Genomic DNA, 87,969 nt, shown 5'->3' on the forward strand with positions numbered 1-87,969 from the left:
TTCGAAAACTCCCGCACCAGCACCGCGAACTCGTCGCCGCCAATCCGCGCGACCACGTCGCCTTTGCGCACCGAGACACGAAAGCGCCGCGACACCGCGATCAGGAATTCATCGCCGACGCGATGGCCCAGCGAGTCGTTGATCTGCTTGAAACCGTCGAGGTCGACATACAGCACGGCGATCCTGTAAGGCGGCGTTGCCGCGCCGCCGCCCTTCGCGATCGCATGCCAATTGTCGGCCGCCTCTTCGAGCGTGGCGAACAGCTTGCGGCGATTCGGCAACCCGGTCATCGGATCGTGCAAGGCCGCCTGCTCGAACTCCTGCGATTGCCCCACCAGTTGACGGTTGCGTTTGGCGTACAGACCCAGCGCCGCGAGCAGCAGGCAGAACAGCAACGCGGCCAGCGCGATCAGCAGATTCGCGACATGCGCGATCCGCAGCCGCACGTCCGCGCTGTCCACGTCGTGTTGAGCACGCCAGAAAGCCGATAGCGTGGCAAGCCACGTGTCGACGGCGTCGAGCCGCGCGTCGGGCGCGAGCGTCGCGGGTGGCATGCGCGGCGAGGGAATCGGGCTGGCATTGACGAGCGCCGCGAGCGAATCGAGGCGCTGACCGAGTTCGGCGCGCGCGAGGCGGACGCCTTGCGCCGTACGCCGGCTCTCGCCGGGCGCCTGCTGCCAGACGCCGACGACAGCGCGCGCGCCTTCCGCACGTTGCACCGCGTCGAGCACGAGTCCGGCGTAGTCCTGTTTCAACTGATCGGAAAAGATCGTCCTGATCTGCAGCGCCAGATACAGCAGACCGATCAGCAGGCATATCAGCGAGACGGTGGCCAGCGTGGCCGGCGCCGGTCCGAAGCGGGTCGCGAAAGCGCGTTTCGCGCGACCGCGCCAGCCGCGCTGCCGCTCACGGGTGGGAGTAGATGTCTTGTTGACTTGCGTTGCCATGCTGCCGATAGCTCACACGATGGAAGAACTGCCCCATGCGAGCGAACAGGCTTTTGTGTCGGGTGTTCGCGGCGTGGCGCTCGGAAGGGGAAGCGGCGCGCGCGTCGACGGACCGTGGGTCTTTGGCGGGCCTGGCGGCGACGAGTTGCGGGGTGGGCGAATCGGTTGCGCCGGGTGAGCGGCGGGTCGATGCCAGTGACGATGGCGATGCGGTTGGGGGCGTGTCCGTGGCGTCGGTGCCGCGAGCGAGTTCCGGATCCGGCGCGGAGGGTCGTGCCACCTGACCGGTCCACGATGCAAGGCGGCCGCCCTGCTCGGCCCGCGCGTCGCTGGACGTATCGGCCGCCGTGGGTGCGAGCGTTGTCGGGGTCGGCGCCGCGGGCGTTGTCGGGGCTGCGTTGGCTACGTTTGCTGCGGCTATGTTTGCCGCGGCTGTCTTCGCCGCGGCCGCCGTCGCCGTGACCGTACCCGCCATTCCCGCCGCGCCGCCCACGCCTCCCCCCACCGGCGCGCTAGCCCCCAGCGCCTGCCGCGCGCCTGCCATCGCCTCGGCATAAGCCTGCTGATCGTGATTGAACCAGACGCCGTACGCGACCGTCCCCATCACGCCGAGGGCCAACGCACCGGCGGTGGCAACGCCCATTGCCAGCCGGCCGAAGCGCGGTGGCGCGACGGCCAGCGCCGGGCCGCCGTGCGCTTCGCCAGCGGCCGCGAAGCCGCCTGTGGGAGAAACTGAGGGATTGGGCAAGTCGGTATCGTGGTACATCGCAATACGCTCCGGAATCCTTATGTCTGACGTGTAAACAGACTGGGGTTTCGCGCGACCTTGCCGAGCCGACGCATGGTCGTTCGAAGAATTTACCCCGCTTAACGGATAGCGACAACACGGCAATGCTGCGCTTTAAACGCCATCGTTGCGAGAGCTTTTAGCGTCCGGCATTCAGGTAAAACCTGCCAGGCTACCCGTTGCCGAACGCGCTGCCGGAAAGCTTCCCGGCGCGCTTTCGCCCGCCGGAACAAGGCCCGGCCCGACGAACGGCTCTCGACCGCGTTTGATGGAACTGATAGACGCAACAACCAGGCCCGGACCCGACCCGCACCTCGCCGAACCACGCAGCTTCGCGTGCGCCGCTTCAAACGCCGTGGCGAAAGCCAACTGGCGGAAGACCGCCCGCGCACGCATGTTGACCCCAATCGTTACCGCGGCATTACTCGACGGTAATCGTCTCTTTCATGGTCGGATGAATACCGCAGAAAACCTTGTACACGCCCGGCTTATCGAACTTGAACTGGTACGTTTCGTTCTGATCGAGCGCGGCGGAACGGAACAGACCCGCGTCGTTCACCACGGTATGCGGCTCGCCGTCGAGATTCTTCCATGTCACCGTGGAACCGGCTTTAACGGTCATCGCCATCGGCGTGAACATGAAATTCTTGATGACGACGGCGCCCGGTGTCTGCGCGCACGCAACAGACGAGCCGGCGGCCGCCGCAAACAGTCTCGCGCCCAGAAACAACACGCATGACACGCGACGAAGAGTACGGATTGGCATGATTGATCTCCTGAAAATGAAAAGCGCGCTGGATCAGACCAGCGTCGTATCGTCGAGCGTGGCCTTGAGCGGATGGTGGGCGATCTTGATGCTGGTCACGCCGAGCATTCGCGGCAGTTGATCGCTCGTCACCGTCAATGGGCCGGGACCGGGGCCGTTGCCCGCGGTCGGCTGCGGATAAGCCGTGGAGCGCGCGGTGTGGAACGTGATGTTGCCCTCGACCTTCGAGACGATCTGATGAATGTGCCCGTTGAGCACCGTCACCGAACCGAAGCGCTTCAGATAGCTCATCGCCTGGCCCGCGTCGCCGGTGCCCCAGCCCCACGGTTCGTAAATCGTCCACATCGGCATGTGCGCGAACACGACGATCGGGGTGCTCGACGAACGTCCTTTCAGGTCGTTTTCGAGCCACGCGAGCTGGTCGTCGCCGAGACCGCCCAGGCCGTTCGGCTTGAAATGCATCACGTTGACGAGCGCGACGAAATGCACGCCCTGATGATCGAAGCTGTAATAGCCCTTGTTGTCCGAGGCCTGACCGAAACGGCTGAAGTATTCGGTGCCGGCGCCGTCGGTCACGTCGTGCTCGCCGGGCACCGTGTGCAATTCGGTGATGTTCAGGCCGGACATGAGTTGCGCCGCGAGATCGAATTCCGCGGGCCGCGACAGGTGCGTGATGTCGCCGGTATGGATCGTCAGCGCGGGTTTCACCGGCATCGCGTTGACGAACTCGATGGTCTGCTTCAGCGTGCCCGCCACGTCTGGATTGGCCTCCTTGTTAAAGCCGATGTGCGAGTCGCTGATCTGCAGGAATAGCGGCACGCCGGACGCGGCGGCGGACGTTTTGGCGTCGGCGGCGAGCGCCAGCTCCATGGGCGTGAGAATCCCGCCCGCCAGCACGAACACGGTGCCCACGCTGCCGAATGCCAGGCATTTGAGCGCGTTGCGACGTGACGCGTCGAACGGTTGATGTGACGACATGGTGACCACCTCTGGGTAAAGACTCGCGAACGGACCGCCGGATCATCCGGCGGGTGTCGCGACTCGGTTCGTCACGCATGACTGGCGGGGTGTCGGTTTTATTCCAACTTGTTGCGCGCGCGCCGCCCGAGGCGACGCCGATGCGATGCCCTTTCTTCCTCTTGTCCATGCCTTACAGGCATGCCTACCAGCTTATAAAGTCTTTTTCCTCTGGCTGTAGAACCACTAAATTTCACTCAAGCCAAGGATTTTACGCCTCTCGCAATACATCGAATGCGAAAGCCAACAACCCGGCCCCATACCGCAAACACATACCCAGTCAAGGAGTTGAAGATGAACCAGCCCGTCATTCTGATCACCGGCGCGCTCACCGGCATCGGTCGCGCCACCGCCGTCGCTTTCGCACAAAGCGGCGCCCGCCTCGTCGTCTCCGGTCGCCGTGCGGCCGAAGGCCGGGCACTCGAACAGGAACTGCGCGACCTCGGCGCGGACGTTCACTTCATCCAGGCCGACGTGCGCCGCGACGAAGAAGTGGCGAGCCTCGTCGACCAGACGGTTGCCCGCTTCGGCCGCCTCGACGCCGCCGTGAACAACGCCGGCACCGAAGGTCAACCGGGCGCGATCACGAACCAGACCGCCGAGAGCTACACCGCCACGTTCGACACCAACGTGCTCGGCACGCTGCTCAGCATGAAGCACGAACTGCGCGTCATGTCGGCGCAAAAGAGCGGCAGCGTGGTGAACGTGTCGTCGACTTACGGGCACGAAGGCGCCGCCTTCGCGTCGGTCTACGCAGGTAGCAAGCATGCGGTGGAAGGCATGACCAAATCGGCCGCGCTCGAAGTCGCGTCGCTCGGCGTGCGCGTGAATGCGGTGGCGCCGGGGCCGACCGACACCGGCATGCTCGACCGCTTCACCGGCACGCCGGAAAACAAGGCGGCGCTCACGGCGAAGGTGCCGCTCGGCCGGATCGGCAAGCCCGAAGACGTGGCGCGCGCGATCGTGTTTCTCGCCTCGGAGGCCGCTTCGTTCGTGACGGGGCAGATCGTCAGCGTCGACGGTGGCAAGACCGCCGGTTGATTCCATCCAGAAACGTGGGCTAAAAAAATGAACGCTTCTTCCGAACTGAAATTGCTGTCGCCGGCCAAGGTCGGGCCGATATCGTTGTCCCATCGCGTGGTGCTAGCACCGATGACGCGTCTGCGCGCCGCCGCCGACGACAGCCCCAGCGCGATGATGGTCGAGTACTACCGGCAGCGCGCGTCCGCAGGCGGCTTGATGATTACTGAAAGCGCGCATCCGTCGTACGACAGTCGCGGCTATCTCGGCGCACCGGGCATCTACACGCACGAGCACGTCAAGGCGTGGCGCAAGATCACCGACGCGGTCCATGCACGCGGCGCGCGCATCGTCATGCAGATCGCGCACGACGGCCGGCAGTCGCACGTCGACCTGAGCGGGGGCAATGCGCCGGTGGCGCCTTCGGTCGTGCCTTATGACACGACCGTGTTCACGCAGAACGGCTGGGTGCCGAACTCGCCGCACCGCGCGCTCGAACTCGACGAAATACCCGCGCTGATCCGTTCGTTCCGCGACGCCGCGGCGCGTGCGAAAGACGCCGGTTTCGACGGTGTCGAATTGCACAACGCCAATGGCTACCTCGCCGATACGTTCCTGCAGGACGGTACCAACAAGCGCACCGACGCCTACGGCGGCACGCTCGAAAAGCGCGCACGTTTTTCGCTGGAAGCCGTCGAGGCATTCGCTTCGGTGTGGGGCGCGGACCGCGTCGGCGTACGGGTATCGCCGAGCGGCCAGTGGGGCGCCATTTCGGACAGCGATCCCCAGGCGACCTTCGGCTACTTCGCGCAACGGCTGAACGACTATGGCCTCGCGTATCTGCACGTGATCGAACCGCGTGTGATGGGCACGGAAACCCTGATTGAAGGCCAGACGCCGGTTGCGGCCGCGTTCCTGCGGCAGTTTTTCAGCGGACCGATCATCGCCGCGGGTGGCTTCGATCGCGATGGCGCCGAGCAGATCCTGCAGCGCGGCGATGCCGACCTGGTGGCATTCGGCCGCTGGTTTTCGTCGAACCCGGATTTGCCCGAGCGCTTCCGGCTCGGACAACCGCTGACGCACTACAACCGCGACGCGTTCTGGGGTGGCGACGAACGCGGCTATCTCGACTTTTCCACTTACGCGGAAAGCGTCGCGGCTTAACGCGTGCTTTCGGCCTCTTCAACATCGCTCAAAGGAACCCGATCATGACTACCGAAACATTGACGCTGTACCACGGCGTTTCTTCGCCGAATTCACGCCGCGTCCGCATCTTTCTCGCTGAGAAAGGCCTGACGATCCCGCTGGTCGCCGTCGACCTCGGCAAAGGCGAGCAACACGGCGACGCCTATCGCGCGATCAATCCACGGCGTGTCGTCCCGACGCTGGTGCTCGCGGACGGCACCTCGATCGGCGAGGTGCCGGTGATTCAGCGCTACATCGAGGAAATCCATCCGGACACGCCGCTTTTCGGCACGACCGCGAAAGAGAAGGCGTTGATTGCGATGTGGGATCGTCGCGTGGAACAGGAAGGTTTCGCCTCGGTGATGGAAGCGATCCGCAATCTCGCGGCGGGTTTAAAGGGCCGCGCGATTGCCGGGCCGCACGATTACGCGCAGATTCCCGCGCTGGTGGAACGCAGCCGGCAGCGCACCGTCAATTTTCTGGCGGATCTGGATCAGCGTCTGCAAGAGACGGCGTTCGTCGCGGGCGATCGTTTCTCGGTGGCCGACATAACCGCGCTAGTCACGATCGATTTCGCGGCGAAGGCGATCGATCTGCCGGTGCCGGAAGCATTGCAGTCGGTCAGGCGCTGGTATGACGGCGTGTCGGCGCGAGCGAGTGCCGCAGCGTGACGGATTGCCGCGCGTGAAGCGTCGCCCCCGTTAGAGGCAACGCTAGAAATCAGGCTGGAACAGTGGCCCGCATCGCCGCATCACGGTATTGCGATGCGGGCCGTCCTGCTACTCGCGCCTACCGCTTATTGCCCCTGCTGCGCTTGCGGCTTCAGGCGGAACTTGCCCTGATAGCGGATCGTCGGACGCTCCGGCTGCGTGGTCGGCGCCGTCATCAACATCTGACGCGCGAGCGGTGCGGCCGTCGGACTGAGCGAACCGATGCTCGTGGCCCGCGACGGATCAGCCAGACCGTTCTTCACCAGCAGCTTCGCTTCGAGTTGCAGGCTGGTCAGCAGCACGGGTTCCTTCAACGCATTGCCCTGCGCCAGCAACTGGCTCCACGCGGTGTTGCTGTAGTTGGTCACGTAGTAGTCGAGGCCGCTCGGATCGGCGAGTACCGCGGAACAGCCGTTCAGACGCACCTGGGTTTGCTGGTCCTTCAGCGCGATCGTCTTGCGCGACGTGAGTCCGTCGCCATAAGCGAGCGTCAACGGAATCGTCCACTGCGTGCCCGGATACGCGTTCTGGTTCGGGAACGGCGACTGTTTCAGCGTCACGACTGTCTGGTTGGTGGTCAGATCGCACTGGGTATCCAGCGCGATCAACGGCACGCCCGTTTGCCGCACGAAGCTGTCGCCGATCGCGCCCATCGGCTGGCCGCTCGCCTTGCTCAGTTCGTCCCACAGGCGTTTCGGCGTACCGTTGCCGAGCGAGTAATCGGCCAGATACGACTGCAGGCCTTTACGCAACACGTCTTCGCCGAGATAGTTCTCCAGCATCTTCAGCACGTGGCCGCCCTTGTTGTACGTGAACGCGCTTGCGCTCAGCACGAAGTCGTTCGACGCCCAGCCGTTGAAGTTCGGCTGCACCGGGAACGCGGTCGACTTCAGGTCGGCGTTCATCACCGCATACTTCTCCTTCACGTTGTCGACCCAGTTGAAGCGGTCCGGGAAGAAGCGCACCTTGGTCTTGTTTTCGAAGAACGTCGCGAACGATTCGTTGAGCCACACGTCGTCCCACCAGTCGAGCGTGACGAGATCGCCGAACCATTGGTGCGCCGCTTCGTGCGTGAGCACCGTCACGCCGTAATCGGACATCGGCGTGCCGGGCGGCGGCAGAATGTCGTCGGCGAATTCCAGAATCGCGCCCCAGTTCTCCATGCCGCCGAAGTTCAGGTCCTTCTGGTCCTTGAACGCGTCGTTCGCGGCGATCGTGTCGAACTTGGTGAGCGGCAACGGGATGCCGGTGTAGCGATAGTAGTAATCGAGCGCCTGTTTGGTCTGCTGCATCGCCGGTTTGGCCCAGTCACGCATGCCGGGCGGCGTGAAGATACGCAGATGCAGACCCTTGCCGTCGGGCAGCGGGCTCGTGAAATCGTCTTCGAGAATATCGAACTGACCGCCGCCGAAGAACAGCAGATACGACGGCATGGGCGGCGTCTTCTCGAACGACACCAGCTTGTAGCCGCTATCCACGTTCACCGCCGGCTTCTCGGCCGCGTTCGAGACGACGTTCCAGTTCTGCGGGACTTCGGCGCTCACCTCGTAGGTGGGCCGGAAAGCCGGCTCGTCCCAACCGGGGAACCATTGGCGCGACAGATTCGATTCACCCTGCGTGAGAATCGCGCCGCTGGTGCTGCCGTCGGTCGACTTCAGGTCGACGCGGAACACGCCTTCGGCGGCGGAGCAACCCGGATACGGATCGTTGCCGCAGCTACCGCCGGTCTTCGTGACGGGGTCGTCGTAGGTCTTGAAGTTGATGATGCCGCTCCACTCCATATGCAGCGAGTAGTTGCCGGCGGCAATCTGGCCGCTGACCGGGCGGAGCTGGTAGAAATCGCCGTCGTCCTGCGGCGTGGCGATCAGCGCGATGTTGCCCGGCTGCAGCGTGATCGTGCCGTTGGTGAACTTGATCCGGTGGCCGGCGATGGTGATCGCGTTGACCGCTTTCTGCACCTTGATCTGCACGTCCGCGCGGCCGTCGAACGACGACAGCGCGGGGTTCGGCCGGAACCACAGCTTGTAGTTGATCGGCGTGACGGTATCCGGCAACTCGACCGGGGGCACGCTCTTGTTGACCGATGTATCGGCAACGATCGGTGCGGCCGGCGGCGTCAACGCGGCTTCGGACGCGGCGACGGGGGGCTGGGCGACCTTGCTGCTGCTCAGCGACGACGAGCCGTCGCTACCGCCGCATCCCGCCAGAACCACGATTCCGGCAAGTGCGAGGCACTGTATCTGCAATCGGAAATTTATACGCATTTTTAATCCTCGACTGACAATATCGGCATAAAGAATGTGCGATGAGTGCTTGAGCTGTGTTTCTCTGTTTTTTCAGCAAAAAAGGTCTCCCGCACTAGCACCGAATTGCTAGCGAGAATAGATGGACGAGTTACGCCCTCAGCACTAACGGCTGATTTTAAAGTGACGACTTCAATTCATTACAATGCTTTCAGAATGACGGCTTGAACCGTTTTCATCGGCTTCCACACAATCGTCCACCTGACCGGCACAGCGGCGCCTCACCTGCGTCTCCGGGCAGATGCATCAAAGCGGAATCAGTTTTTGACGACAGTGCGTAGCCTAGTTTGGCAGACGTTCTCATGTCAACTTTCTTTCAAAATATTTCATGCACGGGTGCCGACGTATGCCTATCGAATGGATTAGGTAATCGCGAGAGTTAATCTTCTAAATCGCGACATTCACAGCGGCACTACGGGGAAAATCTATTTCCCATGCAACTGGAATGTGTTAATGGCGGCCGTCTAAAAAAATCGTCTTCAATGCGGCTTTAGTTTGAATAGCTCATTGAGTTCGCCGCAATGCGGCATGGTGATGCAGCTATCGTCGGCATGTTTTGCGCGAACGAGTCGAGATGCCAACGCGCAGGCTGACGATCTCGTTGCGGAAGCTTTCATCGATGAAGGCCGTGCACGCTGCAATCGCACTACACTGTGGGCCGATCTGCAATTATTTTCGACCCGCTGTCACAATCTTGCGCCCGTCCCGACCAAGCACGACACCGACTTTCGTAGAGGGAATCACAGGGTGGACGATATCAACTTTGAATGCACGGCATGCGGTAAGTGCTGCCATGATCTGCGCCTGCCGCTGACGCTCGCCGAGGCCACCGCGTGGCTCGCGCGCGGCGGCCAGATGGAACTGCTGTGCGAGGCCATTCCGTGGCCGGTCGAACCCGAGGCCGACAACGAACAGGCGGCCTACAAGAAGGCGCGTTCGGCGGCAACAATGAGCGGCAGCTTGCCCGTGCGCGTCTCGGTACTGCTGGTCGCCGCGTTTGCCGGCGCCTGCCCGAACCTGGGCAGCGACATGCGCTGCCGCATCTACGAAGAGCGGCCGCTGGTGTGCCGGATCTATCCGGCGGAAATCAATCCGTTCGTGGCGCTCGCACCGGAAAGCAAGGCCTGCCCGCCTGATGCATGGCAGCACACGCCGCTGCAACGGCACGGCGTGCTGGTCGACGAGACCACGCGCGAACTGATCGGCGAATCGCGCCGCACGAGCGAACTCGAGGCCGCCTTGCGCGTGCAGTTGTGTCTGGCGTTGGGGCTGAACGAAGCAGCGCTCGCGAACGAAGGTTTCGTGATCTACGCACCCGATAGCGACGCGCTGCGTGCCGCGCTCCAGCAGGTTCGCGCGACACCCGCCAACGAAACACTCGCGGCGGCAACGCCCTGGACGTTCGTCTCGAACCGCGCCGTGACCGTGGAAACCTTGCTGTCGGTTGGCGCGGCCGGCCGCCTCAACGAACCCACGGCAGACGCGCACTTCCGCTATCACGGTTATTTCCCGGCGGAACCGGCGTGAGGGTGGGGCACGTTCGCGTCGCGTGACGAAGGGTCGGGTGAAGAGTTGGAAGCGCCGCGTGCGTGTCTAACTCTTCACACTCCGCGCCGCGTAGGCGGACCACATGGCAAGTCGTCCGACACTCAGCATCCGGGCAATCCGCTTCACGGCGTGCCGCACGCGGCCACGCAAATGCGCCACGCGCATATGCCGCCAGAAACGGTCCGGTGCGAATTCGCCGAAGCGCGCCTCCTTTTCGAGGAGTGCCTTGCCGCCCGGCAAATGAACGAACGAGCAGCAGCGAAACCACCGCACGTCGCGATAATTGTTGCCGGGCCAGTGGCGGCCCACGGCCTGATAGGCGCCGACCTCGATCAGCACCTGCCCTTCGTCGATCAGCGTATTGAGCGCGGCGGAGATGAACGCTTCGTCGCCGTGGTGCTTGAGGCGCCCGCTCTCGCTGAGATAGCGCGCGTAATAAGCGCGCGCACGTGGCACCAGTCGTCGTAGTGAAGCGGGTGTGGCGAGCAGAAACTCGCCGCCGTACCAGCGCGGATTTTTTAACCGCCGATCCGCGACGATTTCCAGATCCTCGACAACGCTCTCGCTGCCGTACGCCGGAAACACCTGGTCCGAAATATCGAACACACCGAGCCCCGCCTTGGCGCAACGGTCGACCAGACTTCGGTCGAGCGGCAGTAGCGCGACCATGTCGGCGTCGAGCAATAACATCATCGAGTCTTCGGGCAAACTCGCGGCTACCTGGTCCATCAGATCGAGCTTGAAATGCGCGGCGTAAAACGGCGTGTTCTTCGGCAGTTCGATCGTCGCGGCCAGCTTCGTCACCGTCGGCCGATGCTCCACCGGCATGCCGCCGAGCCGCTGCTCGACGAGTGCGGGCGCGTTCGTCATGATGGTCAGCGTCGGCATGCCGACGCGCCGCAAGCTGTTGTTCAGGCAGATCGCCTGACTGACGTACGACAGCGGATCGCGGTTCGTCGAATTCGGACCGGGTTTCGCGTCATCGTCCACATAAACGAGCGTGCAAGGAAAAAGGTTCACGTTGCTCCTCACCATGCGTGAGAGACGGTTCGCTTTTTCCAGCGCTGCCGCAATTGTTCGGAAGTTGAATCGATAGGCTAAGGCGGGAGCGAGTTAAAACCCGCGACAGGTATGCACCGTCGAACCGCGGCGCGTATCTCCATCGCACCGGGTTCGGGCCGCCAGGCTGAGCTGCGGCGATGGAGTCGGACGAACCGGGGCGCAGGCATCAGGTATGCACAATCGTTTCACGTCCTTGCATTACCTTTCCGCCAAAAACCAGCGAGACATAACGCGGCGAGAATCGATCGGCTTTCGGCGCCGCAACCTTGCGCAATAATTGCAGGCTCGTGATCGAGCGCGCGTGAACAACTTACTGATAGGCGACGTGCGAGTGCGATACATCGAATCGTCATGCCGAGGTGAGTCATGGCCGACTCACCCGAAAGAAAACATCAGGCGCGCGCTTCGCTCTCCACGCCTTCGCGCATGCCGTGCGCGGCCAGCAAACGGTACAGCGTGGCGCGAGAAATACTGAGTTCGCGCGCGGCGTCGCCGGGGCGACCACGGTGACGCAATAGCGCGAGCTCGATGGCCTGGCGTTCCGCTGTTTCGCGCGCCTGCGCGAGCGTGACCGGTAGTGTCGTCGCATAGCTCGACAGTTCGAGATCTTCGGCGCTGATCGTGCGCCCTTCGGACATCACGATCGCACGACGCACCCGGTTGATCAGTTCCCGCACGTTGCCGGGCCAGTCGTATTGATGCATGGCCGTGATCGCGTCCGGCGAGAAGCCGTACAAGCGGCGGCTTGCGTCTTTGCGGTAGCGGTCGAGCGTGTACAGCGCGAGCAGTTCGATATCCTTGCCGCGTGCGCGCAACGGCGGCTCGTCGATCCGCAACACGCACAAACGGTGATACAGGTCGGCGCGAAAGCGGCCCGATTCGATCGCGGCTTCCATGTCCACATGCGTCGCGCAGATGATGCGCACGTCGATGTCGATGGAACCCTGCCCGCCCAACCGTTCGATGGTGCTTTCCTGCAGAAAGCGCAGCAAGTTCGCCTGGCTCTCGAACGGCAGATCGCCGATTTCGTCGAGAAACAGCGTGCCGCCGTTCGCCGTTTCGACGCGCCCGACTTTGCGCTGATTCGCCCCCGTGAACGCGCCGCGCTCATAGCCGAACAACTCGGATTGCAGCAGATGCGGCGGAATCGCGCCGCAATTGATCGCGACGAACGGTGCCTTGCGGCGCGGCGAGCGCGCGTGAATCGCGGCGGCGGTCAGTTCCTTGCCGGTGCCGGATTCGCCGGCAATGAACACCGGCGCGTCGGTACTGGCGACCTTGCGGATCGAACGGAACAACGCGAGCATCGCGTCGCACGTGCCGATCATCTCGCCTTCGGCCTCGGCGGTGTCGATGAAGGCCGGCTCGCCGAGCGAGATCATGCCGCAGGCGTGGCCCACGGTGTCGACGATTCGTTCGTTGGCGGCCGGCAGCGTGACGTAGTCGAAGCAGTAGTCCCGCACCAGCCGGCGCGAATTCGCGTCGTCGAGTTGCGTGGCCGCGGCCATCGCCACCCAGCCTATGGTGGGCAAGGCGAGGCATGCCTCGAGCATGGCCACGTCGCGCGGCTCGTACACGCTCGAGAAATCGACCAGGCCACCCGCGAGCGAGCCGTCCTGCACGACCTGCCGCACTTCCTGAACCGAGCCGATGACTTCGACGTTCCAGTCGCGCGCCTGGAAGCTCGCGAGCAGATCCGCCGAGGGTTCCCGGGTGAAATAGATGACGCGCCGCGTAGTGGCCTTCATGGTGTGCATTGTTTTTTGATTGTCCCGCACTGGCTGCGCTGGACTGTATCGAGCCCAGACCCCTCGGCGTTACGCTATTGCCGTTGTGTGCCCCGGATACGGTGAGGACCGTCGATGATACGCGTTACGGCCCCGATTCAGACCGGGCCTGACGAAATTTAATAGTTCGGCGCCGACGCTACGCGACGCCGCAAGGGCCTGAAAAATTTGCGGATTTCGTGGGCAAGTAAAGCGGGCTGTTCCATTGCCGCGAAATGGCCGCCGCCGGGCATCTCGGTCCATTGCGCGACGTTGAAGGTTCGTTCGAGCCAGCTACGCGGCGGATGATTGATCTCCTTCGGAAAACTCGCGAAGCCTACCGGCGGCACGACGCGTTGATCTGCCGCGAAGCGCATGGGTTGCAAACGGTTCTCCCAGTACATCTGCATCGACGAGCCGATGCTTTGCGTGTACCAGTAGAGCGAGATGTCGGTGAGCAGGTCGTCTTTTGAAAACACCCGCTCGATCTCGCCGCCGCAATCGCTCCACGCCCGAAACTTCTCGCCGATCCATGCGGCGAGTCCCATCGGCGAATCGTTCAGCGACGCCGCCAGCGTTAGCGGCTTCGTGCTGTGCATATGAGCGTAGCCGCCTTCCTGCGTGCCCCATTCGGTCTTCGAGCGCAGATAGTGTTCCTCGGCGGGCGTGAGCGGTTGCCGCTCCGCGCCGATCGCGGGTTCATACGAGGACGGCAGAAAGTTGAGGTGAATCCCGTCCACCCGTTGCGGATGCCGCGCGGCCAGCGCGACCGACACGCCCGCCCCGATATCGCCGCCCTGCGCGCCGAAGCGCTCGTAGCCGAGCCCCTGCATCAACGACGCCCACAAGTCGGCCACCTGAAACGCGGCACAGCCCGGCTGAGACGGTGCCGGCGAAAACGCGAAGCCGGGTAGCGAGGGCGCGACGACGTCGAACGCATCGGCGGGGTCGCCGCCGAATGCGGCCGGATTGCACAAGTGGTCGAGCAAGGTATGGAACTCGAAGAACGAACCCGGCCAGCCGTGCGTCACCACCAGCGGATATGGCGCCGGACCTTCGCCGCGCCGGTGCACGCCGTGCACACGCCAGCCGTCGACCTCGGCGAGGAATTGCGGCTGCGCATTCAGCTTGCGTTCCGCCGCGCGCCAGTCGAAAACGTCGACCCAATAGGCGGCCAGTTCGCGCAGCCAGACACTGTCGACGCCTTGCTGCCACACGGACGAGGGCGTGGCCGGCGCCCAGCGTGTCGCGCGAATCCGCCGGCGCAAATCGTCGATGTCGGCGTCGGGAATGGCGATCTGAAACGTGTCTATCCGCATGGCAAACTCATCCGCTGGAAGCTGGGTAATCACGTGCAATGCGCCACGGCCACCCTGCGCACGCTACGAACACGAAGCAGGGGCCATGGTACACAATGGGCGCATTTTCCGTTTCCCCCCGTCCGTTCCGGAGACTCTCATGCTGGGCGCGCTCGCTGCTCTACTCACGTTTCAATGCCTTGGCGAAGGCATTTCGTATCTGTTCCACGTGCCCGTGCCCGGACCCGTGATCGGCATGCTGCTGCTATTCGGCTTCATCATGCTGCGTCCGCAAACCGCCGACGCGATCGAGCCGACCGCGCTCGAATTGCTGCGTCATCTGTCCTTGCTGTTCGTGCCGGCCGGCGTCGGCATCATGGTGTCGGCCGAGCGGATTCGCGGCGACGCGGTCGCGGTGATCGTCTCCATCGCGGTCAGCACGACGCTCGCGATCGCCGTGGCCGCGCTCGTCACGCGGGCGTTGATGCGCCGCCAGCACCGCGATCCGGTCGCGCCGGAGGCCGCCTCGTGACCGCTATCCCGAAGCTCGGCGCGATCTGGGTCTACCTCGCCGCCACCCCGCTGCTCGGACTGACCCTCACATTGATCGCGTATCTGATCGCGCAGTGGCTCTACACCAAAGCGCGCTTTAATCCGCTCGCCAATCCGGTGCTGATCGCCGTGGCGCTGCTGGTCGCGCTGCTCGAAATCACGCACACGCCGTATGCAACTTACTTCGAAGGCGCGCAGTTCGTTCACTTCCTGCTCGGTCCCGCGACCGTGGCGCTCGCGCTGCCGCTCTACCGGCAGTGGCCCAAACTGCGTCGCTCGGCCGTGCCGCTGATCGGCGGACTGGTTGCCGGATCGTTGACGGCGATCGTTTCGGCGGTGGGCGTGGCGGCGCTGTTTGGCGCGTCGCATCAAACGGTCGCGTCGCTCGCGCCCAAGTCGGCCACCACGCCGATTGCCATGGCGGTGGCATCGGAAATCGGCGGCATTCCCGCGTTGACGGCGGTGCTCGTCATCTCGACGGGCGTGTTCGGCGCCGTATTCGCGCGCGCGATTCTCAATGCGCTGCGGATTGTGGAGCCCGAGGTGCGTGGCTTCGCGCTCGGGATCGCGTCGCACGGAATCGGCACGGCGCGGGCGTTTCAGGTCAGCGAGGAAATGGGCGCGTTCGCCGGTCTTGGGATGGGGCTGAACGGCATCTTCACCGCGTTCGTCGTACCGGTGTTGATGCCGCTGGCGGCGCGATGGTTGATGGGTTGATGCGGGCAGAGAGGGTTAATGCGGGCAGAGAGGGTTAATGCGCGCGACGGGTGATGGTCGCGTGCGGCGCGGCGACGGCTTGCCGCCGCCTCCACCGCGTCTGCCCGTAGCGACAGGTGTCCAGCAAGCGCAATCTCAAGGACGCTGCGCGTTGACCAGACTCGGCGCGCCGCCCGGCCCCGCCGGATCTGGATTGCCGAACGCCGGCAAACTGCCGTTGCTTCGCGCCCGAACAATCTCCTCGCGCACTTGCGCGCGCGTCTTCGGCCCATCCGATTTCAACAAGGTGCCGCCCGGCGCGGTGGGTTGCAGCGACGTCGGCTGAGACGGCGCTTGCGCGGTCAGTTCGGTCTGGCGATTCGATGGCGACGCCTGCTCGACGCTCGCGCCGGGCGGCGTCTGCAGAATCAGCGGCGGTACGGCCGGCGCGCTGGACAGCCCCTGTCCCACCCTGATCGTCGGCGGCATGCCACGCGCTCGCGACGTCATCACGGTGGACTCGTCAAGCAGCACGCTGCTACCCGCCATGCGATCGCCCGCAGCGTTGCTTACCTGGGTTTCCACACCACGCCGTCTGCTCGCGTCACCGGACGCACGGCCTGAATAATCGCGAGCCGCATAGTGCCGATCACGCGAACGATGTCCCTTCGCCGGCAAAGACGGCGACGTGCGCGTCGCTTTCGGCGCCTCTTGCGTCTCGACCCGCGCTTGCTGCGACGCTTGTGCGCGCGTCTGCACTTCGCGTTGCAGCGCGGCTAGCTGCCCGTCGTTTTTGTGGGTCGCCGCGACCGCGTCGAGTTGCGCCTGAGCGGCGGCCAGGTCGTTGCGCTGCAAACTGCTGCGCGCGGCTTGCAGCCCGTTGGACAACGCGGTGTCCGAGGCCGCGCGCGCCATCACCGGGCCGGACGTGATCGCCCCGCTCATGATGTCGCCGCGCGCGTGCGGCGCCGACTCATCGGCGCTGCCCACGCCGGGCTCGTCCGCCGACAACCAGTGCCGGCCGGACGGCGAGACGTAGGCCGCAATCGCCAGCGCGCCGACCACCAGACCGCTCAGAACGACTTTCCTGGGTTCGCCATGCATACCTTGTCCCCCTCTGATCGTGGCCGCACGCCGCGCTTGCCGCGGACGTGTCCGAACTCATCAGAAGGTTCGCGGCGATCGGCAGATCGATGCCACCGCAACGACCACGAGTTCGGGGCCGATCCAGTCACGTACGAAAGTGTGATCGAACTGGATGCGAGGAAATCTCGGTTTCCGCGTTTGAAACGCCGAAACGTCGGAATGGGCCTGCCAGTTGTCCGAAAAGGCCTGCGGCAGCGGGGTTTTCCTCCGAACAATGTTGGAACTGCCAGGCAATCCAGCGACTTGAAAACACCGCGCTCGATCCGGCATGCGGGACTACACGAGCGGCCCTTCGGCCTGCTTGCCGCGCATCGCCACCGCGATCGAACTGCCGACGATCAACGCGATGCCGACGAGCGCCATCGCGCCAATCGTCTCGCCCCACACCACGTAGGCGAACAGCGCCGCCCAGACGATGCTGGTGTAGTTGTACGGCGCGAGCGCGCCCGCGTCGGCTTCGCGAAACGCCATCGTCATCAGCAACTGTCCGGCTGTGGCGAACGCGCCGAGCAAGGCCATCGTCGCAAGCGCTTCGAGCGAAGGCGTGCGCCACGCCAGCAGCAGCGAAGCACCGGTGACGAGCGTACCGATGACCGTGAAGTACAGCACCGTGGTGCCCGAATCGTCGGTGGCGCGAATGCGCTTGATCTGAATGATCGACAACGCTCCGAAGAACGCGCTCGACATCAGCAGCACGGGTCCGAGCCAACTCGAATGCGCACCGTCCGGGCGCACCACGAACAGCACGCCGATAAAGCCGACCGCCGCCGCGATCGCATCGCGCGGCTTGAGCTTTTCCTTCAGCAGCAGCGGCGCGAGAACGATGACTAGCAAGGTCTCTGAATAAACGATCGCGACCGCTTCACTGAGCGGCATGTACGGCAAGCCGGCGAAGAACAGACCCGACGCGCCGAGCAATGTCAGCGCGCGCAGCGTCTGACCGCGCACATCCATCTGTCGGAGACGTTCGCCGAGCGGCTTGCCGCGCAGGCATACGGCGACGGCCGGCACAAGGCCGAACAGCATGCGGAAGAACGTCACTTCGTTGGCGGGATAGGCGAGCGCCACGGATTTGGCCAGCGCGTCGACGAGCGCGAAACAGAACATCGAAACGAGGATCAGCGCGATGCTGCGCGGCGGTACGGCGGTCGTCCGGACGACGGCGATGGGCGGCATGAGGGGTCCTGGGAAGCGCGCGTGCCACGGCGGCAGCGGCGGCGTCTGGCTTTCGCGTGACGTTCGGGTGGCGCTCATGGGTCGTGCGCCATTGGAAAACGGATTATGCCCGCTGTCCGGCAGACGGAGCCATCTCCGCCAACGGCTCACCCAATGCGCATCGCATAGCCGCCCTCACCGTCCTAAAACTTTCCACCGACGATTCCGGGTAAGTCCCGATACAGGTAAGCAAAAGTAATAATATTATTCATATCGATTTCCGCATCATCAAGCCATGACTCTCTTTCCATGGCCTTGTGAAGGTTTAATAATAATTATGACCATCTACCAAGCGGGGAAATCAGGAGATAAAGGTGCGCAATTACCTTGTGCTTGCGGCGCTGGCTACGCTTGGCGCTTGCGGTGGCAATGACGGGTCGCCCGGTGCGGCCGCATCGGCGAATAAACAGACGGTCGCGGCCGATCCTTCGGCCTCTTCCGCGGCTGCCGCGGCCTCGGCTGCTTCGGCAGCCGACCTGGCTAGCGTCGACAACGAATTCCGGGCCGCCAAGACAGTCCCGCTCGGCATGAAAACCACGACGCCGCCGCTCGTGATCGCCGATCCAACGCTCAACCTGCCGCCGTACACACCGCCTGCGCCGCCCGCGCCGGTCTCCACCACCACACTCTCGTTCGGCGACTTCACCAGCTACCTCGCGCCCGGCTCGACCCAAGGCTGGCAGGCCGGCGCCAATAGCTCGACGATCGCGATTCCCGCTCCGCCGACCAACGGCACGGGCGCCGGCGACAAGACCGTGGCGCTCGCCAGCACCTACGCCACCGCGTCGTACGAAGCCGACGTGACGGTCAGCGCACCGGTCGGCAACGGTGCCGCCAACGCCGGTTTTCTCGTGCGCACCACCAACCCGACGGCCGGCGGTCCCGACAGCCTGACCGGCTACTACATCGGCCTCGACACCGGCACGCACTCGGTCGTGGTGGGACGCGAGAACAACAACTGGACCAATTTCATCGCGTATCCGGTCAGCTCGGTGGTGGGCGGCAGCACGCATCACCTGAAGGTCACGACGAGCGGTACCGCGATCACCGTCGACCTCGACCAGCAACGCGTCATCAGCGTCAACGACGCCACCAATGCCCTGCCCGCCGTGTTCCAGTCCGGCAGTTTCGGGCTGCGGCGTTTCGGCGTCGGCGCGAGCTTCAGCAACGTCACGATCCGCACGTATCCCACCGTGACTTCGCCGAGCTACGATTTTTCCAAGGTGGTCGGCGCGGTGTACACGCCGTCGAACGCGGTCAATGCGATCGACTTCTGGGAAAACTACGACCCGGACATCGTCAATCGTGAACTGACGTATGCGCAGACCTACGGCATGAACACCATCGCCGTGTATCTGCACTACCTGGTGTGGGCGAACGATCGCGTCGCGTTCCTGAGCAAGTTCGAAAACCTGCTGAAAATCGCCGCGCGTCACGGCATCAAGGTCTCGCCGATTTTCTACGACGACTGCTGGAATCCCACGCCGCAATACGGCCCGCAACCCGCGCCGGTCTGGGGCGTGCATAACAGCCAGTGGGTACAGTCGCCGGGCACGCCCGTCGAACAGGCGTATTTCCAGCCGAGTGCGTCGAACGCCAGCATCACGTACAAGGCGAGTCTCGCGAGCTACATCACCGACTTCGTCGCGCCGCATCGCAACGATCCCCGCATCATCTTCTGGGAAACGATGAACGAGCCCGGTTGCAGCGGTAACGGCGCGCTGCAGGAAACCCGCGCGGTGTTGATGAACGACGCGCGCATCGCGATCCTCAATGCCGGCGCCACGCAGCCGATCAACGCGCCGCAGGTGCAGGAAGACGAAGGCACGTACTTCTCGGACTTCTACGCGTTCCATCCGTACGGCAATCCGTACACGGGTCCGGTGAACGGCAGTTCGGTCAGCGCGCTGAATTCTGAAACGCTGCAACGCGGCTTCCCCGGCACCACGGGGCAGACCATGCCGGGCATCGTCGCGAACTACGGCGGCAGTACGGGCTTTATCGTGTGGGAGCTGATGATTGGGCGCACTAATACGCGCTTCCACTGGGGGCAAGTGCCGGGCGCGCCCGCCACGGTCGAACCGGCCATCCCGTTCCAGGGGACGATCTATCCGGACGGCCACCCGTGGCAGACCTCGGAGACTCAGGCGCTGACCGGTGGCTTCGACGTGAAACTGCCGGTGCTGCAGGTCGGCTATTACAACGATCCGACCTTCAAGAGCGCACCGGTCAAGACGTCGGTGACGCCGTTGATCGACTTCGATCTGAACACCGAGCGCGGCACCGATTCGCCCGACGCGTCCGCCGGTGTCAACGCGACCGGCTATGGTGTGCGCTGGAGCGGTGCGATTCAGGCGGCGCAGGCGGGCCTCTACGCGTTCTCGATCGATAGCGACAACGTCGCGCGACTGTGGATCAACGGCGTGAAGCTCATCGACAAGAAGAGCGCGTCGCCAGGCACGGTGAGCGGCAAGACCTAGCTCGCGGCGAAACAGCGCGCGTCGATCAAGGTCGAGTATGTGCATGGCACGGGGCCGGCCAGCATGCATCTGCTGTGGTCGAGCCCGGCGGCGCGCAATCCGTCGGCGTTGCGGATCGTGCCGTCGGATTCGCTCGTCACGGCGAATTGACGATGTGCCGCCGCGGTCCCGATAGCCCCGCGGGCTGACGGGCGCGATCAGGGCGGTGACGGGCGGCTCAAAATACTGTATAAAAACACAGTATGATGATCTGCCCGGACCGCCCTTCAATTTCGGCGGGGCGCGCCGCCTCCCCCATCGGAACGACGGTGTCCCAGCAAGCCCTCTTCGCCCCCGAACCCGTCGCCCTCGTTCACGACAACGAAGGCGGCATCCGCTATCTGCCCGAGTCGATCCCGGCGGACATTGCGCGGCGCTGGTTCGACGAGGCCCAGCGCAATGTGGGCTGGCTCAGCCAGCAGCGCATGATGTACGAACGCGAGGTCGCCGTGCCGCGCCTGCTCGCCACCTTCGCCCGCGAATCGGCCGATCTCCCCGCGCCGCTCGGCGAAGCGTTCGAAGCGGTGCACGCACTGATCGGCGCGCCGTTCAATCGCGTCGGCCTCAATCTCTATCGCGACGGCAGCGACAGCGTCGCGCCGCACAGCGACAAAACGGACAAACTCATGCACGGCGAGCCGATTGCCATTGTCTCGCTCGGCGTGAGCCGCCGCATGTCGATCCGGCCTAAAACAGGCTCGGGCCGAACCGTTCATGTCGAACTGGAACCCGGAAGTTGCCTCGTGATGAGCTACGCATCGCAATTCACGCACGAGCATGGCATCCCCAAGCTGGCGGAAGTCGCCGGGCCACGCATCAGTCTCGCGTTCCGATGTTTCGCGTCTTAGATCAGCCCGACCTTGCCCGTCGCCAGATCATAAATACCGCCCACAATCTTGACCTTGCCGCGCCGCACGTACTGGCCGATCAGCGGCTTCGACACCATCAGCCGATTGGCGTTCAGCTTCACGTTTTCGATCGTGGCGCGCGCAACCAGATCGTCGTCGTGAGCCGAGCCCGCCATTTGCACCGCCGGCTTGAGCGAGCGCACCAGATCGGGCAAATGGCCGGGCAACCGCGCGCCCTGCTGAATCACCTTGACGGTTGCCGCAATCGCTCCACAGTTCGTGTGTCCGAGCACCACAATGAGCGGCACGCCGAGAAACTCCACGCCATATTCGAGGCTCGCGAGCATATCGTCGTTGACGAAATTGCCGGCCACGCGCACCACGAACAGATCGCCCGGGCCCTGATCGAAAGCAAGCTCCGGCGCCACCCGCGAATCCGCGCAACCCACGATCGCGGCAATCGGATACTGCGCCTCCACGCGCGCCACCCGGCCAACGGAAAAGTCCTTGTTTGAAGGGCTATTCGCCGCGTAGCGTGCATTGCCTTGCATGATCCGGTCGAGCGCTTCCTGCGGTGGAATCGAATTCGGCGCGTTGCCGGCTGGCGGCTCGGCCGCCATGGCGTCGTGCGGCGATAACGCCGCCAGCGTGATCGCCGACGCGCCGGCCAGCAGCCAGTCACGTCGCGTGGCGGAAATCGGATGGTGGTCGCACATGGCAGATCTCCTATGTGCTGGTGCGCTACGGTAGGTTCTTTTACGCCACGCCAAGCTTCGCGAGCAGCGCCTTCGCGGCCGCCTCCGACGAAGCCGGGTTCTGCCCGGTGATCAGATTTCCCGCCACCACCACATGCGACGCCCAGTCCGCCCCTTTCGAATAACTCGCGCCGTTTTTCTTCAACATGTCTTCGACTAAAAACGGCACGACGTCGGTGAGCCCGACAGCGGCCTCTTCGGTATTCGCAAAGCCCGTGACCGGTTTATCGCGCACCAGTGGCGTGCCGTCGGGCGTCTTCGTATGACGAAACACGGCCGGCGCATGACATACCGCGCCGACGGGCTTGCCCGCGGCGTACAGCGCCTCGATGAGCGCGATCGACTGCGGATCTTCCGCCAGATCCCACAGCGGCCCATGACCGCCGGGATAAAACACCGCGTCGTAGTCGGCCGCGGAGACACTGGCGAGTTTGACCGTATTCGCCAGGGCGGCTTGCGCGTCGGCATCCTTGCCGAAGCGACGGGTTGCGTCGGTCTGCGCGTCGGGATCGTCGCTCTTCGGGTCGAGCGGCGGCTGTCCGCCCTTGGGCGACGCCAACGTCATCGACACGCCCGCGTCCTTGAACACGAAATAAGGCGCGGCAAACTCCTCGAGCCAGAAGCCGGTTTTTCGGCCGGTGTTGCCAAGCTGATCGTGGGACGTCAATACCACCAGGATTTCCATATCGACCTCGGAAGGGGTTTCAATGCGCCTGGCTTGCGCGCGCCGGACGGCGCTGGAGCGGCGTGTCCCGCTCCAGGCGCTCTGGCAGTATAGGTGGCGCCGGGTGACGCCGAAGAGGATTTATCGCCCTGCGTGACGGCCGCGCAGGCCGCCCGCTCACATCGAAAAACGCGACGTCAGACCGCGAAAATATTCGGGTTGTCGATCAGCGGCAAAAACTGGCCCGTGCGCCCGTCGAGCGCGAGCATCGTGCCGCTTTCAATGTCGAAGATCCAGCCGTGCAATTGCAGCGTCTTATTCACGAGCCCGACCGCCACCGAAGGATGCGTGCGGATATTCGACAACTGCGCGATCACGTTGTCCTTCACCAGCGCCGACAGACGCTCGGCGTCCGAGTGATACGTGCGTGACGCGTTGATCGCCTTGGCGGCATCGGAGTGACGCAGCCAGCTCGCCACGGCCGGTAGATGATCCAGATTCGTACAGGTCGAGATCGCGGTCATCGCGCCGCAGTTCGAGTGCCCGCAGATCACGATATCGCGCACGCCCAACACCGACACCGCGTATTCGACCGTGGCCGACACGCCGCCCGGCTCCGGACCATAGGAAGGCACGATGTTGCCCGCGTTGCGGATCACGAACAGCGCGCCCGGCTCCGTCTGTGTCAGCAACTCCGGCACGACGCGGCTATCGGAACAGGTCACGAACAGCGTATTCGGGCTTTGCGCAGCCGATAGGCGCTTGAACAATGCGCTTTGCTGCGGAAAGACTTCACGTTGAAAGCGGATGATACCTTCGATGATTTCCTGCACGATGATCTCCAGATAGTCGAAGCTTAGGTCTGCAGCGCCCGCACCGGCCAAGCGGCACGAGTCGGCTGTCTGTTGGCGGGACTATACCGCAGCCGGCGTCTGGCTCGCCGACCGCGCTGGAAGAATCCTGTCCGTCGCGGCTCACCGCTCGAAGCGTTGCGCTAATGCGCGGTTTCAACACCGGGCACGCATAAGCGCAACGCAACCAGGCCGCTCGACACGCACTGCAATCGCATCGCGCTCTGTCGGATAAACGATCGTGTATTAACGGCGATACATCGCATTCCAGTCGGCCTGGGATACCGCCGGGCGACCGCTTTGCGACGTGCCTGCCGGGTTGCCGCCATAGCCGCTGACGTCGCTGTTGCGCGCGGCCACGCGTGCTTCGGCGGCCTGAATCGCGTCGGGATAATGCGCCTGATCGCCGTCGCCGACGTGATAGCCGGCCGCTTCGAGCTGAACCAGTTCGGCGCGCACCTGCTCGCGGGTGATGCGGCTGCCCGACTGGGCAAACACCGTGGCGGAAGCCGCAAGCGAAGCGACGATGACAACGGCCTTGAGCAAAGACTTCATGATGAAAACAACCTCCCGTTATTGATGGTTTGCGGTGCGTCGAGTCGGACTCGTCGTCACCGCAGGACTCAATATAGGCGCCGATTCGCGGGAGAATAACGGGCGCCTGTCGAAGGGATTGTTGTTGAATCTGGAGAAGTCGCGCTCAAGGCTCGCGTTCAGCGACGGTTACCTAATTGAAGTCGCCCGTTTCGAGTTCCACGGACTGTCCGCCGTTTTTTTCGAGGACCCGGCGCGTAGCGTTTTCAATCCTTGCGCGATTTGCCTCGAAGGTATTGACCAGATTGTGGGCCGATGGGCCGTCGTTGCCGAAATGGTTGTTCAGCGCATCCAGCGACACGCTGCACCAGACGTCGGACCCGTCGACATTGGCTTCGAAGGCGACGCGCGCCGCGGCGACCACTTCGCGGCGTCCGGTGAATTCGATCCTCATGGTGACCCTCCATGTTTGAAAGTAGCGTTGAATGCGCAAACGCCGTGCCAAAGCCGGGCCAACCGCTCAGGCTGGCCCGGCACGATGGAAGCGCTGCGCGCTTTCTCCGCAAGGTGCATACTCGACCCTCGGCCGCTATGACGCGGCCGCGCTGATGCGTCGCGGCACAGCCGCAATTCGTGCCGTGCGACGTGCCTGACATCCTAATACTAACGCCCCATGTCCTCCCGCAATCCACAATCGTCGCGTCCTCTCGTCATTGCCGCGGTCATGGCTTCGATGGCGATGGTCGCCATCGAAGCCACCATCGTCTCCACCGCGATGCCGCAAATCGTCGCGCAACTCGGCGACCTGCATCTGTATAGCTGGGTGTTCTCGTCGTTCCTGCTCACGCAAACCGCCATGACGGTGGTGTTCGGCAAACTCGCCGATCTGTATGGGCGCAAACCGATCATGCTGATCGGTATCGCGATCTTCCTGATCGGCTCAGTACTGGCCGGCTTCGCGTGGTCGATGCCCGCCATGATCGTGTTCCGCCTGATTCAAGGCGTCGGCGCAGGCGCGATCCAGCCGGTCACGCTGACTATCGTCGCCGATCTCTATCCGGCTCATGAGCGCGGCAAGGTGCAAGGTTATCTCGCGAGCGTGTGGGCGATTTCGGCGGTGGTCGGGCCGATGGTCGGCGGCTTCATCATCCATAACCTCTCGTGGGCGTGGATCTTCTGGATGAACGTGCCGATCGGCCTCGCGTCCGCGGCCGGCTTCATCGCGTTCCTGCGCGAATCGGAGCGTCACGCCCGGCCGTCGATCGACTTCGCCGGCGCGGCGCTGTTCATGGCGGCGATCGCCGCGTTGATGATGGCGCTAACCTACGCGGGCGACGACGCATTCGCGCGCGCCGTGCTGGCGGGCGGTGCGTTCCTGCTGTGCGTGCTGTTGTTCGTCGCGCAGGAGCGTCGCGCGGCCGAGCCGATGATCTCGTTCGCACTCTGGAGCCGCCGGCCGATCGCCGCCTGCAACGGCGCGACGTTGCTATCCGGCATGATCCTGATGGGCGCCACGACGTTTTTGCCCATGTACGTGCAGGGCGTGCTGCATCGCTCGCCGGTGGTCGCCGGCCTTGCGCTCACCATGATGATGGTCGGCTGGCCGACCGGCGCCACGCTCGCGGCGAAATCGTTTCACCGCCTCGGCTTGCGGCGCATTCTGATCGGCGGCAGTGCGTTCGTGCCGATCGGCGCGGCGCTGCTGCTGTTCCTGTCGCCGGGCGCATCGCCATTGATCGCGGCGTTCGGCTCACTGATCATCGGCTTCGGCATGGGCACCTCTAGCGTCAGCTCGCTGGTGCTGATTCAGGAGATCGTCGGCATGGAGGAACGCGGCAGCGCCACCGCGTCGAACCTGTTCTCGCGCAATCTGGGCAGCACGCTCGGTGCGACGCTATTCGGCGCCGTGCTCAACTTCGGGCTGACGCATTCGAACGGTCTGGTGGCGGTCACGTCGGACCAGTTGAAGGCGCTGCTGCAGAATCAGGCGGCGAGTCTCGGCGGCAGCGACATGATCCGCATGGTGCTGCATCAGTCGCTGCACCTCACGTTCATCTCGCTGTTCGTGATCGCGATTTTCGTGGTCGTGCTGCTGGCGTTCGTGCCGCCGGTCAACATCCGCACTGCGAAGCCGGTGCCCCTCGAAGCGCTATCGCCGCTGGAAGATTGACGGCCGGCTAAGGTTGCCCGGCAGGCAACGTCGCGGCGAAAAAATCAATCGCCTGCGTCGCCGTTTTCGCATGCACCGCGTCACGATCCACGCTGGCATTGTCCCGGCAGATGCGAGCCAGACGCGTGGCCACCGCCGGCAAACAGGTATCGAGAAACGTGTAGTGCCACGCACCGGGCACGAGCGTGACGCTGGCTTTGGGCATCGATGCCGCAATGCGATCGATGTTGGTGCCCACCGGCGCGGTGACGTCGCCCGCACCCGCGACCAGCGAAACAGGAATCGCGATCGCGGCGAGCGATTCGGCGGTCAGCGCCTCGCCGAGCGCGGGCGCGATCGCGAACACCGCCTTGACGCGTGGATCGCGATACGACGCGCCGGACCGCGCGCGCGACGCCTGGGTCTCTGGCGACGCCGCATCGTCCGTTGCCTGATCGCGCAACGGCACCGCCGCGCCGGACGCGTCATGAATTCGCGCCGCTTCCGGCGGATGGCAGATCGCGTCGGCCGCCGGCGACCCGCAGAACCGGTCGAAGCCCGCCAGATCGGTGCGCGCTCCCGCCAGTTCCAGAACCGTATAGCCGCCCAGAGAAAAGCCCACCGCGCCGATCCTGTCGCTGTCGACATGCGCGCCCAGCTTCGGGTCCGCCAGCACGCCGTCGAGCACCTCGCTGGCGTCGGTCGCGCGCTCCCACCACAGCAGGAAACCGTCGCGGGTCAAAGGCTCGAGTTCGTTGTTACCGGGATGGTTGACGCCCGCCACGATATAGCCGTGCGCGGCCAGCGCGGCGCCGAGCCAGTCGAGACTGTCCGCGCTGCCGCCGGTGCCGTGCGACAGCACCAGCAGCGGATACGTGGCGCGCGCGGCCGACAGCGGCGCGCCGTTGGCGGCGACGGGATGCCCCACGAACAACGGATCGCCGGGCACGCCGATGTCGTGCGGCTGCTCCGGCACGGACCGATCGACGGGATACCAGATCCGCGTCACCAGCGCCTCGGTGGCCGCGCCGCGCCAGTGACGCGCGACCGGCGGATGAATGATCCGCACCGTCTCGCCCACATGCCAACCGGCGCCGGCCCCGGCCCCGGCCACCTCTGCCGACACGGCAACGCCCGCCCACGACAAAGCCGCCGCGCACAGGAGCGCGGCACCGCATCTACGAAGCATGGTCAGTCCTTGCGAATAGGGATCATCAGATCCGTGACACAGGCGCGCTGCAAACCGCCGCGCGGTGGGCTGCGGTACAACTCGAGCGCCGCACGGGTATCGAGCGTATAGCCGCTTTGCGGCAGCCAGACGCCATACAGCGCGCGAAAGGTCGGCGCGATCAGCGCATACGGGCCCACCAGACGATGCATCGCGTACAACCCACCGTCCACGCGCAGCGGTTCGACCCGCGCCGGCGGCGTTTCATGCGACGCAACATCGGGCGACGCGACGATGCCCGCCATATAGCGAAAACTGCCCTTCAGCGCCGGATCGTGCACGCAGATGCCGACGCGCTGACCCGTGCGCGGGTCGTCCTCGCAGCGCAGCATGTGGATCAGATCGCGGAACGTCTGGCCGATCGTCGCGACCGGTCCTTCGTGGCGCAGGCAGAGCACGTCGATCGGCGCGATCTCGGCGAGCTCGACCGCGGGCCAGAGCGACATGCGGCTTTCGTCCGGATTCGCCGCGTGGTTCGCACCGGCCTCGGCGGCGTCGGCAAGCCCGTTCGTGGCATCGATCGCGGTGGCTGCCTCGGCGAGGTTGCACGCCGCGCTGGAGCGCCGGCTCGCCGCCGGCGTCGCGAGATGTTTCTGGCGCGCCTTGAATTCGCTCGGCGTGACGCCCGTAAAGCCGCGAAATGCGCGGGCAAAGGCCTGTGGACTGTTGTAACCGGCATCGTGCGCGACGGCGGTCACGCGCGCGGACGCATCGGTGAGACGTTGCGCGGCTTGCGCAAGACGCAGGCGCTGCACGGTCTCGACAACGCTCTCGCCGGCCAGCGCGCGGTAAATGCGATGAAAGTGATACGGCGACAGATGCGCGACGGCCGCCAGCGTGTCGAGCGTATGCGGCGCGCCCGGTTCGAGCAGAATCGCCTCGATCACACGAGCGATCCGCCGACGATAATCGAGTTCAGTGCTGGCTTTCATCATGGCGCTAGGATAGCGGCCTCGTCGCCACAATACGGTGCAGAGCTTGCGAAATTTCATCGCGAGTGTTCGGCGATGCTGCCGCGCGTCATGGCACTATGGCGGGCATTGCTTCGCAAGTCCCGCGCAAGGTGTGGTGCTTTCCCGTCATGGAGCCTCAACCACATGAAGCAACCGCGAGCGAGCGTCACGCGTGCTTCGATCCGCGGCCGGCTGGGCGCTGCGCTGGTGCTCACGTGCGCCCTGTTGCTGGCCGGTTGCGCGCTGCCTTCGCTGGCCGGCCGTACAGAATCGGCGGCGCTCGATCCGGTTCAGGCGCGATCGACCCAACTCGGCATGGCGCTAGCGGAACCGCTTGCGCGGCATCCGGGTTTGACCGGCATCTATCCGCTCAACGACCCGCACGACGCGTTCGCGGCTCGCGTCTTTCTCGCGCACGCGGCGCAACGCACGCTGGACGTTCAATACTATATCTGGCGTGACGACCTGACCGGCACGCTGCTGCTGGAACAACTGGTCGAAGCCGCGCAGCGCGGCGTGCGGGTGCGTCTGCTGCTCGACGACAACGGCATTCCCCCTTCGCTCGACGCCACTCTCGCGGCGCTCGACGCGCATCCGAACATCGAGGTACGCCTGTTCAATCCGTTCGTGGTGCGCAAGCCGAAGTCGATCGGCTTTATCACGGACTTCTCGCGCGCCAACCGGCGTATGCATAACAAATCGTTCACCGCCGACAGCAGCGCGACGATTCTCGGCGGCCGCAATATCGGCGACGAATATTTCGGCGCAACCGACGGCGTGGTGTTCTCCGATCTCGACGTGCTCGCGGTCGGTCCCGCTGCTGGCGATGTCGCGCATGATTTCGACCGTTACTGGTCGAGCGAGTCGTCGTATCCCGTGGACCGGATTCTGCCGCGCGTGAACGCCGACACCTTGCCAGCGCTCGCGGCCAAAGCGAAGGCCGTCGCCAACGATCCGACCGCGCTCGCCTATGCCGACGCGCTGCGCGACTTGCCGATCGTCCAGCAGTTGCCTGCCGGCACGCTGCCGCTCGAATGGGCCGCGACGCGTCTGGTCAGCGACGATCCCGCCAAAGGCCTGAACCGCTCGCCGAGCGACGCGCTGGTGCTGAACCAGATGCGCGAGATACTCGGCGAACCGGCCGAAGAACTCGATCTGGTATCGCCGTATTTCGTGCCGACCGAGGTGGGCGTCCAGTACTTCACACGGCTCGCCGCGCGCGGCGTGACGGTGCGCGTGCTGACCAATGCGCTCGAATCGACCGATGTCGCCGCCGTTCATTCGGGCTATGCGAAGCGCCGCGTCGCATTGCTCAAGGGCGGCGTGGCGCTCTACGAACTGCGTCGCCAGCCGGGTGCGGACGGTAAAGCGGAACCGCGCGCCGGTCCGTTCGGTAGTTCGGGATCGAGCCTGCATGCCAAGACGTTCGCGGTGGACGGTCAGCGTGTCTTCGTGGGCTCGTTCAATTTCGACCCACGGTCGGCGAAACTGAATACCGAACTCGGTCTCGTGATCGACAGCCCGGTGCTCGCGGAGAAAATCCGTTCGGCTTTCCAGACGCAAGTGCCGCAAGTGGCCTACACGCTGAGTCTCGACCATAACGGCAAGCTGGTCTGGCTCGAACACGACGGCGCCAACACGATCCGCTACGACACCGAACCGAACACCAGCTGGATGCGCCGGCTCGGCGTGTGGTTCATGTCGATCCTGCCGATCGAATCGTTTTTATAGGTCGGCGGGCCGGCACAGACCGATCATCCACGCATGCACGGCGTCGACCGCGGCCGAACGCGCGGGTTGCGCCGAGCGCATCAGCCAGAGCGGCGCCAACGCGAAACCCGGCACCTGCGGCAAGACCTCCACGCGTCCGCTCGTCAACGCGTCCCCTGCGGTAAGCCGCGACACCATCGCGATGCCCGCCTCCTGTTCGGCCGCGGCGACGACAAAGCGCGGATCGCTAACCGTCAACGCACGACGCGTGCGCAAGCCGCCGCGCCTGAGTTCCGGCAGCCACGGCGCCCATTCCGGACGCCCTTCGTGAACCAGCAACGGCGCTTGCGTCAGCACCTCGGGAAACGGCGCGTCACGCAGGCGCCGTGCGGTTTCCGGTCCACATATCGCGACAGCCTCTTCGTCGAGCAGCAGCTCGCAGGTGACTTCCGGCGTGCGGATCGGCTTGGCCGACACCACCAGATCGACGTCGACGCGATCGATCTCGTTGACCTCTTCGTCGGTCACGAGCCAGATTTCGAGCGCCGGCAGCGCCTCGGCGAACTGCCGCATGCGCGGCATCAGCCAGCCGGAGGCGAACTGCGGCGCGCAGACGAGAATCACCGAATCCGGATTGCCATACGGCTCGATCCGGTCACGCCCATCGGCGAGCGTGGCGAGCGCGGCGGTGACGGTTTGCGCGTACAGCGTGCCGGCGGCGGTCAACGCGACACCACGGCCGATACGCCGGAATAGCGGCTGCCCGGTCCACTCCTCCAGTTGCTGGATCTGATGGCTAATCGCCGACTGGGTCAGCGCGAGCTCTTGCGCCGCGCGGGTGAAGCTGCCGACGCGCGCCGCGGCGTCGAAGGCGAGCAAGGCTTGCAACGGGGGCAGTCTACGCATGGGCGGTCCTGGCGAGATATTAAAAATATCGATACTTCCAGCAAGATTCTTCGCTTTTCGCGAGAATTTTTCCTCGCAATCATAGCGCCAGTTGCCTTTCGCACGTTTTCACGTTTCAGCAGACATGAGAAATATTTGTGCGAACAGCATCCCGTTCAATCCGACTGGATAAAAAAAGCATGACACTGGAACGCTCTCCCAATCCGCACGCGCCCGGCAACGAGCAACCCGCCGCCCCCACCTACGCCGGCGTGCTGTCGTTCATGCGCCGTCCCTATACGCGCGACCTCACCGGCGTCGACGTCGCCGTCTCGGGCGTGCCGCTGGACCTCGCGACCACCTTCCGCCCCGGCACCCGCTTCGGCCCGGCCGCCATGCGCGCCGCCTCGGTCCAACTGGCCGAACTCGGCGCGTTTCCGTGGGGCGTCGATCCGTTCGATCAGCTGAACGTGGTCGATTACGGCGACTGCTGGTTCGACGCCCACAACCCGCTCGGGATTCGCGACGCGATCGTCGCGCACGCTCGCGGCATTCTCGCGAGCGGCACGCGCATGCTGACGCTCGGCGGCGATCACTTCATCACCTATCCGCTGCTGATCGCGCATGCCGAGAAATACGGCAAGCCGCTGAGCCTCATCCACTTCGACGCGCACTGCGACACCTGGCCCGACGACAACCCGGATTCGCTGAATCACGGCACGATGTTCTACAAGGCGATCCGCGAAGGCCTGATCGATCCCGCGCGCTCGGTGCAGATCGGCATTCGCACGTGGAACGACGACTTCATGGGCGTGCGCATTCTCGACGCGCCGTGGGTTCATCGCAACGGCATTCAGGCCACGATCGACGAAGTGCTGGCTATCGTCGGCGCCGCGCCGACTTACCTGACCTTCGACATCGACTGCCTCGATCCAGCCTTCGCGCCCGGCACCGGCACACCGGTAGCGGGCGGATTGAGCTCGGCGCAGGCGCTGGAGATCGTGCGCTCGCTCGGCGCCGTGGACCTCGTGGGCGCCGATGTGGTGGAAGTGTCGCCGCCCTACGATCACAGCGACGTCACCGCACTCGCCGCCGCGCACCTCGCGTCCGACATGCTGTGCCTGATGCGCAACCAGAAGCTGCAACGCCAGCAGCGCGAGTAGACACGCCCAGTCACCCGCACGCGCTAAAAAACCCCACGAACCTCTAGCGGACGATCCGACGACCATGCCCCACACCGCCACGAAACCGATCCTGACCGCGTTACTGATGTGTGCATTCGGCACTGCGGCACACGCCGACGACAAGCAGCTCAATCTTTACAACTGGGGCGACTACATCGCGAAAGACACCGTGCCGAACTTCCAGAAAGAGTTCGGCATTCAGGTGCGCTACGACGAGTACGACGGCGACGAAACCTTGCAGGCGAAACTGCTGACCGGCTCGACCGGCTACGACGTCGTGGTGCCGACCTCGAACTTTCTCGCCAGGCAAATCGAAGCCGGCATCTATCAGAAGCTCGACAAGTCGAAGCTGCCGAATCTGGCGAACCTCGATCCCGCGCTGATGAAGCTCGTCGCGAACGCGGATCCGGGCAATCAGTACGCGGTGCCGTGGGCGTGGGGCACCACCGGGCTCGGCTACAACGTCACGCGGGTGAAGCAGATTCTCGGCGACAACGTGCCGCTCGATAGCTGGGACGTGTTGTTCAAGCCGGAATATCTGAGCAAGCTGAAGAGCTGCGGCGTGTCCATGCTCGATGCGCCGACCGACGTGTTCGCGGTCACGCTGCACTATCTCGGCCGGGATCCGAATAGCGAAAATCCGGCGGACTATCAGGCCGCGTACGAAGCGTTGAAGAAGATTCGCCCGTATGTCACGCAGTTCAATATGACGAGCTACATCAACGATCTCGCGGGCGACGATATCTGCTTCGCGCTGAGCTGGTCGGGCGATGTGTCGATGGCGAGCCATCGCGCGCGCGAGGCCAACAAGCGCTACCAGATCAAGTACTTCATTCCGCAAGGCGGCGCGCCGGTCTGGTTCGACATGATGGCGATTCCGAAAGACGCGCCGCATCCGCAGGCGGCGCTGGCGTGGATCAACTATATCGAGCGCCCCGAGGTTCACGCAGCGATTACGAATACGGTGTTCTATCCGAATGCGGATGCGGCGGCGCGGAAATTCGTGAACGCGGACATTCTCAACGACCCGACCGTGTATCCGCCCGAGCCGGTGTTGAAGACGCTGTTTCTGTTGAAGCCGTTGCCTGCGCCGATCAAGCGGCTGGAAGGCCGGTTGTGGGCGCAGTTGAAGTCGGGATCGTAGGCGCGGGATAGGCGACGCGCTTTGGGTTCAATCCTTCGCGTACAACGTCGAGTCCGCGAAACCTTCGGCGGCCAGCACCTGGCCCACCAGGATCAACGCGGTCCGCTCGATCGATGTCGACTGCACCTTGCCGACGATATCGTCGAGCGTGCCGGCGATCTTCTCCTCGTCGGGCCAGCTCGCCCGATAGATCACCGCGATCGGACACGCGCCGCCGTAATGCGGCCGCAATTCGTCGACGATCCGCGCGAGATGCCGCACGCCCAGGTGGATCGCCATGGTGGCGCGGTGCCGTGCGAGGTCGGCGAGCTGCTCGCCTTCGGGCATGCGGGTTTTGTTCGCGTAGCGCGTGAGAATCAGCGTCTGCGAAACGTCGGGCAGCGTGAGTTCGCAACCGAGCGTCGCGGCGCAGGCGGCGGTGGCCGTCACACCCGGCACGATTTCGTATGGAATGTTCAGCTCGCGCAAACGACGGATCTGCTCGCCGATCGCGCCGTATAGCGACGGGTCGCCGGAGTGCACGCGCGCGACGTGCTGGCCGTTGTCGTGCGCGGTCTTCAGCAACGCGATGATGTGGTCGAGATCGAGGTCGGCGGTGTTGACGACGAGTTCGGCTATGTGACCTTCCAGCACCGCTTCGGGTACGAGAGAACCGGCGTACAGGATCACTGGGCAACTGCGTACGAGGCGTTGGCCTTTTACCGTGATCAGTTCCGGGTCGCCTGGACCCGCGCCGATGAAAAACACCGTCATTGACTGCTCCGTGATGGGTTGGGATGGCGGAAATTGCGGGCGTGGCGTCCTGCGTGTACGCGGTTCACGCGAGCGCTCGCAGCGCGTCGAGCAGAGCGTCGACGCTGTCGAACTCACGATCCACCGACGGCAAGTCGGGCCGGCGCAACATCACGACCGGCAAACGGCGTTCGCGTGCCACCGCGAGTTTCGCCTCCGTCGCGCCGCCGCCGCTGTTTTTGCTGACCACGACATCGAAGGCTTGCAGCGCGAACAGCGCGCGCTCGCCTTCGAGCGTAAACGGGCCGCGTGTCGCCATGATCCTCGCGCGCGCGGCGTCCTTGTGCGGATCGAGACAACGGACGGTCCAGAACTGATGCGCGGGAATTTCGTCGAGATGCGCGAGCGGTTCGCGGCCGAGCGTGAACAGCGGCTTTCTAAACGGCGCAAGCGCCGCCGTGAGTTCGTTCCAGTCGCCGACCGGCCGCCAGTCGTCGCTGCTTTGCGCTTGCCAGGCCGGACGGCGCAGCGCCCAACACGGCACCCGCGCCGTATGGCTGGCATGCACGGCGTTCGTGCTGATTCGTGCGGCGTACGGATGGGTCGCGTCGATCACGAGACCGATGCGTTCGTCGGCGATGTAACGCGCCATGCCTTCGCTACCGCCGAAACCGCCGACTCGCACCTCACACGTCAGATCATCGGGCACCTTGCCGAGACCGGCGAGACTGTACACGTGCGCGGGACCGAGTTGACGCGCGATTCGCAATGCGTCGCCGGTGCCGCCCAGCAGCAGGATTCGCGTCATTGCGCGGTTCGGCCGGTAGTGACGCTGATCGTGTTGACGGCGGTTGCGCTGCTTGTGGCGCTTGCATCGCTCGCGCCGTTTGCCACCTCGCCCTCACGCCCCCGCTTCACCACCGCCAGCAACGTAATCGGCAGCGCCTGCCGCCACGTATCGAAACCGCCCAGCGGTTGCGCATCCGCCAACGCAATACGCGTCAGCGTGCCGCCAAACCGCTCGCGCCACGCGACCAGCGCTGTCTCGCTCTGCAACGTCACCGCGTTGGCCACAAGCCGTCCGCCATTGCGCAAACTCGCCCAACACGCTTCCAGCACGCCCGGCACCGTCACGCCGCCGCCGATGAACACGGCGTCCGGCGCCGGCAAACCTTGCAGCGCATCCGGCGCGCGGCCGGCCACCAGTTGCAGGCCCGGCACGCCCAACGCTTCGCGATTGTGTTCGATGAAGCGCTGCCGTTCCGCATGGTGTTCAATCGCGATCGCGCGGCAGGCTGGATGCGCGCGCATCCATTCAATGCCGATCGAGCCGCTGCCCGCGCCCACATCCCACAGCAACTCACCGGGCGTCGGCGCAAGACGCGCGAGCGTGATGGCGCGCACGTCGCGCTTGGTCAGCTGGCCGTCGTGGCGAAACGCATCGTCCGGCAGGCCGCAAGTGAGCGGCAGACGCGGCGCGCCTTGGGTCGCGCGGCAGTCGAGCGCGATCAGATTCAACGCGGCCACCTCGCCCGCGGACCACTGATCCGCGCGACCGTCGATTCTGCGTTCCAACTCGCCGCCCAGATGCTCCAGCACGATCATGCGCGTCGCGCCGAAGCCGCGCGCGTTCAGCAAGCCGGCGAGCGCCGCGGGCGTGCGGCCGTCCGCGCTCAGCACGAAGATGCGCGCGCCGTGATGCAGATGCGCGTTCAGCGTCGCCAGCGGGCGGCCCACCAGCGACACCGTCGCGACGTCCTGCAACGGCCAGCCGAGCCGCGCGGCCGCCAGCGACAACGACGAGGGCGCCGGCAGCACCCGCAACTCGTCCGCCGGCAGGTGACGCGCGAGCGTAGCGCCGACGCCGAACAGCATCGGGTCGCCGCTCGCCAGCACGCACACCGCGCCGCCACGCTCGGCGAGCAACGGCGCGAGATCGAACGGGCGCGGCCACGCGGCCCGCCGCGCCGCGATCCGGGCCGGCAGCAACGCCAGATGACGCTCGCCGCCATACACCACCGACGCCTCCAGCAACGCACGTCGCGCGGACCGTCCCAAACCGGCGAAGCCGTCGTCCCCCATGCCTACCACGGTCAGCCATGCCGGCATCCGAACATCCTCGTTCTGTATCTTCAAATAATGCGCTGAGCCACGCCGATCAAGGCGTCCAGCCTCGTTATGCTGTTCGAAAAAAGGCATAATACAGCCGCCGGTGCCCTTCGGGGCCTAAGAGGGAACACAGTGTCACTGTGGCTGCCCCCGCAACTGTATGCAGCGAGTCCGCCCGCGCTGCGCGCCACTGGTTCGACCGGGAAGGCCGCGACGGACTTTGACCTGCCAGCCAGGAGACCTGCCGGCGAGACTGTTCGTGCCAGCCAACATCGGGCGGGGTGTACCGATGCCGCAGCAACGCCCGCTCCCAGGCTTGCTCGGGCCACCGCGCGACGCTACCCGGTGTCCGTTTTGAAGCAAGCTTCGTCCTCCCCTGTTGTGCATCATGCGGCGCTCGCGCTGCGGCCCTCGGCGTGTCCGGGGCTGCTGCGGATCGTCGCCGCGCGCGACGGCGGACTCTGCCGGATCAAGCTGCCCGGCGGTGCGTTGAGCGCGGCCCAGGCGCGCGCGATTGCCGACGCGAGCGTGCAGCATGCCGCCGGCACGATCGAGGTGACCAATCGGGCGAATCTGCAGGTGCGCGGCGTGCGCGGCGGGCACGAGGCGGCGTTGATCGAAGCGTTGATCGAGGCGGAGCTAGGGCCGAGCGGCGCATTGACCTCCGCGCGACCTGGCCCGACGCCGACCATGGCAACTGCCGAAGCAAGTCACGTGGACACAAGCGCCGCTTACGCGTCGACCGCTCTCGCCGCCGACGATGTCCGCAACGTGATGATCAGCCCCGCTGCGGGACGCGATCCCTTTGCGTTGTTCGATACAGCGCCTCTGTGCAACGAATTGCTTGCGCTGCTACAAAGCGAGCCGCGTTTCGCGGCGCTGTCGCCGAAATTCGCGCTGTTGCTGGATGGTGGCGAAAAGCTGGCGCGCGTCGATCATCCCCATGACGTTTGGCTGGCGGCGACGCAAGGCCCGGATGACGTGCGATTTGTCTTCGGCCTGGCGGGTTGCCCGCCTGACGCCGGATCACCACACGCCAACCACGGCGGCGCGCTATCCGCCGTCCTGCCGTCGCAAGTCTGCGCGCTGATCGGCGCGGTGCTGCACACGTTCCTCGACCTCGCCGCAACCGATGCCACGCGTATGCGTCATCTGCTCGCCACGCACGCCGCCGATGCGCTCCTGCACCACGCGCAACGCTACGTCGATTTCCCGCTGTCACGCGATGCGTCGCTAGCCGGCTGGCAACGCGCCACACGCGCCGACGCATCGCTCCGGCTCGGCGCGTCCGATCAACGCCAGCCGGGCACCTGGCACGCAGGCGGCCAGCCGCCGCTCGGACGCCTCGACGCCGCGACCCTGCACGGCCTCGCCACGCTCGCCCACCTTCACGGCGACGGCACGTTGCGGATGACACCGTGGCAAAGCGTCCTGCTGCCCGATATCGCAACGCATGCCGTGGCCGCCGTGATAAACGGCCTGACCGAACTCGGCCTGGCCACCGACCCCGCCCAAGCCATCACGCGCGTGATGGCCTGCGCGGGGTCGACCGGCTGCGCCAGAAGCCTCGCCGACACCAAGGCCGACGCACTGCGACTCGCGCCGCGCCTGCCCGCCGACGTCGACGTGCATCTAAGCGGCTGTCCGCGGTCGTGCGCCGCCGCGCATTGCGTGCCTTTCACGCTGCTGGCCGTCGCACCCGGCACCTACGACCTATATCGACGCAACGGCCAGCCCGGTTTCGGCGCCTGCGTCGCGCACCGACTAACGATCGACGAAGCTTCCGACGCGCTCACGCGTCTGGCCCATATCGACGCCCCTATCGACATTCCTGTGGACACCCACATTCACGACGCCGCTGAGCCACGCCCACGAACAAAACCCATGAGTAACCCCGATGCTTGATTACATCCGCGACGGTCAGGAGATCTATCGCCAGTCTTTCGCGGCGATCCGCGCGGAGGCCGACCTGTCGCGTATCCCCGCCGACCTCGCCAAGCTCGCGGTCCGCGTGATCCACGCGTGCGGCATGGTCGACGTGGTCGACGCGCTGCGCTTTTCCGAAGGTGCCGGCACGGCAGGACGCGCGGCGCTCGCGCAAGGCGCGCCGATTCTGTGCGACGCGGGCATGGTCGCGCAAGGCATCACGCGCGCGCGCTTGCCGGCGAACAACGAAGTGATCTGCACGCTCACGCATCCGGACGTGCCGTCGCTCGCGCGCGAACTCGGCAACACGCGCTCGGCCGCCGCGCTCGAATTGTGGCGCCCGCATCTGGCAGGCAGCGTCGTGGTGATCGGCAACGCGCCGACCGCCCTGTTTTATTTGCTCGACATGCTCGACGACGGCGCGCCCAAGCCCGCGTTGATTCTCGGCTTTCCGGTCGGCTTTGTCGGCGCGGCGGAATCGAAAGCGCTGCTCGCGCAAGACAGCCGCGGCGTGCCTTATGTGGCGATCGAAGGCCGGCGCGGCGGCAGCGCGATGGCCGCCGCCGCCGTCAACGCACTGGCCACGGAGGTCGAATAAATGACCGTGCGAGGACGTCTGGTCGGACTCGGGGTCGGCCCCGGCGACCCGGAACTCATCACGCTGAAAGCGCTGCGTCTGCTGAAGGCGGCGCGGGTGGTCGCGTACTTCGTCGCCAAGGGCAAGAAAGGCAACGCGTTCAGCATTATCGAAGCGCATTTGCACGACACGCAGCAGCATCTGCCGCTGGTCTATCCCGTCACGACCGAAGCGCTCGAACCACCGCTTTCGTACGAAGCCATCATCGCCGAGTTCTACGACGGCGCGGCGGAGATCGTCGCGAGCCATCTGGATGCGGGCCGCGACGTCGCCGTGATCTGCGAGGGCGATCCGTTCTTCTACGGTTCCTACATGTATCTGCACGACCGGCTCGCGGCGCGCTATGAAAGCAAGGTCGTGCCGGGCGTGTGCTCGATGCTCGGTGGCGCGGCCGTGCTCGGCGCGCCGCTGGTGTACCGCAATCAGAGTTTGTCGGTACTGTCAGGTGTGTTGCCCGAAGACGAATTGCGCCGCCGTCTCGCCGATGCCGACGCCGCCGTCGTGATGAAACTCGGCCGCAATTTCGACAAGGTGCGGCGCGTGCTGGGCGAACTCGGTCTCGCGGATCGCGCACTGTATGTGGAACGCGCGACGATGGGCAATCAGCGTATCGTGCCGCTCGCCGACGTCGATCCGATGGCCTCGCCGTATTTTTCGCTGCTGGTCGTGCCGGGGGAAAAATGGCAAGGATGAACGTACCCGCCATCGTGATTCTCGGCCCGGGCGCGTTGGCCACCGCGCGGCGAATTCAGACACTGTATGCGGGTAGCCAGGTCTACGCCTTGCAAGGACGCGTGGCAGCCGACGTGCCGTACGCCGAGCTCGGCGCGCAGTTGCGCGAACTGTATGCGCGCGGTACGCCGATCGTCGCGTTGTGCGCGGCCGGCATCGTGATTCGCTGCGTCGCGCCATTGTTGACGAACAAAGGGGTCGAGCCGCCGGTGCTGGCGGTGGCCGAAGACGGCAGCGCGGTCGTACCGCTGCTCGGCGGTCTGGCCGGCGTCAATGTGATGGCCCGCGAGATCGCCGCCGCGCTGAGTGTGCCGCCCGCGATCACGACGAGCGGCGAACTGCGGTTCGGTACCTGTGTGCTGAATCCGCCGGACGGTTACGCGCTGGCGGATATCGGGCAAGGCAAACGCTTCGTGTCGGATCTGCTGGCGGGGGAAAGCACGCGCGTCGAAGGTGAGGCGCCGTGGCTCGACGACGCGCAATTACCGCGCTCGGCATCGGCGCGCCTCGCGATTCGCGTGACGCCGCGTTCGTGGAATGGCCGTGCGGACGAGTTGGTGATTCATCCGCGCAGCGTGGTGGCGGCGGTGACTGGCGGTGCCGGTGCTGCTGCGGATACCGCTGTGGGTTCCGCGAGTGCTGGTGTGGCTGCTAGTGCCGGGATGGCGAGTGCACGCACAAGCGCCGGGATCGCAGCAAGCGTACGCACCGCATTGAACGAACATGGCCTGGCGACGCTCTCGTTAGCGGCTCTGCTCGCTCCCTCGGATCGAATGGCGGATCCCGCATTGGCCCAAGCCGCCGCGGATCTCGACGTCCCACTGCGCTTCGCCCAAACCCGTCCCGAAGATGGTGACCCGCCCAGCAATCTGCTGCACGCGGCATTGCGCATCCCCTATGAAACCCTGCACGACGACCCCGATGCGGGCGTCGCGCTTGCCCTCACGGCGCTCGCCGTCGACGCCAACACGATCGGCGCGGCACGCGGCCGCCTGACCGTGATTGGCCTGGGTCCAGGCAGCGCCGAGTTAATGGTGCCCGCCGCCCGCCTCGCGCTGGACGATGCCACCGATATCCTCGGCTACGACACCTACGTGAAAATGGCCGGTCCGTTCCGCGCCGATCAGCAGATTCACGGCACGGACAATCGCGAGGAATTACAACGCGCGCGTCATGCGTTCGAGCTGGCGAGCGCGGGACGTTCGGTCGTGATGGTGTCCTCCGGCGACCCGGGCGTATTCGCAATGGCCGCGGCAGTACTCGAAGCGCTCGAGGCCGCCGGGAACGACGCGTGGTCCGCCGTTGAACTCGCCATCGTGCCTGGCGTGTCGGCCGCGCTGGCGACCGCCGCGCAAGCCGGTGCGCCGTTGGGTCACGACTTCTGCATGCTGTCGCTGTCGGACAATCTGAAGCCGTGGCGCATCATCGAAACCCGTCTGCGGCACGCCGCCGAAGCGGATCTCGTGATGGCGTTCTATAACCCGATTTCGCGCGCGCGCCCGTGGCAACTGGATAAGGCGCTGGATATCGTGCGGGCGTATCGCGCGGCGGCGACGCCGGTGGTGTTGGGGCGCGACATCGGCCGGCCCGGCAGCACGCTGCGTACGGTCACGCTGGGCGAACTGCGTTCGTCCGACGTGGATATGCGCACCATGGTGATCGTCGGTTCATCGACGACGCGGCGCTTTACACCCGGCGTTGAAGGCGGCGAATGGGTTTATACGCCGCGATGGTATGAGTGAAACGGGACGCGCCGCCACCGCCGCCACGTTGTCGCAGGCGGCACGTAATGCCGTTCGATCCATGCGACGGTAGAGCCCGGTCATGATGTTCCTGACTGGTTCACGGCCTGACGGCGCTACGGAAAACGCCTACGCCGCCACTTTCAAATCGTCGATAGCCCGTTGCCGCACGCCCAGATCGTCCCACAACTCCGGATGACAGGTGAACACCAGAATCTGATGCCGTGTGGCCGCGTCGAGCAACGCGCGCTTGATCGCATCGCGGCGCGCGGCGTCGGTATGCACGGCGGCGTCGTCGAGCATCAGCAAGGTCGGACGGCCCGACGCCTTCAGCAGGTCCGCATAGGCGAGCCGCGTCAGGATGCCGAGTTGCTCGCGCGTGCCGAAGCTCAGCGCATCGAGCATCTCCGCGCGGCCGTCGCGTGCTAGCGTCGCGGGGCTCAGATCGTCGCCGAGCGCGATCGTCGATTGCGGGAAAATTCGGCGCAGGTAATAGCCGAGCCGCTCGGTCAACGGCGCACGCAATTGCGCGACCGCCGCGTCGCGTTCGTCCACCAGCACTTCGTCGAGCAAGCTCAATGCGCCGGCCCGCAGGCTTAACTCTTCCTTGCGACGCGTGGCCTGTTCGACGCGCGCCGTCACCGCCGCCAAACGTTCACCGAGCCCGGACGCGCCGACCGTTTCCAGTTGGCTGCGCAGCTCCGCGATTTTCACTGCACGGTGATGTTGTTCACTGCGCGCCATTTCCGCCGACGCGCGATAACGCTTCGCCTCCGCCGCCGGATCGTCCAGCCGCGCCGCCTGCCATTCGCGCTCGCGCGCTTCGTGCTGCTTGCGCTGCGCGTCGACCTGGACGCGCTGTTCGACGATTTTCGTCTGCCACTGCGCGCGGTTGCGGCGGAAGCTTTCATCGCTCAACTGCGCTTCCTTGCTCTGCCATTGCGCGGCTAACGATTCCGCGTTGGCGACGCCGGTCGACCTTTTCTCCGCTGCCAGTGCCAACACTTTACGCGCGGCGTCCAACGCCTCGCGCGCGCTCCCGGCGTTGCGGCGCGCTTCGTCGAGCGGCGGCGCGGCGGATACATCGGGCAAGTGCTTCAGCCGGTCGCTCGACGCCTGCCAACGCGCGGTCGCCGAAGCCAACGCCGCGCGCAGCGCGTCGATGCCTTGCGGTGCATGGACCTTGAGAATCCCGGCGTGGCTTTTCTCCTGCGCGACGAGCGTCTTCCATTTTTCGCGCCTGAGTTCCCCTTCGACGAGCGACGTCACGCCTAAAGCCTGCAGCAACTGCGCATGCTGCGCTTCGAGCGACACCAGTTCGGTCAACCGCGCGGACAGATCGGAGACGCCCGGAATCACCCGCAATTCCCCGAGGTCGCCGAGATCGATCAGCTTTTCCTCGTCGACACGCAGCACGCCGTCACCGCTCACCGTTGTCTGGTTGACGGCAATCGCGCCGCTCAGCCTGTATTCGATGCGCGTCATCGCCGCTTCGGTGCGAGCGCGCAACACCGTCAATTCGCCGTCGAGCGTGGCGAGCCGTTTTAGTTTCGTTTCGTCGATTTCGACGGCCGCCGCCGCCCGAGCGGCTTCGAGCACGGCTTCATTCGCCTGGCTGGCCGCCTGGATGGCCACGTCCAGCCGCTGGCTTTCGGTCTCGTACAGGCCGATCTGGTTGCGCAAGTCGGCTGCGGTTACCGCGGCGTTCGCAAGGTCGAGCGCACGGTCGGCCGCCACGGATGCCTGCTCGAATTGCGTGACGCTCACCGCGGCTTGCTCATATTCCGTTTGTATCGTGGCTACGCCGGCTCTTGCCACGTCGAGCTGCCGCCGCTCGCGTGCGACGGTCGCTTCCAGTTCAACCGCGTTCTGCTCCTGTTGCAACGACAGCGCGAGTTCCGCTTCGCCCAGTTTCAACGTGTGCACCAACCCCTCCAGCCCGCGCTCCAGTTCCGCAGCGGCCTCGGCACGCTGTTGCGCCAGCATGGCCTTCTGTTCATGAAGTTCCCACGGACGCTTGCGTTCCGTGTCTTCGAACGTTTCCTGCTGCGTCGCGAGGCGCGCAATGTTCTCTTCGAATTGCAGACGCTGCTGTTCGAGCCCGTCGCGCTCCGCGATCAAACCGGCGAGCGTCTGCTCCACTTCGGCCAGCGGCCCGGTGGCTTTCTGCGTGCGCGCCGTGAGCAATTGCCGGAGTTCGCGTTGCACGGCGACGATCAACGCGTCTTCGCCGGCCGATTCGCTGCTGCCCGATAGTTGCGACAACGCATCGCGCAGGTACTGCGCCGCGTGGCCGGTGGAATCGCGTACCTCCTGCGTGCCGCCTTGTTGCACCCACAACAAACCGGGCACGCCCGCGTTCTCGGCCTTCAAGGGCCCACGCGACGCACGCGAAAAGCCGAGCAACGCGGCGAGTTTGTCTTCGGCTTCGTCTTCACCGAACACGCTCTGGCCGATCGTCAACTCGCAGCGCTGCCGCGTGACGAACTGTTTCGACAAGCGGCACGCGGTGCCGTCCAGATTGAAACTGACTTCAACGGACGGTTGTCCGCTCGCCTTGCTCCACGGCAACAAATCCTTCAGATGCGAAGCCTTGTAGCGCTCCAGAAACACCACGCGGACGGCTTCGGCAATCGTACTTTTACCGGCCTCGTTCGGCCCGACGAACAGGTTGAGTCCCGGTTGCAGATTGTCGATCACAATCCGCCCCGCAAACTGCCTGAATTCCTGAATCGCGATACTTTCCAACTTCATGCGGACCTCGCTTCGCGCGGCAGTTCACGTTGAAAGCGCGCCAGAAGCAATAACGCTTCCGCCGCGCGCTCGATCTGTTGCGGGTCGGACTGCGGGTCTTCCTGCAAGCCGCGCAGACGCGCCACGACTTTCGCGAGATAACCGCTTTGCGCGCCGAGTTCCGCGAGATCGGCGGCGGTGGGCAGCACTTGCAGGCCGCTCAGATCGACGCGCAGCGCGCGCACGCGTGCGCGCGCCTCCTCGACCGCGACATGGATCGCTTCGGCGTCCGCCAGCGCGGTCGTGCCGCTCACCGCCACGCGCAGCACGTCGTGGCTGACGAGCGCTGCCAGCCGGGTTTTGAGCGCGTCCACGTCGGTCGGCACCGCGATCGTTTCGTCCCAGCGATGCCACTGATATTGACCGACCCGCACCGCCTCGACGACCGGCGTGGCGCCCGGCTCGCTCACGGTCACGTCGAGCATGAAGCCCGGATCGTTGGCGCGGAACCGGTCCTGTTCGTGCGTGCCAGCGTACCAGGTGCGCGCGTCGACGCGCAGATGACCGTGCCAGTCGCCCAGGGCGAGATAGTCGAGACGCGCGCTCACGGCGCGCGTCGGCGCGATGGGATTCGACGAGTCGATGCCTTCCTGCAGAATCCCGCTCACGCTGCCGTGCGCGAGGCCGATGCGGTGATAGCCCGGCGGTGTCTCCGTCGTGTCGAAGAAGCCGGTGGTGTCGTCGTACGTAATGCGTTGCGTGAGCGGCGCGCACAGTAGCGCGGCACGGCACTCGTCCAGCAGCAACACGCCGGGCTCGAGCACCACGCGCACGTTCGACGCAATGCAGTTCAGCCGCTGCGCGCGGGTCCACACGCTCTCCACCAGCGCCGCGTCGTGATTGCCCGGCAGCATGATCCACGCGCCGCTGAACGCTTGCAGCGCGCCGAACAAACGGCGGATCACCGTGTCCGACACGGTCTGCAGATCGAATACGTCGCCCGCCACCAGCACCGCGTCGACCTTGCGCGCGGCCGCTTCCGTCGCGATGCGGCGCACGGTTTCGAATCGCGCCTCCGCCAGATGCGCGGCTTCGTCCGGCTCGAACTGGCCGAATTGCGTGCCGATCTGCCAATCCGCGGTGTGCAGAAACCTGATCACTGTGCCTCCATGGCGTTCAATTACACGACCTCGCAGTCTAACCGCGAATGTTACCGCGCCGAGGCGCTAAAGAGAGCCTCACGCCGCGCGGTTGGCGCATTGGCCGACGAGCGGCGCTACACTCGCGTGTCTGGACGTGTACCGACCGTGCCGTCTCATTGCCTCGGACTCGAACCTTGCCTAATCGCCGATGAATAAAGCAATCGAACTGAAACAGGCCAAGCGCACGCCTTTATTGCTGTTGCTCGCCGCGGCCTGCGTTTTCGTAGCGACCGCGTTCATGCCGCGTGGCGTGTGGGTGGACGGCATCAAGGCCGTGGCCGAAGCCGCGATGGTCGGCGCGCTCGCCGACTGGTTCGCGGTGGCCGCGCTGTTTCGCCGTGTGCCGATCCCGATTGTCTCCGCGCACACCGCGATCATTCCGCGCAACAAGCATAAGATCGCCGACAACCTCGCGGTGTTCGTGCAGGACAAATTTCTCGACGTGCCCTCGCTGGTCGGGTTGATCAAACGGCACGATCCGGCGCGGAGCATCACCGGCTGGCTGACCGAGCCGGCCAATACCGCGCGCCTCGGCGACTACGTCGTGAAGCTCACGGGCGGCATTCTGGAATTGACCGACGACGTACGGATTCAAAGCTTCATCAAGGATGCGCTGCGCGACGTGCTCAACAAGGTGGACCTGTCGCAGTCGATGGGCTCCATTCTCGACACGCTCACCAAAGACGGCCGCCACCAGGAGTTGCTCGACGCCGGCATCGAACAGGTCGTGACGCTGCTGCGCGAACCGCAGGCGCGCGAGTTTATCGCCGAGCGGATCGTCGACTGGGTCAAGAGCGAATATCCGAAGATGGAAAAGATTCTGCCGTCCGCATGGCTCGGCGAGAAAGGCGCGGAGGCCATCGCCAATACCGTGGACCGCATGCTGCAGCAGATCAGCGACAACCCCACTCACGAGTTACGCGAGCGTTTCGACGAGGCCGCGCACAAACTGATCGTCAAACTGAAAACCGATCCGGCGTTCCTGCAGAAAGGCGAAGACCTGAAGCGCTATCTGGTAGAAGGCGACGCGCTCGGCACATATGTGAAGGACATGTGGGGCGAATTGCGCGCCTGGCTCAAACGCGATCTGCAGCGCCCTGATTCCGCCTTGCATGCGCGTGTGATGGCAATGGGCCAATGGGTCGGCCGCGAACTGGCGAACGATCCCGCGCTGCGGCAATCGTTGAACGATCATCTGGAAGACGCGGCACGCGCCATGGCGCCGGAGTTCGCGCAGTTCCTCACGCGTCATATCAGCGATACGGTCAAGAACTGGGATTCGCGTGAGATGTCGCGGCAGATCGAGTTGAATATCGGCAAGGACCTGCAGTACATCCGGATCAACGGGACGATCGTCGGCGGCTTTATTGGCTTGTTACTGTATGGGAGTTCGTTGCTGTTTGAGATGCTGCGCGCACACATTCAGTGATTAGCCTGCCGCGCCTACCAGGCAAAAGACGATGCCATGCCTGCGCTTTGCCACCACTCGACCTGTATTCAATCTACTGACCACGAATGACGAGCCCTTACTTGATTCGCCGTGCCCGCGCCACCGATCTACCGACGATCTATCTCGGTGAGCGAGACTACATCCGGCAGATCGAACCGCAGCAGGAAGCACGCTGGACGGATGGCATGCACTTTCATCTGAAACAATGGACGAACGATCTCGATCGCATGTTCATCGCCGAATCGGGTGAATCGGCAGTGGGCTATTTCTTTTGGGAAGTTCACGGCGAGGCGGCGGTTCTCGCATCGATTTATGTCATCCCGGATCGGCGCGGCAATGGGCTCGGTCAGCAACTGCTCGCGCAGTTCATCGCCGATGCCCGTGCGCAAGGTTTTAGCCAACTAACGCTGGGGGTGAAGGCAGACAATCCGGCACGCCGTCTCTATGAAAAAGCGGGCTTTAGCTATACGCACGACGAACATGGCTATCGTCATTACGTCTATCCGACAGCCGGGCGGACAACGAACACGGAAGTCTGAACCGCTCACGTAAATGGTCGAAGCGGGTCTCCCCGTCAAACGACCGCCCTAAACCCGCATCCCGGCGAGGATCTGCTCGGCGAGAAAATCGCAAGGCGACCGGTCCGACCGGGCGCTGCGGGCCAACACCACTTCGAGTTCATCCAGCGGCGGCAGGCCTTCGTTCTGCGACAACTGCGCCAGATGCGCCGGCACGCTGCACCTGGCGAGCGGCGCGACCGCAAGGCCGGCGTCCACCATGCTGATGAGGCCCAGCAGACTCGGGCTTTCGTACGACATGCGGTATTTGATGTTCTCCCGCTGAAGCGCGCGAATCGCATTGGCACGCGCCGTACTCCCCTGCGCGAACACGGCAATCGGCAAGGGGCGTTCCTTCCACACTTTTCTGGTCGACGATCCCACCCACACCATGGGCTCGAACCGGATAAATTCGCTCGCGACGCCCTTCACTCTGGTGATGCAGGCAAGGTCCAGCGTATTGTCTTTCAGCAATGCGACGAGCGCGGTACTGGCGAGACCAATGACCCGAATGTCGACGCGCGGATGGGCCGCCGCGAATTTGCCCAGCACCTGTGGCAGCAGCGACGACGCGTAGTCGTCGGGCACGCCGATCGTAACGCGGCCCTTCATCTCCGGGCGCACGATCGACGCCCACGCCTCCTCCCGCATGGCCAGCATGCGCCGGCCGTAGTCCGCGAGCGTCTTGCCCTCCGCCGTAATCAGGACGTTACGCGTACTGCGCTCGAACAGCGGTTTGCCAAGCGCGTCCTCGAGCGCCTTGATCTGCATGCTGACCGCCGACGGCGACCGGTGCACCGACTCCGCACCGCCAACGAACGATCCCGTCTCGGCAACCGCCACCACCATTTCCAGTACATCGAGATCGAGTTTCTTCATATTCGTCAGAAAATCTGAGCAATGGATTCAGTTTAATGCGTTTTACTTGAAACTGCATCGAACCGATACTGTGAGCGACGATCTCTTGAAGGAGCGGTGAACATGCACGGTACGGCGTCGATTTATGGATTTCTCGCGGTAGGCGGCATGCTGGCCGTGACACCGGGTCCGAATATGGTCTACGTCATGTCGCGTTCGATCGCGCAAGGGCGCACCGCCGGACTGATATCGCTGGCGGGGGTGATGCTGGGATATCTCTTCTATATGTTTTCAGCCGCGTTCGGCATCACGGCACTGTTTTTAAGCGTGCCGTATGCGGGCAGCGTGCTGGGTGCGGTGGGCGCCGCGTACCTGTTTTACCTTGCGTGGCAGGCCGTAAAACCTGGCGGCCGCTCTCCGTTGGAGGTTCGCGATCTCCCCCGCGAACAGCCGCGCCGGCTTCTCGCCATGGGCGCCACGACCAGCCTGTTGAATCCCAAACTCGCGATGATTTTTCTGTCGCTGCTACCGCAATTCATCGACTATCAAGCGGGTGGCGTGTTGAGGCAATCGCTCGTGCTCGGGTCGTCCTTGATCGTTGCGTTCGCCTCGGTCAATGGCTTCGTGGCGATCTGCTCCGGGAGCATGGCGACGTTTCTCGCGAGCCGCCCAAGGCTTCTGCTGGCACAACGCTGGGTCATGGGTTGCGTTCTGCTTGCCCTCGGCGGCCATATGGCGGTCGATGCGGTGAGGCTGGCCGGCGGCCATTGATCCGGCGTCTTGCGACGTGTCAGCTCGGAGCGGTTCAGCCAGCACGTGTCAGCGCGATTCCCCGAAGGATGAGATCGATGCCGGCGACGAAGTCGGCGCGGTCGTCGTGCGTGGGCAACTGGCTCGCTACGCTGCGGGTGAACGGGTATTCATCCGGATCGAGCTCCGACCACGCGGTCGACACCTCACCCAGAAAATTGGAGCGATCGAGTCCTTGCTCCAGGGCGAAATGCCGGTTCGCCGCGTTCTGGCCGCCCACACCGAGGATGTAACTCAGCAGCGCCGACACCGTGGCCCACTCTTCTTCGCGCGGCACACCGAGCGCCCTTAACTGCTGGCCGATGCGTTCGAACACGCGCACCGTCGGCAACTGCCCTGGGGCACGTGTCAATGCCGAACCGACCCACGGGTGTTCGTCGATCGCGTCGAACATGGCCAGCGCCAGCGCGCGAAGGGTTGCTTCCGGCGACGTGCCGTCCACGGGCGCGTTCATCGTTTCAGCGACGATGGCATCGCACGCGGCGCTCAGCAGTTCGCCCTTGCTCGCGATGTGCCAGTAAATCGCACCGGGACCGGTAGCAAGCCGCTCCGACAGCGCGCGGAACGTCAGCCCCTTCTCTCCGCTGCTGTCGAGGACCTCGATCGCGGCTTCAATGATTCGTTCCGGCGAGAGCGAATCCTCCCGACGCTGAACGCTGCGTGCTTTCTTGGTCATACGTCGTCTTGACAGTTATGGAATGTTGTTCCAATATTACCATGGAATGACGTTCCATAGATTGCCCTCGGCAGATTTCGCGGCGATCTCCAACGGCTCAAGGGAATCAGGATGAACACTTCAATTGTCATCATCGGCGCAGGGCTTGGCGGGTTGACGCTTGCGCGGGTGCTTCACGTTCACGGCATCGCAACGACGATCTACGAAGCAGAAGCCTCGGTCGACGCGCGAGCGCAAGGCGGCATGCTGGATATCCACGAACACAACGGGCAACGCGCGCTCAAGGCAGCGGGACTCTTCGATCGATTTGTCGGCATCATCCATGCGGGCGGTCAGGCAACGCGGGTGCTCGACCAGCACGGCCAGGTTCTGTTCGACCATCCCGACGACGGCACGGGCGGCCGCCCTGAGGTGCCCCGAGGAGAACTCCGGCGGATTCTGCTCGACTCGCTTCCGGCCGGCACGGTCCGCTGGGGGCACAAGCTGACTGGCGTGTCCGCGCTGGGAGGTGGACGGCACGTGTTGAGCTTTGCCAACGGCGCAACGGTCACGAGCGATCTACTCGTAGGCGCCGACGGCGCGTGGTCGAAAGTCCGACCGCTCGTTTCGGATGCGAAGCCGGCGTATGTCGGCACGTCGTTCATCGAAACCTACCTGTTCGACAGCGACGCCCGTCACCCGGCAAGCGCGGAAGCGGTGGGGGGTGGCGCGCTGTTCGCGATGGCGCCGGGCAAGGGCATCGCCGCGCACCGTGAGCCCGATGGCGTGCTGCACACATACGTGCAGTTAAACAAGCCGAAGGACTGGATCGACAGCCTCGACTTCGCCGGGCCGGCAACCGCCTTGGCGCGCGTGGCGGAAGAGTTCGATGGATGGGCCCCGGCGTTGAAGGCGTTGATTACCGATGGTGAGACCGACCCAGTGCTTCGCGCCATTCATGCGCTGCCGGTCGAGCACAGATGGTCGCGCGTGCCCGGCGTGACGCTGCTTGGCGATGCGGCGCATCTGATGTCGCCATCCGGCGAGGGAGCGAACCTCGCCATGTTCGACGGCGCTGAACTGGCGAAGGATTTAGTCGCTCATCCGGGGAATGTAGAAGCGGCGCTTGTCGCGTATGAGAATGAGTTGTTTCCGCGCAGCGCGTTCGAAGCCCGAGAGGCGGAAAGCATTCTCGACGTTTGTCTGGGCCGTAACGCGCCACAAAGTCTGGTGGCTATGCTTGCCCACCATTTACCTGTCGATTGAAGCGGCTACCCGCCGGCGCGCTTCGCGCTGTGGCCGTACTTTCTGAGTGCTTCGATAACGCGCTCGCAATGATCGCCCTGCACTTCAATCACGCCGTCCTTGACCGTTCCACCCGAGCCGCAGGCTGTGCGCAACTGCTTGCCGAGCAACGCCAACGCGACAGGATCGAGCGCCAGGCCTTTGACGATTGTTACGCTTTTTCCGCCACGGCCTTTCGTTTCGCGACTCACTCGCACGACACCGTCGCCGGTCGGTAATGTTTTGGCAGCCGTCTTGCAAACGCATTGCGCGAGTACCTGCCGACAGTCGGGACACATCCGCCCGCCTTCGGTCGAATAAACGAGGCCGCCTTTTGAACTGCTCTTCATGTTCGCTTGCTGGATGACTTGATGATCGGAAAACGCGAGGAGTTTAGCAGCTGCGTCCCGGTACTTTGTAATCGCTTCCGGCCAGGATTGGGCTCGGCTCGGGTTGGCGTCCGATGCTTTGACCCGGTTCTTCAACCTACATCGCCGAGCGACGAAAACGGGGCGCCGGTCGCAACGACCTCGGCGCCCCACACGGTTGAAGCGGTTATTCGCGGTTACTTGCTAGCTGTCACTCTTACCTCGATTAAACCATTGCTATTGGCCCGCAGCCGGCGAAACCACGCTCGGGGTTGCCAGCGTGTTGTTGGTCTTGGGCGCGCTGTTGGTCGAGGTGCTGTTCGTGCTGCTCGGCAGGCCCGAATTCGGCGCCCCGGCGATCCTGCCGCTGTCCGAGTTAGGGCTACCCGGCGTGCCGTACCCGCTGTTTGCACCGTTCATGGGGTTCATCTGGTTCGCCGGACTGGCCGTGCTCCCCGATGAACCGCTGCTGTTCGAACCACCGGCCGCCTGGGCATAAGCACCGCCCGACAGCGTAAGTGCGGCGACGGCCGCGATGAGTGCGCTGGTTGCCTTCTTCATGATCCATCCCTCCTCGTTTGAGCTGGAATATCGACGCAGACGAACGTCGCCTGCTTGACCATGAATCGAGCAAGCGGTGTGCCGCGAGTTTGCGGGATGTGTCGAAGGTATTACGAATGGGAATACGCGTTCTGTAAAACGGATGCTTTTACCGCGCGCATTCGCATTGCAAGCTTTACGTCAGGAAAAATGGACCTCCTGATATTATTCACGAAGCACGCGCCACTTATTTCCTGCTGGAAAATACCCTGAAACAGCACTATGCTCCACGAGCGGAGTGGCGCTGAATTTTAAATTTGCGGAGGTTCGTTTGAGAACGGCAACCAGATTTATCTTTTTCCCGGGCAACGATGCGCCAAACCGGGTTCGAGCCGCAGCCGCAGTGTATTGGATTGCGTTTTTAGTAGTTCTGGTTCGTATCGTGATTGGAGTGGGCGTTCCGCCTTTCGGCACGCCCACAGAAATAGAAGGAGCGCTCACGCTGTTTGTGCTGTTCTCTGCATTTTTTATCTTCTATGCCCTCACGATCATGCGGCTCTCGGCCGGAAAGATCTGGGCAAGAAATGTTGCACTTTGTTTGACGGCACTCCTCGTCCTAACAAACCTCTATCAGCTGGTTTCGCGTGGGCTGTCCTCCGAACAAAATAACGTTGTAGGCTTAACGATCATTGCCGCCGAAGCGGTCGCCGGGTTATTTTTGCTGACGTCAGAAAGTAAGACCTGGTTCAGGTCCAAAGCCCACACCTGATCGAAGAAAATGGCCGGCACGGTCGCCGCCTCGCGGTCTCGGCAGAATCAGACCGTGAGTTTCGAATGCTAGCTGCATACTCGCTTTCCTGACCATCCCACGAAAAAATCACTTCACCCGCACCCAGGAGCCCCAATCGCCCCGTAGCTTGACGACATAGGTACAGGCCACCCAAATGAAGAAGACGGCGAGCAGCACGCCACCAGCACGATCGAAAAGCGATGCGTAGTCCGTCGCCAATCCCGACGCAATCCACAGACCACCGAAGCTAAACACAGCGGACCCCGTTAACCCACAAATCGAATGCAGCGTATCTTTTCTCATCGGAATTTAAACCTTTGAATTAAAGCTCGCCCACCGAACCGAGAAATTAATCAACGGTACAGGTGCGTCTCACCGAGTCTATGAGTGAAACCATGCCAGCGACTTATATGCGTTATGAATTCCCGAACAGCTCCGTGAACAGTGTCAAACAAACTGGCCGGAGCGAATTGTCGGCATTTCAGGCCCGTTTGTCGAGTACCTGAAATAGCCGGAGGCGAAAAATCAATAAAACGGCGAGCCCGCGCTGAACACGCCGAAAATTATGTGGATGCGAGCGGCATATGTTCACCAAACTGCAACGCAGCAAGCTGCGCATACAACGGCGAGCCAAGCAGAAGATCAGCGTGCCGACCTTGCGCGACGATACGGCCTTGCTCGAGCACAATAATCCGGTCCGCCTGCTGCACGGTCGCGAGACGGTGCGCGATAACCAGCGTCGTGCGATTTTGCGCGGCGTTATCCAGCGCCGTTTGCACGAGCCTTTCGCTGGCAGCGTCGAGCGCACTGGTCGCTTCATCCAATAGCAGGATCGGCGGGTTCTTCAGAATCGCGCGGGCAATCGCAATGCGTTGACGCTGTCCGCCCGACAAACGCACGCCGCGTTCGCCGAGAAACGTGTCGTAGCCTTGCGGCAACGCTTCAATGAAGCCCGCCGCCGCAGCCATGTCGGCGGCGCGCCGCACTTCCGCCAGCGTGGCGTCGGGCGCCCCGTAGCGGATGTTGTCCAGCACGCTACCCGAAAAGATCACCGACTCCTGCAGCACGACCCCGATAGCCTTGCGCAACTCGACGAGCGGCACCTGTTGCGTCGGAACGCCGTTAATCAGAATACTGCCGGTCTGCGGATCGTAAAAGCGCAGCAGCAGTTGAAACAGCGTGGTTTTGCCGGCGCCGGATGGCCCGACCAATGCCACATGCTCGCCCGCGTGGACATCGAGTGAAAGGCCGGAAAGCGCGGCGATGCCCGGACGCGACGGATACGAAAAACCGATGTTCTCAAACCGGATACCGTCGCCACGCGCCGGCAACGCCACCGTGCTCGGCGCCTCCACCACCGGCGAGCGCGCCGCCAGCAATTGCAGCAGACGTTCGGTCGCGCCCGCCGCCCGCTGCAGATCGCCCCACACTTCGGCAACGGCGCCGACCGCGCCAGCGGTGAACACCGCGTAAAGAATGAACTGGGACAATTGACCCGCCGTCATCCGTCCGGCGAGCACGGCTTGCGCGCCGAGCCACAATACGAACACGATCGCCGAGAACACCAGCACGATCACGACAGCGGTCAACCACGCACGCGCCCGGATCCGCGTCAGCGCTGTTTCGAAAGCCGTCTCCACCGCACCGGCAAAGCGCCGCGCTTCGTACGGGCCTTGCGTGTAGGACTGCACGGTCGGCATCGCATTGAGCACTTCGCCCGCTAGCGCGCTGGCGCTCGCCACCTTGTCCTGGCTGGCACGCGAAAGCCGTCGCACGCGTCGGCCGAAAATAACGATCGGTGCCACCACCACGATCAGCGTCGCGATGATGTAAGCGGACAGCACCGGACTGGTGACAGCCAGCATCGCCACGCCGCCGGTCAGCAGAAAGAAGTTGCGCAAGCCCAGCGACAGGCTGGTGCCCACCACGGTCTGAATCAAGGTCGTGTCGGTGGTGAGCCTCGACAGCACCTCGCCGGTCTGCGTGGTCTCGAAGAATTGCGGGCTCATCTCCAGCACATGATCGTAGACCGCGCGCCGCAAGTCGGCCGTGACCCGCTCGCCCAGCCACGACACGAGGTAAAACCGCAGCGCCGTGGCGCCGGCAAGCACCAGCGAAACGCCGGACAGCGCGAGGAAATAACGATCGATATGCGTGCGATCGCCCGCGGCGAAACCATGGTCGATCAGATATTTGAACGCCACGGGTAACAGCAGGGTCGCGCCCGCCGACGTCACCAGCGCGAGGAACGCCAGCGCCCAACGCCCGGCATAGGGCCGCAGGAAGGGGAACAGCGAGAACAGCGGGCCGATACGGACCGGGCGCGCGACAGCGTCTGACATGAGGGTTCCCAGGCGGAGCAAAGAAGAGATCGTACGATTGTGCCAGCACGGCTACCCCTGTTGCGAAGTCCGCCGACGGAAACGTCGCCCTCGCCGCAGCGATCGGGTTATCACCCGCTAGCAATGCGCCACGTCGAGCTATGCGCCGCACCTAAAAAGCAAAGCATAAGTAATTGTTTGTCGCCGCCCTATCCGCCGGCCTTTAATACCCTACTCGCCTTCGCGAGGCACCGTCTTTTGCGGATCGGTTCGCTATCCGGATCGCTGGGCAACCCATCCGCCCTGAGGTGATTCGACCGGAGCTGCCTCGTTCACGGAGCAGTCTTTTTCCTCGCTAATCTGGAATCGGCATGGCTGACGTCAGTTATTCCCGCAACGGCTATGTTGCTTCGACCCGCTTGTACCTGGGGATTTCAAAAGGCACGCTCTACCGGTGGCTGTCGTGGCTCGTGCCCCTGCTGGTGCTCGTGCTTTGGCAAATCGCCGCACAAGTGGGGCTGCTATCCCCGCAGGTTCTGCCCGCCCCGAGCAGCGTCGCGGCCACCGCGCTGGAGCTGGCGAGAAGCGGTGAGCTGTTCGTTCACCTCGGCGTTTCGTTGCTGCGTGCCGCGGCGGGCTTCGTTATCGGCGCAAGCATCGGACTCGCGCTCGGCGTGCTGGTCGGCTTCTCGCCGCTCGTGCAGGCGCTGCTGGATCGCTCGATCCAGATGGCGCGCGCGGTGCCGTTCCTCGCGATGCTGCCGCTCGTCATCGTCTGGTTCGGCGTGGGCGAGGCGGCAAAAATCTTCCTGGTCGCGCTCGCGGTTCTGTTCCCGATGTATGTCAACACCATGCTCGGGATTCGCCAGATCGATCCGAAGCTGATGGAGCTCGCGAAAGTGATCGGCCTCGATTGGACGGCAGTGGTGCGACGGATCGTCCTGCCCGGTGCGATGCCGTCGATCCTGACGGGCGTGCGGTACGCGCTCGCTCACGCCTGGCTCGCGCTCGTCATCGCCGAAACGCTCGCGACGACGAAAGGCATCGGCTTTCTGGCCATGGATGCCCGTGAATTCCTCCAGACCAACGTCATTCTGCTAACCATCGTCATCTACGCGATCATCGGCGTCGTGGCGGACGCGCTGGTGCGGCTGCTCGAAGCGCATTACCTCTCCTGGCACGCGAATTACGCGAGAGGGGCACGGCAATGACAGCCACGCTCGCCCACCCGCTGGATGCCGCGCTGCCGGTGTTCACCGAACCACCCGTGAGCCGGTCGCCGCTCGCCGTCTCGGTGCGCGGCCTGCAACGCCGTTACGGCGATCGCGTGGTGATCGATGCGCTGGATCTCGACATTCGCGAAGGTGAATTTATCGCGCTACTCGGTGAAAGCGGCTGCGGAAAAACCACGCTACTGCGTGCTTTGGCCGGGCTCGACCGACCCGATGCCGGCCAGATTCACGCGCCCGAACGCTCTTCCGTGGTGTTCCAGGAGCATCGGTTATTGCCGTGGGCGACGCTGTGGGAAAACGTCGCGCTCGGTCATGAAACGACGATCGGCCGCGCCGGCGCGGCGCGCGCATTGGCGGAAGTCGGACTATCCGGCCGCGAAGACGACTGGCCGCGCAACCTGTCCGGCGGTCAGGCGCAACGCGTGGCGCTGGCGCGTGGCCTCGTGCGCGATCCCGCCTTGCTGCTGCTCGACGAACCGTTCGCGGCACTCGACGCCCTCACGCGAATCAAGATGCACGGACTCGTCAAGGAACTCGTCGCGCGTCATCACCCCGGCGTGCTGCTCGTGACGCATGACGTCGACGAAGCGCTCACGCTAGCCGACACGATTCTGGTGATGCGCGCGGGACGCATTGCCGCGTCCTTCCAACCCCACAACACCACGCCGCAGGCACTGCGGCCGATTCTGCTCGAAGCACTCGGCGTTCATTCGCACTGAACGCGTTTCTGCCTGACTCCAAGGACCTGACAAGAATGAACGATTCTCCGCTGAGCCGCCGCCAACTGTTGCGCGCGGCGGGTGGCCTGCTGGTCGGCGCGGCCGCCGGCAGCCTGCTTCCGGCTCGCGCCGCCGAACCGCGCAAGCTCACTCGCAATACCGATACGGTTCGCGTCGGCTGGGGATACGGCAGCTTGCCGGACATCGCCCGGCAACGCGGCGTGTTCGAAAAAACGCTGGCTGGCAAGGACATCAAGGTCGAATGGGTCGGCCCGTTTCCGAACCATGCGCCGTCGATTCAGGCGGTTGTGGGCGGCAGCGCGGATTTCGGTTTCTGGGGCTCGACGACGCCCGCACTCGCCGCGATGCTGTCGGGCTCGCCCCTTGTGTTCAATGCGTTCGATATCTATTCGCCGCGCTCGACCGCCATCATCGTGAAGAAGTCGAGCGGGATCAATTCGGTGGCCGATCTTGCGGGCCGCAAGGTCGCCGTCAACCGCTCGGGGCTCGGTGAATTTTTGCTGATCGCCGCGCTGGAAAAGCATCACGTCGAGCGCGGCAAGGTCGAGTTCGTCTATCTGAATCCGCCCGATGCCGCGCCCGCGTTTGCGCAAGGCGTGGTCGACGCATGGTCGATGTGGTCGCCGGCCGTGGATATCTCACGGTACGCCAACAACGCCAAGGATATTTTCAACGAAGGACGCGACCTCGATTTCCTGATCGACTATAGCTCGCTCGTGTCGCGCCGCAAATTCACCGAAGAGAATGCCGAACTGGTTCGCGCGGTGATCGACGCGTATTACGTCGAAGGCGCCTGGCAGTCGGCGCATCCGGCCGAATCCGAACAACTGGTGCAGCGGCAAGCCAGATATCCGGATCAGGTGCGCGACTACCTGACGAGCCTGAAGCGCGTGAATCAATTCCACGAACCCGACGACGCCGCGTTCATCGCGCAATTCCAACGCGCCGCCGACTGGCTCGCGGAGCGCAAGATCATCAACGGGCGAATCAAGGTTGCCGATTACAGCGTGAAGGTTTGAGGGGGACGTCATGACTATTTCTCTCGTCTCGCCCTTGTCCGCCACACTCGGCTTCGCCGGCACGCTCGCTCATATCGCCGCGAGCGCGGCGGAGCGGGAACGCAATCAGCGTTTGCCGCACGAGGAAATCGCCGAGCTCAAGGCGCTCGGCTTCGGCGCGCTGCGCCTGCCGGTCGACGCGGGCGGGCTCGGCGTGTCGTTGCGCGAGCTGTTCGTCGTGGCACGCGACGTCGCGGCGGCGGATTCGAATATCGCGCACGCGTTTCGCAACCATCTGTGGCAGGTCGAAGCGGCGCTCAGACGACGCGATCATCCGTTCCACGCGCACGTTCTCGATTTGACGGGCCAAAAGAAGACCATCGGCCTCAGTTTCGCCGACACCGACGCCGTGGCGGCCGGCGCGCGGCCGAGCCGGGTGCTGAGCCGGCTCGAATGGGACACGGCGCGGCACACGTATATCGGCTCGGGCGAGAAGGTCTACGCGACCGGCAACCTGTACAACGATGCGTTCGTCGGCCTCGCGGTCGAAAGCCGAGAGAATAGGACGGTGCAATACGTGCTCGAACGCGGCGACGGGGTCGGCAACGAAGACGGCTGGCAAGGTTTCGGTCAACGTCTGACGGGCTCGGGCACCGCGACGTTCCATGCCGTGAGCGTGCCCGAGGCGCATGTCTATCCGCCCGATCCGCCGCGCCCCGACGCGGCCGCGCCGTGGGGCTACACGTTTCACCAGGTCTATCTGACGAACTGCGTCGCGGGTATCGTGCGGCGGGTCGCGCTGGACGCCGTCGAGGTGTTGCACGCGCGTGGACGCAACTTCTATCACGGCGACGCCGCGCATCCCGCCGACGAGCCGGTGCTGCAAGCGCTGCTGGGCCGGATTCGCGCGTATGCCGCCAGCGTCGAGGCCAACGCCGACCGCGCCGTGGCGGCGCTGCAGCATGCGTGGGATCGCTATGGAACCGCCGACGAATACGACGCCACACTCGCCGCCACGCTCGCGGCGGCGGAAGCCAAGGTCGTGGTCGACGATCTCGCGCCGCAGATCGCCAGTTGGCTGATCGATCTTGGGTCGGGCTCGGTGGTGTCGCGCGTGGGCGCATTGGACCGGCATTGGCGCAACATCAAGGTGATTGCCTCGCACAATCCGCGTCTGTACAAGGAGCGGCTACTCGGGCAGAACCTGCTGACCGGGCAGCTTCCGCCGACCGGCGCATTCTTCTAAGCGCGCACGGCTTGCCGGGTTCGCCTCGATGGGGTCCCTATTCGCCTTCCGCCGCTCGCGCAGCGGCTTGTCCAACTCGGCGAGCGCGAACCGATGCATAAGATGAGCCGCCACCTGCTCCCGTATTAAGGCCCGCGGAGCGCCGCGGGCCTTCTCCTACTTCTCCACCACGCCCAGCAACGCCTGCTTTCCGCCGACGTATTTGTACAGCGAAATCACGCCATGCCGCAGATCGCCTTTCGAATCGAACTGCGTTTCGCCCAGCACGCCCCGGTAATCGGTCGCCGGCATCGCGGCGAGAATCTTCGCGGAGTCGGTCGATTGCGCGCGCTTCATCGCCGCGACGATCACGCCTACCGCGTCGTACGCGAACGGCGAATTCAGCACCGGCGCGTAGCCGAAGCGCTTCCTGTAACGTTCGACGAAAGCCGGACCGTCGGCCATTTTCAGCAGTGGTGCGCCGGCGATCGAGCAGATCACGTTGTCGGCGGCGTCGCCCGCAAGTTTGGCAAGATCGTCCGCGCACAGACCATCGCCCGCCAGCACTTTCACCGTTATACCGAGTTGCTTCGCCTGCTTCGCGAACGGACCGCCGGTGCCGTCGAGGCCGCCGTACATGATCGCGTCGGGCTTCTCACCTTTGATCTTCGTGAGAATCGCGCGGAAATCGACGGCCTTGTCGGTGCTCGCGTCGTGCGACAACACGGTGATGCCGTTCGCCTTCGCCTGCTTTTCGAACTCGACCGCCAGCCCCTGGCCGTACGCGGTCGAATCGTCGACGATCGCCACCGTCTTCACCTTCAGCGTTTTGGCCGCGTAGTCGGCGAGCGTCGGGCCCTGCTGCGCGTCGGTGGCGACCACGCGGTAGGCGGTCTTGAATCCCTGCAGCGTGTAGGCCGGATTGGTCGCGGACGGCGACACCTGCACGACCCCGGCGTCGTTGTAGATTTTCGACGCGGGAATAGTCGAGCCCGACTGCATATGTCCGACCACCGCGACCACCTTATCGTCCACCAGTTTCTGCGCGACCTGGGTCGCCTGACGCGGATCGCCCGCATCATCCTGCGCGTCGAACACCAGCGTAACCTTCTTGCCGCCGATCACGAGGCCCGCCTGATTCGCTTCCTCGATCGCCAGACGCGCGCCGTTTTCCGTGTCCTTGCCCAGATACGAGGCCGGTCCGGTGACGGGCGCGGCCTCGCCGATTTTCACCATCTCGTCGGCACGGGCAACGCCCACGGCCGCCGCCGCGAGGCTCCCCAGAATGCCGACGGTCGCCATGCCGCGACCCAAGGCTGTACGTTTGCTCATGCTTCACCCGAATAGTAGTGAGTGGTGGTTGGCCGCGACGAACCGGCAGCGCCGTTCATCGATTGCCGATTGCCGCTTGAATACACAGGCCGCTCGCGGCGCCGCGTCGTTCGTCAGCGGTTCCAAATTTATGTAACCAGAATGCGTGGGCATTGCATCGATCTGCCGAAAAATAGAAGAATTGCGTCAGGTCGGGAATGCGTGAATCCGCGGCACGTCCCCGTATAATCGGCACACACCGTCCTCGAGTTCGCGCATGCCGACTGCCCGCTCCGCTCCCTCTGTTTCCGTGCCCGCCGGGCCGTCGGCGCATGCGCTGATCGAGCAACTGGACACGCTGCCGCGCACCCCGCAGACTCGCCCGAGCCGCTCCGATGCGGAGTTGAGCATCGCCATTCTGTTGTGGCCTCGCTTTCCGATGCTGTCGCTCGCCGGCTTGTGCGACGCGCTGCGTCACGCCGCGGACCGTGGCGACCAGAGCCGCCAGTTGCGCTGCCTCTGGACGATCGTCGGGGTTCAGGCCGAAGCGGTCGAAGCAAGTTGCGGCATCCCCGTGCAAGTGCAATCGGCGTTTCCCGATGTCGCGCAATTCGACTATGTGGTCGTGATCGGCGGGCTGCTGCCGCATCTGGACCAGGTCGACCGGCGCTACTGGGACTATCTGCAACGCGCCGCTCAGGCCGGCATTCCACTGGTCGGCATGTGTACCGGCAGCTTCGTGCTGGCGCGTGCCGGTCTGCTGGAGGATCGCGTCGCCTGCGTGCACAGTTTTCATCTCGACGACTACAAGCGCATGTTCCCGGCGCTGCGCGTCATCACGCACGCCGACTATCTGATCGACGGCGACCGCATCACCTGCGCGGGCGGGATTTCCGTGGTCGAACTGGCCGCGCGCCTGATCAGTCTGCATTGCGGGCCGGACCGCGCGTCGAAGGTCATCCATCAGATGACGGTTAGCCGTCAGGGCGGCTCGTCGTTCGTCGAGCGGCGCGCCGCGCTGGGTTATCTATCGGTCGAAGACGCGACCGTGCGTCACGCGGTGCTGCTCATGGAAGAGAACCTCGAAGCGCCGCTGAATATCGCCGTCATCGCGAAGATGATCGGCATCAGCGTGCGCAATCTCGAACGCGCCTTCATGACCGAGATGGACGCGTCACCCAATGAGTTCTATCGGCGGATGCGGTTGCGCTACGCGCGCTGGATGCTCGTCAACACGGCGCGCAAGATCACCGACATCGCTTACGAATGCGGCTTTGCGGATTCGGCGCATTTCATCCGCGTATTTCGCGAAGCCTATGGCGTGACGCCCGGCAAACTGCGCACCTCGCGCGGCGCCGTCACGGCCTGAGTTTTGCCGGGCCGCGACCCGCGCCTCGCATCGCGCGCGCCGGGTAGCTGCCGCGTTTCTTCTATTTTCCGGCAAATCGATGCAATGCCTCGGCCAGAGACGCGCCGTACATTCAGGCCTCGTACTCCCAACCTGATCGAACCCGCATGACAGCAAAAGCCAATCTCGTGGTGATCGGCACCGGCGGCACCATCGCCGGCCAGGGCAAAGCCAGCGTCAATACGTCCTCGTACCTGTGCTCCGTGCTCGGCATCGACGAGATTCTCGGCGCGATTCCCCACGTGGCCAAGCTGGCGAATCTGCGTGCGGAGCAGTTGCTGCAGACCGGCTCCGAGAATTTCAACAACGCGCATCTGCTGGCGATCGGCCGTCGCGTCGCCGACCTGCTCGCGCGAGATGAGGTCGATGGCGTGGTGGTCACGCATGGGACCGATACGATCGAGGAAACCGCCTACTTCCTGCATCTGACGCTCAAGAGCGCGAAACCCGTGGTGGTGGTCGGCTCGATGCGGCCGCCGTCGGCCATGAGTTCGGACGCGGCGTTGAATTTATACGATGCGCTGGCGGTCGCCGCGCATCCGTCGTCGCGCGGACTCGGTACGCTGGTGGTGGCGAACAACGAGATTCACACGGCGCGCGATGTCGTCAAGAGCAACAGCTTCAAGCTCGACGCGTTCCGCTCGCCGTACGGTGCGCTAGGCGTGGTGATCGAGGGCGTGCCGCGCTATTACCGCCGGCCGGCGCGCGACCATACGCTCGACACGCCGTGGTCGATCGACGCGCTCGACACGTTGCCCAAGGTCGACATTGTCTATGCGTACGGCGCGCTCGACGCCGACACGCTCGACGCGATCGCCGCGAACGCGCGCGGGCTGATCTATGCGGGGACCGGTAACGGCAACGTCGCCGGTCATCTGATCAATCCGTTGCGGGTGGCGGCAAGGCGCGGTGTCCACGTGGTTCGCGCGTCGCGCACGGGCAGCGGCGTCGTCCTGCACAACGGCGCGCAACCCGACGACGAATTCGGCTGGCTCACGGTCGACGACCAGCCACCACAGAAAGCCCGCCTGCTGCTGACGTTGGCCCTGACGCAAACCGGCGACCGGGAAGCATTGCAGGCTGTTTTCGAGCGGTACTGAAACGGGCGAATCCGGCATTGCGCGACTGGCGCGCGCCTCCACGCTCGAGCGCCGGGCCGCGAGGTCATCGGATCCGCCCTGCCGCGAAGGCACACACCCTCCACCGGCCACCGCCCCACCAAAGCGCCTACAATCCGGGCATAAGGTTTGCTCCGCCGTTTTGCCCGTACGACCTCGTTGTGTTCACACGCGGCCACGCATAAAACGACAGCGCTCCTCAACCGGAAAGTGTGCTCATGAAAATATCGTTACCGCCGCCGCAGGGGCGGCCGAACCGCGTTTACCCACCGGGCACGCCCAGTCTGCATGGCCTCGCGTCGGTGATTACGGGCGTGGTGGTGGTGTGCGGGCTTTACTTCGCCCGCGAGGTGCTGATCCCAATCACGCTGTCGGTGCTGCTCAGCTTCCTGCTGGCCCCACTCGTGCAAATGCTGCGGCGGCTGCATATGGGGCATTTGCCGTCGATTTTTATCGCGGTGCTGTTCGCCCTCGCCACGCTGCTCGCGGTCGGCGGGCTGATCACGGCGCAACTGGTGCAACTGGCCGGCGACCTGCCGCAGTACCAGGTGGCGATCGAACAGAAAATCGAAACGGTGCAGGAGAAAACGGTCGGCCGCGCCGATTCGCTGATGAGCCGCGCCGCCGCGACCTTGCAACGGGTCGCGCCGTCCAAGCCGAGCCCGCCGCGTCTCACCGGACGCGCCGCACGCAATGCGCCGCCGGTGCCGACGCCGGTCGAAGTGCACGAGCCCTCGCCCACGCCGATGCAGCTCGCGCAACGCGCGCTGTCGCCGGCTATCGCGCCGATCGAGACCACCTTCATCGTGCTGGTGGTGACGATCTTCATTCTGCTGCAGCGCGAGGATCTGCGCGACCGGCTGATCAGCCTGTTCGGCTCGCGCGATCTGCATCGCACCACCACCGCGATCAACGACGCCGCCGGCCGGTTGAGCCGCTACTTCGTCGCGCAACTGGGCGTGAACCTCAGCGCGGGCGGCACGATCGCGATCGGGCTGGCCATCATCGGCGTGCCGGGCGCGCTGCTGTTCGGCGTGATCGCCGCGCTGCTGCGCTTCGTGCCGTACATCGGCATCTGGATCGCGGCGATCCTCGCGGTGTTTCTCGCCGCCGCGATTCAGCCGCAATGGACCATGGCGGTCTACACGCTGATTCTGTTCATCGTCGTCGATGTGGTGGCCGGGCAAATCGCCGAGCCGCTGCTGTATGGCCACCGCTCGGGACTGTCTCCGCTCGCGGTCGTGGTCGCGGCGATTTTCTGGAGCTGGCTGTGGGGGCCGATCGGCCTCGTGCTGTCCACGCCGCTCACGTTGTGTGTGGTCACGCTCGGGCGTTACGCCGACCGGCTGAACTTCCTCACCGTCCTGCTCGGCGACCAACCCGCGCTCACGCCCGCGCAGAACTTTTATCAGCGGCTGCTCGCAGACGATCCGCATGAGGCGATCGTGCAGGCCGAGCGCCTGTTGCGCGAGATGTCGCTGATCGACTACTACGACAAGGTCGCACTCGAAGGCCTCAAGCTCGCTCGCAACGACGCAATGCGCGGCGTGCTGATGCCGGACCAGTTGCAGCGGATCAACGACGCGCTGGTCGATATCGTCGAAAATCTGGAAATCGCCGACGGCTTGCCGGACCGCATGTCGCGCCCCGACCCGGCGGACGCGGCCGGTGCGTTGCTGGCGTCGGCCTCGGCGGATCTTTCCGAGCGGCACGACAGCCACATTGCGGCGCATCCGCAGTTGAGCATGAACGCGCAGAAGACCTCCGTGCTGTGTGTGCCGGGACGCGGAGCATTCGACGAAGTCACGACCGCGGTCGCCGTGCAACTACTCGGCCGCTACGGCCTCGCACCGATGATGGCCACGCACTCGGGCTACCGCAGCGCGCGCGCCGACGAACCGAGCTTCAAGGACGCGCCCATCATCTGCATCGTCTCGCTCGACGCGCCGGAGTCGCCGCCGTATCTGCGCAATATGCTGCGACGCACGCGCGAATGGCGGCCCCGCGCGACGCTGGTGGTCGGTGTGGGCGGCGCGCCGGAAGGCATGCAGGAGACGGGCGCGACCGGTGCTTCGCATACGGCGCCGACGTTCCGCGCGATGATCGATGAATGCCAGGCGGCGTCGAGCACCCAGCACACGCGGCAGGCATCGCATGTGGGCGGCGCGGATTGAATGGGTTGAATAGGTTGAATGATCAGAAACCGCGAGTCACCTGAGTGGCTCGCGGTTTTTTTGTACCCAAAATGAGGACAGCCCGGCCCACGCCCTCCTTCATACTCGGTTATCGATTCGCACCGCTTCAAACGAAGAGCCCTTTGACTGGCCTCGGCGGGCAATCCTTAGCCTTGAGCACCAGGAGACACGCATGAGCCGCAGCTTCAAACCCTATCCGTTTTCGCCGCGCCACTACGCGGGCCTGCCACCGCCGCTCGTCGGCGGTCGCGACCCGGTGCGGCGCGCCGTGGCGATTGTCGGCGGCGGGCCGGTGGGCCTGACGCTCGCGCTCGCGCTGGCCCGCCAGGGCGTGCGCTCGGTGTTGATCGAAGCAGACGACAGCGTCTGCACAGGCAGCCGTGCGATCTGCATTTCGCGGCGTAGTCTGGAGATATTCAAGCGCCTCGGCGTGCTGCCCGGTTTCCTGCAAAAAGGCCTACCCTGGACCGGCGGCCGCAGCTTCTACCGCGACGCCGAAGTGTTCCGCTTCGCGATGCATCAGGACGACGAGCAATCCTTGCCGCCGATGATCAACATCGCGCAATACCAGATCGAACAATTGCTGCTCGACGAGGTGGAACGGCACGCGGATCTGATCGACATCCGCTGGCAAACCCGCGTAACAGGCATCGAACAACATAAAGGCCACGATGAGGCCGGCGGCGCCACGCTCGATCTGCGCACCGGCGAGACCGCGTGGCAAATGGGTGCCGACTGGGTCGTTGCCTGCGACGGCGGCCGCAGCACGATTCGCGAGGCGCTCGGCCTCAAGCTGACGGGCACCACTTACGAAGGCCGCTATGTGATCGTCGATATCGCACTGAACAGCACGCGCGCCACCGAACGCCTCGCGTATTTCGATCCACCGTCCAATCCGGGTTCGACGGTACTGGTGCACAAGCAGCCGGACAACGTCTGGCGCATCGACTATCAGCTTCGCGACGACGAAGACCCGGACGCCGCCATCCACCCGGACAATGTGATGCCACGCGTACAGAGCGTGCTCGATTCGATGGGCGAAACGGGCGACTGGTCGCCGATCTGGATCACCGTCTACAAGGCCAACGCGTTGACGCTGGAACGCTATCGCCACGGCTGCGTGTTATTCGCGGGCGACGCCGCGCATCTGGTGCCGATCTTCGGCGTGCGCGGCGCCAATTCCGGGATCGACGACGCCGACAATCTCGGCTGGAAACTCGGTTGCGTGATCAACGGTATGGCCGCGCCACGTCTGCTGGACAGCTACAGCGACGAACGCGTGTTCGCGGCACGCGAAAATCTCAGCTATGGCATGAAGAGCACCGAGTTCATGGCGCCGCCTTCGTTCGCGTTCGATCTGATGCGCAACGCGGTGCTCGGACTTGCCGTGCAGCATGCGGCCGTGCGGCCACTGATCAATCCGAGGCAGACGCATGCCATCGCGTATGGACAGTCGCCGCTGAATCAGGCGACGGCGGAGGCGATGAGCGCGTTTCGCCAGGGTCCGACGCCCGGCAGCGTACTGCCCGAATGCCGGCTCAAAAAGCGCAACGGCGGCGGTGTGGAGGTCGACATCCATCTCACGGATTTGCTTGGCCCCTGCTTCACTGCGTTGCGCTTCGGCGCTGAGCCAGACAGCGACTCCGGCGGCGTTTGCGGCGGCACGTGGCAGCAGATGCAAAACACGCTCGCCGCACACGGCATTCCGTTCAACGTAGTCACGCTGCTTACGAACGATGCGGCAAGCACCACGGCGCTGCAAGTCCGCGATCACACCGGCCGCCTGCACGACCTGCTCGATGCCACGCCGGGCACGGTCTACCTGATCCGGCCCGACGGGCATGTGCTGGCCCGTTGGCGCAACGGCAATGCCGCTGAAACGCTGCGCGCGCTGAGCGCCGCGCTGGCCAATTAGAACAGGTAACCCATCATGACCGATAGCGATCTCGACCTCGTCTATACGACGCTCTGCAAAACCCTCACGGCCCAAGGCGAAACGCAGGCGCCACTGTATCTGGCTCGCCTCACGCTGCTATGCATGACCGAACTCGACGACCCGCGGCGAGCGCTGGCGTTAATCGAAGCGGCGCGATTACCCGCCTCGTCCGGGATCACTTCGTGAAAGGCAAAAAGCCGCCGCGCACCTGAGGTGCGCGGCGGCTTTCGTGCGTCTGGCCGTGTTACTGCCGCGGATACAGACCCAATGTGCTCGCATGCAACCGGGCGAGACCGAGCAATGCATCCGTGTATGGCGTCGGCACGTCGGTCAGTTGACCCAGCTCGCGCACCGCTGCCACCAGTGCGTCGAGTTCCACCGCCTTGCCCGCCTGGACGTCCTGCAGCATCGACGTTTTCATCGCGCCAAGTTTCAGCGTGACCTCATGCCGGTCCGCCGGTGCCTGTGCAATCGGAATACCGAAACGCGCGCCGATTTCCTTCGCCTCCAGCATGATGCTCGTGACGAAATTGCGCACCAGTTCGTCGCTGAGAATCCGGTCGGTGGTGGCGCCGGTGAACGCGCTGATCGGGTTCATCGTCATGTTGCCCCACAGCTTGTACCAGACGTCGCGTTGAATCTGCTCCGACGCCGACGCGTTGAAGCCGGCCGCCGCGAGCGTGGCGGTAAGCGCCGCGACGCGCTCGCTCGCGTGACCCGACGCCTCGCCGACAATCAAACCATTGCCCTGGTGATGACGGATCACACCCGGCGAATCGATCAGGCAACTGGCGTGCACCACACAGCCCACCGTTTGCGCGCTCGGAATCGCGGCGGCAATCGTGCCGTCGGGATCGATCGAGTTCAGCCGCTTGCCCGCGAAATCCGCGCCGAGTCCGTCACAGAACCACCAGGGCACGCCGTTCATGGCGGTCAGCACGATGGTTTGCGGGTTCAGCAGCGGCGCGATGCGCGCGGCCACCGACGCCATGGCCGGCCCCTTGACCGCCACCACGACGAGGTCCTGCGCGCCGAGATCGGCCGGTTTATCGCTCGCCGTGACCTTCACGGCGTGGGTTTCGCCGCCTTCGATCAACCGCAGGCCGTGCTGCTGCAAGGCCGCGAGCGTCGCGCCGCGCGCCACCACGCTCACGTCGTGACCGGCCTGCGCCAGCTTCACACCCATCCAGCCGCCGATCGCGCCGGCGCCGTAGATTGCTACTTTCATCGGTTGAATCCCTGTTTGTGCTCGCGTTGATGCGGCGTTATTTCCGCGTTATCCCGCGTTATTCCTTGTAGCTCGCGTCGATGCGGTCGACCTTTCGCACCAGCGCGTCGAACACGTCCTGCCCTGCGCCGTGACGCGGATCGAACTGTAGCGCGTCGCGCGAGCAGCGGATCGCGACCTCTTCCGGCACGGGCCGCGCGCGTCCCATCGAAAACGTCGCCATCTGGATCTCGCAGGCGCGATTGAGCGTCCACAGCATCGCGAAAGTTTGCGGCAGTGTATGCCCCCATGCCAGCAAGCCATGATTGCGCAGAATCACCGCCTGTTTATTGCCGATATGCTCGAGCAGGCGCGGTCCCTCTTCCGCGTGTACCGTGATGCCCTCGAAGTCGTGATACGCGACACGGTCGTGCAATTGCGCGCTATAGAAGTTGGTTTGCTGCAAGCCCTCTTCCAGACACGCCACGGCGACGCCCGCCGTGGTGTGCGTGTGCATCACGCAATGCGCATCGGGCAAGCCCTCGTGAATCGCCGCATGCACGACGAACCCCGCGGGATTCACCGGATACGGCGAATGATCGAGCACGCGTCCGTGCGCGTCGATCTTCACGAGATTGCTCGCCGTCACCTCGCTGTAGTGCAAGCCGAACGGATTGATCAGGAAATGCCGCTCGCCGCCGCTCACGCTCGCCGGAACCCGCAACGTGATGTGGTTGTAAATCATCTCGGTCCAGCCGAGCATGTCGAAGATGCGATAGCACGCCGCCAGCTGCACGCGCGCGTGCCATTCGTCGGGATGCATCGCGGCGCTCTTCGGCACGCTTGCCGGTTCCATTTCGAGGGTGGTCATGAGGATCTCCGGGGTTATCTTTCGGCTTATGGGTTCGGCTCGTGCTTCAGCTTGCGTTGCTGCCGTGGCGCTACGCGATCGTTAAGCGCCCGACACCACGGCCGCGATCGACGACGCCACATACTCCGCGTTGCGTGCATTCAGCCCCGCCACGCACATGCGTCCCGAGCGCAGCACGTACACCGCGTATTCGCTGCGCAGACGTTCGACCTGGCTTTCGCTCAAGCCCGTATAAGTGAACATGCCGCGTTGCGCGACGTAACGCGCGCGCATCACTTCGTCGACACGGCCGGCGAGTCCGCTGTGGATCGTGCCACGCATCGCCAGAATCCGTTCGCGCATGGTGGCGAGTTCGGCTTCCCACGAGGCGCGCAGCGACGCGTCGGCGAGCACGTTGGCGACCAGCCGCGCGCCGTGCGTCGGCGGATTGCTGTAGTTCGCGCGCACCGTGGAGCTCAATTGCCCGAGCACGCGGCCCGCCTCTTCCGCGCTGCGGCACACCACGCTCAACGCGCCGACCCGTTCGCCGTACAGCGAGAAATTCTTCGAGAACGAATTGGCGGCGATCAGCGGTACGTTGGCATCGGCCAGCAGCCGCACGCAGGCGGCGTCTTCCTCTAGACCCGCGCCGAAACCCTGATAGGCCATGTCGACGAAGGCGATCAGCTTGCGACGCAGCAACACCGGCACCAGCTCGGCCCATTGCGCCGCACTCAGATCGACGCCGGTCGGGTTATGGCAGCACGCGTGCAGCAGCACGATGCTGCCTTCCGGCAAACGGCCGATGGTGTCGAGCATGTCGGCGAAACGCAAGCCGCCGGTTTGCTCGTCGTAATACGGATAGGTGTTGACCGTGAGCCCCGCGCCTTCGAACACGACCCGATGGTTTTCCCAGCTCGGATCGCTGATCCAGATCTGCGCCCCCGGAAAATAGCGCTTCAGGAAATCGGCGCCGACCTTGAGGGCGCCCGACCCGCCGATGGTCTGCAGCGTCGCGATCCGGCCCGCCGCGCGCGCCTCGCTGTCGGCACCGAACACCAGCGCCTGCGCGCCGTCGCGATAGAGCGGCAGGCCCGACATCGGCAGATAGGAACGCGGACCGATCGCGTCGAGCAACGCGGTTTCGGCGCGGCGCACCGCGCCTATGACCGGCAGCTTGCCGGCGTCGTCGAAATAAATGCCGATGCTCAGATTGACCTTGTTGGGCCGCGGGTCGAGTTGAAAGTCCTCGTTCAGGCTCAGGATCGGGTCGCCGGGATAGGCGGGAATATGGTCGAACATGGCAATTCCTTGTATGCGGCCTCGATGCGACGTCGTGCGTGGTACGGCGCCGGTGCTTCGATACGGCCTCGATTAGCGGTCGATTCTCGCTACGCCCGGCCGGCGACCGGCGTTCACGTCGAACGGCGCGCGGCGGACCTCGGAGCGAGACGGAAGTCTAAGCGGCTTTGGCGGCTTGCGTCGATCAGGAGAAGTCTCAGCTACCGGCGCGCCGCGCACAATCAATCGATTTTTCACGATTCGTAAGTTTTTCTTTAGAATCGACGAATGCCGCTCACCCGTGCCACCCTCCGCCAGTTCGAAGCGTTTCTCGCCATCGTCGATTTGCACAGCATCGGCGCGGCGGCGGAACGGCTCGGGCTGACCTCGTCGGCGGTCAGCCAGTTGCTGGCCGAACTGGAAACCGAACTCGGCTTTCGCCTGTTCGACCGCACCACGCGGCGCGTCGATCTGTCGAGCGCGGGGCAGGATTTTTTATCGTCAGCGGAATCGGTGTTGCGGCACGTGCGCGCCGCGGCCCAAACCGCCGACGACATCCGCAACCGCGCCGCCGGCATCGTGCGGGTCGGCGCGCCGCTGGTGCTGGCGGCCACCGCGCTGCCCGCCGCCATTGCCGACTACGCGCGCGACAAACCGAAAGTGGTCGTGCGTATTTACGACACCGTGGTCGAGCAACTGGTGGAACGCGTGGAAAGCGGCGACGTGGATCTCGCGATCGGACCCGACCGGCAAAGCGGCACGCGGGTGCGTTGCGATCCGGCGTTCGCCAGCCCATGGGTGATGTGGTGCGCGCCGGCGCATCCGCTGAACGCGCGGCGCCGGGTGCAATGGCAGCATCTGCGCGACGTGCCGATCGTCGCCACCGGCCGCGATCACGAGCGCGCGGTCGGGCAGATGCTCGCCAATCTGCCGCCTGAGGCACGCATCGTTCCGATGGATGTGGTGGATAACGTCACCACGGCGTTCGGGCTGGCGTCGCAAGGGTTGGCGGTCACGCTCGCGCCGGCGTATGTCGCGCCGCTCGCGCGCACGTTCGGGCTGGTGATGAAGCGTATCGTCGATCCGGAAACAATCCGCGAGGTCTGCGTATATCGCGCCACGGAACGCGCGCTGTCGCCACCCGCCGACGGTTTCGCCGATTTCATCGTGCCGTGGCTGAAGCATTGGGACCGAGAGACGCAGGCGGAGGCGCGCGTCAAACGGCGTTGATCAACGACGCTCGGGCAGCAGACACAGCGCGAACAACTGCCGCTGACTCGAAATACCGAGCCGCGCATAAGCGCGCTTCTGATACGTGATGACGCTGGCCGGCTTGATGCCCATTTGCAACGCGATCTCGGCGGCCGTGGCGCCTTCGAGCGTGCCGCGCAACACATCGACTTCGCGCGACGTCAGCGCCGGGCACACGCGCCGCACGCGTGCGAGCATCGCGGCGGCCGCCCCTTGCTGATGCTGCCCGTTCAGCGCGTAATGGCTCTTCGCCGCGTGCGCAAAAAGCGGCGCGACGCGTTCTATCTGCTCCAGTTCGCCCGGCTGAAACACGCCATAGGCGCTGTCGCGATACAGATTGATGGACAGCCACACATGTGCCATCGGTTGCACGAGCAACGACAAGCGATCGGACACGTTCGGCTGCGCGTAGCAAGCGGCCCGATAGGCTTCGTTTTCGATCTCGGCACCGTGCTGCTGATGCAGCACGAGCGCGTCGCGCGAATGTCGCTCCGGCGAGCGTTCGATAATCGTGCGGTTGCCGTCCAGCGCGTAGAAATGCGTGGCGTAGCGATCGGCGACATCGCGCAGAAAGCGCCCTCCGCGATGATCCGCCGCCGACACGGTGCGCGGTCTGGCGTCGAATTCGTAGGCGAAAACCGTGCACTGCGAAACCGGCAGCGTATCGCCGACGATCTTCAGCATGCTGGCCGCGAGCGCATCCGGCTCGGCTTGCGAGATCGCCATGACGAGGTCGGTTGCACGCAAGGTGCTGAGTTGTCCGCTTCCGTGCGGTGTGGCGAGGCGCCAGGAACGCATGATGAGATTCGGCTCGTGCGGCGAAATAGGGATCTGGCAAGCGTAGCACAGCCGCTATCGGCGCAGCCTTTCAACGCGGCGGCAGCGGCAGCAGCAGCCCGGTTCTAAAGCTGCCACAGTTTGACCGCCAGAAAATCCACCAGCAGGCGCGTTCGCTGCGGCAGACGTCGCGTCTTCACCCACATGGCGTGCAGCGGCAACGGCGCAAGCTGGAAATTGGGCAATAGCACTTCCACGCTGCCCGCCTCGACCCACTCCTGAATCTGCCAGTAGGCGGCCACGCCAACGCCCATTCCGCCGAGCACGCCGGCGTTCACCGCGGCGACCTGATTGCTGTCGAAGCGGCCCGACACGGTCACCGCGATCTCGTCGCCGCCGGGCGCGATAAACAGCCAGCGTCCCGGATGCGGGCCGCCGGTTCGCACCACGCATTCATGTTTGAGCAGGTCGCGCGGATGAGCCGGCCGGCCGTGCTCCGCCAGATACGCGGGGGCGGCGAACACCACGCGCCGTAGCGTGCCGATCCGCCGCGCGATCAGGCGCGAATCCGGCGTTTCGCCGATCCGGATCGTCACGTCCGCGCCGGTTTCGGCGGGATCGCGATAGTCGTCGCTCAGATCCAGCGATAACGTCAGTTGCCGATGACGCTGCAAAAACTCCGCCGCGAGCGGTGCGACGAACTTCGGGCCGAATAGCGTGGGCGCGTTGACGTGCAGTCTGCCGCTGAGTTGGTGCGCTTCTTCGGCCAGTTCAGTGCGCGCCAGTTCCAGTTCGCTCAGTGCGCCTTTGACGCGCTCGTAAAAGCGTAGGCCCGCCGCGCTCGGCTGCGAGGTACGCGTGGTGCGGACGATCAGCGTCGAGCCGTGCGCGCGTTCGAGCATTTGCAGCGAGCGGCTCACTGCCTGCAATGAGCGGCCGAGCCGACGTGCGGCGCTCGTCAGACTGCCTTCCTCGACGATCGCCACCAAGGTTTCCAGATCGCGCAACGCGTCCACGGTCGATTCTCCCGAATATCGTGAGGATGTATCCCACTTGCTGCGAATTGTGTTTGCCGGCCGTGAGAGTAGCATCCTCCGCACCTTCCCTTGCTGCGAGACCGACTATGGATTCATCCGCGATCGAATGCCAGCCCGCACGCCCGACCCAAGCCCATGCCGCCGTGCCGCCGGAACAGAGCGTGCCCACCGCCCGCTTCGCCGCGATGGTCGCGGTCGCCGTGTTGCCGCTTTACGCATCGCAAACGCTGATCGGCCCACTGGATGCGTCGTTGCATCTCGGCGCGTGGACCACGCTCGTCACCGCGTTGACGCTGCTCGGCTATGCCGTGGGGCTCGTCGGCCTGGTGCCGTTGATCGACCGGCTGCCCAACCGGCCGTTGATCGCCGCGACCTTGCTCGCGCAGATCGCCTGTCTCGCGCTGGCCGCCCTCGCGCCGTTCGCGCCGGTGTTTCTGGCGGCGTCGTTCGCGGTCGGTGTGACGTCGAGCGTGGTGCAGATGCTGGTGCCCGCGGCCGCTTCGCTGGCGCCTCCGGCGTCGCGCGGCAAGGTGGTCGGCAATGTGATGAGCGGGCTGATGCTCGGCATTCTGTTGTCGCGGCCGCTGGCCAGTCTGATCGGCGGCGTGGCGGGTTGGCGCGCGTTCTTCGCGGCCGATTCGCTCGTGCTCACCGCCGTCGCGCTGGCCGTGGTGCCGCGTCTGCCGGATGTTCGGCCGGCCGGTGCGCCGTCGTATGCGACGCTGTTGGCGTCGATGGGACGATTGATCGCGCAGGAACCGGTGCTGCGCCGGCGTGCGCTGTATCAGGGCCTGCTGATGGCCGGCTTCAACGTATTCTGGAGTAGCGTGGCTATCGTCTTGACGCGTGCGCCGCTCGGACTCGATAGCAACGCCATCGCACTGTTCGCGCTGGCGGGTGGCGGCAGCGTGTTGATCGCGCCGCTGGCGGGCCGCGCCGGCGATCGCGGGTGGTCGAGGCGCGCCACGCTCGTCGCGCATCTGGTTGCGATGACGGCGGCGTTGCTGGCGGCATTCGCGTTGATGCAGGGGGTGTCGCGCGGTGAGTCGATCGCGATGCTGGCTATTGCGGCGTTCTTTATCGATGGCGGCGTGATCGCCGATCAGGCGCTCGGTCGACGCGCGATCAATCTGCTCGCACCGGAGTCACGCGGGCGCGTCAACGGGTTGTTTACCGGGCTATTTTTTATCGGCAGTGCGGTTGGAGCGACGATTGCCGGGCCGGCGCTCGCGCATTGGGGCTGGCCGGGCGTGTGCGTGGTGGCGCTGGGGTTCTTCGGCGCGGCAATGGGTCTACATCTGCGCGATGGTTCGCGGAGGGCGTGATGGGGTTCGCGCTTCTCCCCGGCGCGCCGTTTATCGCTACGAGATCCGGATGGACGCGGCACACCGAATGTCGCTATCTTTTGCCGCCGTCTGGCTTGCTTATCGACAGCGAAGCGCTTCGACAAGCGGGTCAAAAAACTCGCGGGCGCTAGACAAAGCGCCGCCGGATTGCGGCAGCAGGTGAAGCGCGCAACCTAGTCCAATTCCGTGTTGTCGGACTGCTTAACCAGGAAATCGGTGTAGTTTCGATTCCTGATCCAGGACGGCGCGCGTCCACGGCCGCTCCAGGTCGCACCAGTGACAGGGTCCTGATACTTCATCTGAAGCGGCCTGGTCCGGTAGGTGCCGCGCCGGTCCACGCGTAACTGGTTAGGCACCAGGTTGAAGAAGTTCATCACCTGGCGGACATGTTCGATCGCCGCTTTCTGCTCCTGCTGCCACGCGATCAGGATCCGCTCATCGAGTTGCGCGAGTTGCTGCTTCAACGTCTTTACCCTGTTGCTCATACCTTGTTTCCGTAGTACATGACCCGGTCGTTGCATCGCGTTCCCGGTCTTTTCGATTGGCCCCATTCACATATCAAGTGAGATACGAAATGCAATCGTAATACTAGCGAGTTGAATTTTAAATATCAACTGATATCCTTGCGGCCATGAACACGGCGACCAAACCCCAGCGGCTGAGCCGCGAAGAAAGTCGATTGCAGACGCGGGCACATCTGCTCGCCTCGGCGAAGCGGCTGTTTGTCGACCGAGGTTTCGGCGCCACTTCGCTGCGCGATATCGCGGCCGAGGCCGGTTATACGCAGGGCGCGTTCTATTCGAATTTCGCGAGCAAGGAAGAACTGTTTGTCGAGTTGATGCGAGAGCGGTCGAAGGCGCAGGTGACCGACATTGCGCGCACGCTGAGTGATCCTTCCGCGTCTGCGGAGGACATCCTGAACGCGTTGGAGAGTTGGGCGAGGACACTCGATGCCGAGCCCGAGTGGTCCGTGCTGGGCGTTGAATTCAAGCTGATGGGACGCCGCAGTCCCGCTTTTGCAACTGCGGTGCAGGCATTGCTGGACGCCCACCGTGATGGCCTCGCCTATTGCATCGGGCAGATTTTCGCGAGACTGAAAAAGGTGCCGCCGGAATCGCCGATGGTCCTGGCCACGTCCTTCATGGGACTTTCGCAAGGCCTCGCATTGCAACGGTCGATGCTGTCCGAAGTGCCCATCGGCCACATGATTATGGTGTTCCTGCGCAGCCTGTTAGCCGCCGCGCCGCGTGTGCGCTGATCGGTAACGAAGGCCCGGTTGACCATTCATCGCCCATCGACTAACGCGGCGATATCGAAGGAGATCGCCGTGAGGTTGATGGCCGTTGTCGTCACGATCCTTGCTCTATTGGCCGCGCCCGCCCATGCCGCCCATGCCGCCGAGGTCGGCTTCGAGGAGCTCAAGATAGCGAACGGTGCGCAGCCGCCGCTAACGGCCGGAGTCTGGTATCCGAGTGACGCGACAGCGACGCCGCACGCGCTGGGCAACGCGACCCAGACGGTGGCGCCGGATGCGCCGGTCGCCGGCCGGCGCCTGCCGCTCGTGGTGATATCGCACGGCGGCGGCGGATGGTACGGCAGCCACTACGACACGGCGCTAGCCTTGGCTCATGCGGGCTTCGTGGTGGCCGCCGTCAGCCACGTCGGCGACACGTTCGACGATCAGAGCCGGGTTTTGGAACCGTGGCGCCGTCCCGCGCAGCTCCATCGTGTGGTGGACTACATGCTCGCCGACTGGCGTTGGCATGAGCGGCTGGATGCGAGTCGCGTCGGCGCATTCGGTTTTTCCAACGGCGGCTTTACCGTGCTCGTGGCCGCCGGCGGCAACCCGAGACTTTCGGAGATCGCGCCGTATTGCGAGGCGCATCCTGAGCATGACCTGTGCTCGGCCTTGAAACAGGCCGGCGTCGATCTCCATTCGCTCCCCGTGGCTCCCGCCGACGCCTGGGTCCACGATCCGCGCATCAAGGCCATCGTCGTCGCCGCACCTGCGTTCGGCTTCACTTTCGGCCGCGCGGGGCTCAGCAACGTGCGCGTCCCGATCCAGCTCTGGCGCGCCGCCGACGATCGTCATCAGCCAGATCCGTTTTATGAAGAGGCGGTACGCGCCGCTTTGCCTCAGCCCCCCGAATATCATGTGGTCGCTCATGCGGGCCACTACGACTTTCTGCCACCCTGCGATACGCAACTGTCGCGGATGAGGCCGGAAATCTGCACTAGCCTGGCGGGCTTCGACCGCTCCGCATTTCATGAACAATTCAATGCCGACGTCGTGCGGTTCTTTCACGCGACGCTGCAATAGCTTCTGCAGCTTTTGCCGCGATTCGGCCGAGCGAGATCGGCGTCCCGAGCAATTAGCACTTGTTCCAGGTAGCTCGCTGTATTAGTCTTTGCCGTATGAACCCGTCCCACATCAACTCGATTATTACCGCCGCGACAATCTCGGCGGGATAGCTATTGAGTTGACAATATGCAATCACAACCCGCCCAGAAGGCGGGTTTTTGCTTTCTGGGCGCTAATCGGAGCGCCACGACATGACAAGTCAGAACACGTTGGATCCCGCAGTGGGCTGTTGCGATGCGACCGTTCTCCATATGGTCTGCGGCAAGATTGCGTCGGGCAAGTCCACGCTGACGGCTCGCCTCGCGGAGACTCAGCGCACCGTCCTGATCAGCGAAGACGGATGGCTCGCGCATCTTTATCCGGACGAAATTCATACGCTGACCGACTATGTGCGCCGCGCGGCACGCCTGAAGACGGTCCTCTCCGGGCACATTCAGTCGCTTCTTGCGGCGGGAATATCCGTGGTATTGGACTTCCCCTTCAACACGATCGATACGCGTGCATGGGGACATTCGTTAGCACGGTCCGCCGGCTGTGATCATCGGCTTCACTATCTGGATGTGAGCGACGAGATTTGCAAAGCTCGCTTAAGGGCGAGGAACGCGTCAGGCGAGCATCCGTTCGAGACATCCGACGCGCAGTACGAGTTGATCACTCGCCATTTCGTCCCGCCCACACCCGGCGAAGGGTTCGAGCTTGTCGTCTACGATGAGACGGGAGGTGTTCGCGGAAAGAGGGAATCGGACAGTACGACACGCCCTTCAAGCGCAAAATAATCCGCACATTGTTGCCGCGAACTTATCGCAACGATGACCGGATTGCGCGGCGCGGCAACCCAAATGAAAGGCCTCTTTTTGTTCTACGCTATAAGTGCGGATTTTGTACCGATGTTTGCGCCTGTGCCCGATTTCCTGCGCGCGCACCCGCCAATTCGGCTACTTATGGAATGGTTTAGCAGAACCTCGTGGTCAGCGAGACTCAAGCTCGCAGGTGCGGGCGACGGAGCAAAATCGTGTTGATCTTCCGGCAGCTATTCGACCAGCAATCCTCCACCTACACCTACCTGCTTGCCGACGCCGCAACGGGCGACGCCGTGCTGGTCGATCCGGTATTCGAACAGGTGCGGCGAGATATCGCGCTGATCGAAGAACTCGAATTGCGCTTGATTTACACGATCGACACGCACGTTCATGCCGACCATGTGAGCGGCGCGTGGATGCTAAAACGCAGTACAGGTAGCCAGATTGCGATATCGGCGGCAAGCGGCGCCGAAGGCGCAGATCGCTATCTGAGCCATCTCGACCGGTGCGGGTTCGGTACGCGGCACCTCGAAGTGCGGGCGACGCCTGGTCATACCAATGGATGTATCACCCTCGTGCTCGACGACCAGACCATGGCGTTGACTGGCGATTGTCTACTCATTCGGGGCACCGGCCGCACCGATTTCCAGCACGGCGACCCGCGCGCGATGTTCCAGGCCGTGCATCGCCAGATTTTCACGTTGCCCGACACGTGCCTGCTCTACCCGGCCCACGACTATCGCGGTTTGACGGTCACGAGTGTCGGCGAGGAGCGACGCTTCAATCCGCGCCTCGGTGGCGAGTTGTGCGAAGACGATTTCGCCGGATACATGACAAACCTGCGCCTGCCGCATCCGAAGCAGATCGACACAGCGGTGCCGGCAAACCTGAAATGCGGCGCCGCCACAAGCGACCTCACCCAGCTAGCGCGGCCCGATTGGGCACCGCTCACCTATACCTTCGCGGGCATTTGGGAAATCAATCCCCAATGGCTCGAGGAAAATCTCCGTTCGGTTCAGATCGTCGACGTGCGCGAGCCTGACGAATTCGAGGGGCCGCTAGGGCGCATTCCCGAAGCCCGACTGATTTCGCTCGGCGAACTCGCCGGGCGTGCTGGCGAACTCGTCCACGAGCGTCCGATCGTGACGGTCTGCCGTGCGGGCGGACGTTCCGCGCAAGCCACGGTCATCCTGCGGCAGTCAGGATTCGAGGCCGTTGCCAATCTCGCCGGAGGTATGCTCCGCTGGCGTGCGGAAGGCCACTTCGTCGAGAACGGAAGCGTGTAACCCGATGCCGGCAGGACGCAAGTTCCCCTCACCTGTGTGCTTCGACGCGACCATGCTGACACGAGACGACATCCTTGCGCGGGAGACTTCGCTGTTCATGAAGGTGCAGAACGCGCGCTATCACACCGTTAATCAAAGCCCCGCACCTCGCATGACAATTTGATGAAATTTTTCAAATGTGTGGCAGATGCATCGCCTAAGTAACACGACATCTCCGCGCCTTCGTCGTTCTGTATTAGGATTTCGATCCATGAAGTATTTGAGCGGAACACTAGCGCAATGAACGCGCCTCGAAATATCAAGAACAGAAGTGGGAGTTCGGTTTGAAGAAGCGCGCCACCGTGATCTGCCGTCGAGGTAAGCGAATTCTCCTGGTTGCACGGAGTCAGTCCAAATGGGCGTTGCCGGGTGGGATTCTTAAGCACGGTGAACATCTGAGCGATGCCGCACTGCGAGAACTCAAGGAAGAGACACGCCTGTCCGGCAAATCAGCCAGGTATCTCTTCCAGTATCGTGGAACGCAGAAGCACCATCATGTCTTCTTCTGCGATATTTCGAAGGGAGCCAAGGCTCGGGCGAGCAACGAGATAACCCGATGCCGTTGGGTGCATGTCGAAGATATTCCCCGTCTCACGACCAGCGCGCCCACAAAAATCATCGTGAAAGTGCTTGGCGAGAAACGCAACGGCTCGCGGGGTAAGTAAGGCGATTCGCAACGTGACCCCACGTATGCGATAGCTTCGAAATTTGCCAGAACTGTCGCGAGAACCGAAACCCGGCCTGAGTGCCGGGTTTGTCTTTTGCGAGGTCGTCCGATTACGAACCTGCGCGCCGCATCACCGAGTCACGAGCGTGAGTTCGTTGCCCCGACCTGGGTTAATCGGAATGGCTTGCGAGAGATAGCCATTCGCCGGATCGCGGACATACGCCAGGTAGGCGTTGTCCTGCTCAAACGCGTTTTCCGCGAGGATCAGCGCGCCGCCTCTTAAACGTGGTTCGAGCAACTTCAAGATCGGCAGATATAGGCTGAACGCACCGTCGAGTAGGAGCAGATCGATTTCACCTTGCACGTCGGCGAGCGTCTCGCGCGCATCACCTACGCGGATGTCGACCAGATCGGCGAGGCCTGCGGCTTCGAGGTTGGCACGCGCGCGCGCCGCTTTGGCGGGTTCCAGCTCACTGCCGATCACGAGTCCACCGCCCATGTCGCGCAGTGCCGCGGCCAGATAGACAGTGGACACACCCATCGACGTCCCGAACTCGACGATCCGCGTTGCCCTGCTTGCGCGTGCGCATTGGTAGAGGAATTGCCCGTATTCCGGTGTCACGTTCAGGAAGTTGTCGACGTAGCCGTGATAAAAGCCGCGCAGATCCCGGCGCTCTTCGGCCAAATGTTCGGCGATCGCGTCGGCCAGCAGTTGTTCCGGCTCGTCGCTCTCGCCGAACGCTGCCATCAGCGCGCCATCGGCTTGCTCCGCTTGCGCGAACATGTGCTGCAAGGTCTGGGCGACGCGCCCGGTGCTCAATGAATTCATGGTTTCGGATGCTCTGAAGAGGTTCGGAAATACGTCGGTGATGGAGGCTGGGACAGTCCCGTTCGGCCGATCGGTCAGTGACGACCATGGGCATCCTAGACACCCCGGCGCTTGGCAGCATCAGGAAACCTGGCCAAAATATGTGGAATTCTTGCCAATCCACTTACTGGCGCGCAGCGCGCCCATCGGATCCGCGCCATGCCGGTTCTTAGCCAGATGTCCGATCCCGCAGAGTGGCGGGATCCCGATGATGTGCCTCGTGCCGTGGTGACAGTTGGCGCGATCGGCTTCGACATGAAAACGCTCGACCAAAGGGCGGCCGCCTTATATCGGGAGCGCAAGGAAATGGGTGCTCACCATCATCGCAAGGGCGAACTGCTGCTTGCGATGCGCGGGGTGCTCACGTGCGAGGTGGAAGGCGGTTTATGGATCGTTCCGCCACACAGCGCGATCTGGGTACCGGGCGGCATCGTGCATAAGTTCGTCGCCGCCGGCAGGCTCGAATGCTATGTTGCCTTCATCGAGCCGAGCGCCGCGTCAAACTTGCCGTCGACGTGCTGCGCCCTGTCCGCGACGCCGCTGCTGCGCGAACTGCTCATCCGCTCTGCCAGCCTGCCCACCCTGTACGTGGACGGCGGCATTGAAGCGCATCTCGTCACGCTGCTGCTGGATGAAATCGCGGTGGCGCCGATCGGCAATCTTCATTTGCCGATGCCGACGGATACGCGACTGCGCAGAATCGTCGAAATGATCACGGCCAATCCCGCCGACCGCAGCACGATAGAAATATGGGCGCGGCGAGTCGGCATGAGCGAGCGCACGCTGGCACGCGCGCTAACCAGTCAGACCGGCATGAGTTTCGGCCGCTGGCGACAGCAACTTCCTCTCATGCTGGCCGTGCAATGGCTGGGCGCTGGGGCATCGGTGCAGCAGGTCGCCGACGACCTCGGCTACGAGAGTGCAAGCAGCTTTGTGTCGATGTTCCGCAAGAAGCTCGGCTCCCCGCCCGCGCGTTATATGTCGGAGCGGGCTTGATGGAAGGTCGCCTCATGCCTGCCCCGCCGGCGGTTCATCCCGTCAGGAAAAGTTCGACGAAATATTTTCGATGTGGTCGGGCAGATAGCCTGCCGCATGCGCCCCGCGCAGACCGCCGGCGCCGAGCGCGGCCGTGCTTGCCGCCGTATGAGCGGCGCCGTTGCGTGCGAAACCTGCCGCAGCGGCGATTTTATCCGCCGACGTAGCGGCGCCGGGCGCATTGGCGGCCGCATGTTCGAACGCCGAGAGCTTCGTCATGTTCTCAGGCGTGGCCGGCAACTTGCGCAGCGCTTGCCCTTGCTCGCCACCCGACTGATTCACGACCTTCGGCGAAACGCCGGTCGTGAAACTGAAGACTTTTTTGGCCATGTCCTGCACCTGACCGACACTGTGCGGCGGTCGCTGCAAGGCACCCAATTGCGGGTGTGTCGAACCGTCGCTCGACGCGGAACCGACATTGCTTTGCGGCTTGGCGCTGGATTGCTCCGGCGTAGTTGTGTTTTGAACCGGGGTTCTGTTCGAGACTCCGTCCAATGGCATGCTGACCTCCTTGAATCAGTTGACGTAGGTGTGGGAATGATGTTCCCGTAATGCCTGGATGCCCCTGACGCTATCGCTTGCTTGTGGCAAAGCGAAGTCGATCCTACGGGGCGTACGTCGATCTTGAGTGCGGCGACCGATTTCGTCTTTGAGAGGTGCGAAGCTGGCGCTACGGGTGCGAACTGGGACTTCGGAATTTCGGGCGCGGTGATTAAAGCTCGCTGGCGAAAATGATAAAGGCTGAGCCGCGCAAGATGAAATGGTATCTTTTCATCCTGCAATTAGTTTTGTTCATGTCCCCATCCAAAACTAGTCTCGCATCTTCGCTTCCGCCCATTTCCACTCCCGCGCCGCCTTCACAAACGCCGCCAGATAATCGATGTCGTCATCAGTCTTGCGCGTGCCGAGGAAAATCTGCTTCGCAATACCCTGCTTTCCGAGTTGCACGGGCGTGAGCGGCATCCAGCTCGCGTATTCTTCCGCGAGCCAGCGAGGTAATGCCGCCACGCCACGGCCGCTCGCCACCATCTGCAGCATGATGTCGGTCGTCTCGATCACCTTGTGGCGCTTCGGCACCATGTTCGCGGGCGTAAGAAACTGCGTGTAGATATCGAGCCGGTCCGTTTCGACCGGATACGTGATCAGCACCTCATGCGCCAATTGCTCCGGCGTGACATACGGTTCTCCGGCCAGCGCGTGGTCATCGCCAACCACCAGCACCTGCTCGTAATCGAACACCGGCTGAAAATGCAACTCGGGCTTCTTGAGCGGGTCGGGCGTGACAAGCACGTCGATTTCATAGCCGATCAACGCGCCGATGCCGCCGAACTGGAAGCGCTGCTTCACGTCGACATCGACATCCGGCCAGCGCGCAAGATATGGCGACACCACCTTCAGCAGCCATTGATAGCACGGCGCGCATTCCATGCCGATCCGCAACGTGCCGCGCTCGCCCTGCGCGTACTGCTTCATGCGCTCTTCGGCGAGTTCGAATTGCGGCAGCAACCGGTTGGCGAGGCTCAGCAGGTACTGTCCGGCCTGCGTTAGCCGCATGGAACGCCCTTCGCGCGTCCACACCGGCGTACCGAGTTGCTGCTCGAGCTTCTTCACCGCATGGCTTAGCGCCGACTGCGTGAGATTGAGCGTATCGGCCGCGGCCGTGAGCGAACCGCGCCGCTCCACTTCCCGCACGACCATCAGATGACTACGATCCAGCATCGCTCACTCCATGAACAAATTTAATGCCTGCATGAAATAAATCCATTTTTATTCATGAAAGGGAAACTATATCATCGCTGCCAGTCACTTTCTTCTGATTAGCACACGGCACATGGTCACGATGCAGGTCAACGTACGCCGCGTCATGAGCACGACTAATGGCTGCATGAAATCGATTCATGTCCCGCCAGCGGTGGCTCAACGTCAAATTCGTTTTGAATGCTGATGCCGATGAGACTGCTGAGCAAAAAATCACGGAAGAAAAGCGGGAAACTTTGAAGAGCAAACGCAGTTTTCATTTCAGAAATCAGGATGCAAGATCACAATGAGTCAAGAGTTCACATTTGCTATTAACAGCATCCGTTTCGATGAAGACTATCACCCTTCAGAAAATACGCGTACCACGACTAACTTTGCCAACCTGGCCAGAGGAAAGAGCCGCCAGGAAAACTTGCGCAACACCTTCAGCATGATTGACAATCGTTTCAATGCATTGGCGCATTGGGACAACCCTGAAGGCGATCGTTACGCTGTCAAACTTGAAATCATTTCCGTTGCAATGAATATTGACGGTGGAGGCAGTGGCAGCGCACTCCCTTTGATCGAAATATTGAAAACCAATATTATTGATCGAAAAACCAGCGAACGCATTGAAGGCATTGCGGGCAATAATTTTTCGTCTTATGTGCGAGATTATGACTTTAGCGTGGTCTTGCTGGAGCACAACAAGGATCGGCATGGATTCAGCACGCCAGATAATTTTGGAGATCTGCATGGAAAGCTGTTCAAGTGCTTCGTAAAATCCAGCGCTTACAGACATCATTTTGCTAAACCGCCGGTTATATGTCTAAGCGTTTCGAGCAGCAAGACCTATCACCGGACTGTCAATCAGCACCCCGTTTTGGGCGTCGAGTACCAGCAGGACGAATATTCCCTCACTGACGAATATTTCAAAAAAATGGGCTTGAAGGTTCGCTATTTCATGCCTCCGAATAGTGTTGCGCCTCTGGCTTTTTATTTTACCGGCGATTTGCTTGCCGACTACAGCAATATTGAGCTTATCAGCACCATCAGCACGATGGACACCTTCCAGAAGATTTACCGGCCTGAGATTTACAACGCGAATTCTCCAGCAGGGAAATCCTATCAACCCAGCTTGAAGAACCAGGATTTTTCTTTGACTCGAATTGTTTACGATCGGGAAGAACGTAGTCGGCTGGCTATTGAGCAGGGACGGTTTGTCGAGGAGCAATTTATCAAACCATACCAGGCCATTCTTGAGCAGTGGTCTGCTGACTACGCTCTTTAATTAACAAAAACGCAAGGTCGTCTACCGTGAAAAAACTGCTACCCACTTCAACTGCCGGCAGCTTACCTAAACCCTCGTGGCTTGCTGAACCCGAGAAACTCTGGTCACCCTGGAAATTGCAGGATCAGGGGTTGATCGAGGGCAAACAGGATGCTTTGCGCCTGTCGTTGCAGGAACAGCAACACGCGGGCATCGATATCGTCAGTGACGGCGAACAGACGCGCCAGCATTTCGTGACCACGTTTATCGAGCACCTCAGCGGCGTTGATTTCGAGAACCGCAAAACCGTTCGAATTCGCGATCGCTATGATGCCAGCGTGCCGACGGTCGTTGATGCGGTTGCCCGGCAAAAGCCGGTTTTCGTTGAAGACGCCAGGTTTTTGCGCCAGCAAACCACGCAGCCCATAAAATGGGCTTTGCCGGGCCCGATGACCATGATCGATACGCTTTACGACGATCATTACAAGAGTCGCGAAAAACTCGCCTGGGAGTTTGCAAAGATCCTGAACGAGGAAGCCAGGGAACTGGAGGCCGCCGGCGTCGATATCATTCAATTCGACGAGCCCGCATTCAATGTTTTCTTCGACGAGGTGAACGAGTGGGGCGTCGCGACCCTGGAGCGGGCGATTGAAGGTCTCAAGTGCGAAACCGCTGTGCACATCTGCTATGGCTATGGCATCAAGGCCAATACGGATTGGAAGAAAACTCTGGGATCGGAGTGGCGGCAATACGAGGAAGCCTTCCCCAAGTTGCAAAAATCCAGTATCGGCATGGTTTCGCTGGAATGCCACAACTCGCACGTTCCGATGGAACTGATCGAACTCATTCGAGGCAAGAAGGTGATGGTGGGCGCCATCGATGTGGCATCCAATACCATCGAAACGCCCGAGGAAGTCGCCGGCACGTTGCGAAAAGCACTTCAATTCGTGGATGCCGACAAGCTCTATCCTTGCACCAACTGCGGCATGGCTCCCTTGTCGCGTGCAATAGCGAAAGGCAAGCTGGAAGCTTTGAGCGCGGGCGCGGAAATCGTCCGGAAAGAACTCTCGAACTAATTCCGGGCTGAAGCCGGAAGTCGTACTCGGGGAATTGAAGGCTGCGTGGATTTCGGGGAGTGCCTTGAAATGGCTCCCTGAATCGGCCGGAACACGCCACCTCGATATTTCCGAGCCGCATCCAGTCATTGCTATCTACTCATGTCACATTCCAGCACGGCCATCGAGCCTTTGAGCTTTCGCGAATCGCTCGGGCATTACGCATCCGGAATCACGGTGATTGCATCACACGTCGATGGCGAGCCGATCGGCTTCACTTGTCAGTCTTTCTATAGCGTGTCGATGAGCCCGCCGCTGGTGTCATTCAGCGTCATGTCCAGTTCGGTCAGCTATCCAAAAATTCGCCGGGCAGGTCGATTCGTTGTCAATATCCTGTCGGACGAGCAAGTCCGGATTTCCAACCAGTTCGCTCGCCGAGGCACTGACAAGTGGCACGGCGTCGAATGGCAGGAATCACCGCTGGGTAACCCGATCATTGCCGGTAGCCTTCACTGGCTCGATTGCGAAATTTACGCCGAACACGCCGCGGGCGATCACCTGATCGTGATTGGTGAAGTGAAAGCGTTAGACCTGCAACAAGCTGCCGCTACACAGCCACTGCTGTATTTCAGAGGACAATATTGCAATATTGCCGGCGCATAGCGCGGTTTGAGTGCCGACCTCCGCTGGGCGCATGCGTTTCTCAATAGCTGCCCCCCAGCCGTTGATAGCGTATTTCGCACAGGACAGAACCGCCCAGCTCAAACTCCCGGGTTCTATCATCCGCAACAAAACCGACACGCTCGTAGAACGTTCTCGCACGGCAATTTTTGGTCAGCACCCAGAGCAACGCGTGCGTGTAGCCCATTTCATCAAGCGAACGGCACGCGTGCTGCATCAGCAATGCCCCGATACCCTGGCCGTATTGCGACGGATCCAGGTAGATTGCCTCAATCTCTCCCCACGATGCGTCCTTGTCCGTGTCACGGCATTTTCCATATGCGACCCATCCAGCGAGTTGGCCTGCGGTATAGGCAAGCGCAACACTTATCCGCCGGGATTCGAGCGCATCACGCCACGAGCGCGCACGCTTATCTACCGACAGGGCTGCCAGAAACGATGGCGGCATGATCCCGGCATAAGCGGACTGCCACGACGAGACATGAATTTCTGCAATGGCTTGTGCGTCCACAACCATTGCTTCTCGGATATCGACGAGCATTAGCGTTTTACGCCTCCGGTATTTTCATTCGGTGATTGCTGGTTGTCGACGTCGAGTGACCGACTGGCTGAGCCGGAGCAGGCGCCGCCTGACAAAACGTCAACGGCGGCATGCGGCGAAAATCCCCGACTTTCGAATAAGCGCTCTGAAGCAACATTTCCTTTGGTCACCATCGCACAGCATTCCGAATGACCCAGCGCGGTTAATGTCGCCAATGCAGCGTCGAGCAACGTCCCGGCTCTGCCTGACGCCTTGCTTGCGGGTGCGGTGGCTACGACGGCTATGACCGGGCAACCGTAAGGCTTGTAGTCACAAACGAGGCAAGCCGATTGGAGCCCTTCGGACTGTTCGACGGTCCACGATGCCTCGGCGATCCAATCGCCGTAATGTCCGTCGAGGATGGCCCGTGCCTTTGATGTGTATTGAGTTGCCGTCTGCGCTGCATCGTCGATCGTTCCTTGGAACGCAGCGAAGAAAAGCAGCCCGAGCGCCGATATATCTCCCGACCGTACGTTGCGCAGACTGGCGGATAGTGGGATTGAAGGGCGGAGGCTGTCGGACAGCGTGCACCTCCAAAGCTGCGCGTTACGCTCTTGGGTCGAAGCTGGCATCGCGGGGCGCCCTCGCCTGAGAAGTTTGCTGTTTGATGAGCCTGAGATTGTCGACGATATAGACCTTGTCGTCGACTGTCTCTACCTGGCCGGACGTGGTCCGATCGTCGCGGGCAGGAGCCGACCCAGAGTGTGTGGAAACTCGATTTTTGCCGCTAAGCGGGCAATTGACAGTCAGGTCGATCGCGTGTGATACAACGAGTTTGCGCCATCGAAC

General features: G+C 63.6%; 84 protein-coding genes and 1 riboswitch (1 of these 85 cut by a window edge). Of the genes, 42 read left to right on the forward strand and 42 right to left on the reverse strand.

Annotation, left to right across the window (positions count from 1 at the left end; translation table 11 throughout):
- The 4 genes from B0G83_RS20185 to B0G83_RS20200 all read right to left on the reverse strand — a co-directional run.
- Positions 1 to 947: the 5' portion of a GGDEF domain-containing protein gene (locus B0G83_RS20185; protein WP_105509153.1), read on the reverse strand. 220 nt of this gene lie to the left of the window's left edge; only the first 947 of its 1,167 coding nucleotides appear in the window; the start codon lies at positions 945 to 947; the stop codon falls past the left edge of the window.
- Entirely contained in the window at positions 907 to 1,695 is a 789-nt protein-coding gene (locus B0G83_RS20190; protein WP_258168000.1) for a hypothetical protein, read from the reverse strand. The genes B0G83_RS20185 and B0G83_RS20190 overlap by 41 nt, the downstream gene beginning before the upstream one ends.
- Positions 1,696 to 2,155: 460 nt before the next feature.
- Positions 2,156 to 2,500: a cupredoxin domain-containing protein gene (locus B0G83_RS20195; protein ID WP_105509155.1), complete on the reverse strand. Its 345-nt coding sequence runs from the start codon at positions 2,498 to 2,500 to the stop codon at positions 2,156 to 2,158.
- A 33-nt stretch (positions 2,501 to 2,533) separates the two neighbouring features.
- Complete coding sequence (locus B0G83_RS20200) at positions 2,534 to 3,478, reverse strand: metallophosphoesterase (RefSeq protein WP_105509156.1); 945 nt, start codon at positions 3,476 to 3,478, stop codon at positions 2,534 to 2,536.
- A 333-nt stretch (positions 3,479 to 3,811) separates the two neighbouring features.
- Between B0G83_RS20200 and B0G83_RS20205 the strand changes: the two genes are divergently transcribed.
- The 3 genes from B0G83_RS20205 to B0G83_RS20215 are packed head-to-tail and all read left to right on the forward strand — an operon-like array spanning position 3,812 to position 6,393.
- The gene (locus tag B0G83_RS20205; protein ID WP_105509157.1) at positions 3,812 to 4,558 is read left to right on the forward strand and encodes an SDR family NAD(P)-dependent oxidoreductase; all 747 of its coding nucleotides are present in this window, start codon (positions 3,812 to 3,814) and stop codon (positions 4,556 to 4,558) included.
- A 27-nt stretch (positions 4,559 to 4,585) separates the two neighbouring features.
- Positions 4,586 to 5,701: an alkene reductase gene (locus B0G83_RS20210; protein ID WP_105509158.1), complete on the forward strand. Its 1,116-nt coding sequence runs from the start codon at positions 4,586 to 4,588 to the stop codon at positions 5,699 to 5,701.
- A gap of 44 nt (positions 5,702 to 5,745) precedes the next feature.
- Positions 5,746 to 6,393 (forward strand): glutathione S-transferase family protein, encoded by a 648-nt coding sequence (locus tag B0G83_RS20215; protein WP_105509159.1) that lies wholly within the window; start codon positions 5,746 to 5,748, stop codon positions 6,391 to 6,393.
- Between the two features lie 125 nt (positions 6,394 to 6,518).
- Here the strand turns inward: B0G83_RS20215 and B0G83_RS20220 are convergent, their stop codons facing one another.
- Positions 6,519 to 8,696 carry a M1 family metallopeptidase gene (locus tag B0G83_RS20220; protein ID WP_105509160.1) on the reverse strand — a complete coding sequence of 726 codons (2,178 nt, stop codon included), beginning with the start codon at positions 8,694 to 8,696 and terminating at the stop codon, positions 6,519 to 6,521.
- Positions 8,697 to 9,482: 786 nt separating this feature from the next.
- Between B0G83_RS20220 and B0G83_RS20225 the strand changes: the two genes are divergently transcribed.
- Positions 9,483 to 10,262, forward strand: a complete 780-nt coding sequence (locus B0G83_RS20225) for a YkgJ family cysteine cluster protein (protein ID WP_258168001.1) — start codon at positions 9,483 to 9,485, stop codon at positions 10,260 to 10,262.
- A gap of 66 nt (positions 10,263 to 10,328) precedes the next feature.
- Here the strand turns inward: B0G83_RS20225 and B0G83_RS20230 are convergent, their stop codons facing one another.
- From B0G83_RS20230 to B0G83_RS20240, 3 genes are all read right to left on the reverse strand, one after another.
- Positions 10,329 to 11,303, reverse strand: coding sequence for a hypothetical protein (locus tag B0G83_RS20230; RefSeq protein WP_105509262.1), 975 nt, complete (start codon positions 11,301 to 11,303; stop codon positions 10,329 to 10,331).
- 434 nt (positions 11,304 to 11,737) lie between these two features.
- The gene (locus tag B0G83_RS20235) at positions 11,738 to 13,093 is read right to left on the reverse strand and encodes a sigma-54 dependent transcriptional regulator (protein WP_105509161.1); all 1,356 of its coding nucleotides are present in this window, start codon (positions 13,091 to 13,093) and stop codon (positions 11,738 to 11,740) included.
- Positions 13,094 to 13,251: 158 nt separating this feature from the next.
- Positions 13,252 to 14,430: an epoxide hydrolase family protein gene (locus tag B0G83_RS20240; RefSeq protein ID WP_105509162.1), complete on the reverse strand. Its 1,179-nt coding sequence runs from the start codon at positions 14,428 to 14,430 to the stop codon at positions 13,252 to 13,254.
- Positions 14,431 to 14,569: 139 nt separating this feature from the next.
- Here B0G83_RS20240 and B0G83_RS20245 point away from each other — a divergent pair, with 139 nt between their 5' ends.
- Both B0G83_RS20245 and B0G83_RS20250 read left to right on the forward strand, forming a co-directional pair.
- Entirely contained in the window at positions 14,570 to 14,941 is a 372-nt protein-coding gene (locus tag B0G83_RS20245; RefSeq protein ID WP_105509163.1) for a CidA/LrgA family protein, read from the forward strand.
- Positions 14,938 to 15,678, forward strand: a complete 741-nt coding sequence (locus B0G83_RS20250; RefSeq protein WP_105509164.1) for an LrgB family protein — start codon at positions 14,938 to 14,940, stop codon at positions 15,676 to 15,678. Before B0G83_RS20245 ends, B0G83_RS20250 begins: the two co-directional genes overlap by 4 nt.
- 135 nt (positions 15,679 to 15,813) lie before the next feature.
- Here B0G83_RS20250 and B0G83_RS20255 read toward each other — a convergent pair whose 3' ends face one another.
- Positions 15,814 to 16,761 carry a DUF4148 domain-containing protein gene (locus B0G83_RS20255; protein WP_105509165.1) on the reverse strand — a complete coding sequence of 316 codons (948 nt, stop codon included), beginning with the start codon at positions 16,759 to 16,761 and terminating at the stop codon, positions 15,814 to 15,816.
- A 318-nt stretch (positions 16,762 to 17,079) separates the two neighbouring features.
- The gene (locus tag B0G83_RS20260; protein WP_105509166.1) at positions 17,080 to 17,979 is read right to left on the reverse strand and encodes a DMT family transporter; all 900 of its coding nucleotides are present in this window, start codon (positions 17,977 to 17,979) and stop codon (positions 17,080 to 17,082) included.
- Positions 17,980 to 18,332: 353 nt separating this feature from the next.
- On the opposite strand from B0G83_RS20260, the gene B0G83_RS20265 reads away from it, so the two are divergent.
- Both B0G83_RS20265 and B0G83_RS20270 read left to right on the forward strand, forming a co-directional pair.
- Positions 18,333 to 20,498, forward strand: coding sequence for a PA14 domain-containing protein (locus B0G83_RS20265; protein WP_258168003.1), 2,166 nt, complete (start codon positions 18,333 to 18,335; stop codon positions 20,496 to 20,498).
- Positions 20,499 to 20,806: 308 nt separating this feature from the next.
- Positions 20,807 to 21,385 (forward strand): alpha-ketoglutarate-dependent dioxygenase AlkB, encoded by a 579-nt coding sequence (locus B0G83_RS20270; protein ID WP_258168004.1) that lies wholly within the window; start codon positions 20,807 to 20,809, stop codon positions 21,383 to 21,385.
- Here B0G83_RS20270 and B0G83_RS20275 read toward each other — a convergent pair.
- The 5 genes from B0G83_RS20275 to B0G83_RS20295 form a co-directional block, all read right to left on the reverse strand.
- Positions 21,382 to 22,101 carry a carbonic anhydrase gene (locus tag B0G83_RS20275; protein ID WP_105509167.1) on the reverse strand — a complete coding sequence of 240 codons (720 nt, stop codon included), beginning with the start codon at positions 22,099 to 22,101 and terminating at the stop codon, positions 21,382 to 21,384. The two genes, B0G83_RS20270 and B0G83_RS20275, sit on opposite strands and share 4 nt — an antisense overlap.
- Before the next feature lie 40 nt (positions 22,102 to 22,141).
- Positions 22,142 to 22,825 carry a type 1 glutamine amidotransferase domain-containing protein gene (locus B0G83_RS20280; protein ID WP_105509168.1) on the reverse strand — a complete coding sequence of 228 codons (684 nt, stop codon included), beginning with the start codon at positions 22,823 to 22,825 and terminating at the stop codon, positions 22,142 to 22,144.
- Between the two features lie 176 nt (positions 22,826 to 23,001).
- Positions 23,002 to 23,637, reverse strand: a complete 636-nt coding sequence (locus tag B0G83_RS20285) for a carbonic anhydrase (RefSeq protein ID WP_105509264.1) — start codon at positions 23,635 to 23,637, stop codon at positions 23,002 to 23,004.
- Between the two features lie 264 nt (positions 23,638 to 23,901).
- Positions 23,902 to 24,210 (reverse strand): DUF4148 domain-containing protein, encoded by a 309-nt coding sequence (locus tag B0G83_RS20290; protein ID WP_105509169.1) that lies wholly within the window; start codon positions 24,208 to 24,210, stop codon positions 23,902 to 23,904.
- Positions 24,211 to 24,382: 172 nt separating this feature from the next.
- Positions 24,383 to 24,643 (reverse strand): DUF1488 domain-containing protein, encoded by a 261-nt coding sequence (locus B0G83_RS20295; protein WP_105509170.1) that lies wholly within the window; start codon positions 24,641 to 24,643, stop codon positions 24,383 to 24,385.
- A 219-nt stretch (positions 24,644 to 24,862) separates the two neighbouring features.
- Here B0G83_RS20295 and B0G83_RS20300 point away from each other — a divergent pair, with 219 nt between their 5' ends.
- Positions 24,863 to 26,359: an MDR family MFS transporter gene (locus B0G83_RS20300; protein ID WP_105509171.1), complete on the forward strand. Its 1,497-nt coding sequence runs from the start codon at positions 24,863 to 24,865 to the stop codon at positions 26,357 to 26,359.
- 7 nt (positions 26,360 to 26,366) lie between these two features.
- On the opposite strand, the gene B0G83_RS20305 is transcribed toward B0G83_RS20300, so the two are convergent.
- Positions 26,367 to 27,527, reverse strand: a complete 1,161-nt coding sequence (locus B0G83_RS20305; protein ID WP_105509172.1) for a peptidase — start codon at positions 27,525 to 27,527, stop codon at positions 26,367 to 26,369.
- A 2-nt stretch (positions 27,528 to 27,529) separates the two neighbouring features.
- Positions 27,530 to 28,498: a GyrI-like domain-containing protein gene (locus tag B0G83_RS20310; protein ID WP_374954930.1), complete on the reverse strand. Its 969-nt coding sequence runs from the start codon at positions 28,496 to 28,498 to the stop codon at positions 27,530 to 27,532.
- 165 nt (positions 28,499 to 28,663) lie between these two features.
- On the opposite strand from B0G83_RS20310, the gene B0G83_RS20315 reads away from it, so the two are divergent.
- Entirely contained in the window at positions 28,664 to 30,250 is a 1,587-nt protein-coding gene (locus tag B0G83_RS20315) for a phospholipase D family protein (RefSeq protein ID WP_105509174.1), read from the forward strand.
- Here B0G83_RS20315 and B0G83_RS20320 read toward each other — a convergent pair.
- Positions 30,245 to 31,135 carry a LysR substrate-binding domain-containing protein gene (locus tag B0G83_RS20320; protein ID WP_105509175.1) on the reverse strand — a complete coding sequence of 297 codons (891 nt, stop codon included), beginning with the start codon at positions 31,133 to 31,135 and terminating at the stop codon, positions 30,245 to 30,247. The two genes, B0G83_RS20315 and B0G83_RS20320, sit on opposite strands and share 6 nt — an antisense overlap.
- A 179-nt stretch (positions 31,136 to 31,314) precedes the next feature.
- Here B0G83_RS20320 and speB point away from each other — a divergent pair, with 179 nt between their 5' ends.
- Together speB and B0G83_RS20330 are read left to right on the forward strand one after the other, a co-directional pair.
- Positions 31,315 to 32,277 carry an agmatinase gene (gene speB, locus B0G83_RS20325; RefSeq protein WP_105509176.1) on the forward strand — a complete coding sequence of 321 codons (963 nt, stop codon included), beginning with the start codon at positions 31,315 to 31,317 and terminating at the stop codon, positions 32,275 to 32,277.
- A 64-nt stretch (positions 32,278 to 32,341) separates the two neighbouring features.
- Positions 32,342 to 33,442: a polyamine ABC transporter substrate-binding protein gene (locus tag B0G83_RS20330; protein ID WP_105509177.1), complete on the forward strand. Its 1,101-nt coding sequence runs from the start codon at positions 32,342 to 32,344 to the stop codon at positions 33,440 to 33,442.
- A 27-nt stretch (positions 33,443 to 33,469) separates the two neighbouring features.
- Here the strand turns inward: B0G83_RS20330 and cobM are convergent, their stop codons facing one another.
- The 3 genes from cobM to cbiE form a co-directional block, all read right to left on the reverse strand.
- On the reverse strand, positions 33,470 to 34,195 hold the full coding sequence (gene cobM / locus B0G83_RS20335) for a precorrin-4 C(11)-methyltransferase (RefSeq protein ID WP_105509178.1): 726 nt from the start codon (positions 34,193 to 34,195) through the stop codon (positions 33,470 to 33,472).
- Positions 34,196 to 34,259: 64 nt separating this feature from the next.
- Positions 34,260 to 34,982 (reverse strand): cobalt-precorrin-6A reductase, encoded by a 723-nt coding sequence (locus B0G83_RS20340; protein WP_105509179.1) that lies wholly within the window; start codon positions 34,980 to 34,982, stop codon positions 34,260 to 34,262.
- Entirely contained in the window at positions 34,979 to 36,283 is a 1,305-nt protein-coding gene (gene cbiE / locus B0G83_RS20345) for a precorrin-6y C5,15-methyltransferase (decarboxylating) subunit CbiE (RefSeq protein ID WP_105509180.1), read from the reverse strand. The genes B0G83_RS20340 and cbiE overlap by 4 nt, the downstream gene beginning before the upstream one ends.
- Positions 36,284 to 36,367: 84 nt before the next feature.
- A riboswitch (cobalamin riboswitch) is annotated at positions 36,368 to 36,547 on the forward strand.
- 81 nt (positions 36,548 to 36,628) lie between these two features.
- Here cbiE and cobG point away from each other — a divergent pair.
- From cobG to cobJ, 4 genes are read left to right on the forward strand one after another with little or no spacing between them, the layout of a single operon-like run.
- On the forward strand, positions 36,629 to 38,188 hold the full coding sequence (gene cobG, locus B0G83_RS20350; RefSeq protein WP_258168006.1) for a precorrin-3B synthase: 1,560 nt from the start codon (positions 36,629 to 36,631) through the stop codon (positions 38,186 to 38,188).
- Positions 38,181 to 38,807: a precorrin-8X methylmutase gene (locus B0G83_RS20355; RefSeq protein ID WP_105509181.1), complete on the forward strand. Its 627-nt coding sequence runs from the start codon at positions 38,181 to 38,183 to the stop codon at positions 38,805 to 38,807. The genes cobG and B0G83_RS20355 overlap by 8 nt, the downstream gene beginning before the upstream one ends.
- A complete protein-coding gene (locus tag B0G83_RS20360) occupies positions 38,808 to 39,539 on the forward strand; it encodes a precorrin-2 C(20)-methyltransferase (RefSeq protein ID WP_105509182.1) in 732 nt (243 codons plus the stop codon).
- A complete protein-coding gene (gene cobJ, locus B0G83_RS20365; protein ID WP_105509183.1) occupies positions 39,536 to 41,320 on the forward strand; it encodes a precorrin-3B C(17)-methyltransferase in 1,785 nt (594 codons plus the stop codon). The genes B0G83_RS20360 and cobJ overlap by 4 nt, the downstream gene beginning before the upstream one ends.
- A 129-nt stretch (positions 41,321 to 41,449) precedes the next feature.
- On the opposite strand, the gene B0G83_RS20370 is transcribed toward cobJ, so the two are convergent.
- Together B0G83_RS20370 and B0G83_RS20375 are read right to left on the reverse strand one after the other, a co-directional pair.
- A complete protein-coding gene (locus B0G83_RS20370) occupies positions 41,450 to 44,074 on the reverse strand; it encodes an AAA family ATPase (RefSeq protein ID WP_105509184.1) in 2,625 nt (874 codons plus the stop codon).
- Positions 44,071 to 45,213: a DNA repair exonuclease gene (locus B0G83_RS20375; RefSeq protein ID WP_105509185.1), complete on the reverse strand. Its 1,143-nt coding sequence runs from the start codon at positions 45,211 to 45,213 to the stop codon at positions 44,071 to 44,073. Before B0G83_RS20375 ends, B0G83_RS20370 begins: the two co-directional genes overlap by 4 nt.
- A gap of 190 nt (positions 45,214 to 45,403) precedes the next feature.
- Between B0G83_RS20375 and B0G83_RS20380 the strand changes: the two genes are divergently transcribed.
- Positions 45,404 to 46,684: a DUF445 domain-containing protein gene (locus tag B0G83_RS20380; protein ID WP_105509186.1), complete on the forward strand. Its 1,281-nt coding sequence runs from the start codon at positions 45,404 to 45,406 to the stop codon at positions 46,682 to 46,684.
- Positions 46,685 to 46,785: 101 nt separating this feature from the next.
- Positions 46,786 to 47,244, forward strand: coding sequence for a GNAT family N-acetyltransferase (locus B0G83_RS20385; RefSeq protein ID WP_181156977.1), 459 nt, complete (start codon positions 46,786 to 46,788; stop codon positions 47,242 to 47,244).
- A 48-nt stretch (positions 47,245 to 47,292) separates the two neighbouring features.
- Here the strand turns inward: B0G83_RS20385 and B0G83_RS20390 are convergent, their stop codons facing one another.
- Positions 47,293 to 48,141 (reverse strand): LysR substrate-binding domain-containing protein, encoded by an 849-nt coding sequence (locus B0G83_RS20390; RefSeq protein WP_105509188.1) that lies wholly within the window; start codon positions 48,139 to 48,141, stop codon positions 47,293 to 47,295.
- Positions 48,142 to 48,243: 102 nt separating this feature from the next.
- Between B0G83_RS20390 and B0G83_RS20395 the strand changes: the two genes are divergently transcribed.
- Positions 48,244 to 48,891 (forward strand): LysE family translocator, encoded by a 648-nt coding sequence (locus B0G83_RS20395; RefSeq protein ID WP_105509266.1) that lies wholly within the window; start codon positions 48,244 to 48,246, stop codon positions 48,889 to 48,891.
- A 34-nt stretch (positions 48,892 to 48,925) separates the two neighbouring features.
- Here the strand turns inward: B0G83_RS20395 and B0G83_RS20400 are convergent, their stop codons facing one another.
- Positions 48,926 to 49,606: a TetR/AcrR family transcriptional regulator gene (locus B0G83_RS20400; RefSeq protein ID WP_105509189.1), complete on the reverse strand. Its 681-nt coding sequence runs from the start codon at positions 49,604 to 49,606 to the stop codon at positions 48,926 to 48,928.
- Positions 49,607 to 49,717: 111 nt separating this feature from the next.
- On the opposite strand from B0G83_RS20400, the gene B0G83_RS20405 reads away from it, so the two are divergent.
- A complete protein-coding gene (locus tag B0G83_RS20405) occupies positions 49,718 to 50,851 on the forward strand; it encodes an NAD(P)/FAD-dependent oxidoreductase (RefSeq protein ID WP_105509190.1) in 1,134 nt (377 codons plus the stop codon).
- 5 nt (positions 50,852 to 50,856) lie between these two features.
- Here B0G83_RS20405 and B0G83_RS20410 read toward each other — a convergent pair whose 3' ends face one another.
- Positions 50,857 to 51,219: a translation initiation factor Sui1 gene (locus B0G83_RS20410; RefSeq protein ID WP_105509191.1), complete on the reverse strand. Its 363-nt coding sequence runs from the start codon at positions 51,217 to 51,219 to the stop codon at positions 50,857 to 50,859.
- Positions 51,220 to 51,474: 255 nt separating this feature from the next.
- Positions 51,475 to 51,798, reverse strand: coding sequence for a hypothetical protein (locus B0G83_RS39210; RefSeq protein ID WP_105509192.1), 324 nt, complete (start codon positions 51,796 to 51,798; stop codon positions 51,475 to 51,477).
- A gap of 277 nt (positions 51,799 to 52,075) precedes the next feature.
- Here B0G83_RS39210 and B0G83_RS20420 point away from each other — a divergent pair, with 277 nt between their 5' ends.
- The gene (locus B0G83_RS20420; protein ID WP_146120265.1) at positions 52,076 to 52,546 is read left to right on the forward strand and encodes a hypothetical protein; all 471 of its coding nucleotides are present in this window, start codon (positions 52,076 to 52,078) and stop codon (positions 52,544 to 52,546) included.
- A gap of 108 nt (positions 52,547 to 52,654) precedes the next feature.
- Here B0G83_RS20420 and B0G83_RS20425 read toward each other — a convergent pair whose 3' ends face one another.
- Positions 52,655 to 52,870: a hypothetical protein gene (locus B0G83_RS20425; protein WP_105509194.1), complete on the reverse strand. Its 216-nt coding sequence runs from the start codon at positions 52,868 to 52,870 to the stop codon at positions 52,655 to 52,657.
- 260 nt (positions 52,871 to 53,130) lie between these two features.
- Positions 53,131 to 54,909, reverse strand: a complete 1,779-nt coding sequence (locus B0G83_RS20430; protein ID WP_105509195.1) for an ABC transporter transmembrane domain-containing protein — start codon at positions 54,907 to 54,909, stop codon at positions 53,131 to 53,133.
- Positions 54,910 to 55,259: 350 nt separating this feature from the next.
- On the opposite strand from B0G83_RS20430, the gene B0G83_RS20435 reads away from it, so the two are divergent.
- Genes B0G83_RS20435 through B0G83_RS20450 form a run of 4 tightly spaced genes read left to right on the forward strand, consistent with a single transcriptional unit; the run spans position 55,260 to position 59,104 of the window.
- Complete coding sequence (locus tag B0G83_RS20435) at positions 55,260 to 56,099, forward strand: ABC transporter permease subunit (RefSeq protein WP_105509196.1); 840 nt, start codon at positions 55,260 to 55,262, stop codon at positions 56,097 to 56,099.
- Positions 56,096 to 56,839, forward strand: coding sequence for an ABC transporter ATP-binding protein (locus B0G83_RS20440; protein ID WP_105509197.1), 744 nt, complete (start codon positions 56,096 to 56,098; stop codon positions 56,837 to 56,839). Before B0G83_RS20435 ends, B0G83_RS20440 begins: the two co-directional genes overlap by 4 nt.
- Positions 56,840 to 56,874: 35 nt before the next feature.
- The gene (locus B0G83_RS20445; protein WP_105509198.1) at positions 56,875 to 57,879 is read left to right on the forward strand and encodes an NrtA/SsuA/CpmA family ABC transporter substrate-binding protein; all 1,005 of its coding nucleotides are present in this window, start codon (positions 56,875 to 56,877) and stop codon (positions 57,877 to 57,879) included.
- Positions 57,880 to 57,889: 10 nt separating this feature from the next.
- The gene (locus B0G83_RS20450; protein WP_105509199.1) at positions 57,890 to 59,104 is read left to right on the forward strand and encodes an acyl-CoA dehydrogenase family protein; all 1,215 of its coding nucleotides are present in this window, start codon (positions 57,890 to 57,892) and stop codon (positions 59,102 to 59,104) included.
- 156 nt (positions 59,105 to 59,260) lie between these two features.
- On the opposite strand, the gene B0G83_RS20455 is transcribed toward B0G83_RS20450, so the two are convergent.
- Positions 59,261 to 60,385 (reverse strand): branched-chain amino acid ABC transporter substrate-binding protein, encoded by a 1,125-nt coding sequence (locus B0G83_RS20455; protein ID WP_105509200.1) that lies wholly within the window; start codon positions 60,383 to 60,385, stop codon positions 59,261 to 59,263.
- Between the two features lie 286 nt (positions 60,386 to 60,671).
- On the opposite strand from B0G83_RS20455, the gene B0G83_RS20460 reads away from it, so the two are divergent.
- From B0G83_RS20460 to B0G83_RS20480, 5 genes are all read left to right on the forward strand, one after another.
- On the forward strand, positions 60,672 to 61,763 hold the full coding sequence (locus B0G83_RS20460; protein ID WP_105509201.1) for a GlxA family transcriptional regulator: 1,092 nt from the start codon (positions 60,672 to 60,674) through the stop codon (positions 61,761 to 61,763).
- Between the two features lie 146 nt (positions 61,764 to 61,909).
- Complete coding sequence (locus tag B0G83_RS20465; protein WP_105509202.1) at positions 61,910 to 62,902, forward strand: asparaginase; 993 nt, start codon at positions 61,910 to 61,912, stop codon at positions 62,900 to 62,902.
- Positions 62,903 to 63,138: 236 nt separating this feature from the next.
- Complete coding sequence (locus tag B0G83_RS20470; protein WP_105509203.1) at positions 63,139 to 65,094, forward strand: AI-2E family transporter; 1,956 nt, start codon at positions 63,139 to 63,141, stop codon at positions 65,092 to 65,094.
- 193 nt (positions 65,095 to 65,287) lie between these two features.
- On the forward strand, positions 65,288 to 67,030 hold the full coding sequence (locus tag B0G83_RS20475; RefSeq protein ID WP_105509204.1) for an FAD-dependent oxidoreductase: 1,743 nt from the start codon (positions 65,288 to 65,290) through the stop codon (positions 67,028 to 67,030).
- Positions 67,031 to 67,045: 15 nt separating this feature from the next.
- On the forward strand, positions 67,046 to 67,237 hold the full coding sequence (locus tag B0G83_RS20480; protein ID WP_105509205.1) for a hypothetical protein: 192 nt from the start codon (positions 67,046 to 67,048) through the stop codon (positions 67,235 to 67,237).
- A 58-nt stretch (positions 67,238 to 67,295) separates the two neighbouring features.
- On the opposite strand, the gene B0G83_RS20485 is transcribed toward B0G83_RS20480, so the two are convergent.
- From B0G83_RS20485 to B0G83_RS20495, 3 genes are all read right to left on the reverse strand, one after another.
- Positions 67,296 to 68,279 (reverse strand): 2-dehydropantoate 2-reductase, encoded by a 984-nt coding sequence (locus B0G83_RS20485; RefSeq protein WP_105509206.1) that lies wholly within the window; start codon positions 68,277 to 68,279, stop codon positions 67,296 to 67,298.
- Between the two features lie 58 nt (positions 68,280 to 68,337).
- On the reverse strand, positions 68,338 to 69,129 hold the full coding sequence (locus B0G83_RS20490) for a class II aldolase/adducin family protein (protein ID WP_105509207.1): 792 nt from the start codon (positions 69,127 to 69,129) through the stop codon (positions 68,338 to 68,340).
- A gap of 81 nt (positions 69,130 to 69,210) precedes the next feature.
- Positions 69,211 to 70,410 carry an amino acid aminotransferase gene (locus B0G83_RS20495; protein ID WP_105509208.1) on the reverse strand — a complete coding sequence of 400 codons (1,200 nt, stop codon included), beginning with the start codon at positions 70,408 to 70,410 and terminating at the stop codon, positions 69,211 to 69,213.
- A gap of 267 nt (positions 70,411 to 70,677) precedes the next feature.
- Here B0G83_RS20495 and B0G83_RS20500 point away from each other — a divergent pair, with 267 nt between their 5' ends.
- The gene (locus B0G83_RS20500) at positions 70,678 to 71,619 is read left to right on the forward strand and encodes a LysR family transcriptional regulator (RefSeq protein WP_105509209.1); all 942 of its coding nucleotides are present in this window, start codon (positions 70,678 to 70,680) and stop codon (positions 71,617 to 71,619) included.
- Here the strand turns inward: B0G83_RS20500 and B0G83_RS20505 are convergent, their stop codons facing one another.
- Complete coding sequence (locus tag B0G83_RS20505; protein WP_105509210.1) at positions 71,620 to 72,438, reverse strand: helix-turn-helix transcriptional regulator; 819 nt, start codon at positions 72,436 to 72,438, stop codon at positions 71,620 to 71,622.
- Between the two features lie 104 nt (positions 72,439 to 72,542).
- Complete coding sequence (locus B0G83_RS20510; RefSeq protein WP_105509211.1) at positions 72,543 to 73,433, reverse strand: LysR family transcriptional regulator; 891 nt, start codon at positions 73,431 to 73,433, stop codon at positions 72,543 to 72,545.
- 107 nt (positions 73,434 to 73,540) lie between these two features.
- Between B0G83_RS20510 and B0G83_RS20515 the strand changes: the two genes are divergently transcribed.
- Positions 73,541 to 74,779 (forward strand): MFS transporter, encoded by a 1,239-nt coding sequence (locus B0G83_RS20515; RefSeq protein ID WP_181156981.1) that lies wholly within the window; start codon positions 73,541 to 73,543, stop codon positions 74,777 to 74,779.
- A gap of 194 nt (positions 74,780 to 74,973) precedes the next feature.
- Here the strand turns inward: B0G83_RS20515 and B0G83_RS20520 are convergent, their stop codons facing one another.
- A complete protein-coding gene (locus B0G83_RS20520) occupies positions 74,974 to 75,285 on the reverse strand; it encodes an H-NS family nucleoid-associated regulatory protein (protein ID WP_181156984.1) in 312 nt (103 codons plus the stop codon).
- Between the two features lie 146 nt (positions 75,286 to 75,431).
- On the opposite strand from B0G83_RS20520, the gene B0G83_RS20525 reads away from it, so the two are divergent.
- The 5 genes from B0G83_RS20525 to B0G83_RS20545 all read left to right on the forward strand — a co-directional run bounded on the left by B0G83_RS20525 (position 75,432) and on the right by B0G83_RS20545 (position 79,952).
- The gene (locus B0G83_RS20525) at positions 75,432 to 76,058 is read left to right on the forward strand and encodes a TetR/AcrR family transcriptional regulator (protein WP_105509214.1); all 627 of its coding nucleotides are present in this window, start codon (positions 75,432 to 75,434) and stop codon (positions 76,056 to 76,058) included.
- An 18-nt stretch (positions 76,059 to 76,076) separates the two neighbouring features.
- Positions 76,077 to 77,120, forward strand: a complete 1,044-nt coding sequence (locus B0G83_RS20530; RefSeq protein ID WP_258168008.1) for a dienelactone hydrolase — start codon at positions 76,077 to 76,079, stop codon at positions 77,118 to 77,120.
- A gap of 233 nt (positions 77,121 to 77,353) precedes the next feature.
- Positions 77,354 to 77,938, forward strand: coding sequence for an ATP-binding protein (locus tag B0G83_RS20535; RefSeq protein ID WP_105509216.1), 585 nt, complete (start codon positions 77,354 to 77,356; stop codon positions 77,936 to 77,938).
- Between the two features lie 239 nt (positions 77,939 to 78,177).
- Entirely contained in the window at positions 78,178 to 79,248 is a 1,071-nt protein-coding gene (locus tag B0G83_RS20540) for an MBL fold metallo-hydrolase (RefSeq protein WP_105509217.1), read from the forward strand.
- A gap of 323 nt (positions 79,249 to 79,571) precedes the next feature.
- Positions 79,572 to 79,952, forward strand: coding sequence for an NUDIX hydrolase (locus B0G83_RS20545; protein WP_105509218.1), 381 nt, complete (start codon positions 79,572 to 79,574; stop codon positions 79,950 to 79,952).
- A gap of 132 nt (positions 79,953 to 80,084) precedes the next feature.
- Here the strand turns inward: B0G83_RS20545 and B0G83_RS20550 are convergent, their stop codons facing one another.
- The gene (locus B0G83_RS20550; RefSeq protein WP_105509219.1) at positions 80,085 to 80,783 is read right to left on the reverse strand and encodes an O-methyltransferase; all 699 of its coding nucleotides are present in this window, start codon (positions 80,781 to 80,783) and stop codon (positions 80,085 to 80,087) included.
- A 111-nt stretch (positions 80,784 to 80,894) separates the two neighbouring features.
- Between B0G83_RS20550 and B0G83_RS20555 the strand changes: the two genes are divergently transcribed.
- Positions 80,895 to 81,818 carry a helix-turn-helix domain-containing protein gene (locus B0G83_RS20555; protein ID WP_258168009.1) on the forward strand — a complete coding sequence of 308 codons (924 nt, stop codon included), beginning with the start codon at positions 80,895 to 80,897 and terminating at the stop codon, positions 81,816 to 81,818.
- A 42-nt stretch (positions 81,819 to 81,860) separates the two neighbouring features.
- On the opposite strand, the gene B0G83_RS20560 is transcribed toward B0G83_RS20555, so the two are convergent.
- Together B0G83_RS20560 and B0G83_RS20565 are read right to left on the reverse strand one after the other, a co-directional pair.
- On the reverse strand, positions 81,861 to 82,187 hold the full coding sequence (locus B0G83_RS20560) for a hypothetical protein (RefSeq protein WP_146120266.1): 327 nt from the start codon (positions 82,185 to 82,187) through the stop codon (positions 81,861 to 81,863).
- Between the two features lie 480 nt (positions 82,188 to 82,667).
- Positions 82,668 to 83,576, reverse strand: a complete 909-nt coding sequence (locus B0G83_RS20565) for a LysR family transcriptional regulator (RefSeq protein ID WP_105509222.1) — start codon at positions 83,574 to 83,576, stop codon at positions 82,668 to 82,670.
- 179 nt (positions 83,577 to 83,755) lie between these two features.
- Between B0G83_RS20565 and B0G83_RS38695 the strand changes: the two genes are divergently transcribed.
- The 4 genes from B0G83_RS38695 to B0G83_RS20580 all read left to right on the forward strand — a co-directional run bounded on the left by B0G83_RS38695 (position 83,756) and on the right by B0G83_RS20580 (position 86,582).
- The gene (locus tag B0G83_RS38695) at positions 83,756 to 83,905 is read left to right on the forward strand and encodes a hypothetical protein (protein WP_181156986.1); all 150 of its coding nucleotides are present in this window, start codon (positions 83,756 to 83,758) and stop codon (positions 83,903 to 83,905) included.
- Complete coding sequence (locus tag B0G83_RS20570) at positions 83,902 to 84,885, forward strand: DUF1852 domain-containing protein (RefSeq protein ID WP_105509223.1); 984 nt, start codon at positions 83,902 to 83,904, stop codon at positions 84,883 to 84,885. Before B0G83_RS38695 ends, B0G83_RS20570 begins: the two co-directional genes overlap by 4 nt.
- Positions 84,886 to 84,911: 26 nt before the next feature.
- Complete coding sequence (locus B0G83_RS20575) at positions 84,912 to 85,940, forward strand: methionine synthase (protein ID WP_105509224.1); 1,029 nt, start codon at positions 84,912 to 84,914, stop codon at positions 85,938 to 85,940.
- A 141-nt stretch (positions 85,941 to 86,081) separates the two neighbouring features.
- Positions 86,082 to 86,582: a flavin reductase family protein gene (locus B0G83_RS20580; RefSeq protein WP_105509225.1), complete on the forward strand. Its 501-nt coding sequence runs from the start codon at positions 86,082 to 86,084 to the stop codon at positions 86,580 to 86,582.
- A 40-nt stretch (positions 86,583 to 86,622) separates the two neighbouring features.
- Here the strand turns inward: B0G83_RS20580 and B0G83_RS20585 are convergent, their stop codons facing one another.
- From B0G83_RS20585 to B0G83_RS38910, 3 genes are all read right to left on the reverse strand, one after another.
- Positions 86,623 to 87,141, reverse strand: a complete 519-nt coding sequence (locus tag B0G83_RS20585; protein WP_105509226.1) for a GNAT family N-acetyltransferase — start codon at positions 87,139 to 87,141, stop codon at positions 86,623 to 86,625.
- On the reverse strand, positions 87,141 to 87,752 hold the full coding sequence (locus tag B0G83_RS38220) for a hypothetical protein (protein ID WP_146120267.1): 612 nt from the start codon (positions 87,750 to 87,752) through the stop codon (positions 87,141 to 87,143). The genes B0G83_RS20585 and B0G83_RS38220 overlap by 1 nt, the downstream gene beginning before the upstream one ends.
- Positions 87,727 to 87,969, reverse strand: a 243-nt coding sequence (locus B0G83_RS38910; protein ID WP_219849037.1) for a hypothetical protein, incomplete at its 5' end; no start/stop codon positions are given. The genes B0G83_RS38220 and B0G83_RS38910, both read right to left, overlap by 26 nt.

It is taken from the genome of Paraburkholderia sp. BL21I4N1, from assembly GCF_002973525.1.
GTDB lineage: Bacteria > Pseudomonadota > Gammaproteobacteria > Burkholderiales > Burkholderiaceae > Paraburkholderia.

Excerpts from the sequence above, each read along its gene's own strand:
- B0G83_RS38220 (WP_146120267.1), bottom strand. The coding sequence starts at position 87,752 with ATGCCAGCTTCGACCCAAGAGCGTAACGCGCAGCTTTGGAGGTGCACG.
- B0G83_RS20565 (WP_105509222.1), bottom strand. The coding sequence starts at position 83,576 with ATGCTGGATCGTAGTCATCTGATGGTCGTGCGGGAAGTGGAGCGGCGC.
- B0G83_RS20210 (WP_105509158.1), top strand. The coding sequence starts at position 4,586 with ATGAACGCTTCTTCCGAACTGAAATTGCTGTCGCCGGCCAAGGTCGGG.
- B0G83_RS20220 (WP_105509160.1), bottom strand. The coding sequence starts at position 8,696 with ATGCGTATAAATTTCCGATTGCAGATACAGTGCCTCGCACTTGCCGGA.
- B0G83_RS20445 (WP_105509198.1), top strand. The coding sequence starts at position 56,875 with ATGAACGATTCTCCGCTGAGCCGCCGCCAACTGTTGCGCGCGGCGGGT.
- B0G83_RS20330 (WP_105509177.1), top strand. The coding sequence starts at position 32,342 with ATGCCCCACACCGCCACGAAACCGATCCTGACCGCGTTACTGATGTGT.
- cbiE (WP_105509180.1), bottom strand. The coding sequence starts at position 36,283 with ATGCCGGCATGGCTGACCGTGGTAGGCATGGGGGACGACGGCTTCGCC.
- B0G83_RS20490 (WP_105509207.1), bottom strand. The coding sequence starts at position 69,129 with ATGACCACCCTCGAAATGGAACCGGCAAGCGTGCCGAAGAGCGCCGCG.
- B0G83_RS20475 (WP_105509204.1), top strand. The coding sequence starts at position 65,288 with ATGAGCCGCAGCTTCAAACCCTATCCGTTTTCGCCGCGCCACTACGCG.
- B0G83_RS20200 (WP_105509156.1), bottom strand. The coding sequence starts at position 3,478 with ATGTCGTCACATCAACCGTTCGACGCGTCACGTCGCAACGCGCTCAAA.
- cobJ (WP_105509183.1), top strand. The coding sequence starts at position 39,536 with ATGAACGTACCCGCCATCGTGATTCTCGGCCCGGGCGCGTTGGCCACC.
- B0G83_RS20255 (WP_105509165.1), bottom strand. The coding sequence starts at position 16,761 with ATGCATGGCGAACCCAGGAAAGTCGTTCTGAGCGGTCTGGTGGTCGGC.
- B0G83_RS20435 (WP_105509196.1), top strand. The coding sequence starts at position 55,260 with ATGGCTGACGTCAGTTATTCCCGCAACGGCTATGTTGCTTCGACCCGC.
- B0G83_RS20450 (WP_105509199.1), top strand. The coding sequence starts at position 57,890 with ATGACTATTTCTCTCGTCTCGCCCTTGTCCGCCACACTCGGCTTCGCC.
- B0G83_RS20320 (WP_105509175.1), bottom strand. The coding sequence starts at position 31,135 with ATGCGTAGACTGCCCCCGTTGCAAGCCTTGCTCGCCTTCGACGCCGCG.
- B0G83_RS20570 (WP_105509223.1), top strand. The coding sequence starts at position 83,902 with ATGAGTCAAGAGTTCACATTTGCTATTAACAGCATCCGTTTCGATGAA.
- B0G83_RS20400 (WP_105509189.1), bottom strand. The coding sequence starts at position 49,606 with ATGACCAAGAAAGCACGCAGCGTTCAGCGTCGGGAGGATTCGCTCTCG.
- B0G83_RS20280 (WP_105509168.1), bottom strand. The coding sequence starts at position 22,825 with ATGGAAATCCTGGTGGTATTGACGTCCCACGATCAGCTTGGCAACACC.
- B0G83_RS39210 (WP_105509192.1), bottom strand. The coding sequence starts at position 51,798 with ATGAAGAAGGCAACCAGCGCACTCATCGCGGCCGTCGCCGCACTTACG.
- B0G83_RS20215 (WP_105509159.1), top strand. The coding sequence starts at position 5,746 with ATGACTACCGAAACATTGACGCTGTACCACGGCGTTTCTTCGCCGAAT.
- B0G83_RS20410 (WP_105509191.1), bottom strand. The coding sequence starts at position 51,219 with ATGAAGAGCAGTTCAAAAGGCGGCCTCGTTTATTCGACCGAAGGCGGG.
- B0G83_RS20525 (WP_105509214.1), top strand. The coding sequence starts at position 75,432 with ATGAACACGGCGACCAAACCCCAGCGGCTGAGCCGCGAAGAAAGTCGA.
- B0G83_RS20390 (WP_105509188.1), bottom strand. The coding sequence starts at position 48,141 with ATGAAGAAACTCGATCTCGATGTACTGGAAATGGTGGTGGCGGTTGCC.
- B0G83_RS20195 (WP_105509155.1), bottom strand. The coding sequence starts at position 2,500 with ATGCCAATCCGTACTCTTCGTCGCGTGTCATGCGTGTTGTTTCTGGGC.
- B0G83_RS20305 (WP_105509172.1), bottom strand. The coding sequence starts at position 27,527 with ATGCTTCGTAGATGCGGTGCCGCGCTCCTGTGCGCGGCGGCTTTGTCG.
- B0G83_RS20580 (WP_105509225.1), top strand. The coding sequence starts at position 86,082 with ATGTCACATTCCAGCACGGCCATCGAGCCTTTGAGCTTTCGCGAATCG.
- B0G83_RS20585 (WP_105509226.1), bottom strand. The coding sequence starts at position 87,141 with ATGCTCGTCGATATCCGAGAAGCAATGGTTGTGGACGCACAAGCCATT.
- B0G83_RS20235 (WP_105509161.1), bottom strand. The coding sequence starts at position 13,093 with ATGAAGGCCACTACGCGGCGCGTCATCTATTTCACCCGGGAACCCTCG.
- B0G83_RS20405 (WP_105509190.1), top strand. The coding sequence starts at position 49,718 with ATGAACACTTCAATTGTCATCATCGGCGCAGGGCTTGGCGGGTTGACG.
- B0G83_RS20515 (WP_181156981.1), top strand. The coding sequence starts at position 73,541 with ATGGATTCATCCGCGATCGAATGCCAGCCCGCACGCCCGACCCAAGCC.
- B0G83_RS20245 (WP_105509163.1), top strand. The coding sequence starts at position 14,570 with ATGCTGGGCGCGCTCGCTGCTCTACTCACGTTTCAATGCCTTGGCGAA.
- B0G83_RS20355 (WP_105509181.1), top strand. The coding sequence starts at position 38,181 with ATGCTTGATTACATCCGCGACGGTCAGGAGATCTATCGCCAGTCTTTC.
- B0G83_RS20340 (WP_105509179.1), bottom strand. The coding sequence starts at position 34,982 with ATGACGCGAATCCTGCTGCTGGGCGGCACCGGCGACGCATTGCGAATC.
- B0G83_RS20520 (WP_181156984.1), bottom strand. The coding sequence starts at position 75,285 with ATGAGCAACAGGGTAAAGACGTTGAAGCAGCAACTCGCGCAACTCGAT.
- B0G83_RS20480 (WP_105509205.1), top strand. The coding sequence starts at position 67,046 with ATGACCGATAGCGATCTCGACCTCGTCTATACGACGCTCTGCAAAACC.
- B0G83_RS20500 (WP_105509209.1), top strand. The coding sequence starts at position 70,678 with ATGCCGCTCACCCGTGCCACCCTCCGCCAGTTCGAAGCGTTTCTCGCC.
- B0G83_RS20315 (WP_105509174.1), top strand. The coding sequence starts at position 28,664 with ATGAAGCAACCGCGAGCGAGCGTCACGCGTGCTTCGATCCGCGGCCGG.
- B0G83_RS20455 (WP_105509200.1), bottom strand. The coding sequence starts at position 60,385 with ATGGCGACCGTCGGCATTCTGGGGAGCCTCGCGGCGGCGGCCGTGGGC.
- B0G83_RS20290 (WP_105509169.1), bottom strand. The coding sequence starts at position 24,210 with ATGAAGTCTTTGCTCAAGGCCGTTGTCATCGTCGCTTCGCTTGCGGCT.
- B0G83_RS20535 (WP_105509216.1), top strand. The coding sequence starts at position 77,354 with ATGACAAGTCAGAACACGTTGGATCCCGCAGTGGGCTGTTGCGATGCG.
- speB (WP_105509176.1), top strand. The coding sequence starts at position 31,315 with ATGACACTGGAACGCTCTCCCAATCCGCACGCGCCCGGCAACGAGCAA.
- B0G83_RS20485 (WP_105509206.1), bottom strand. The coding sequence starts at position 68,279 with ATGAAAGTAGCAATCTACGGCGCCGGCGCGATCGGCGGCTGGATGGGT.
- B0G83_RS20550 (WP_105509219.1), bottom strand. The coding sequence starts at position 80,783 with ATGAATTCATTGAGCACCGGGCGCGTCGCCCAGACCTTGCAGCACATG.
- B0G83_RS20430 (WP_105509195.1), bottom strand. The coding sequence starts at position 54,909 with ATGTCAGACGCTGTCGCGCGCCCGGTCCGTATCGGCCCGCTGTTCTCG.
- B0G83_RS38695 (WP_181156986.1), top strand. The coding sequence starts at position 83,756 with ATGTCCCGCCAGCGGTGGCTCAACGTCAAATTCGTTTTGAATGCTGAT.
- B0G83_RS20260 (WP_105509166.1), bottom strand. The coding sequence starts at position 17,979 with ATGCCGCCCATCGCCGTCGTCCGGACGACCGCCGTACCGCCGCGCAGC.
- B0G83_RS20205 (WP_105509157.1), top strand. The coding sequence starts at position 3,812 with ATGAACCAGCCCGTCATTCTGATCACCGGCGCGCTCACCGGCATCGGT.
- B0G83_RS20395 (WP_105509266.1), top strand. The coding sequence starts at position 48,244 with ATGCACGGTACGGCGTCGATTTATGGATTTCTCGCGGTAGGCGGCATG.
- B0G83_RS20560 (WP_146120266.1), bottom strand. The coding sequence starts at position 82,187 with ATGGCCAAAAAAGTCTTCAGTTTCACGACCGGCGTTTCGCCGAAGGTC.
- B0G83_RS20275 (WP_105509167.1), bottom strand. The coding sequence starts at position 22,101 with ATGTGCGACCACCATCCGATTTCCGCCACGCGACGTGACTGGCTGCTG.
- B0G83_RS20495 (WP_105509208.1), bottom strand. The coding sequence starts at position 70,410 with ATGTTCGACCATATTCCCGCCTATCCCGGCGACCCGATCCTGAGCCTG.
- B0G83_RS20440 (WP_105509197.1), top strand. The coding sequence starts at position 56,096 with ATGACAGCCACGCTCGCCCACCCGCTGGATGCCGCGCTGCCGGTGTTC.
- B0G83_RS20465 (WP_105509202.1), top strand. The coding sequence starts at position 61,910 with ATGACAGCAAAAGCCAATCTCGTGGTGATCGGCACCGGCGGCACCATC.
- B0G83_RS20380 (WP_105509186.1), top strand. The coding sequence starts at position 45,404 with ATGAATAAAGCAATCGAACTGAAACAGGCCAAGCGCACGCCTTTATTG.
- B0G83_RS20425 (WP_105509194.1), bottom strand. The coding sequence starts at position 52,870 with ATGAGAAAAGATACGCTGCATTCGATTTGTGGGTTAACGGGGTCCGCT.
- B0G83_RS20505 (WP_105509210.1), bottom strand. The coding sequence starts at position 72,438 with ATGCGTTCCTGGCGCCTCGCCACACCGCACGGAAGCGGACAACTCAGC.
- B0G83_RS20240 (WP_105509162.1), bottom strand. The coding sequence starts at position 14,430 with ATGCGGATAGACACGTTTCAGATCGCCATTCCCGACGCCGACATCGAC.
- B0G83_RS20460 (WP_105509201.1), top strand. The coding sequence starts at position 60,672 with ATGCCGACTGCCCGCTCCGCTCCCTCTGTTTCCGTGCCCGCCGGGCCG.
- cobM (WP_105509178.1), bottom strand. The coding sequence starts at position 34,195 with ATGACGGTGTTTTTCATCGGCGCGGGTCCAGGCGACCCGGAACTGATC.
- B0G83_RS20310 (WP_374954930.1), bottom strand. The coding sequence starts at position 28,498 with ATGAAAGCCAGCACTGAACTCGATTATCGTCGGCGGATCGCTCGTGTG.
- B0G83_RS20470 (WP_105509203.1), top strand. The coding sequence starts at position 63,139 with ATGAAAATATCGTTACCGCCGCCGCAGGGGCGGCCGAACCGCGTTTAC.
- B0G83_RS20360 (WP_105509182.1), top strand. The coding sequence starts at position 38,808 with ATGACCGTGCGAGGACGTCTGGTCGGACTCGGGGTCGGCCCCGGCGAC.
- B0G83_RS20295 (WP_105509170.1), bottom strand. The coding sequence starts at position 24,643 with ATGAGGATCGAATTCACCGGACGCCGCGAAGTGGTCGCCGCGGCGCGC.
- B0G83_RS20300 (WP_105509171.1), top strand. The coding sequence starts at position 24,863 with ATGTCCTCCCGCAATCCACAATCGTCGCGTCCTCTCGTCATTGCCGCG.
- B0G83_RS20370 (WP_105509184.1), bottom strand. The coding sequence starts at position 44,074 with ATGAAGTTGGAAAGTATCGCGATTCAGGAATTCAGGCAGTTTGCGGGG.